We start from the raw sequence: 113632 nt of genomic DNA on the forward strand, positions 1-113632 counted from the left end.
TGCGGCTCGGTCAGGTTCATGGTCCCGGTCCATTTGCCGGAGATGAGATTTGCGAGATAGGTTTGCTTCTGCTGCTCGCTGCCTGCCGTCATCAGCGCCTCGATGGCGCCGTCGGTCAACAAGGGGCAGAGGGCAAACGAAAGGTTGGCCGAATTCAGCATTTCGATGCATGGCGTCGCCACCAGCTTGGGCAGGCCCTGCCCACCGAATTCGACCGGATGCTGCACACCCTGCCAGCCGGCTTCGCCAAAGGCCTTGAAGGCCGCCCGGAAGCCCGGCGCCGTGGTAACGACACCCTTGTCCCAGGAACTGGGCTGCTGGTCGCCGCCGATGTTCAGCGGCGCCACCACTTCGGAACAGAAGCGGGCATTCTCTTCGAGCACGGCCTGCGCGGTTTCCGGCGTCGCGTCTTCGCAACCGGGCAACTGGCTGATGCGGGGAAGTCCTGCCAGTTCGTTGAGCACGAACAGCATGTCTTTCAGTGGGGCGACGTAACTCATCAATTGCTCCGATACGTGTTGATGCCGCCCCGCCCCGGCCCGCGGCGGCGGGAAGCTGCGGCCGGACTATCCATCTGGATGCGAAACGCCGCCGAATTCGTCAACCGAATCCGGCGGCCCAGTGCGTCAGGCCAGTGCGTCAGCCCAGTTCGCCAACCAGTTGCGGCACGATTTCGAACAAATCACCAACGATGCCGTAATCGGCAACGCTGAAGATCGGCGCTTCCGGATCCTTGTTGATGGCCACGATGGTCTTCGAATCCTTCATGCCTGCCAGATGCTGGATCGCGCCGGAAATGCCGACTGCGATGTACAGCGTCGGCGCCACGATCTTGCCGGTCTGCCCGACCTGCCAGTCGTTCGGCACGAAGCCGGCATCGACTGCTGCGCGCGACGCGCCCATTGCCGCGCCGAGCTTGTCAGCCAGCGGCTCCAGGATCTTGAAGTTGTCGCCGGAGCCCATGCCGCGACCGCCGGACACGATGACCTTGGCGCCCGTCAGTTCAGGACGGTCGGACTTGGCCACTTCGCGCGACACGAAGCGCGATTTACCGGAATCGTCGACCGCGGCAATGTTTTCAATCGCAGCCGAACCGCCGGCAGCAGCAGCGTCAAAGCCGGTGGTGCGAACGGTGATGACCTTGATCGGATCGGTCGACTGCACGGTCGCGATCGCGTTGCCGGCATAGATCGGACGCTCGAAGGTGTCGGGGCTGTCCACCTTGGTGATCTCGGAAATCTGTCCGACGTCCAGGCATGCAGCCACGCGCGGCAGGATGTTCTTGCCGTAAGCGGTGGCCGGCGCCAGCACGTGCGTATAGTTTTTCGCGATCGCCAGCGCCTGCGCGGCGACGTTCTCGGCCAGGCCGTCGGCGAACTGCGCGCCGTCGGCAACCAGCACCTTGGTGACACCAGCCACTTTGGCGGCGGCTTCAGCGGCGGCGCCGCAGTTCTGGCCGGCGACCAGCACATGGACTTCGCCAGCGCATTGCGCGGCGGCGGTCACGGTGTTCAGCGTGCTGCCCTTCAGGCCAGCGTTGTCGTGTTCAGCAATGACGAGTGCAAGCATTTCAATTCCTCTTTAACCGTGTTCTCAGATGACTTTTGCTTCGTTGCGCAGCTTGGCGACCAGGGTGGCCACGTCGGGCACAATGACACCGGCAGTACGCTTGGGCGGCTCGGAAACCTTGAGCGTTTTCAGCCGCGGCGCCACATCCACGCCCAGGTCCGCCGGCTTCAGCGTTTCCAGCGGTTTCTTCTTGGCTTTCATGATGTTGGGCAGCGTGACATAGCGCGGCTCGTTCAGGCGCAGGTCGGTCGTGATCACGGCCGGCAGGGCCAGCGAGATGGTCTCCAGGCCGCCGTCGACTTCACGCGTCACCGCGACCCGGTCGCCCTCGATGCTGACGCGGGATGCAAACGTTGCCTGCGGCCAGCCGAGCAGCGCGGCCAGCATCTGGCCAGTCTGGTTGCAGTCGTCGTCGATCGCCTGCTTGCCGAGAATGACCAGTTGCGGCTGCTCCTTGTCGACCACGGCCTTGATCAGCTTGGCGACTGCCAGCGGCTGCAGGTCGGCATCGGACTCGACCAGCACGGCGCGGTCGGCTCCGATCGCCATGGCGGTGCGCAAGGTCTCCTGGCACTGGGTCACGCCGCAAGATACGACGATGACTTCAGTGGCCTTGCCGCCCTCTTTCAGACGCATGGCTTCTTCCACCGCGATTTCGTCGAACGGGTTCATCGACATCTTGACGTTGGCCACATCAACGCCGGAACCGTCCGACTTGACCCGAACCTTGACGTTGTAATCGACAACACGCTTGACTGGAACCAGTACTTTCATGACTTTGCCCTTGCAATAAACGAAATGAGTTGATTGACGTATACGTAAAGTAATCGACAATTATAAAAGAAATTCAGGGGTGATAACGAAATTTAGCACGATCGTGCTATTCGAAGAAGTCAGTCGCTCGCCGTTGCCAGCAACTGCTGCCAGAGCCTGCTGCCAGACTTCCGGCCGCCTGCTTATTTGCGCTGCAGGAAAAAAACGAACTCCAGGCCATCGGCTGAATGCTTCAGCAGAGTGTTGCCGGTCTGCCGGGCAAATGCCTGAAAGTCCCGCACCGAACCGGGATCGGTCGCCAGCACGCGCAACACATCGCCGCTGTTGAGCTCGGCGAGTGCTTTTTTTGCTTTCAGGATCGGCAGCGGGCAGTTGAGGCCCCGTGCGTCGAGTTCCTTTTGAAAATCCATTTGGATGCCAAAGAATAAAGAAACGGGATTCTAGCGCAAACCGGCCGCGCCATGTCCGCAGCAGGTCCTCGGCATGAATCAGGCCGCCGGATCCGTCACCACAGGACGCGGCAGGTCTGCGTATTCGAACGGCAAGCCGCGTGAGCGCATCCAGTCAGCCATCGCATGGCCGGTACCTGATGGCCAGGGCCGGAGCTTCTCGGGGGCCACAAGCCGGAAATCAACCAGTTCGGGCGAAAGCCGGATCTCCCCCGATGCCTTCACATGATAGGCAATGATCAATTCATTCTTGCGCATGAATTCGTACACGCCGATCAATTTGACCTCATCCGCTTGCAACGAGGTCTCTTCGCGCAGTTCGCGCGCCACGCCCTGCTCCGGCGTTTCGCCGCGCTCCATGAAGCCGGTGATCAGCGCAAACATTTTTTCCGGCCAGGCGGCATTGCGCGCCAGCAGGATACGGCCTTCGTATTCGACCAGCGCCGCCAGCACCGGCAGGGGGTTGTCCCAGAATGTCCAGTGCCCGTCGGGACAGGCCAGCCGCAAGCGGCCAGCCTCCTCTGCATCTTCACGCTCGACCAGCGAGGTGGCGCAGACCGGGCAGAAACGCAGCGGCGCCTGCATCATGCGCGCTCTCGCACCCAGTCCGCCACGCCCTGCAGGGCCTTGGGCAAGCCACTGGCATCGGTGCCGCCGGCCTGCGCCATGTCGGCCCGGCCGCCGCCCTTGCCGCCCACCTGCTGGGCGACGAAATTGACCAGGTCGCCGGCCTTGACCTTCGCAGTGACATCGGCAGTGACCCCTGCGATCAGGCTGACCCGGCCGTCGTTGACACTGGCCAGTACCACGGCTGCGGTTTTCAGCTGGTCCTTCAGCTTGTCGACCGCCGCGCGCAGCGCAGGCACGTCGGCCCCGCTCATGGTCGCCGCCAGCACCTTGATGCCGTTGACGTCGACCGCCTGGCCCAGCAGCTCGTCGCCCTGCGAGGCCGCCAGCTTCGACTTCAGCGAATTGAGTTCCTTCTCCAGCGTGCGCAACTGGTCCTGGACCTGCACGATGCGCTGCGTCACTTCTTCCGGCTTGGCCTTGAGCAGCGCGGCTGCCTGGTTGAGCTTCTCCGACAGGCCCTGCACCAGCGCCAGCGAATTGTCGCCGGTGACGGCTTCGATGCGCCGCACGCCGGCTGCCACGCCGCCTTCGGATACGATCTTGAACAAGCCGATATCCCCGGTACGGGAGACGTGGGTACCACCGCACAATTCGCGGGAGGTACCTATGCCCAGCACCCGCACCCGGTCACCGTATTTCTCGCCGAACAGCGCCACCGCACCACTGTTCAAGGCTTCGTCGTACGACATCAGCTGCGCCTCGGTGGCAACGTTGGCGAGGATCTCGTGATTGACGATCGCCTCGACGCGGCGGATCTCGTCAGCCGTGAGCGGCGCGTTGTGGCTGAAGTCGAAGCGCGTGCGCTCGTGCGTGACCAGCGACCCTTTCTGCGCGACGTGTCCGCCCAGCACCATCCGCAGCGCGGTGTGCATCAGGTGGGTGGCCGAGTGGTTGCGCATGGTGCGTGCGCGCAGCATTGCATTGACCTTGGCGTTGACGATGTCGCCAACCGCCAGCGTGCCGCGAATGAGCTTTCCGTGATGCCCGAAAACGTCGGTCTGGACCTTGCGCGTGTCCTGCACGTCGAAACATGCGCCGTCGCTCTCCAGTTCGCCGCTGTCGCCGGCCTGGCCGCCGGATTCGGCGTAGAAAGGCGTGCTGTCCAGCACGACCAGGCCTTCCTGCCCGGCCTCCAGCTTTTGCACCTGGGTGCCGCCCACGTAGAGGGCGATCACGCGACTCTCCTGGACCAGGCTTTCGTAACCGACGAATTCGGTCTTGTCGCCGCTATATTCGATGGCAGCCGCCATTTCAAACTTGCCGGCCGCGCGCGCGGTCGAGCGCTGCTTCTCCATTGCTTCCTGGAACCCGGCTTCGTCCAGCGTCACATCGCGCTCGCGGCAAATGTCGGCGGTCAGGTCGAGCGGGAAGCCGTAGGTGTCGTACAGGGTGAAGGCGGTCTTCCCATCCAGCTGGCCGGGATCATGCGCCAGCGCGGCTTCGAGGATCTTCATGCCGTTTTCCAGCGTCTCGCCGAAGCGCTCCTCTTCCTGCTTGAGAACCTGCTCGACACGCTCGGCTGCCGCCGCCAGTTCCGGATAGGCCTCGCCCATCTCCTGCACCAGGTCCTTGACGATGCGGTAGAAGAACGGCTTGGTCTGGCCCAGCTTGTGGCCATGGCGCAGCGCGCGGCGGATGATCCGGCGCAGCACGTAGCCACGCCCTTCGCTGCCGGGAATCACGCCGTCGACGATCAGGAACGAGCAGGCGCGGATGTGGTCGGCGATTACCCGCAGCGAGTTGTTGGCAAGGTCGGTGGTGCCGGTCTCGCGCGCCGCCGCCTTGACCAGGCGATCGAACAGGTCGATTTCATAGTTGCTGTGCACATGCTGCAGCACCGCTGCCAGCCGCTCCATGCCCATGCCGGTGTCGACGCAAGGCTTGGGCAGCGGACGCAGCACCGCCTCGCCGGTATCGGGATCGATCTGGCGGTCGAACTGCATGAACACGTTGTTCCAGATCTCGATATAGCGGTCGCCATCCTGCTCGTCGCTGCCGGGCGGGCCGCCCCAGACGTCGGGACCATGGTCATAGAAGATTTCCGAACAAGGACCGCAGGGACCGGTGTCGGCCATCTGCCAGAAGTTGTCCGATGCATACGGCGCGCCCTTGTTGTCGCCGATACGAACCACGCGCTCCGGCGGCAGGCCGATCACGTTGACCCAGATGTCGTACGCTTCATCGTCGGTCTGGTAGACGGTGGCCCACAGCTTTTCCTTCGGCAGGCCATAGACCTGGGTCAGCAACTCGAAGGCCCAGACCAGCGAATCCCTTTTGAAGTAGTCGCCAAACGACCAGTTGCCCAGCATTTCGAAGAAGGTGTGGTGGCGCGCGGTATAGCCGACGTTTTCCAGGTCGTTGTGCTTGCCGCCGGCGCGCAGGCAACGCTGCACGGAGGCCGCCCGCACATAGGGGCGCTGCTCGGCGCCAAGGAACACGTCCTTGAATTGCACCATGCCGGAATTGGTAAACAGCAGGGTCGGGTCGTTGCCCGGCACAAGGCTGGACGACCGCACCACGGTGTGCCCGCGGGCTTCAAAAAAATTGAGGAATTTTTCGCGTATTTCGGACGATTTCATGGGGACTCGCGACCTGCCGGTTCAATTGCAAACCGTTGATTATACAGCGGCTACGCCGGCAATCAGGGCGCCGATCCGGCGCTGGACAAGGTCGCCCCCGCAAAACATCAAGCCTCGAAAAAATCCGGGCGGAGCAGATCGATCCGGTCGGTGCAGATCGCGTCCACGCCCCAACCGGACAACTCCCTTGCCCGTGGCACGGAATTGACGGTATAGCAAAACACGGCGTATCCGGCCGACCTGACCAGCTGCGCCATATCCCGTGTCAGGCGGGCATGATCGATATGCAGGCTCAAGGCCCGCACCGACGCCAGCTGCTCGCGCCAGTCGGGCGGCAGGTCCTGCACCAGCAGGCCGCGCGGTATGCCCGGGGCGGCCTGCTGCGCCGCGCGCAACGCCGCCATCGAAAAGGATGAAAAAAGCACGGCCCCGGCGGCGCCATCACCCAGCAAGTCCGCCGTCAGGCGCGCCGTGACCTGTCCGGTTTGCTGCTCCCATCCGCTGGCCGGCTTGATCTCGACGTTCATCCAGATTCCCTGCGACCGGCAATATGCGAGCGCATCGCGGTACAGCGCGATGCGCTCGCCGGAAAACGCCGGGCCGAACCAGCTCCCCGCATCCATCCCCACCAAGGCGGCCGAAGGCGTTGCCGCAACTTGCCCGGCTCCGGCAATGGTTCGCCCGAAATTCTCGTCGTGCATCAGCACCGGCACCTGGTCGGCCGCCAGCATCACGTCAAACTCGACCGCCCGGTATCCGGCGCTCAAGCCGGTGCGCAGCGCCGCCAGCGTGTTTTCCGGCGCCAGCGCGCCGCCGCCGCGATGGGCAATCAATCTGGGGTAAGGCCACATGGCAATCATCTTGAGTTGAGCAAGCACAGTGTAGCGCCGGCCGCCGCGCCATGGGAGGGCGGCGGCTTGCCGCCGGGCTCCTGCATTTCACTCCCCCATTCCTGCATTTCGTCGCATTCCATTTGGGTGCCGGCAGGGCCTTGCGCAAAATGTGCTTCACATTCACCAAGGAGCACATCATGTTGGCTTCCCCTGTCGTTCTTGTACATCTCGCTACCGCCTTGCTGGCGCTCATCATCGGCACCATTACCTTGTTCCTGAAGAAGGGAACGCCGGTGCACAAGCTGGCCGGCCGCAGTTGGGTGCTGTTGATGGTGGTCACTGCCCTGGTTTCGTTCGCGATCAGGAGCAGCGGGCATTTCTCCTGGATCCACATATTTTCGGTCACGGTCCTGGTGGTGCTGGCCCGGGCGGTTCACGCGATCATGCGTGGCAAGCTGAAATCCCACCAGCGCGGCATGGTCGGCGCCTACATTGGACTGGTCGGCGCCGCCGTGTTCACCTTGCTGCCGAACCGGCTGCTCGGGCAATGGGTTTGGGGCTCTCTCGGCCTGGTATGACAGAATGCCGAACGAACACCATTCCGCCCGACCCGGCCACACTCTTACCTCATGCCCTGAAGCGATGATTACGGCCAGGAACACCATCAGCAAGTCCAGCGCCCAAGGCGACGGCCGCAGCGCCTGGCGGCGCTTCGCCGCCGGCCTGGCCCTGGTGCAACTGGTGAACCTGGCCTGCGCCGTCGCCGTAACCGGCTTGTCGCTGACCCGCGGCCCGTTCGCCGTCAACCTGCTGTTCTCGATCTGCATCGGGACCATCGCTTACCTGATCATCGCCGGCGGCCGCTTGCTGATCTGGCCAGAGGGACGCAAGCCGGGCGTGCTGCCGCTGGCCGCGCTAATCCTGGCCGGACTGCCAGTCGCGCAAATCGCCGGCAGCTGGATCGCAGGCTGGCTGCTTGAGGGAATCATCGATGCGGCCGCACCGGTCTCGGCCGGAGCAGGCACGCCGCGAATACTGGTATTCACGCTGATTGCGGGGCTGATCGCCTGCTGGTTTTTCTGGAACCGCAGCAGGCTGGCCACCCTGAGCGCTGCTGCCGAATCGGAAAAAGCGCGCGCGGCCGCGATCGAGAAGCAGGCCGCCCAGGCGCAACTGCAACTGCTGCAGGCGCAGATCGAGCCGCACATGCTGTTCAATACCCTGGCCAACTTGCAAGGATTGATCGCGGCCGATCCAGCGCGAGCGCAGGCGCTGCTCGACCAGCTGATCCAGTACCTGCGGTCCACGCTTTCCTCATCCCGCAACGGCAGCACTACCTTGGCCCAGGAATTCGACCTGATGCGGGCCTACCTGGGCCTGATGTCGGTACGCATGGGGACCAGGCTGCACTACACGCTGGACCTGCCAGCGCAGCTTGAGGCGACAAGGATTGCTCCCATGCTGCTGCAACCGCTGGTGGAAAACGCCCTGCGTCATGGACTGGAGCCGCTGGTGGAAGGCGGCACGGTCGCGGTATCGGCACGCGCATCCGATGGAATGCTGATCATCGAGGTGAGCGACGACGGCGCCGGACTGGATGCGGCCGGGACGGCAGGCACCGGGCTGGGACTCGACAACATCCGCGAACGGATCGCGGCGCTGTACGGCCCTGATGCCCGACTGCGCCTGGCCCCCAGGCTGCCCTCGGGCACCATCGCGACCCTGACCCTGCCACGGACATGACTACCGCCCTGATCGCAGAAGACGAACCGGTCCTGGCCGCAGCGCTGGCGCAGTCGCTGTCGCGCCTTTGGCCCGGCCTGGCGCTGCTGCCGGCTGCCGCCAACGGCATGGCCGCGGTCGAACTGGCCCTGCGTGACCGGCCGGATGTGCTGTTCCTCGACATCAAGATGCCGGGCAAGACCGGCCTGGAAGCCGCGCAGGAACTGGCCGAGGAGTGGCCGGATGCGCCCGGCTCGCCGCCCTTTCCCCTGCTGGTGTTCGTGACCGCCTATGACGATTACGCGCTTCAGGCCTTCGACCAGGCGGCGGTCGACTATGTCCTCAAGCCAGTCAACGATGCGCGGCTGCAAAAGACGGTGGAGCGGCTGCAGCGCAGGCTTGGCGAACGGAGCGCAAGCGAGAGCGAACTGGAAAGGGTATTGACGCAATTACGTACGCTGGCTGCGCCAGCCGGCGATGCCAGGGCGATGCCGGTTCCGCCTTTGCAGGTAATCCGCGCCGCGGTCGGCAATCAGGTACGCATGATTCCGGTTGCCGATGTGCTTTATTTCGAGGCTGGAGACAAATATGTGCGGGTGGTAAGCGCCGACGGCGAAAGCCTGATCCGCACGCCCTTGCGCGAACTGCTTGCGCAACTGGACGGGCAGCAGTTCTGGCAGATCCATCGGGGCACGGTTGTCAATGTCGCGGCGATCGCGGCAGCGCAGAGGGATGAAAGCGGGAAGTTGCGGGTGCGCTTGCGCGGGCGGGAGGAGATGCTGGTTGTCAGCCGGGTGTTTGCGCATTTGTTCAGGCAAATGTGATACGTCGCGTCCAACAACAAGCAAGCGCAAGCCACAAAGCCATAAAACAATGCAAGGACGACCGGCCACACCCGGCACCGGCGTCCCCGAAACCAGCCGGGCTTACTGGCTGATTGCCTCGATCGCGATATCGATCCGGACCTCATCACCAACGTACGGCGCAAACTTGCCGGCCTTGAAGTCCGAACGCTTGATCACCGTATGGGCATTCGCGCCAAGCGCTTCTTTCTTCATCATCGGATGCGGCATCGCCTGGAACGACGTCAGGGTCAGCGTGACCGGCTTGGTCACGCCCTTGATCGTCAGGTTGCCCTCGACGCTGGCAGGCTTGTCGCCGGCAAACACGACCCGGGTCGATTTGAACGTCGCGGTCGGATGCTTGGCCGTGTCGAGGAAGTCCTCGCCCTGGATATGCTCGTTGAAGGTCGCGTAGCCGGTATTGACCGACTTGGCGTCAATCACGATATCGACCGAGCCGGTCTTGGCGGCGGCGTCGAACACTACCGTGCCAGTAGCCTTGTCGAAGCGGCTCAGCTGCGTCGAATAACCGAAGTGGCTGTACGAGAAGCGCGGGAAGGTATGGGTGGTGTCGACCGCATAGGTGACAGGTGCGGCGAAAGCCGGAGCAACGGCAGCGGCAGCAGCGGCGAGCAGGACGGCAGCGGAAATCTTGGCGAAGGAATGCATTGTTTCTCCAGTTCAGGAAGTAGGTAAAGCAGGTTTATTGGCTGTTGGCAGCGACACGGAACTTGATCTGTATGTCGTTGGCCACGATATCGAACTTCGACCACGCGCCTTCCCCGATGGAGAAGTCGCCGCGGCGAATGGTGAAACCGCCTTCGAACAGGCCGCTGTTGCCGGCCGGCGTAAAGGTGGTGGGGAATACCAGGTCGCGTGCCTGGCCCTTGATGCTGAGCTTGCCAGCAACTTCATACTTGTTGCCGCCGAGTGACTTGACGCTGCTGGAAACGAAGCGCGCGGTCGGAAACGCCTTGGTGTTGAACCAGGCTTTTCCGGCGACTTCCTGGTCGGCTTCGGCCGTGCCGGTGTCCACGCTTCCAAGGTCAATGTCGATACTCACCTTGCCATTGGCCGGACGGGCCGGATCGAAGCTCAGCTGCGGCGTGAATTTGCGGAAGCGGCCGTCCATCGCCACGCCCATCTGCTTGTAGGCGAAGCCGATGCTGCTCTTGTCAGCCTGCACGTTTTTATACTCGGCCGCTGCCGCCACATCCAGCGTGGCGAGCATGGCAATTGCCAGGGTCAGTCGTTTCATTCAGTTCTCCTTGCTGTGACGTGGCAGCATCCGGGTCAGGATGTCGTCGCGGTCGATGAAATGATGTTTGAGCGCAGCGCCGATATGGGTCACCAGCACTGCGATGAAAATCAGGTTCAGGGCGCCATGCACGTCGGTCAGCAAGACCCCCAGCTCCTTGTCCTTGGCCAGCAAGTCGGGAATCGGCAGCACGCCGAACCAGACGGTCTGGAAGCCCTTGGCCGAACTCATCAGCCAGCCCGACAGCGGAATGGCCAGCATCAGCACGTACAGCGCCAGGTGGCCGGCATGCGCGGCGTATTGCATCTTGTTCGACATGGCCGCAGGCAGCGGCGGCGGCCGGTTCCCGAGCCGCCACGACAAGCGCACCAGCACCAGCAGGAACAGGCTCACGCCGGCCCACTTGTGCCAGGAATACAGCTGCAGCTTCTGCGGCGACAGCGGCAGGTCGCTCATGTAGAAGCCCAGCGCCAGCATGCCGAACAGGATCAGCGCCATCGTCCAATGCAGCGCCTTGGCAGTGGCGGTGTAGCTGTTCTTCATGCCTGCTCCCCGGTGAATGCGTAGGCGTCCATCGCCAGTACGTAGTCGTCGATGCCGGCGTGCAGGCGAACCGCTTGTGCCTGTGCGCCGCCGGCGCCGAGTGCCACGAATAGCGGCATCAGGTGTTCTTCGCTCGGATGCGCCTGCACCGCGCCCGGGGCTTGCCGGCGATAGTCCAGCAGCGCATCGATATTGCGTGCTGCAATATTCTTGGCGATCCACTCGGGAAAGGTGTGGACGTAATCCGGCGTGCCACGGCCGCTGCGCGCAATCTGGTAGTCACGCAGGTTGTGGGTGATGTTGCCCGAGCCGATCACCAGGAAGCCCTGGTCAACCAGCGGTGCCAGCGCCTGGCCCAGCCGGTAGTGGTGTGCCGGGCCGGCATTGTGCTGCACCGAGAGCGGGATGATCGGCACTTCGGCGTCCGGAAACATCATGCGCAGCGGAACCCATGCGCCATGATCGAGGCCACGTCGGGCGTCGGCAGTCACCGGCAAGCCGGCTGCGCCGATCGCGTCAACAACTTGCTGCGCCGCCTCCGGGCAGCCGGTCGCCGGATAGCGGATTGCGTAGAGCTCATCGGGAAAGCCGCCGAAATCATGAATGGTCTCGGGCCGCTCGGCGAACCCGACCACCGGGCTCCCGGTTTCCCAGTGCGGGCTCACGATGACAATCGCGCGCGGCAGGGCGATCGTGCTGGCGAAGCTGACCAGTGCAGCGCCCGCTGCACCCGGGCGCAGCGCGAAAGTCGGGGCGCCATGCGGCACGAACAGTGCGCGGGGCGCTTGCGGGTTGGAGGAGTTCGTTTTCATGTAGCGAACTGTACGCCTGCAACTTGAAGCGATCTAGGCCACAATATGCAATTGTTTGTTGCAAATGGAGGAACAATGGATCGGTTCGGCGCAATGAGGCTGTTTGTCCGGGTCGCGGAATTCGGCAGCTTTTCCGGCGTTGCCCAGCAGATCGGGGTGGCACGTTCAGTCGTGACCCGGCAGATCGCTGCGCTTGAAGCCCATCTCGGCACCAAGCTGATCGCGCGCAGCACGCGCAGCCTGACCCTGACCTCGGCCGGCACCGCCTATCTGGAAAAATGCCGGGTGATACTGAACCTGGTGGAGTCGGCCGAGACCGAGATTGCGCACGAGCGCACCACGCCGCGCGGCAACATACGCATCAGCCTGCCGCTCAGTTTCGGCACCAGGCGGATCGCGCCGCTGCTGCTGTCATTTGCAGAGCGCTATCCTGAGGTCGGACTGGACATGGATTACTCGGACCGGCGGGTCAGCCTGATCGAGGAAGGTTTCGACCTTTCGATCCGGATCACCCGTTCGCTTGCCGCCAACGAGGTGGCGCGCAAGATCGGCACCGTACGCATGCTGGCGGTGGCGTCGCCGGACTATCTTGACCGGCACGGCCGGCCGCAGCAACCGGCCGACCTGCCCCATCACGAATGCCTGGGCTACACCATGGCCGGCGCCAATCTGCCATGGCCATTCATGGTCGACGGTCACCTGCAGCAAGTTTCGGTGCGCAGCCGCCTGAACGGGAACAATGGCGAGGTGCTGGCGGAAGCGGCGGCGCAAGGCTTCGGCGTCACCTGCCAGCCGGATTTCATCGTGGACAGTTTCCTGGCCAGCGGCCGGGTGGAGCAGATCCTGGCCGATTTTCCAGTTCCAGAACTCGGGATTTATGCGATGTTGCCGGGCAACCGGCACATTCCGCACCGGGTGCGGGTATTGATGGATGAATTGCAGGAGAAATTGGGTGCTGCGCCGGCGATCAGCGGCGCGCATGGGGAATGACGCAGAAAGGCGCGAAAAACGGGGCGCACAGCAGTTGACGCACAGCGGCCCTGCCATTCCATCCACCCGCCATTCGCGGAGATCCCTGCCGCCTGCCCGGACGCAGGATCAAAGCTCGAAATGCAGCCGCACCGATGCCACCGACACGGGCGACCGGTCACGGTTGTATCCAGGATTGACGATACGCTGCCAGTCGATGCTGAACCAGGTGGATTTCGCCAGCCGCATGCTGTAGTACAACTCCGCGATGCGCTCGGTGCCATAGTTGAGTGCGCCATCGCCAAGGAAGGCGCCCAGCCCGCCGGCCGCCAGATAACGCCGGTGCGCGGAACTGATGCCATTGACGGCAATGGCTGCGCCAAGCCTGTCTTCCGCCCTGCCCCAGCTGCGTCCCTTGATCTCCACCCCGCCAGTCGCCGAGCGGTCGATTTCGGTGAAAGCATAGGTTTCCGCACCGCCGTCGTTCCAGCTGCCTCGGGCGAAGACGCCGGCATCGGCGCCCAGTGCCTGCTCCAGGGCCACCCCGGCCCCGACTTTCGACTGATCGCGCCGCACTGTGGAGAGCACCGGCGCAACACCGGCGGGGGCGCGTTGCAAGGCCTCGTCGAACGAGCCCATGCGCGCCCGGTTGCGAAACAGCAGCAGCCGGGCTTTACCCGGCAAGCCACTCATCGAGTGCGCATGCTCGATCTCCAGCTGGTCGCCGTAGTAGCGCAACAGGCGCCGGTCGAGCGGCAGCCCGTTGGACTCCGCGGGCTGCATGAAACGGCCCGCCCTGAATACCCAGTCGTCATGGTAGTACTCGCCCGCCACACCCCAACTGTAGCCGCGGGCGTCGGCGGCGAAGTCGAATGCGCCGTGCGTCAGGAACGACCAGTTCATGAACTGGGTGCGGGCGTCGTGGGCGTAGGCGTTGTCGTCGAAGATATCGGTCACTGCCAGGTTGCCTGCAGTAAGCACGAACCTGCGGCGGGTGGTGGCGAGCGCGAACTGGTTGGCCTCCGGCTCGATTTGCTCGGCTTCACCGGCCAGCGACCAGGTCCTGCGCATGAAAATGCGGGCCCGATACAGGGTCGGATTGGGACCGCTCACCTTCTGCTGCTCGCCATTGCTCATGCCGCCCAGACCAGTCAGGTTGGACAGCGGCACACCTTGCACCAGTTCCGGGTTGAACCAGAACTCGAGACCGGCCGCAGGCTTCCAGCCCAGGTAGGCAGTGCTGCTGAAGGTGTAGCCCGTTTCGCGCGAGACGGACAGGCTGTTGGGGCCGCTGTAGCGCGCACTGCTGGCCGGTTTGGATTGCCAGATCCAGCTTGCCTGCATGCGCGCATCCCATTCCTTTTCCGGGACTGCTTGTGCCTGGGCGGCGGCTACGCCGGCCTGCAGGCCGAGTGCTGCCAGCAAGCCAGTCAATCCAAGCCGCAGTGCGGATACCTGAAAGAGACGTGCTGAACAAACACCAGAGCTAAAAAATTTCATGGAAGGGCAGGATCGGGCCGCGCAGGCGTTGCGCGGGCCCGATGATACCCGAATCCCCGCATGCGTTTGCACAGCCAGACCAGGGCGAATCCGGCGGCCAACAATGTCATCACGACGCCGCTCGCCGATAACATGACCAGGCTGACCGGCCCGGCGGAAAGCAGGAATGCGACCGGTTCGGCCACCAGCAATTGCAGCAAATCGGCCGGCTCGGCCGGATGCAGGAACAGGCCGAGCAGCGCCAGCGCGGCGACCGGCAGCAGGAACAGCACCCATGGCGCTGCAGGAGTCAGCGAAGTATCATCACGTTCGTTCATCCGCCCAATTTAGCGGGCCTGCATGACCGTTTGATGAACTACCGCTTCATGAACTACGGCTTCATGAACGTCGGCTTGCTGAACGACGGCTTGATCGGCGCCGCGTGCCGGCTCAGTCGGAGCTGGCCACCACCAGCCGCGGGAAGCGGGCGGTGAACACGCTGCCGCGTCCGGGGGTGGATTTGATGTCCAGCACGCCGCCATGCCGCATCATCACATGCTTGACGATCGCCAGGCCAAGCCCGGTGCCGCGGGTTTCGCGCGAGCGGCTCTTGTCGACCCGGTAGAACCGTTCGGTCAGCCGCGGAACGTGTTCCGGGGCGATACCGATGCCGGTGTCGGTCACGCTGAACTCCGGACCAGTGTCGGTGTTCTTCCACTCCAGCGTGACGGTGCCGCCCTCGGGCGTGTAGCGCACCGCATTGGTGGCCAGGTTCAGGAACGCGCTGCGCAGCTCGTCGGTGCTGCCGCGGATGTCCGGACCTGATGCGATCAGCTTCACCTCGTGGTGGCCGGCAGACAGCGCCACCGCGTTGTCGCGCACATCCTCCAGCAATGCCACCATGTTCACGGTCCCCACCTGCAGCGGGAATTCCAGCGTTTCCAGCTTGGTCAGCGACAGCATGTCCTCGATCAGGTCCTGCATGCGGCGACCCTGTTCCAGCATCAGTGACAGGTGGCGCCGCCTTGCGTCTTCGGGCATGTCCGGATCGTGAACCGCCAGTTCCAGGAAGCCATTGATGACGGTCAGCGGAGTGCGCAATTCATGCGAAGCATTGGCAATGAAATCGCGGCGCATGCGGTCTATCAGCTCGACCTGCGTCACATCGTGTGTGACCAGGATGCGGCGCTTGCTTTGAAATGGAATGAGGTGCATCTGGTAGCGCCGCTCGTTGATTTCCAGTTCGAGCGGCTTCTCGAAGCGAGCCAGCATCAGGTAGTCGATGAAATGCGGATGGCGCACCAGGTTCGTGATGCGCATGCCCTGGTCGCGCGCCAGGTCCAGCCCCAGGTGTTTTTCCGCAGCCGGGTTGCACCATTCAAGGAACAGCACGTCGTCGATGATCGCCACGCCGTCAGGCAGTTGCGCCATTGCTTCGCGAAAGCGGGCCAGCCATTCGGCAAGCTCGGCGCGGATTTTTTCGTCTTCGCGCCGCAGCCGGTAGAGACGGGCGAAAATCTCGGACCAGGCACCCCAGCCGTCCGGCAGCCGCTGCTCGGGCGCGTCCAGCCACAGGGAAAGATGCTCAAGGTAGCGCAGTTGCATCACCAGCGAGGCAATCAGTGCAGCAATCGCGGCCAGCAGCGCCGCCCGCTCACCGAAAAAGAAGCCGATCGCGCCGGCAATGGAGAACAACACCAGGATACGCAATACGGCCGGCGTCCAGAACAGCGTTCCACGATTCATTTTTTACCTCACTCGTGGGAGAACAGGTAGCCGACCCCGCGCACGGTCCGCACATAAGCCTCGGCCACGCCCAACGCCTTGCGCAGGCGAAGCACATGCACGTCCACAGTCCGGAGCTCGACATTGACGTCGCTGCCCCACACACGGTCCAGCAGGTCGCTGCGCGAAAATACACGGTTCGGGTGGGTGATGAAATAGCGCAGCAGCTTGTACTCGGCATTGGTCATCTCGACCCGCTCGCCCGACACATGCACCGAATGACTGGCCGGTTCCAGGGTAACGATGCCGGCAACCACCTGCTTCTCGTCGTGCTCGGGCGCGCGGCGGCGCAACTGGGCGCGCACCCGGGACACCAGTTCGCGCGGCGAAAACGGCTTGGTGATGTAGTCGTCGGCGCCGCTGTCCAGTCCCGCCACCTTGTCTTCTTCCATGCTGCGCGCGGTCAGCATGATCACCGGCAGCGAGCGGAACTGGGCGTCGTTGCGCAAGCGGTTCAGGAAGCGCAGCCCGCTCTGGTCGGGCAGCATCCAGTCCAGCAGCACCAGGTTCGGGACCGACTCCTGCAGCGCCTTCCAGCCGTCCGCCGTGCTGCCGGCAACCCGTACATCCCAACCATTGCCGCGCAGCGAATAGGAAATCAGCTCTGCGATCGGATGTTCGTCTTCCACTACCAGTATTGCGGGACCGTCATTCGCCATATGCTAGACCTGCTCTCCCTGGGCTGGCAGTGGCTGGTGGCGGATGTCCTTGCCCTCCACCACGTAGATCACGTATTCCGCGATATTCTTTGCATGGTCGCCGATGCGCTCGATCGCCTTGGCCACCCACAAGGTGTCGAGCGTGACCGAGATCGTGCGCGGATCTTCCATCATGAAGGTGATGCCGTTGCGCAGGATGGAGCGGAAATCATGGTCGATCAGTTGGTCCTGCACGATCAGGTTGCGGGCCTGCGAGCCATCCAGGCGCGCGAACGCATCGAGGGAATCGTGCAGCAGGGCGCTGGCGTGGGTCGCGATCACGCGCACGGTTTCGAAGTGATTGATGGTCGGGAAGCTGCGCTGGGCAATGGTCTGCGACACCCGTGCAATCTTGGCGGCCTCGTCGCCAATGCGCTCGAGGTCGGTAATGACCTTGATGGTCGCCATCACCAGCCGCAGATCCACTGCGGCCGGCTGCCGCTTGACGATCAGGTGGCTGCAGGCATCGTCCAGGACGATTTCGAGCCGGTTCACGGCTTCGTCGCCGGCCACTACCTGTTCCGCTCGCTTGGCATCGCCGGAACGGAAGCATTCGATCGCTTCGCGAAACTGGCTCTCGACCAGGCCGCCCATGGTGAAGACCTTGGAGCGGATCGCTTCCAGGTCCATCTCATATTGGCGGGAAGAATGTTCTGAAGGCATGGGTCAATCTCCTTTGGCCGCGGCGAACGGCACTTCTGTGCAGTGATCTGTTGAAAATCAGCCGAAGCGGCCGGTAATGTAGTCCTGGGTTTCTTTTTTCGACGGATTCAGGAAGATCTTGTCGGTCTCGTCAAACTCCACCAGCTCGCCCAGGTACATGTAGGCGGTGTAGTCCGAGCAGCGCGCAGCCTGCTGCATGTTGTGCGTGACGATCGCGATGGTGTAATCCTCTTTCAGCTCGGCGATCAGTTCCTCGATGCGGGTGGTCGAGATCGGGTCGAGCGCCGACGTCGGCTCGTCCAGCAGCAGCACGTCCGGCTTGACGGCGACGCCGCGGGCGATGCACAAGCGCTGCTGCTGCCCGCCCGACAGCGACAGGCCGCTCTGCTTGAGTTTGTCCTTGACCTCGCCCCACAGAGCGGCTTTTTTCAAAGCCCATTCGACCCGCTCATCCATCTCGCCGCGCGGCAGGTCCTCGTACAGCCGGACGCCGAAAGCGATATTGTCATACACCGACATCGGGAACGGCGTCGGCTTCTGGAACACCATGCCGATCTTGGCGCGCAGCATGTTCACGTCCTGCTGGCGATCCAGGATATTGCGGTCGCGGTAGACAATGCTGCCTTCGGCGCGCTGCCCCGGATACAGGTCATACATGCGGTTCAGCGTGCGCAGCAAGGTCGACTTTCCGCAGCCTGACGGACCGATGAAGGCAGTCACTTTCTTCTCGTAGATCTCGAGATTGATGTTCTTCAGGCCCTGGAAGTTGCCATACCAGAAGTCCAGGCCCGAAATCGAGATCGTGCTGCGCAGCGCCGGCGCCGCATTTTCCTGGATATGTTGGTTCATCATGTTCATCATCGGGTCAGCCCTGTTTGGTCTGTTTGAACAACGTGCGCGAAAGGATATTCAGGCCGAGCACGCTGAAAGTAATCAGCAGCGCGCCGCCCCATGCCAGCGAACGCCAGTTTTCGTACGGGCTCATTGCAAACTGGTAGATCACCACCGGCAGGTTGGCCATCGGCGCATTCATGTTGGCGCTGAAGAACTGGTTGTTCAGCGCAGTAAACAACAGCGGCGCGGTCTCCCCGGCAATCCGGGCCAGGGCCAGCAGCACGCCGGTGACCACCCCCGCCTTGACTGCCCGCAAGCGCACCAGCACCGCCACTTTCCAGCGCGGTGCGCCGAGCGCAAATGCTGCCTCGCGCAGGCTGGCCGGAACCAGGTTCAGCATGTTGTCAGTGGTGCGCACAATGACCGGAACGGCAATCAGCGAAATGGCGAAACTGCCGGCCCAACCCGAGAAATGCTTGATGTTGGCGACATAGATCGCATACACGAACAAGCCAATCACGATCGACGGCGCCGACAGCATGATGTCGGTGACGAAGCGGGTCACCTGCCCGAGCACGCTCTTGTCGCCATATTCGGCAAGGTAGATGCCGGCCAGGATCCCGACCGGAGTGCTGACCGCGGTGGCGACGCCGACCATCATCAGGCTGCCGACGATGGCATTGGCCAGGCCGCCGCCGTCGCTGCCCGGCGCCGGCGTGCTCTGCGAGAACAAGGCAAAACTGACCGCCCCGAAGCCCTTGAGCAGCAGCACTGCCAGGATCCAGCCGAGGAAAGCAATGCCGACCACCATCGCCAGCACACACAGTGCAATGCCGAACTTGTGCCAAGCCAGCCGCCGCCGGTACACCGGATTGCGGCCGGCGGCTATCATTTCGGCTGCCTGGCTTGAATTGACGTCAGTTGAATTCACTCCAATCGAACTCATGACGTGGCTCCTTCGCGGCGTTTGAGGCTTGCGAGCATTATCTTGGCGATCGCCAGCACAAGAAAAGTGATGACGAACAGGATCAGGCCGAGGGCATACAGCGATGACTGGTGCAACACCGACTCCGCCTCGGCAAATTCATTAGCCAGCGTGGAGGCGATACTGTTGCCCGGCGCGAACAATGACCACGAAAGGTTGTGGGCGTTGCCAATGACGAAGGTGACCGCCATGGTCTCGCCCAGCGCCCGGCCCAAACCCAGCATCACGCCGCCGACCACGCCGGTCTTGGTGTAGGGGAGTACGATTTTCCGCACCACTTCCCAGCGCGTGCAACCCAGCCCATAAGCAGATTCTTTCAGCACGGTGGGCACCACCTCGAACACGTCGCGCATGACGGAGGCAATGAAAGGAATGATCATCACGGCCAGGATCAGCCCGGCCGCGAGGATGCCGATGCCCATGGCGGGGCCGGCGAACAACTGGCCCAGCACAGGAATTTTTCCGAGTGTATTGGCCAGCAGCGGTTGTACGGTTTCGGCGAAAAATGGGGCAAAAACGAACAGGCCCCACATACCGTAGATGATGCTGGGCACGCCGGCCAGCAATTCGACCGCGGTACCCATGGGCCGCCGCAGCCATGTCGGGCAGATCTCGGTCAGGAACACGGCAATGCCGAAGCTGATCGGAAAAGCCACCGCCAGCGCCACGAGGGAGGTGGCGAGCGTGCCGACAATCGCGATCAGCCCGCCGTATTTATCATTGACCGGATCCCATTCGACCGCGGTCACGAAACCCAGGCCGAATTCACGCCAGGCAGGAATCGAACCGATGACCAGCGAAACGATGATTCCCGCCAGCACCAGCAGCACGCTGAACGCGAAAAACAAGGTCACCTTGTGGAACACGAAATCCTGCATGCGCTGCGTGCGCATGGTGGCCACCATTGCCTGCTCGGCAGCAATATCTTCCGGGGATTGCGATTCCATCGTCTGCGCTCCGAGAGTGACCGAGTAAGGTACGCTCATTTTTTTCCGATCCCGTTTTGAAAACGGGCCGCATGGGCGGCCCGGTCCTGCTGACTACTTTTGTTGCCCGCGGCAATCCGCGGGTCATCTGGCAAAAAGCAGCTTAGTTCAGCGCCTTGCCGCTGCTATCCTTCAACTGCGATTTCCATGCATCCTGCACCACCTTCACGACCGCTGCAGGCATCGGCACATACTCCAGCTCGGTTGCCATGGCGCCACCGTTCTTGTAAGCCCAGTCGAAGAACTTCAGCACGTCGCGGCCCTTGGCTGCATCAGCCTGGGTCTTGTGCATCAGGATAAACGACGCGCCGGTAATCGGCCAGCTGGTCTTGCCTGCCTGGTTGGTCAGCACGATATTGAAGCCCGGGGTCTTGGCCCAGTCAGCACCGGCAGCAGCCGCCTTGAAGGTATCGTCGTCAGGCTGCACGAACTGGCCGTCGCGATTTTGCAGTTGGGCGTGCGTGATCTTGTTGCGCTTGGCATAGGCGTACTCGACGTAGCCGATCGAACCCTTGATACGCTGCACGTTCGCTGCCACGCCTTCGTTGCCCTTGCCGCCCACACCGGTCGGCCACTTGACTGCGGTACCGGCGCCGACAACCGACTTGAACTCGGCGCTGACTTTGGACAGGTAGTCGGTGAACAGGAAGGAAGTACCCGAACCGTCGGAACGGTGAACCACCGTGATATCCGTGTCAGGCAGCATTACGCCCTTGTTGATGGCCACGATTGCAGGCGCATTCCATTTCTTGATTTTGCCCAGGTAGATGTCGCCCAGCACCTGGCCGGTCAGCTTGAGCTCGCCTGGCTTGATACCGTCCACATTCAATACTGGAACCACGCCGCCCATCACTGCAGGAAACTGCATCAGGCCTTCTTTTTCCAGCTCAGCCGCGGCAAGCGGCATGTCGGAAGCGCCGAAATCGACAGTCTTGGCCTTGATCTGCTTGATGCCGCCGCCCGATCCGATCGATTGGTAGTTGAGGCCGATGTTGGTCGACTTCTTGTAAGCCTCTGCCCATTTCGCGTAGATCGGGTATGGGAAGGTTGCGCCGGCGCCGGTGATGTCCGCTGCGACGGCGGTTCCGAACAGCGAGGCGAATCCGGCTGCCAGTACAGCCGATTTCAGGATTTTGTTCAGTTGCATGTTTACTCCCTTGGTTGGCAATTCAACTGGCGTCACTGTAATCTTTGAATATGACAGCTTTGTGACGGGAAGGCTCCCCATTCCGACCAACCGGGATCCATTGTAACAAGCGCGTCATAAAGCGGTAACACACGCGGATTAGACTGGCTCGCGCGCACAATCCCCTGAGTCCAGGTTGACATCAATGATAAAGAGCAAAAACGAGGCCGGTCAGGAATCGCCCCAAGAGGCTGGCGACATAGCCAGCCATAAGGGTAACGACAAAGGTAACGGTAGCGCCGGCCGGCAAAGCGGCAGGAAATTCGGAAAAGCATCTGGCCGCAGCATTGTTCCGCACAAGCGGGAAGCCTACCTGAACCGGGAGCTATCCCTGCTCCAGTTCAACCGCCGCGTACTGGCACAAGCCGAAGATACCGCCATTCCCCTGCTGGAACGGCTGCGTTTCCTGTGCATAGTCAGCAGCAACCTGGACGAGTTCTTCGAGGTGCGCATCGCCAGCCTGCTGGCCCAGGACCAGATGGACGGCCAGCAAATCGGTCCGGATGCGCTGCGGGCGATTTTCGCGCTTTCTTCAGACGAATGCCACGACATCGTCGAGCGGCAATACGCCATCCTTAACGGCGATATCCTGCCGCACCTGGCTGCGCGCGGCATTCACCTGTTACGCAACAAGGACCGCAACGAAGCGCAGCGTGCCTGGGTGAAGCAATACTTTGAGCGCGAGGTGCGCCCGCTGTTGACGCCGATCGGCCTGGATCCCGCGCATCCTTTCCCGCAGGTGGTCAACAAAAGCCTGAACTTCATTTTCGAGCTGTCCGGAAAGGATGCTTTCGGCCGCGGCACCTCGATTGCCATCCTGAAAGCACCGCGGGTGTTGCCGCGGGTAATACAACTGCCGGATCACCTGTCCCCGAGCGGCAAGTCGTTCTGCCTGCTTTCGTCGGTGATCCACGCCCATGTGGGCGATTTGTTCCCGGGACGCCAGGTGGTGGATTACTCGCAGTTCCGTGTCACCCGCAACAGCGACCTTTGGGTGGATGAAGAAGAAGTGGAAAACCTGCGGCTGGCGCTGCAAACCGAACTGCAGAGCCGTCCGTTCGGCCTGGCGGTGCGGCTGGAAGTGGCAAAGAATTGCCCGCCACACCTGTCCCAGTTCCTGCTCGATCAATTCGGCATTGCCCAGAGCCGGCTGTTTGAAGTGGACGGCCCGGTCAATATGGTGCGGCTGAATGAACTGATCGAACTCAGCAGCCAGCCCAGCATGCGCTTCCCCTCCTTTGTGCCGGGCTTCCCGGAAGACCTCGGGCAAACGGATATCTTTCATGCCCTTCAGAAAAAGGATGTGCTGCTGCATCATCCGTTCCAGTCTTTCCAGCCGGTGCTCGATTTCATCCGCAGCGCCGCCGCCGATCCAGCCGTGGTCGCGATCAAGCAAACCATCTACCGGACCGGAATCAATTCCGACCTGATGGAATCGCTGATCGCTGCCGCCGTGAGCGGCAAGGAAGTGACGGTGGTGCTGGAGTTGATGGCGCGCTTCGACGAAGAGGCGAACATAAAATGGGCAAACCGCCTGGAGCGGGTCGGCGCGCAGGTCGTGTACGGCGTGGTCGGGCTCAAGACGCATGCCAAGCTGGCGCTGGTGGTACGGCGCGAGGAAAGCGGGCTGCGCCAGTATGCCCACCTCGGCACCGGCAATTACCATCCGACCACGACCCGCTTCTACACCGACTTCGGGGTGCTGACCGCCAACCCGCTGATTGCCGCAGACGTCAATGAAGTATTCATGCACCTCACCAGCATGACCAAGCCGAGGAAGCTCAACCACTTGTGGCTGGCGCCGTTCACGCTGCAAAAGCAGCTGGTGCAGGCTATTCGCCACGAAGCCGCCATTGCGCGCGCCGGCCGCCCGGCCCGTATCATTGCCAAGATGAATGCGCTGCTCGACGAATCGGTGATCCGCGCCTTGTATGGCGCCTCGCAGGACGGGGTCAAGATCGACCTGATCGTGCGCGGCGCCTGCGCCTTGCGCCCGGGCGTGGCCGGCCTATCGGAAAACATCCGGGTGCGCTCCATTGTCGGGCGCTTCCTGGAACATTCACGCATTTTCTATTTCCGCAACGACCTGGCGCACGACGTCTGCCTGTCGAGCGCGGACTGGATGGGACGCAACCTGCTGCGCCGGATCGAAGTCGCCTTCCCGGTGCTGGACAAGGCACTCAAGAAGCGCGTCATCACCGAAGGGTTGAACCCCTACCTGAAGGACAATGTCGATGCCTGGGAACTGGAGCCCGACGGCCAATACCGTCGACGCCGTGCACGTGCCAGGCAGACCCGCTTCTCGGCGCAGGCATGGCTGATGCAGCAACTTGGCCATGCCGCCGGCCACGGAGCGATGTGATGGACCTGATCCTCTGGCGGCATGCGCAAGCGCAGGAACCCGGCGAGGATATCGAGGACCTGGCGCGAGCGCTGACACCCAAGGGCCGCAAGCAGGCGCGACGAATGGCCCAGTGGCTGGAACAGGTATTGCCGACCAGTTGCCGCATCCTGGTCAGCCCGGCGCTGCGCACGGTACAGACCGCAGCGGCGCTAGGCCGTCAGTACCGGCTGTGCGAGGAAATCGGTCCCGGCGCCGATGCAGACACCCTGCTGCAGGCGGCACGCTGGCCTGACAGCCGTAGCCCGGTGTTACTGGTCGGACACCAGCCGGCGCTGGGCGAGGTCGCTGCGCGCCTGCTGACCGGACAAGCCGGAGAGATGGCCATCCGCAAAGGCTGTGTCTGGTGGATTGCCGGGCGGGAGGATGGAGACGGCAATGTATTGCGTGCGGTCGTCTGCCCCGACCTGGCCCGCAAGTAGGCGGCAAGGAAGGCAAGGAAGGCATTGCCTTCCTTGTGTCATGGATTACTGCAGGCCTTCGCGCCGCAGGTAATGGCGGGCATAGCGCCGCTCCAGCTTGGCCAGCGGCAGCAGCATGAACAGGTCAGCGGAATTGAATTCAGGATCCCAGGCCGGCGCGCCGCCGATCCATGCGCCCCCGCGCAGATAGCCCTTGATCAACGGCGGCACCCACGGCTCTTGCGGCGCCGCTGCTTCCGGCATGTCGAACGGCAGGATGGGTGACACCCGGTAAGCTTCCGGCGCCAGGTGCCTGCCCTGCAGCGACTGGCAGACAGCCGCGGCGTTGCTGCCGCCATCGGCCAGGCTGATGCTGGCGCAGCCAATCAGGTAATCGCATTTTTCCCGCGCCATGAAAGCTGCCAGGCCGGACCACAGCAGGCTGATCACAGCCCCGCCACGGTAGTCGGGATGGACACAGGCTCGCCCTGCCTCTGCCATGGCGCCACGCAACTGATCAAGCGGAGCCAGGTCGAACTCGCGTTCCGAATAATAAGCGCCAATACGGCGCGCGGAGCCAGGCCCGAGCACGCGGTAGGTGCCCACCACTTCCGACGTGTAGTCATCGCGCACGATCAGGTGCTCGCAGACATCATCGTACTCATCCTGGTCCAGTCCGCTGGCGTGGCCGGGCAAGGACAGTCCCATTGCTTGAATGAAAAGCTGGTGACGCAGGCGCTGGACTTCCCTGACTTCGGAAGCAGACGTGGCAAGACCGAGGGTCAGCCGTGGTGAATGAGGGGTGGCAGGGGATGTGGCAGCCAGGCTGCCGGAGGACAATTGCATGACACCATCCGGGGTGGTTGAAAACCCCATCAGGCTAACGTGCGAATGCTGCGCTTATGTGACCGGGCAGTTGCAGTCTTGTGACACTGGCCGCGGCCGGCGCCACAGGACTGCCAAGCGCGAACTCAGTCCTGCTTTTCCTTGCGCGGACGACCGGCCTTCAGCGGCGGCAGGCTTTCAACCCACTTTTTCAGCGCGTCCTTGTCGAGCGTACGGATCAGGGCGACGCCGACCCGCAGCAGTTCACTCTTTTTCACCGCGAAGCCAGCCGACAGGCAGGCCTTCTTGACCTCGGCCAGCACCGCGTATTCCGTTTCCGGCATGGTAAAACTGTCGCGCACCACTTTCACCTTCTTGAGCTTGAGCTTGCGAGCCGCTTCAGCCTTGCTATTGTCCGTGATCGCCACGACCGCGGCCGTAGCTGGCGCTTTCTCCGCTGGCTTTGGCGCTACTTTCGCGACTGGCTTTTCCGCGGCCTTTACAACTGGCGTTGCCGCAGCCTTCGCGACTGGTTTTACCGCAGCCTTTGGCGCCGGCTTTGCCGCAGCCTTTGGCGCCGGCTTTGCCGCAGCCTTGGCGGGCGCTGTCGATGCCGCAGGCCGTTTCGCTGCTACCGGTTTCTTAACCGCGGCCGATTTGCTTGCTACCGCACTGCCTGCTTTTGTCGCCATGTTGAACGCTCCCGTTGGTTCGATCCAGATGAATTATATAAATAATATATACAATTATTGAAAGACGTGCAAATCCGTCACGCCGGCTTCACCAAAAACTGCAAGCCGACCTCCTCCCATTCGCCCTTTTCCCGGGCCAGCCACCACGACAAGGTCGGATGCTGTTTCAGAAGATCGCCCGGCACTGCCAGCTCGATCCGGTTCTTCATTTGCAGCCGCAGCTGATGGGCGGAGTCGGCCTCGTGCGCGTGCATCAGCACGGTCGCCAGGCGCAAGGCCAGCACGGCGCAGGCGAAGTCAGGGTCGGCCAGGGCATCCCCCAGCTTGCGCAAATTCCCCTTCTGCCCCAATACCAGTTGCGCCAGCCGGCGTTGTTCGCGCCCGCTGAAGCCCGGCAGGTCGGCATGCTCAAGCAGATAGGCACCATGCTTGTGGAAGCCGGTATGCGAAACGACCACGCCAGCTTCGTGCAAATGCGCGGCCCAGTACAGCAGGCGGCGGCAGCTGCCGTCCGGACGGGCCGGCGCATACAACAGGTCGGCCGCCACCGCCACTTGCTGCGCGCGCGCCGGGTCGACATGGAAGCGTGCCGCGAATTCGCGCACTGCGGTATCGCGGCGGTCGCCCGCGGTGCTGCGCAGGTGCATGTCCCAGATCAGGCCCATGCGCAGGCCGGCCTGCACCGGCATCAGCTGCTCGATGCCAAGTTCCTCCATCAGTCCGATCAGGATTGCGACGCCGCCGCAGATGACGTCGGCACGGTCCGGCTTGAGCCCGGTCAGCGCAATGCGGCCGGTGCGGCCGAAGCCGATCAGCCGCTCGCGCAACAGTTGCAGCGTCTGGTAGCTCAGAATGCCGTCGCCGATCTGGTTGCGCACCAGCGCGTCGCCCACTGCCCGTATCGTTCCTGAAGATCCGTAGGCAATTTCCCAGTTGCCGTTGCGAAAACCCGGCGCCGCATCCTCGAAGCGGCTGCGCGCTGATAACACCGCAGCCTGGAAACTGTCCCGGTCGATCCTGCCATCGGGGAAGAACAGCGCGTTCTTGCGCACGGTGCCGATGCTGAAGGACTCGACCCGCAGGATTTGCGCCCCCCGTCCGAGCACCAGTTCGGTCGAGCCGCCGCCGATATCGATGACCAGCCGCTGCTCGTCTTCGCGGGCGATATTGGCCGCAACGCCCAGATAGATCAAGCGCCCTTCCTCTTCCCCGGAAATCACTTCCACCGGGTGGCCGACAGCCTGTTCGGCCCGCGGCAGGAACTGCTGCGCGTTGCGCGCCACGCGCAGCGCGTTGGTGCCAACCACCCGCACCGCCTGCAAACGGTACTCGGCCAGCACCTTGGCGAATCCACGCAGCGCGGCCAGCCCCTCTTCGATTGCATCGAAGCTCAGGCGGTCATTCTCATCCAGGCCGGCGCCCAGCCGCACCGGAGCGCGCGCGCTGCGCACCACCTTGACCCCGCCAGGCCCAATCTCGCCTATGTGCAGCCTGAAACTATTCGAACCCAGATCCACTGCGCCAAACATCTTTTTCCTTGTCCACCGATTCCTGCATCGAACCGGTCATTGTAATTTTTCCGGGTGACAGCGTGATGACATCCACGGTCACAAGAACGTCATTTGCCCGTAACGCCGGTGCAGCAATGCGAGCCTATGCTCGCCACATTATCGACCTGACGCTGGTCTTCGCAAGCTGGGAAATCAATGAAACCACACGACAATTTCCTCAGTTCCCAATTCGGACCGCCGGGCATCAAGAAAAAGCGCGACAGCTTGCGCTACCGGACGATGTGGATTTCCGATGTCCATCTCGGCACGCCCGGATGCCAGGCGGCAAAGCTGCTCGAATTCCTGCGCACCACCGACGCCGACACCCTGTACCTGGTGGGCGACATCATCGATGGCTGGCAATTGCGGCGCCGCTGGTTCTGGGACCAGCATCACAACAACATCATCCAGACCATCCTGAAAAAGGCGAAGAAAGGCACGCGCGTCATCTTCGTCCCCGGCAACCATGACGAGGCGGTACGCCAGTTCATCGACCTCGACTTTGCCGGCATCCAGGTACGCGATGAACTGGTTCACGTCACCGCCGATGGCCGCCGCCTGCTGGTGTTGCACGGCGACCGCTTCGACGGTGTGATCGCCTGCGCCAAGTGGCTGGCCTATGTCGGCGACGGACTATACACCGTGATCCTGAAGTTCAACCAGCACCTGAACAACTGGCGCGCGCGCATCGGCCTGCCCTACTGGTCGCTGTCGCAGTACCTGAAGCTGAAGGTGAAGAACGCCGTCAGCTACATCACCTCATTCGAAACCGCGCTGGCAGCCGAAGCGCGCCGCCAGGGCCTGGACGGCGTCGTCTGCGGCCATATCCACAAGGCCGAGATTCGTGAAGTCGACGGCATCACCTACTGCAACGACGGCGACTGGGTGGAGAGCCTGACGGCACTGGTCGAGGACTACAGCGGCGCGCTGAGGCTGGTCAACTGGCAGGAAATCATGCTCGAAGCCGATCAGCGGCGCGCGCGACTGGCCAAGGAAGATTCATGCCCCATACCGGCCTGACGGCGGGTTTTGCTCCGATCGGGCCTATCGGGTCGACTGCGCCGGCCACGACGGCTCCATCCGCAACATGGCCGGCCAGCCGGCCGGCCGACATGGCCGGCGCTCGCACCAGGATTGTCGTCCTCAGCGTCTCTGCCGGCAGCGGCCACCTGCGGGCGGCACAGGCGCTGTGCAGTGCCGGCGACGCCCTCGGCACGGTCGACATGGTGCACCTGGACGCGATGCAGTTCGTGCCCGGCTTGTTCCGCAAGATCTATACCGACCTCTACCTGAAACTCGTCAGGTCCTTTCCCACAGTATGGTCACTGCTGTACAAGCTCACCGATCACGCATCTGCCGACACCGCCAGCCACCGGCTGCGGCGGCTGCTTGAGCGGGCCTGCACCGCGCGCCTGCGCCGGCGCCTGGACCAACTGGCGCCGGATGCAATCATCTGCACCCACTTCTTGCCGGCTGAAATGCTGTCCCGGCTAAGCCCACAGCAAGGACAGCGGCCGCGCGGGGGCATCTGGGTCCAGGTCACCGACTACGACCTGCACGGCATGTGGGTGCAGCCCGGCGTCAGCGGCTATTTCGCAGCCAGCCAGCAGCTGGCGTGGCGGCTGCACCAGAGCGGGGTCGAAGCGAGCCGCATCCATGTCACCGGCATACCGCTGATGCCGGCTTTTTCCGCTCCGCCGACACGTGCACAGGCAGCGGCCAGGATGGGCATCGATCGCAACCGTCCAACGGTGTTGCTGATGGGCGGCGGGCACGGGCACGGCGGCCTGCTGCGGCTGGCGACGGACATGCTGGAACTGGAAGAAAAGCCCACGCTGCTGGTGGTGGCCGGCAACAACGCCGGATTGCAGGCGAGCTTGCAAGAGCTGGCCCGCCAGCATCCGGCACAACTGCGGGTATTCGGCTACACCCGCGAGATCGAGGTGTTGATGAGCTGCGCCGATATGGTCGTGACCAAGCCGGGCGGACTGACCACGGCGGAATGCATGGCACTCGGGCTGCCGATGATCGTGGTCGACAGCATCCCCGGGCAGGAAGAGCGCAATGCCGACTACCTGCTGGAAAATGGCGCGGCGCTCAAAGCCGGCGATGCCAGCGGTGTGGTGTATCGGGTGCGGCAACTGCTGTCGGATCCGGCCCGGCTGGAGGCCATGCGCCGCGCTGCCCTCGCACTGGGTCAACCCGACGCGGGCCGCGAAGCAATGCGAACCGTCCTCGCGGCGCTGCCACCATGCGGCTGAACCCCGGGGAGCGGCTGAAACGGATCGGGGCTGGGCTGCTGCACCTGGCGCCCATGCTGCTGGGCACCATATTGCTGGCTGCATTCTTCGCCCAGATCGAAGTCCATATCGAAGGTGGAGCGGGGTGGGCCGCCAACCTGCCGACCTGGCGCATCGAGCGCCACTGGCTGCTCGACATATTCTGGGGTTCGCGCCCGATGACCGGTTACCACGCTTGGGTATTCCCGTTCATTGCCCTGTTCTTCCACTTTCCAGCGGCCTTCTTCTGGTCATGGTCGTGGGCAATCGAAGCGCGCAGCATCGCCTGCATCATGCTGTTCTGGATCGTCGAGGATTTCCTCTGGTTCGTATTCAATCCGGCCTTCGGCCTGGCCCGCTTCGAGCCGATCAACGTGCACTGGCACAAGCGCTGGATCATGGGCGCACCGGTCGAGTACTGGATCTTCCTGCCGGTGTGCGGGGTGTTGTTGTGGCTGTCGTTCCGGGGCGCGCCGGTCGGGCCTGAAAGGGAGTGAACCATGGAGTCGATCGGCCGTTGACGCGCTTGCCACGATCTTGAGACGAAAAAAAAGCCCTGCCGGTCTTCACCGGCAGGGCTTCACTTCTTGCTGCTTGCTGCTTAACCTTTAGCGAGCGGGCAGCCGCCGTCTTTCAACGGACGGAATGCCTGCTCAGCAGGAATGGTGCCCTTGTACGTGTAGTAGTCCCACGGATACTTGGACTCGGACGGCTTCTTGACCTGGTACACATACATGTCATGCACCATGCGTCCGTCAATGCGGATCTTGCCGTTCTTGGCAAACATGTCGTTGATCGGCGTCGCTTTCATCTTGGCCATCACGGCTGCCGTGTTGTCGCTACCGACTGCCTTGACGGCGTTCAGGTAGTGCAGCGTCGACGAATAGTCGCCGGCGTCGCCCATGGTCGGCATCCGCTTGGTCAGCGCGAAGAAACGCTTGGACCAGGCGCGTGTTTCTTCATTGCGGTCCCAGTAGAAGCCGGCGGTCAGGGTCAGGCCCTGTGCGATTTCGAGACCCATGGCGTCGACGTCCGTGATCCAGACCAGCAGGCCGGCCAGCATTTGCTTGCCACCCTTGGTGAGGCCGAACTCATGCGCCGACTTGACCGCGTTGATGAAGCCCGTTCCCGAGCCGGCAATGCCAACCACCTGGGCCTTGGAACCCTGCGCCTGCAGCAGGAATGCGGAGTGGTCGGACGTGGCGATCGGATAACGCGCCGTGCCGATGACCTTGCCGCCATTGGCCGTGACAGCGGCTGCCGTGTCTTTTTCCAGTGCGTGGCCGAACGCGTAATCGGCAGTCAGGAAGTACCAGCTCTTGCCGCCCTGCTTGACGATCTCGCGGCCGGTGCCGTTTGCCAGCGCCCAGGTGTCGTAAGCGTAGTGAATGCTGTTCGCGTTGCAGGCATCGCCGGTAATGCGCGACGAGCCGGAACCGTTGACGATCGCGATCCTGTCCTTTTCCTTCGCCACGGTCATCACCGACAGCGCAACGCCGGAGTTGATCAGGTTGTTGATCATCCTGACGTCCTGCGTATCGAACCATTCACGCGCCTTGCTGGCGGCGACGTCCGGCTTGTTCAGGTGATCGTTGACGACCACTTCGATCGGACGTCCGAGCACCGAGCCGCCGAAATCCTGCACGGCCATCTTCACCGCGTTCACCGCGCCGGCGCCGGCCTCGTGGGAAAACTGTCCCGAAATGTCGGTCATCACGCCGATCCTGAATGGCTTGGCAGTCTGCGCCGAAGCACTGCTGATCGCGCATGCGGCCAGCAATGGCAGCACCTTCAAAAATTTCTTCATGGTCTCGCTCCTGTTGGTTGAGTTTGGGTTCTGTGAATGGATATTTTCAAACATCGCTCGTGGCTACTCTTTACTATTGACTACATTGGCAAAACAAACTGCACTTCAATCCTGCTGCCTGGCGTTCAGGCGCCCGCATCCCCGTTCGCGAGGTCGGATGCGGGCCGCGGCAGTGCATGCACCGCGACCACGCCCTCCAGTGTGTAACGGGTGAAATAGTTCACGTTATGGGCTTCCAGCGGTTCACGGCATTCGCTGCAAACCACCTCGGCATGAAAATCGTTCTGACACACGCGGTGGCGCAGGATCAGCGGCGGCTTTCCGCCGGATACCCACTTGTCGCCCCAATGCATCATCACGATCATCGACGCGTACAGGTCCCGGCCTTTCGGCGTGAAGCGGTATTCAAAACGTTCGGGCCGCACACGGTAGGCGCGCCGGTCCACTACCCCGGCTTCGGTCAGCCGCTGCAGACGGTCGGTCAGGATGTTGCTGGCGATGCCGAGGTTGGCCTGGAACTCGTCGAAGCGCCGCACGCCAAAAAACATCTCGCGTATCACCAGGAAGCTCCAGCGGTCGCCGATGATCTGCAGGGTGCGCGCGACCGAACAGGGCCGTCCACGCTCCAGCACCATCGGGTCCGATGCGCGCCGCGAGCGCTTGCGCTCTGCCATGTGCGTATGCGAACCGGCGCCGGGGCCGTTGCGGTAGGTGACGTCGTGCGGATCGATTTCACCCTTGCAGGCGGAGCACACCACGAGCGGCGAGCAGGCCTTGCCGCAACTGCGGTGTACCAGTTGCAGCGGCGGGCGCTGCTCGCCACGCAGCCATTTGTCGCCAAACGCCAGCAGCACCATCATGGTCTGGAACAGGTCCAGGCCAGCGTCCGACATGCGGTAGGCAGAACGGAGCGAGCCGGCTGAAACGCTTTCCCTCACCAGCAGGCCGAGCTCGGTCAAGTGATTGAGCCGCTTGGCCAGCGTGGTGCGCGGCAGGCCCAGCGAGGCCTGGAATTGCTCATATCGCCGGGCGCCGAAAAACGACTCCCGCAGCACCAGGAAACTCCAGGCATCCTGCAGTATCTCCAGGGTCCGAGCGACCGAGCAGAAGCGGCTGATGGAGGGGAAGGATTTGACCGGGTGCTGGGACTCGGCAATCGCTGGTGCTTCGGGCATCGTATTCAGGGCCTGGAGATGTTTCACTCGTTGATGATGGAGACGGGCTCAGTCCTGCGCCAGCGATTCCTTGAGCCTGAACCGGATGATCTTGCCGGAACCAGTGCGCGGAATTTCACTGACGACATGGACTGCGTCCGGCAGCTTGTACGCTGACAGGCGCTGGCGGCAGTGCTGGACCAATGCTTCGGGATCGACCGTCATCGACGGACGCGCCACCACGAACACGACCGGCACTTCGCCCAGGTGCTGGTGCGGCACGCCGACCACCGCGCAGTCGAGCACGGCCGGGAATGCCGACACTGCTTCCTCCACTTCGGACGGCGCAATGTTCTGGCCGCCGCGGATGATGATTTCCTTGAGCCGGCCGGTAATGGTCAGGTAGCCGTTCGGATCGCAGCGTGCCAGGTCGCCGGTGTAGTACCAGCCCTCGCGCAGCGCGCTGGCCGTTTCCCCCGGCTTGTTGTGGTAACCGGACATGAGATTGGGTCCGCGCACGATCAGTTCGCCTTCGGCGCCCTGCGGCACGTCCTGTCCATTCAGGTCGATGATCCGCGTCGACAGTCCTGGCAGCGCAAGTCCGCAGGATCCCATCACGCGGGTGCCGCTCATCCAGTTCAGCGTCACCATGGTCGATGTCTCGGTGATGCCGTAGCCGTCCAGCAGCATCACGCCGAAGCGCTGCTCGAATTCCTGGTTGATCGGACCCGGCATGATGGCGCCGGCGGACAGGCACAGCCGCAGTCCGGGAAACCGGGCGTCCGGATCCAGGCGCGCCGCTTCCAGCAGGTAGTGGAACATGGTCGGAACGCCGGGGAATACCGTGAACTGTCCGGACTTCAGGTGCGCCATCACATCCGAGGTCGAGAATTTCTCGATGATCGTTTCGGTCGCGCCGACTGCGAGGATGCTCAGCACCGACAGGTTCAGTGCGTAGGAGTGGAACAGCGGCAGCGGCGACAGTACATGGTCGTTTTCATTCAGTCCCGCAATCGGCGCCCAGCATGCCGCCGTCACCCACAGCATGCTGCGCTGGGACAGCAGCACGCCCTTGGCGCGGCCGGTGGTGCCCGAGGTGTAGATGATGAAGGATGGCTCGTCGATGCTGTCGGGATCGCGCGGCAGCGAGCGCGGCGGCTGTTCGCGCAAGGTCGAATAGCGCAATCCGCCGGCCTGGCCATCGCTGTCGCCGACCACGATCAAGGTGCGCAGGTCCGGATGGCGCGCCATCATGGCCGCAGCCAGTCCGGCGCGGGCCGCGGTGGTGACGATCGCCTTGCACGCCGCGTCTTCGATGCGGTACATCGCCTCGGGCTCGGTGGCGTCGACGCTGATCGGCACTGCCACCGCGCCGGCGCGGACAATGGCGAAGCAGCTTTCCACCCACTCGACCGAATTGGGCAGGAAGATCGCGACGCTGTCGCCGGCGCCGATTCCGGCGTCCTGCAAATGGCCGGCGAGATTGGCAGTGGCGCTGTCCAGTTGCCCGTAGGTGACGGCAGTGCGGCTGTCGCGATAGGCAACTTTGGCGGGGCGGGCTTGCGCGTGCTGCCGGATCAGCGTCGCTACCGGCTTGATCAATTCTGTCCGAATCATGGATGTCTCCTCCTGTTCTTTTTCCAGGCCCTGCTTGCAGGCAGGGCCAACCATCGTCAAACCATGCAGAAGCCGCCGTTGACGCTCAGCACCTGGCCGGTGATCCAGGCCGCTTCGTCGGAGGCCAGGAAGGCAACGGTGGGCGCCACGTCCGACGGCGCGCCGAGGCGGCGGATCGCGTAGTTGCGCAGGATTTTTTCGCGGTTGGCAGCCAGGAATTCCGCATCCGAGTGGGCGGTTTCGATCAGGCCCAGCGAAACGCAGTTGACCGTGATGTTGGCCCGGCCCAGTTCCTTGGCCAGCGACTTGCTCAACGCGATGCCGCCAGCGCGTGCCGCGGCTGCGATCGCAATGCCGTTCTCGCCAACGCGCGAGGAGTCGCCTGCCAGCGTGATGATGCGGCCGCCGTTCTGCTTGATCATGTGGGGCGCGACAGCGTGGCAGGTATGGATGGTGCCGTACAGGTCGACGTCGATCTGCTTGGCCCAGTTCTCCGGCTTGCTGCTGACGAAGCGTTCGCCGATCACGACGCCGGCGTTGTTGACCAGGATGTCGATCCGACCGAAGTCGGCCACGATGGCCGCCACCATTTTCTGCACTTCTTCGTAGCTGCCGACATTGGCCTGGTAGGCGCGTGCGTTGCCGCCGGCCTTCTTGATTTCCTCGACCACCGCCTCTGCTTCCGCTGCGGAGCGGTTGTAGTTGACTGCCACCGTGGCGCCATTGGCGGCCAGCGCCAGCGAGATTTCACGTCCCACATCGCGGCCTGCGCCGGTTACCAGGGCTACTTTTCCGCTCATGTCCGTCTTCATTTACATCCCCTTTTCATGGATTGTTCGTTGATTGTCTTTTGATTGATTCTGGATTTTTTTCCGAATTTCTGGTTACTGCGCCCTGGCCTCGCTGATCAGGCGGAACAGGCGCTCCGGCGTAACCGGCAACTCGGTAATCTCAATGCCGAGCGGCTGCAACGCATCCGAGATCGCGTTGGCCACCGCTGCCGGCGCGCCTATCGTGCCGCCCTCGCCCATGCCGCGGAATCCGCCGATGGTCGCCGGCGCGCCGCATTGGACGTGCACCATCCGGATGTCGGGCACCTCCGGCGCGCTCGGCGCCACATAGTCGACCAGGCTGGCAGTCAGTATCTGGCCGCCCTCGTCGTACACGACTTCCTCCAGCAGCGCAGCACCGATGCCCTGCGCCACTGCGCCCTGCGCCTGGCCGGCGACGATCAGCGGATTGATCATGCGTCCGCAGTCATCCGCCACCACATAATCCTTGACCCGGATCATGTAGGTTTCGGGATCGATATCGACCACTGCGATGTGGGTCGAGGAACTGGTGGTTCCCCACACCGGGTCATAGGACCTGGTTTCTTCCAGCACTTCGTGCGCATCCGGCGGCAACTTGCCCATCTGCGAGTAGACGACGTCGGCAATCTGCGCGATGGTGATGGTCTTGCCGGAGTCGCGCGCGGTGGCAACGCCACCCGCAATGTCGATATACGACACGTCGCTGCCGAGCAGATGCGACGCCACCCGTATCAGCTTTTCCTTGAGCCCGCGCGCGGCCAGCGTACCGGCGCCGCCAGCCAGCACCGCGCTGCGGCTGGCATAGGTTCCGGTGCTGTGCGAGACCACCTCGGTGTCGCCTTGCACCACGCGAATGTCTTCCAGGTTCGCGCCGAGCTCGTCCGCCACCACCTGTGCCAGCGTGGTTTCCAGTCCCTGTCCGTGCGAAGCGATGCCGAAATACGCCATGACCGCGCCGCTCGGGTCGATCTTGATGGTCGCGATCTCGGTGCCGGTATTGATCGGCATGCCGGGCGAGGCCGAAATGCGTGAGCCGATGCCCGACAGTTCCGCATAGGTGGAGAAGCCGATGCCCATCCAGCGTCCCTGCGCGCGCGCCTCCTGCTGCTTGCGGCGCAAACCCTCGTAGTCAATCGCTTCGCAGGCTTGCTGCAGGCCTTCCTGGAAGCCTGAGCGGTCCCACACGATGCCGGGAGCGGTCTTGTACGGAAATTCTTCCGGCTTGATCAGGTTGCGCTTGCGGATTTCTTTCGGATCCAGTCCCAGGCGGTGCGCCGCCATGTCGACCAGGCGCTCCATCACGAACGTGGATGACGGGCGCCCGACGCCACGGTAAGGGCCGGTGGGCGCCTTGCAGGTACTCACCGCACGCACCCTGCCGTGATAGACCGGAACACGATAGGGACCGGGCATGAAACTGATGACCTGTACTGTCTCGAGACCGGCGGTCCAGGGGTAGATCGAGTAAGCGCCGACGTCGCCGACGACATCGGCGCGCAGGCCAAGAATGTGGCCGTCCTCATCCAGCGCCAGTTCTGCATCGATGGTTTCATCGAAGGCCTGGCTGGTGGAAGCCAGGTCCTCCAGCCGGTCGCCGGTCCATTTCACCGGCCGGCCGAGATGGCGAGCCAGTGCGCACACCAGGATTTCCTCCGGGTACAGCGAACCCTTGCTGCCGAAACTGCCGCCGACGTCCGGCGCCACCACGCGGATGCGGTTGCCCGGCAAGTCCAGTATCTTGACCAGCGCATCGCGCACGATGCCGGGACTGCCGCTCGACGTGTGCAGGGTCAGCGAACGCCGCCCCTGGTCATAGGCCGCCATGTACACCCGGTTTTCCATTGCCAACGCGGTCTTGCGATGGGAACGGAAGCGGGTGCCGACGCGAATCGGCGCATCGGCCATCACGGCATCGATGTCGCCACGGCGGAACTCGCGCTTGAGCAGGACATTGGTGCCCACTTCTTCGTGCAACAAGGGCGCGCCGGGTTCGGCTGCAGCCTCCGGATCCACCAGGCTGGGCAGGAAATCATAGTCAATCGAAATCTGTTCGACCGCGTCTTCGGCCAGGTAGCGGCTTTTCGCCACCACGGCCACCACGGCCTCGCCGACAAAGCGCACCTTGCCGCGCGCCAGCGGATAGATTGCGGTCGGATGGTAATCAGGCATGCGCGAAGTTGCGAAGATCGGCTTCACCATGCTTTCCAGGTCTTCCGCCGTGAACACCCCGATCACGCCCGGCATTGCCGCTGCCGCGTCACGGTCGATCGACTTGATCAGCGCATGCGCCTGGTCGCTGCGGCGGAAAGCGATGTGCAACTGGCCCTTGACCGGGATGTCATCCACATAGGACCCGTGACCGGTCAGCAGGCGCGGGTCTTCGGTGCGTTTTACTCGCTGTCCGACGAGCTTGGGCCTGGCTGCCGGCTCAAGGTCCTGCGCGCCGTCCTTGCCGATCTCCGCCGCGATCTTCTGCGCGATGCTCTGTGGTGCATCCATGATGCTTGAATCTCCTTGCGGCACGGTCTTCTCAGTCATAGAACTCAGCGCCGGTCTTCAGCGACTTCCACTGCTCGTCATCGTGTCCGTAGACAATGGTCGTGCCGGCGGCTTCGATGCGGCGAATCTCTTCCATCGATTTCGAGGATTGCTCGGCATTCCAGGTGTTGCGCGGATTCAGGTCGCGCTCCAGATTGGCGCGCAAGGCAACCGAATCGGATGCAAGCAGGAAGGAGCCGGACTTGTCCAGCGCCACCATGGCGGCCGTCATGCCGACCGTATGGCCCGGCACTGGCAGCAGCACGATCCTGCCGTCATTGAACAGGTCGCGCTGGCCATCGATGGTTTCGACCGGCATCGGCTGCTTCCAGTCAACTGGCAGATAGCCGATCTTGTCGGCATCGGCCGCGCTCGCGGCCTCCAGTTCCTTCGCATGGCAGATCACCGTCGCCTTGCGGAAAAATTCATTGCAGCCGCAATGGTCGGAATGAAAATGCGAGTTGACCACGACGTCGATGTCATCCGGCACCAGTCCGGCCACTTTCAGCTGGTCGATGACGTTGTCGCCCGGCCTGGAAATCGGCACCATTGCGCGCGCCATCGGACCCCAGCGCTCTTCCGCATGATCGATGGTCGATGGATGGCATCCGGTGTCGAACAGCACATTCCCCTGCGGATGCCGCAGCAAGTAGCACGACACCGGCAGTTCTATCGTTTCCTGGCGGTCGGCGTCGGGAATATAGACGCTCTTCCTCATGCGCAGGCGGCCGCCGGACAGTACGTGCATCTTCATTTCGCAAGCTCCCCTGCGCCATCGCGCACGCGGCGCACGGCTTCGACGATATGGACATAGCCAGTGCAACGGCAAAGATTGCCGGACAGGCCTTCGCGGATCTCTTCGTCGGTGGCCAGCGGATATTTCTGCAGCATGTCGGTGCAAGTCATCAGCATGCCCGGCGTGCAGAATCCGCATTGCAAGGCATGGCATTCATGGAAGGCCTGCTGCAGCGGATTCATGTTGTCCACCGTTCCCAGTCCTTCAACCGTCTGGATCTCGCAGCCGTCGGCCTGCGCCGCCAGCATCAGGCAGGAACGCATGCTGCTGCCATCGACCATGATGGTGCAGGCGCCGCAGACGCCGTGCTCGCAGCCCACGTGGGTGCCGGTCAGCCCCAGCGTGTGCCGGAGAAAATCGGCCAGCAGCAGGCGCGGCTCCACCAATTCTTCATATTTGACGCCGTTGACGACGACGCTCACCTTCACATGTTCAAACTGTTGTTCGCTCATTCCGATTTCCTTTAGACCTGGCCTTCAGCCCTGCTCCAGGCTGTCTTGACGACGCGGCGGGCAAGTACTCCCACCAAGTGCCGCCGGTAATCCCCCGATGCATGCAGGTCGCCGTCCGGTTGCACGGCCGCCCGCACCGCAGCCACCACGGCATCCAGCGTCTGCTCGTCGCAAGCCTGCCCCATCAGCACGGCTTCGGCATCGTGCAGGCGCATCGGCGTGTCGCCCACGCCCATGACGCCGATCCGCACATGGGTGGCACGTCCCTGCTCCACCGTCAGCACGACACCGACCGCAGCCAGCGCGAAATCGCCGGAGCGCCGCGCCACTTCCTCGAATGCCGATCCGGCGCCCGCGGGCAGCGCGGGCAGCGTTATTTCGGTCACGATCTCGTCTTCCTGCACATCGGAAGTGAGCGCGGCGACGAAGAAATCGGGCGCCTCGATCACGCGCTTTCCGCGCGGCGAGACCGCCGTGATGCGCGCCTCGAGCAACAGCATCATCAGCGGCAGTTCGGCCGCCGGGTCGGCATGCGTAATGCTGCCGCCTATCGTGCCGCGGTTGCGGATCGCGAGGTGGGCGACATGCGCCATCGTCTCGGTCAATACAGGGAACAGGCGATTGACGGTGGCTGATGTCTCCAGCGTGTGATGCCGGGTCAGCGCGCCTATGCGCAGGCCGCCCTCATGCTCTTCGAGAAAGTCGAGTTCCTTGATGCGGTTGATATCGATCAGCAAGGACGGGCTGAGCAGCCGGAAATTCATCATCGGCATCAGGCTCTGGCCGCCGGCCATGATCTTGCCGTCGCCGTTCGCTGCCGCCAGCGCGGCGATGGCCTCGTCCAGCGTCGTCGGACGAACATAATTGAACTGTGAAGGCTTCACGTTTTTATTTACTTTCCAAGGAATGCCGGCTGCCGCTTTTCAACGAAGGCCTGGCGCGCGTCGCGATAGTCCTCGCTGCCCACCGCCCGCTCCACGACCGCGTTGACCTGATCGTCGTCCAGCACGCCCATGCCCATCGAGAGACCGTTCAGCAGGACCTTGGTGCCGGCGATCGTGAGCGGCGCGTTGTCCGCCATGACCGCGGCAAACGACCGGGCCGTGCGCAGCGGGTCGGCCGACATGCGGTCAAGGAAGCCCATGCGCAGGGCCTCCGCGGACCCGAACTTCATGGCCGAATACAAGATGCGCTTCGCATTCGAAATGCCCACCAGCGACAACAAGCGCTGGGTGCCCCGCACGCCGTACACAATGGAGAGCCGGGCAGCAGGAATGCCGAATTGGGCGTCGGTCGCGGCAAACCGGAAATCGCAGGACATGGCCAGGTGACAGCCGCCGCCCATGCAGAAACCGTTGACGACGGCGATGGTCGGCTTGGGCGTGTTGGCGATGGCATCGCAGCAATCGTCGACGGCCACTTCGTACTCGATGCCTTGCTCGACAGTGGCGCGGACCTTGGCGAATTCGGAGATGTCAGCGCCTGCGCAGAAATGTCCGCCGGCGCCGGTCAGGATGATGGCGCGCACCTGGGGATCCTTGCCCAGTTCGGTGAATATCCGGCCCAGGTCTTTCCACATGGCCAGCGAGACGCAATTGCGCATCTTCGGACGGTTGATGGTAACCACCGCTGCCTTATGCTTCGATGCTGCCGCGTGCTTCGATGCTGCCGCGGCTGCTGCTGCCGGGCTGGCGGGCGCGTCAGCAAGGTCCCATCCGGGCTCCTCGGCGACGTCGACCAGCGTGACCACGATGTCTTCAGTGCCGGCAGCGCCGGTGGTGGCAACATGTTCCATCATTTCTCCAATGTCCTTGAACCGTTTTTTTTCATACTTGGGCCCGTAACGGCTCCAGCGCATTGCGGAAATCATCCGGCAGGCGTACCGGCCGGTTGGTGTCGCGATCGACATAGACGTGGACGAAATGCCCTTCCGCGCACGCGACATCGTCGTCATTGCGGAACACGCCCAGCTCATAGCGCACGCTGCTGGTGCCGACATGGCCGACCCGCACGCCGACCCTGACCACGTCCGGGAAGGCCAGCGAGCTGTGGTAGCGGCATTGGGTCTCGACCACCAGGCCGATGACCTTGGCATTTACCGGGTCCAGCACGCCCTGCGCGATCAGGTACTGGTTCACCGCCGTGTCGAAGTACGAGTAGTAGACGACGTTGTTGACGTGGCCATACATGTCGTTGTCCATCCAGCGCGTTGCGATCTCGCAGAAATGGAAATAAGCGGCGCGCGTGGCCGGCGGCGTCCTGGTGCTCATAGCGATGCGGCGTAGATCGCGAGCGCGTCGTCGTAGCTGACTTCACGCGGATTGTTGACCAGCAGCCGGGTCTGCTTCATGGCGTCGGTTGCCAGCATGACCAGGTCCGATTCCTTGATGCCGACCTCGGACAAGCGGGTCGGCAGGCCCAGTTCGGCCGGCAGGCCGGACAGGTACTCCACCAGTTGCTGCGAACGCTCCTGCGCCGATCCCGTGGCGTCCGGGATGATGATCGTCGCCAGCTCGGCATACAGCTCGTAGCTTGAGGAATGATTGAAGCGCAGCACCTCAGGCAGCACCAGCGAATTGGACAGGCCATGCGGAACATGGAAGCGTGCGCCGACCGGATAGGCCAGCGCATGCACCGCGGCCACGGGCGAATTGGCAAACGACATTCCGGCCAGCATCGCACCCAGCAACATCGCCTGGCGCGCTTCGGCATTGGCGCCATTGCGGCAGGCCTCGTGGATATTGCGGCTCAACAGCGAGAGCGCTTCCCGCGCCAGGCAGTCCGACACCGGATTTTTCAGCCGTTTGCTGGTATAGGCTTCAATCGCATGCACCATGGCGTCGATGCCGGTGGCCGCCGTCACATGCGGTGGCAGTCCGAGCGTCAGTTCGGCATCCAGTACTGCCCAGTCGGGCACGATGACTGGGGTTACCACACCCTTCTTCTCGCCCTCGCCGGTGGTAATGATGGAAATCGCAGTCACTTCCGAGCCGGTGCCGGCCGTGGTGGGCACCAGGATCAGCGGCAGGCGCGGTCCCTTGGCATTGCCGATTCCGTAGATGTCCGCCAGCTTCTCGTTACCCGCTGCCAGCAGCGCGACCAGCTTGGCCACGTCCAGCGAACTGCCGCCGCCGATGCCGATCACGCCGTCCGCCTTGCAGGCCAGCGCGGCTTCAGCAGCCGACAGGACAATTGCTTCAGCCGGATCGGCCTCGACGCCGGAAAACACCGAGACGGCGATGTCTTCGGCAGCCAGGCTGGCCATGCCAGCGGCGAGCAGCCCGGCATTCAGCACGCCGCGATCAGTGACCACCAGTACCGAACGGCAGCCCAGCCGCTTGGCCAACTCACCCAGCCGGGCAGAAGTTCCGGGGCCGACCAGGGATGAGCGGGGGGATTGAAATTCGAAAGTCTGCAATTGCTTCTCCAGCCAGATTTTTTATTGGGATCGGCCTTGCTACCAGCATCGGCCTTCGTTCCTTGCATAACTAAACTATACACAGGCATAAACCGGTTGGCAACCCTTGCCATCGATTGGAAAATTCTTCACCGGGCCATAGCGCATGCTCTGCCTCCGCGCTTTACTTTGTTAAATTTCATAACTAGACTCGCCACACAGCTTTGACGCCACTCTGAAAAACTGCCCGGAGCACGGCGAGTCATGACATGAATCGAGGGCAAGCCCTTCATCTGCAATCTGATCCGGAAGGAAAAAAATGAAAACCAGGACACTCGGCAGCCAGGGGCTGAAGGTATCGGCGCTCGGATACGGCTGCATGAGCCTGACCGGCGCCTACGGGGCAACGGCTGGCCGGCCGCAAGCAGAACACCTGATTCATGCGGCAATCGACCTCGGCTATACCTTGTTCGACACTGCCCCCATCTACGGCGGCATGGCCAACGAGGAACTGCTGGGCAGCATCCTGCAGGGCAAGCGCGACCAGGTACTGCTGTCGACCAAGTTCGGTCTGGTGCTGGAGAACGGTCGGATCGACCGCACCGACAGCCGGCCCGAGACCATCAGGGAGTCGGTCGAAGCCAGCCTGATGCGCCTGAAAACCGATCACATCGACATCCTGTTCCAGCATCGGGTCGATCCCGCCGTGCCGATCGAGGAGACGGTGGGTGAAATGGGCCGGCTGGTGGCACAGGGCAAGGTCCGCTACCTGGGACTTTCCGAGGCAAGCGCCGCCAACATCCGCCGGGCTCACGCGATACATCCGATTTCCGCAGTCCAGAGCGAGTACTCGCTGCTGGAGCGCGGCGTCGAGGAAAGAGTCATCCCCACCATCAGGGAACTGGGGATAGGCCTGATGCCTTTTTCGCCGCTTGGTCGCGGGCTGATTGGCGGCGCGCAGAAGGCAGCGGCCGATTTGCCCAAATCGGATTACCGGCGCCTGGATCCGCGTTACCAGGGCGAGAACTACGAGCACAACATGAATCTGGTGCAGCAACTCGCCAGCCTGGCGCAAACCCGCGGAATCACGCCGGCGCAACTGGCGCTGGCATGGATCCTGCATAAAAACGAAGACATTGTTCCGCTGATCGGCACCTTGCGACTCGAAGCGATCCGGGAAAATGAACAGGCGACGGCGATCGAACTGACACCGGAAATGATGGACCGTCTCGATGCGCTGTTTGCGGTGAACGCAGTATCCGGTGTGCGGTACCCGCCCAGCATGATGCGGTTTGTGGATCCGGACTGAGACAGGAAAAGCCCGGTTCCCGGTTGCACCTGCCCGCTATTTTTCAAGCAGGGATAGTTTTTTTAGACAAGAGACTATTTCAATCCCTGCCAAAAGATAAAAGCCAAAATCGGTCCAATTTTTTATTGGCATAGCTCTATATTCGTCAAAAATTTGACAAGCAAATACAACATCTATTAATCTATTTATGCAAGTAACTAACTGTTCTAGCGGAAAGAACACAAATATAATTTCAGGGAGGAGGGGTAATGGCTGATGTCATCCTCGAGACGAAGGGCCTGACGAAGGAATTCAAGGGTTTCACTGCCGTCAGCGAGGTCAACCTGCAAGTCGAACGCGGGCATATCCATGCCCTTATCGGACCAAATGGCGCCGGCAAGACGACGTGCTTCAATTTGCTGACGAAGTTCCTCAGCCCGACGTACGGCACGATCAGCTTCAACGGGGTGGACATCACACGCCTGTCGTCTGCCGAAATCGTGCGCCATGGCGTGGTGCGTTCATTCCAGATCTCGGCGGTATTCCCTCACCTCACTGTCCTCGAGAACGTGCGGGTCGGACTGCAGCGTTCGCTCGGCACCTCCTTCCATTTCTGGAAAAGCGAGCGCAGCCTGCTGTCGCTGAATGACCGGGCGATGGCGCTGCTGGATGAGGTCGGCCTGGCCGGATTCGCCGATTCCGTCACGGTCGACCTGCCCTACGGCCGCAAGCGTGCGCTGGAAATCGCCACCACGCTGGCAATGGATCCTGAACTGATGCTGCTCGACGAACCAACACAGGGCATGGGGCATGAAGATGTCCACCGGGTGACAGAATTGATCAAAAAAGTGTCTGCCGGACGCACAATCCTGATGGTTGAACACAACATGAGCGTGGTGGCTGGCATCTGCGACCGGATCTCGGTGCTGCAGCGCGGCGCCTTGCTGGCGGAGGGCACCTACGATGAGATTTCTGGCAATGCGGAGGTAATGGAAGCCTATATGGGAACCACCAGCGGCGCACTTGAAGGAGCACACGCATGAGCGCCCGTGCACTGGAGATATCGGGCCTGCACGCATGGTATGGCGAGTCCCACATCCTGCATGACGTCAACCTGGAAGTGAACCGTGGCGAAGTGGTGACCCTGCTGGGCCGCAACGGCGCCGGCCGCACCACCACAATGCGGGCAATCATGGGGCTGACCGGCGTGCGCAAGGGATCGATCAAGATCAATGGCGTGGAGTCGATCGGCCTGCCAACCCACAAGGTGGCGCACCTGGGCGTCGGTTATTGCCCAGAGGAGCGCGCGATCTTCTCGTCGCTGTCGGCCGAGGAAAACCTGCTGCTGCCACCCCTGGTGTCCACCACCGAGAAGGGCATGTCGATCGACGAGATCTACGACATGTTCCCCAACCTTAAGGAACGCCGCGGCAGCCAGGGAACGCGACTGTCCGGCGGCGAGCAGCAAATGCTGGCGGTGGCTCGCATCCTGCGCACCGGCGCGCGCCTGTTGCTGCTGGACGAAATCTCCGAAGGCCTGGCGCCAGTGATCGTGCAGGCGCTGGCCCGGATGATCAAGACGCTCAAGGCCTCGGGCTACACCATCATCATGGTCGAACAGAACTTCCGCTTCGCCGCACCGCTGGCAGACCGTTTCTATGTGATGGAACACGGTCAGATCGTCGAGCATTTCAAGGCATCCGAACTGCAGGAAAAAATGCCCGTCCTCAACGAACTGCTGGGCGTATGACGCGCAACGCAGGGCGAAAAACAAAGAGCACAACATGATTGAACTATTCGGAATTCCGCTTTCGGCGATGATGAGCCAGTTGCTGCTGGGCCTGGTCAATGGCTCGTTCTACGCGATCCTTTCGCTGGGACTGGCGGTCATCTTCGGCCTGCTGAACGTGATCAACTTTGCGCACGGCGCCTTGTACATGATGGGCGCATTCCTGGCCTGGATGGGCACCTACTACTTCAACCTGAACTACTGGGTGATGCTGCTCGTCGCGCCGCTGCTGGTCGGGCTGTTCGGCATCATCATTGAAAAGTCGATGCTGCGCTGGCTGTACAAGCTCGACCACCTCTACGGCCTGTTGCTGACCTTTGGCCTTACCCTGATGCTGGAGGGCCTGTTCCGCTCGGTCTACGGCGTCTCCGGCCAGCCGTATTCGGTGCCGGAACTGCTGACCGGTGCAACCAGCATGGGCTTCATGATGCTTCCCAACTACCGCATGTGGGTGGTGGTGGCATCGCTGGCCGTGTGCTTCGGCACCTGGTTCGTGATCGAGAAAACCAAGCTCGGCGCCTACCTGCGGGCCGGAACCGAGAACCCGAAGATGGTCGAGGCCTTCGGCATCAACGTACCGCTGATGGTCACGCTGACCTATGGATTCGGGGCCGCGCTGGCCGCATTCGCCGGCGTGCTGGCGGCGCCGGTGATCCAGGTCTCGCCATTGATGGGCTCGAACCTGATCATCGTCGTGTTCGCCGTGGTCGTGATCGGCGGCATGGGATCCATCGCCGGATCGATCATCACCGGACTCGTGCTTGGCGTGATCGAAGGATTCACCCGCGTGTTCTATCCGGAGCTGTCGGCCACTGTGGTGTTCATCATCATGGCGATCGTGCTGCTGATCCGCCCGGCAGGCCTGTTCGGAAAAGAGAAGTAATTGGAGACCCAGATGAAAAAAAACGCTTTCTACGCTGCCGCCATCGTGGTGGCAATCTTCCTGCCGTTCTTCGTCTATCCGGTATTCCTGATGAAGGTGCTTTGCTTCGCGCTGTTTGCGTGCGCCTTCAACCTGCTGATCGGTTACACAGGGCTGCTGTCATTTGGCCATGCCGCCTTCTTTGGCGGCGCCGGCTACATGACCGGCTTTGCGCTGAAGTACTGGAACCTGTCACTTGAATTCGGCCTCGCGGCCGGGGTGCTGGTTGCCATTGTGATCGGCCTGCTGATGGGCGCACTGGCGATTCGCCGCCAGGGCATCTATTTCACGATGATCACGCTGGCGCTGGCGCAAATGCTGTTCTTCGCCTGCCTGCAGGCGCCATTCACCGGCGGCGAGGATGGATTGCAGGGCGTGCCGCGCGCGCCGCTGCTGGGCCTGGTGAGCACCGCTGATGACCGCACGCTGTACTACGTCGTCCTCGGCATTTTTGTCGCCGGCTTTGCGCTGATCATGCGCACCATCCACTCGCCCTTCGGGCAGGTGCTCAAGGCGATCAAGGAGAACGAGCCACGCGCAATATCGCTCGGCTACGACGTCAACAGGTACAAGCTGCTGGCCTTCGTGTTGTCGGCCGGGATTTCGGGGCTTGCCGGTGCCACCAAGACTGCCGTCCTTGGTTTCGAGACCCTGACCGACGTCCACTGGACCATGTCCGGCCTGGTGGTGCTGATGACCCTGGTCGGCGGACTTGGCACCCTGACTGGCCCTATCGTGGGCGCGGTGGTCATCATCGCGCTGGAAAACAAGCTGGGAGAAATCGGCAATGGACTGGCTTCGCTCACCGGCATCGAGTGGTTCAACTCACTCGGCGAATCGGTAACGATCGTGACCGGCCTGATCTTCATCCTGTGCGTGCTGGCATTCCGCCGCGGCATCGTCGGCGAGCTGGGTGCGCTGTACCAGCGCATGTCCGCCAGGCCAGCGAAGCCGGCGGCGCAACAGGCCGTGCCGGCGGCCAGGGCTGAGGTGCAGGCACCCTAATCCACAGGCGCGCAAGGCGCGGGAAATAGGAAGAGGAAATAGGAACAGGAAACAGCAACAGGAAACAGAATCAGAAAACAAAAGCAGAAAAACAGCGGCAAATGAAAAAAGGGCAGTGGAATTTCCACTGCCCTTTTTGCTTTACGAGACTGATGCGCCTGGATTCGACTAGATGCCGCCCATGCACATGTACTTCATTTCGAGATAGTCCTCGATCCCGTACTTGGAGCCTTCACGGCCGGTGCCGCTCTCCTTGACGCCGCCGAATGGTGCGACCTCGTTCGAAATCAGGCCTTCGTTGATGCCCACCATGCCGAACTCGAGCGCCTCGGCAACCCGCCATACGCGTCCGATGTCACGGCCATAGAAATACGAGGCCAGGCCGAAGCGGGTGTCGTTTGCCATCTCGATCGCTTCCGCCTCGGTCGAAAACCGGAACAACGGCGCCACCGGGCTGAAGGTCTCTTCACTGAAGATCGCCATGTCGCGGGTAGCGTTGGCCAGCACCGTCGGCGGGTAGAAATTGCCGCCATTGGCCTGGCGCTCGCCGCCAACCAGCGCGACCGCGCCCTTGGCCTTGGCATCGGCCACATGTTCTTCCGCCTTGCGTACCGCGGCGTCGTCGATCAGCGGTCCGATGACGGTTCCTTCCGCCATGCCGTCGCCGACCTTGAGCGCGGCCACTGCTTTGGCGAAGCGCTGCGCGAAATCGTCATAGACGCTGTCCTGCACCAGGATCCGGTTGGCGCAGACACAGGTCTGGCCGGCATTGCGGTACTTGGCAATCAGCGCGCCCTTCACGGCGGCGTCCAGGTCGGCGTCGTCAAACACGATGAAGGGCGCATTGCCGCCAAGTTCCATCGAAGTCTTCTTCACGGTCGCCGCGCATTGCGCCATCAGCAGCTTGCCGACCTCGGTCGAGCCGGTGAAGGTGAGCTTGCGCACGGTCGGGCTGGAGGTCAGCTCACCACCGATTTCGGCGGCCGAGCCAGTCACGCAGGACAGCACCCCGGCCGGAACGCCGGCGCGCTCGGCCAGTACGCACAGGGCCAGCGCCGAATATGGCGTCTGGCTGGCAGGCTTGATGACCATCGTGCATCCGGCTGCAAGCGCCGGAGCGGCCTTGCGCGTGATCATCGCGGCCGGGAAGTTCCACGGCGTGATGGCAGCGCACACACCGACCGGCTGCTTGATGACCACCAGCCGCCGGTCCGTCGTTGGCGAGGGGATGGTATCGCCATAGATGCGCTTGCCTTCCTCGGCAAACCATTCGATGAAGGAGGCGGCATAGGCGATCTCGCCACGGCTCTCTGCCAGCGGCTTGCCCTGCTCCAGGGTCATGATGACGGCCAGGTCCTCCTGGTTCTGCATCAGCAATTCAAACCACTTGCGCAGGATGGCGGACCGCTCCTTGGCGGTTTTCGCGCCCCATGCGCGCAGCGCACCCGCAGCCGCATCGATCGCCCGGCGCGTCTCGGCACCGCCCATCTTCGGCACCTGGCCGATCTGGGCTCCGCTGGCAGGATTGTTTACCGCGATGGTTTTGCCATTGTCGGCATCGATCCATTGCCCATTGATGAAGCACTGTTGACGAAACAGGGACGGATCACGGAGTTGAGGCATGGAGAAAACAGGATTGTTCATTTTTTCTGATTTGGAATGTAGAAACGAATGCCTGCAGATCCGCTGCAAGCGGGTGCAATTGCGGCGAACCCGGGAAGCTTGCCGCGCAGGATTTTACTCAGCCGGGGCCGGCGCCGGTGTTCGACCGAACAGCTTGGCCAGGCGCTTGCCCAAGCCCTGCTCATTGTCGCCCGCCGCCGCAACATCGGCCCCGGCATCCTGCCCGGCGAGTATAACTGAGTCGCTCCCCGCTTCGTTTGCGGGACTGACGATCTGGTTGAAGCTGGCGAAGAACTGGTCTGCCATCTTGCGGGCGGTGGAGTCGATCAGGCGACTGCCGAGCTGTGCGATCTTGCCGCCGATGTTGGCCGCGACCGTATAGCTGAGCACCGTGACAGCTGGCCCGTCCGATGACAGCTCGACAGTGATGTCGCTCTTGGCAAAGCCTGCCACGCCGCCCTGCCCTTCCCCGCTCAAACGATAGCTGCTCATCGGCACGATGTCGGCCAGCGTTACCTTGCCCGAGAACTTCGCCCGGATAGGCCCGACCTTGGCAACCACGAGGGCGGTAAATTCGGTATCCGATACCTTGTCCAGCGCCTCGCAACCCGGTATGCAACTTTTCAGTACCACCGGGTCGTTGAGCGCCGTCCACACTGCCTCGCGGGAGGCTTCCAGCCGTATGCTGTCCTTCATTTCCATGCTCTTCTCCTCGAAGTATTTACTTGCTTAAGTAGACTATACACATCGATGCCGGGCTTTGCAACATGCCTTTATCACCAAGTCTGCTCTATATAATCCGTATTTTCACCAGAGCAATTGGATGAAGTAGATAATGTATATCAGTTTTTTAAATGGACTTTAATATCGAATAAGCAGAGACTTGGCCGATATCGAAAGATCCGGAAGTCCGAAGCACACCGCCAGCCGGATTCCGCATTTCCGCGCACGCGATCCGCGCAGGAAACAGATTTCCGGCAGCAAGCCTGCAACCATGCATCTTTGATAAAAATCACTTCGTCCGCGCCCCGTCCAGATACTGTCAGTGGACGAGAAAAGTTCCTCTCCCGGTCCCCTGGTTCCGTACGGAGCCGGACTGAACCAAGCCAAACGGCCTCACCAGCGCAGTAAATAATTGAATGGAGAAAGACATGAAAAAAACCGTAATGGCATTGATGCTCGCCTCGTTCGCATTTGGCGTCTCCGCGCAGGCGCCCAAGGCTGTTGATGCCGAAGGCAGGCCGGTTGGACCCAGCGGCCCGACCCGCGAAGTGACAGCCGCATGCAAAGCGGAAGCGAAAGAGAAGAAGTTGCAAGGCGCCGAGCGGCGCAAGTTCATGCGGACCTGCACCAAGACCGAGAAACCTGCGGCTTCGGCACCAAGCGGACCTCCCCAGCCGACCGCCAAGGGACCTGATCCGGATGGCAAGACCAATGGAGGCCCGGCCGTGACCCGCCAGGAAACCGTGGCATGCAAGAAAGAGGCGGACGAAAAGAACCTGCGCGGCGCCGAGCGGCGTGCATTCATGCGCACATGCGCGAAGTAAGCTACGCGAAGTAAGCTGCGTGAACTGGAGCTGCTGTCCCCGGACAGCAGCTCCAGTGGTTGGAGACCGTGGTCACACGTCCGACCTGGCGTGATCCAGGTCCGGACGCCGCCAGGGGTCCACATGCGTCATCAGGTTCAGCACGCGGTGACGTTGCATCACGCGCTGCCGGGCGGCGACGGCGATGTCGTGGCCCGCCTCGACGCTGATGGCTGCGTCGACTTCGATGTGTGCATCGACCACGATCATGTCGCCCATCTTGCGGGTGCGCACGTCGTGAACATTTTTCACGCCGGGCGTTTCGACCAGCGTGCGATGGATTGCCTCCACTTCTTCCTGGTCCACCGCGCGATCCATCAGGTCGTGCAGCGCATCCCATCCGAATTCCCATCCCATCTTCGCCACCATGAAACCGACGATCAGCGCCGCAATCGGATCCAGGATCGGATAACCGGCGAGGTTGCCGATGATGCCGACGCCAACCACCAGCGACGAAGCCGCATCCGACCTGGCATGCCAGGCGTTAGCCACCAGCATGCCGGACTTGACCCGCTTGGCCGCCGCCAGCATGTAGCGAAACAGCAGCTCCTTGGCGACCAGGGCAATGCCGGCGACCCACAGTGCCGAGATATGCACGCTTTGCACCGTCCCCGGATCTTCAAGCTTGACGAAGGCCGACCACAACATGCCGATGCCGACTGACAGCAACAACACCCCCAGCACCAGCGATGCCGCGGTTTCAAATCGGTGATGGCCGTAGGGATGATCCTCGTCCGCATCCTTCTTGCTGTGATGACCGGCAACCAGCACGACCGCGTCACCCAGCAGGTCGGACAAGGAGTGGATGCCATCTGCGATCAGGCCCTGCGACTTTGAAAAGATGCCCACCACGATCTGGAGGGTGCACAGCACGATATTGACGCCGACGCTGACCCAGGTGCTGCGCCTTGCGGCGCGCGCCCGTTCGGCGAGGGTGTGCTCGTCGTCTTCCTCGTCAGCGAGATCGGCAAACTTCATTTTTTTCCTTCAAATCCGGATCCATGTCCTGAACCCGCAATTATGAAGGACGAATGCCGGCTCATGAGCAAAAGGGCCACCACGACTCGTAATTACGGCTTGCGCAATGGCTGGAGCAGATGCCGGAGGTCGTTGTGGTCGAGTTCGTACATCAGCGCCAGCAGGCTGCCCAGTTCCCCGCGCGGAAAGCCTTCGCGGGCAAACCAGCCAAGGTAATGACCGGGCAAGTCGGCAAGCACCCGTCCCTTGTACTTCCCATAGGGCATCTTGAGGGTGACCAGGCGCTGCAGTTGTTCGACGTTTTCCACTACTGGGTCAGTCATCCACCCGCTCGCCATCCTTCATCGTGCAGTTCTCCATCCCGCCGCCGGGCTTGGCGCACTTGCCGCGCCCGTGCATCAGCAGGCCGCGCATCGGTCCGATGTACTGCGCTTGCATGTCGACCGACTTGCCATCCGCGCGCAGCACCGGACGCATGACCTTGGCGGTGGTGAAGTCGAACGGCGCCCGCAAGCTGCCTTCTATCACCACGCCCTGCTGGAACATGGTGAACCAACCCTGTGTGCCGACGATGGTATGCCAGTCGAAGGTCTCGGGATGCATCAACGCCGCAGACGGGCCGTTCTTACCCATCTTCAGGCCCTGTTTGGTACAGACGCCGCTGTAGACTACCCAGTCCTGGAATTGGCCGTTGCAACCGAGCGGACGTTGCGCGATCTTGCTGATGTCGAAGGAGCTCAAGGCCTTCACGCCCGTCAGGTAATACTCCGCATGGACAGTGCCATTGGCGTAGGCACGCAGGCCGAATCCATGAAATTGGCCTTCGGCCCAGTTGCCTTCATGCACGACGCCATTCGCATATCGCATCATCCCGAATCCATGCCGCTTGCCGTTCACGAACTCGCCCTCGAACGTCGTGCCGTCAGCGAATGTTTCCGCTCCCTTGCCTTGCCTTACGCCGTTTTCAAACTGCCCGGAGTAGGTGTAGTCGCGCACCTGAAGCACGGCCTGGCCATGCTTCTGGTCGTCGCGCCATTCCCCCACATAGAGTTCCTGCCCGCCGTCGGGATGGTCGAACATCATCGTGCCGCGCCCATGCCGCTTTCCGTTCAACAGCTCCCCTTTGTAGCGCGCTTTCGTTCCCGTCAACTGGCCCTTGTGGGAAAGCGGATATTCGCGCTCGCCTTCCACCGTGCCGCTTACCTGGGCTGGCGCCGGCAGCGTCGTGAACGCGAGGGCTGCGAACAATAAGGTAGTCGTTTTCTTCATCATCACTTCGTCGGTGGGGTAAAGGAAAGCTGCGCGCCGTTCTGCGCTATGCAGGTGCAGCTATCCGTGTTCTTGCCATCGTTGTAGCCGCTATAGTGAACAGCCACCGAATTCCATATGCCGACCGCGGGGACGGAGCATGCCCACGAACCCTGGTACTTGTACCGGGTCAGGATCTCTTCGCGCCATGCCAGCGCATCGCAGCGCGCCTCGCAACGTTGCTCGCTGCGATACGGCGCCGAAAATACCTCCGAGGCGCGCTTGGCAGCGGTTTTTTCATACTGGCGGGCATAGGCATTCACCGGTGCGCAGTTGTATTCACCATTGGCCTTGGTCAGGCTCTCGCTCACGGAGGCGGGAGGTGGCGCATTTGCGACCGACCTGAACTCGGGCCGCGCAGCCGGCTTCTTGTCGGATCCCGGCGCGGATGCTGCGGCAGTTCCGGCAGCGGCTGCAGCGCCCGTGGCTGCGGCAGTTCCGGCAACCCCTGCTGCTCCGCCATTGGCGGTGCTGCTCGGGCTCAAGCCGGAAGCGCTGCCCGGCTTCGAGGATGATGCCGCCGGCGTGTTCGACTGCGTGTTCGACTGCGTGTTCGATTGCGTCATGGACAGGACCCGATAGTTATTGGGAGCTGGCCTGGCTGACATGGACGAATTGCTTGCATCCGTTTCGCGCGGCGGCGTTCCGGCAGGCCGATAGCGGTTGTCGCCGTACCCGACCTGGGGACGCGAGGCGCTCGATGGCGGCGTGTACAAGGGCTGCCCGCCGATACTGCCGTTCGGTTGCAGTCGCGTGCGGTTGCGGTCGGCTATGGTCCCGGGACTGGTCTGGCTGGGCAAGTTTGCCTGGCTGGATTCGCGGGGTGGCGAACCTGCAGGACGGTAAGCGTTATCACCGTATCCGCCCTGCGCACGCGCCGGAGCCGATGGCGGCGTGTACAGCGGTTGTGCGCCGATGCCGCCGCTCGGCTGCAGGCGCGTACGGTTCTGGTCAGCTATGGTCCCGTTTACACCTGCTGGAAGGCCGGTGCGCTGGCTGCTCGCGGCAGGCTGGGTCTGCAGGTTTGATGATGACTGCGTTGGCGTGCCGCTTCCATCCCGCGCATTGCCGAGGACGCTTCCCGTTGAAGGACGGTTGGCCGCAGGCGACTGTTGGGGCGACACGCCCTGTGGCATGGCCTGTTCCCGTGACTGCGGCATTTGCGAGGGATTCTGGGGACCTTGCGAACTCCGGGAATTCTCCGGCGGCCGCGATGGCTGCGGTGCGTGCAGCGAACGTTCGCGGGCCTGCTGCTGGATGGCTTGTTGTTGCTGTTGCTGTTGTTGCTGTTGTCGCTGCTGCTGTTGCTGCTGTTGCTGCTGTTGCTGCTGTTGCTGCTGTTGCTGCTGCTGTTGTCGCTGCTGCTGTTGTTGTTGCTGCTGGGTGGCTTGTTGCTGCTGTTGTTGCTGCTGTTGTCGCTGCTGCTGTTGTTGTTGCTGCTGGGTGGCTTGTTGCTGTTGCTGGCGTTCACGGGCCTGACGCTCCCTGTCCGATTGCCGCTCCCTCTCTGCCTGGCGTTCTTTTTCGGCTTGGCGCTCTTTTGCGGCCTGACGGTCGCGGTCTGCCTGGCGCTCCCTCTCGGCGCTGCGCTCGCGCTCCCGCTCTGCCTGACGTTCGCGCTCGCGTTCACGTTCCCTTTCCGCTTGCTGATCGCGCTGCTGCTGCCGCATCCGATCGGCACTGTTGTATTGCGCGAAAGACGGAACACATACGGCCCAGAGTATCAGGGCGATGAAACAATTGCGGCGTATCGGCATGACGAATCCAGTCGATGGTAACCGGCACCATGCTAATGTTTCCAAATGGCAATCGTCAATTCCATCTGGAGGGATTAGCCCTTCAAACTGGCCGAAGCGGGGTCAGCGGACAACACAATGTTCCGGGCGAGGACACCAGCATTAATACGAAGGCAACATAGGGGTCGCACCGACGACCCGCAACGCCTGTGGATTTGCTGCTCATGCCGCAGCTGCAGGCGTGGTCCTTGCCATGCCGTTACACTGACTGCAATTTCCACCGCCGCCGCCACTTCGCGCACATTCAATTTCCCATGCAAGAAAAGTCCCTGAGCGGCCGTGATTTGATCGCCGCCGCCACCATTGTTCTCATCTGGGGCAGCAACTTTGTCGTCACGAAATTCGGCCTGCTGAGTTTCACGCCCATGCAGCTTGGGGCATGGCGCTTCCTGTTCGCGATGTTTCCGCTGATCCTGATCGTCCGGCCGCCAAAGCTGCACTGGAAATGGGTCGTGCTGTACGGCCTGTTCCAGGGATTCGGCCAGTTCGGCCTGCTGTTCGTGTCACTGAAAGTCGGCATGACTGCGGCGCTGGCCTCGGTGCTGATGCCGACCCAGATGTTCTTCACCGCGCTGTTCAGTTACCTGATCCTGGCCGAAAAACCCGGCAGACCGCTGATCATCGGCATGGTGCTGGCTGCGCTGGGCCTTACCTGTTTCGGCATGAACTACATCATGCCGGTAGCGGGAGTCGCCGGCGCCAGTACCGCCATCGGTCTTGCCTTGTGCCTGACCGGTGCCTCGATGTGGGCGGCATCGAACGTCGTGGTGCGCCTGGCGCAGCGATCGGCACCCAAATACAATACCTTCGCCTTCCTGATCTGGTCGAGCGCGGTTTCGGTGCTGCCCTTCGTGGCGCTGAGCCTGCTGCTGGACCCGCCCGCCACCCGTTGGACCTGGATCGCAGCACCATGGCAGGCCTGGCTGGCACCCGCTTACCTGGGCTGGGCAGCGAACATCGTGGGGTATGGCATGTGGACCAGCCTGATCAAGCGCTACGGCACCAACCGGATCGCACCGTTCAGCCTGGGCGTGCCGGTAGTCGGGCTGACCTGCGGCATCCTGTTCCTGGACGAAGTTGTCACCCCGTGGCAGTGGGGCGGGGTCATGCTGACCGTACTGGCCCTGGCGTGCGTGGTGCTGGGCGGAAGGATCAGGGGGATGCGGCCGGTTTAGGAGTTCCGCCTGCCAGCGGAATTGCTCTTCCTGTAGGCTGTGTACGCCGAACCCCGGGCGAACGTATACTCCATCACTTATATGCATCAACACAGAATTTGGAGAGCAACAATGATCGCCAAGCCCAACATCGTAATTTCGTCGCTCGACGCGGAACGGCTGGAGAACCTGCTGGACTCGCTTCCGCACAATGCGTTTCCCGGCAAGGACGAACTGGAGTCCGAGTTGGCTCGCGCAGATGTGGTGGATCCGAAGGATATTCCGGCCACGGTCGTGACCATGAATTCCACGGTCAGGTTCAAGACCGCCACCGACGAGTTCGTGCTGACGCTGGTCTATCCCAAGGACCAGAAGGCAGATGGCAGCACGATTTCAATCCTGGCTCCCGTTGGCAGCGCACTGCTGGGTCTTTCCCAAGGCGACGAAATGGAGTGGCCCAAGCCAGGCGGCGGCGCCTTGCGCGTGCGCATCGAGGAAGTCACCTATCAGCCCGAGCGCGCTGGCGAGTACCACCGGTAAGCGTGAGGCCAGGAGCAATGCCAGCCCGATTGTCGCCCTTCTGGCGGGTTTGTTTCGCCATGTGCGTCGGGGTAATGGGCACCGCCCTGGCCAGCCCGCTCTATCCCTTTTACCAGGAACTGTGGCACCTCAAGTCGAGCGACATCACCGGCATTTTCTCGGCCTACATGTTCGGCGTGATGGGCAGCCTGCTGTTCCTGGGACGGCTGACCAACCGCTTCGGGTTCCTGCCCATACTGGGTGCAGGCTCGACGCTGATGACGCTGGGCGTCCTGCTTTCCATGCTGGCCTGGAATCCTGCCGCATTCGTGGCCAGCCGTCTGGTCATCGGGCTGGCCTCGGGCATGATCACCACCTCGGCCTCCATCGGCTTGAACTACCTGAACGATAGCGGGGACGCGAAACGCACGGCGGTCGTCACCACATTTGGCATGACGCTTGGATTCGGGCTGGGCCCCCTGATTGGCGGACTGGTGGCGCAATGGGCGCCGGCCCCCCTGGTCAGCGCCTATGTGCCCTCCTTGCTGCTGGGACTGCTTGCCACCTGGGGGCTGTTCCGCATTCCCGTCCAGCACCAGCCCCCGAGGCCGCCATCGGCGCCGGCCAAGGGCTCGTCACTGGCGCAATGGCTGCCAAGCATCACCTTGCCACCATCGGCATTGCGACGCCATTTCTGGATCGCTTGCATGGGCACGTTCAGCGCCTTTGGCATGTTCAGCCTGTATGCTTCGCTGGCCCCCAGCTTCATGCAGGACATGTTGCCGTGGCACGGCCCGGCAGTGAGCGGCATATCGATCGCGATGATCCTGTTCCTGTCTTCCGCTTTCCAGTTGCTGGCCCGGCGAACGTCCACCAGGACCACCGCGATCGCCGGACTGGGCGCTTTGGCACTGTGCAATCTGCTGTTGCTCCTGACCACCTATAGCGGATCGACATTCCTGTTCATGCTCAGCGTGCTGGTCACCGCCTTCGGCCACGGGCTGGCAAACCTGACCGGTATGTCGCTCGTGGGCAAGGTGGCCACGCCAGGCACTCGCGCCGGCCTGCTGTCCTCCTACCTGATCGTGGCCTACGTGGGCGCCATTGCGCCTATCCTCGGCGTCGGCTGGTTGTCAGATCACCTGGGGCTGACCACCGCCGTCGTGATCTTCTGCACCGTGATGGCGCTGCTGACGGCCACGCTGGCCTTGATCGCCAACAGCCTGCCGCCGATTCGCACCCCCGCCGGATAGATTTCCATCTCCTGCCGTGGCCCCCTCAAACCGGGTAATGCGGCTCGCCTTGATGCGGTGGGATAATGCCGTCTGCAAGAATGAAACCCGGGCAACTCATGACCAATCTGATCGAACAGCACCGTCCTCGCACCCTGGACGAAGTACGCACCCTTTCTGAACTGTTTTCGTGGCGTGTGGCACAGACCCCGCAGGGCGATGCCTACCTGCAGTACGATGAAGCGGCCGGCAGCTGGACCCCTGTTTCATGGCAGGCCATGGGCGAGCGCGTGGAACGCATGGCGCTTGCGCTGGAGAGCCTGCAACTGCAGCGCGGCGCCCGCATTGCCATCCTGCTGCCCAATGGGCTGGATGCGGTATGCGTCGACCAGGCAGCACTTGCGCTGGCTTGCGTGCCGGTGCCACTGCATGCGCTCGACAATCCGGCCAGCATCGCCTACATCCTGGACGACAGCGAGACCTCGATACTGGTGGCGCAATCCATGGCGCAGTGGCAGGCAATTGCCGGCACCGGCGTGGCACTGCCGTCCCTGCAGCACGTGATCATCGTTGAGCCAATCCCGCACACCCCGCCTGCTGCGGGCGAGGGGTCGCCCGTCTTGCCTATCTCGCCTGTCTCGCCAATCCCGCTCGGCGACTTGCTGGCAGCGACAGCGGCTGCCGGCAGCGCACCTGCCACACGCCGCCCACCCGAACCCGATGAGCTGGCCGCACTGGTCTACACATCCGGCACCACCGGCAAACCAAAAGGCGTCATGCTGACCCACGACAACGTGCTGGAAAACGTGAAGGCCACGTACCAGCGCGTGACGCCCTTCCCCGAGGACGTGTTCCTGTCCTTCCTGCCGCTGTCCCATACATTCGAGCGCACCGGAGGCTACTACCTGCCCATCGCCTCCGGCAGTTGCGTGGCACATGCGCGCTCGGTCGCGCTGCTGTCGGAAGACATGCTGACGGTGAGGCCCACCATCCTGATCTCGGTGCCGCGCATTTACGAACGGGTGTACAGCGTGCTCAAGGGCATGCTGGCGGCGTCGGCGCTGAAATCGCGCCTGTTCCAATGGACACAGGCGGTGGGCTGGCGCCGCTTCTGCCGGCTGCAAGGCTTGCCGGTTGAAGGCAATGTGCCGGCCGCACTGGATGAGCTGGCATGGCCGCTGCTGGACAAGCTGGTGGCCACGCCCCTGCGGGCACGGTTCGGTGGCCGCTTGCGGGTGGCCGTCAGCGGCGGCGCGGCCTTGTCGACGCCGATCGCGCATTGCTTCATCGGCCTGGGACTGCCCATCCTGCAGGGCTACGGCATGACGGAAACCTCGCCCGTGGTGGCTGCCAATGCCCTCGACGACAACGACCCGGTCACCATTGGCAGGCCGCTGGCCGGCGTGGAGGTGCGCATCGGCGACAATCAGGAACTGCAAGTACGCAGCCGCAGCGTGATGCGCGGCTACTGGAAGCGCGAAGCCGACACCGCGGCAGCGTTCATCGATGGCTGGCTGCGCACCGGCGACCAGGCTTCCATAGTGAATGGTCGCATCCGCATCCTCGGCCGCCTGAAGGAAATCATCGTCACATCGACCGGCGAAAAGATTGCGCCGGCCGACCTGGAGCTCGCCATTACCAGCGACCCGCTGTTCGAGCAGGCTTATGCATTTGGCGACAACCGTCCATTCATCGCCTGCATCGTGGTGCTGAGCCGCTCGGGATGGGAGCGCCTGGCCGCCGGACTGAACCTGGCGCCGGAGGCACCGGACAGCCTGCTGGCGCCCAGCGCATGCAAGGCGGTCTTGCAGCGCATCCGCGAACTCACCCGCAGCTTCCCGCACTATGCGCAGCCGCGGGCTGTCGCACTGACGCTGGAGCCGTGGACCAGCGAGAACACGCTGATGACACCGACGCTGAAGCTCAAGCGGAATAACCTGGCGGCGCATTTTGCGGCTGATATCGAGCAGCTTTACCGGCGCTGAGCTGTCCCCGTGGTGGCCTTGGCCCGCCGCACGCCAGGAATCCGGACGTGGGCAATGATCTGCCCTTGCCATGGACGGCTGCCAATGTCACGCCTCTACCTGTTCCCGCAATCCACCTGGCGCTGCCAGATCAACTCGCCGCCGCGCCACACTTCCCGCACCCGATGGAAGGGCACCATGTGGAGCGAGCCGTCGTCCTCCATCACATCAAACGAGAAGTGCGCGCCACGCGTTAGATGCACCCGCCGGAACGGCACGCGCACGATCCGGCGTCCGACCCGGTCAAGGTAGCCAATCACGAACTCGGCTTTGCCGAATTCCTGATCCCACTGGATGCGGTGAAACAAATCCTGGATCGGCGTCATTGGGCGCGGGCGGAGAAATCAATCGGTAGGGCCATGGAGCATGGTGTCATGTTTTTGCACCCGCCCACGGTGCGCTCCTGCCGCCCGTGGACAACTATGGACACTTTTCGGAGTCCACTTGTCAATCGAAGAACACCAGACCATTGAAGATGTTGCGCAGGCTCATGTAAAGCGCTCATGTGAAGAGTGATTTTTACCGGCAAACTGTTTTCGGATCGAGAATTGCAAATGATCGACATCGACGGTTCCCACGGCGAAGGCGGCGGTCAATTATTGCGCACGGCGGTGGCGCTGGCGGCAATCACCGGGCAGCCCTTGCGTGTGCGCAACGTGCGCGCCCGGCGCTCCAATCCGGGGCTGGCAGCGCAGCACCTGGCTGCAGTCAAGGCGGTCGCTGCCTTGTGCAACGCCGAGGCGGAAGGCCTGCATGTCAAATCGCAGGAAATTGTCATGTATCCCCAAGGCCTGCGCGGCGGCGAATTCCAGTTCGACGTTGGCACAGCAGGCACTGTCACGCTGGTGTTGCAGGCAGCGCTACCGGTGGCGCTGATGTGCGCAGAGCGTCTTGTGATGACGATAACGGGCGGAACCGACATACGCGCCTCGCCGCCGCTGGATTATTTTCGATACGTGTTCCTGCCGCTACTGGAATCCATGGGCGCCCGGGTGTCGCTGCAGGTACTGCGGCGCGGATACTTTCCCCGCGGGGGCGGCGAGGTCGTGGTCGAAGTCGAGCCCGGGCCTGGCCTGCGGCCACTGGTGCAGCAGAAACGCGGCAGCCTGAGCGAGGTGGGCGGCATCGTTCACACTTCCAATTTGCCGGCGCATGTCGCAGCCCGCATGGCGCAATCAGCGCAGCAGGTGTTGCCGCCGGTTCCAGTGCCGCACATCGAGCAGCAATTGCTTGCATGGCCGCAAGCTGTCGGGCAAGGCGGTGCGATCGTATTGTGGGCGCGTTGTGCGACTGGTGTGCTGGGTGCAGCCGCAACCGCCCAGCGCGGCGTGCCGGCGGAGCGCCTGGGCGAAGAAGCCGGCCAGGCCCTGCGCGCCGAAATCGAATCCGGCGCGACACTCGATGTGCATGCCGCGGATCAGATGCTGGTCTATGCAGCACTGGCAAGCGATGCGAACGCTGAAAGCGGACCATCCCGTTTCACCGCGCGCACGCTGTCTTCCCATGCCCGCACAACCATGTGGCTGATCGAGCAGTTCCTGCCGGTCGAATTTGGCGCAAGCCAGGTGGGTGAGCTATGGCGGATTGACTGTCGCCCGCGCTCGAAATGAATCAAGCTACGCGACGCAATGATCAGGAATCTCTCGCAGACGGCACACGCCGGCGGAAGAAAATCCAGGCATAAATTGCCACATTGAGGACCACCACCACACCCGCGAGCGCGAACTGGGTCGCTTCGGTCAGGCCAACAGGATAGATGGTTGCCAGCAGATAGTGCTCGATGAAACTTTCCCTGTAGCCCGACAGCCCCGCCCTGATGAGCAGGTCGTTCTCGACGTAGGTAAGCGGGCAGATCCGCCCTGTGAGCTCAACGAAGAATCCCCATGCGGCAACTGGAACATGCAGGACGGGGAGCCAGCGCCATCGGACTGCGAATGCGCCACCCAGGAGGGCGAACAGGATGAATGCCAGATGGACCAGCAGGACAGCATTGGCGGCCAGACGGAAAAACATGATTGCGCCGACTCTACGAAACGTACCTGGCCTGATGCTTGCAGAAAGATCTGCAAATTGAAAGGGCAAACCCGACCACATCAGTCATTGCGCATGCGAAATCTCACTAACGGCCATCCTGCGGATGGCGAGCGGCGGCACCGTCGCTGGCCGCGATCTGCTGCGATCTGCACTACACGATCCAGGGCCAGGCTCGATAGGGCAGGCTCAATACATCAGGCTCGATACAAGACGCGCCACCGGATAGACCAGCACGCAATCGGTCGAGCCTGCCCCTGCGTCTTCTAGGCGTCGATCGTGATCTTGCCCGCCGTAATGACCTCGCGCCACTTGCGCTGCTCGGCGATGATGAACTGCCGAAACTCGTCGGGCGTGTTGGTCACATCGTTGGAACCGAATGCGGCGATTCTCGCGCGTACATCCGGCAACCGGGCAGCCTTCATCGTTTCCCTGCTGAGCCGCCTGACGACTGCCTCGGGCAGGTCTTTGGGGCCAATCAAACCATACCAGCCTCGTGCATCGAAGTCGGGAACACCGCTTTCGATCATGGTGGGCACGTTGGGAAGTGGCGGCGTACGCTGGGCGCTGGAAACAGCCAGTGCCACCAGTCGGCCCGACTTGATGTGCGCATCGACCAGTGCCAGGTTTTCAAAGGCAAACAAGACTTCACCGCCCAGTACCGCCATCAGGGCTGGCGCGCCGCCCTTGTAGCCGACATGAGTTGCATTGACGCCAGTTCGTTGCTTGAGTAATTCGGCCGCCAGGTGTTGTGGCGAGCCGGGGCTGGCCGAACCGTAGAACGGCGGGGTCTTCGCGGTTGCCAGCTTTTTCAGCAACTCCGGCACCGACTTGATTTCCGATTGTGCCGACACGACCAGTACCAGCGGCGTGGCGGCAAGCAGGCAGATCGGCACGAAATCGGCGAGCGGATCGAACCCGAGGTTCTTGTACAGCGAGCCATTGATGGCCAGTGGACCACTGCTGCCAAGCATCAGGGTGTAGGGATCGCCGCGCAGCTTGGCGACATAGGCGGTTGCGATATTGCCGCTTGCGCCCGGCTTGCTCTCGACCACGAAGGGCTGACCCAGGCTCTGGGAAAGCTTGTCGCCGATTATTCGCGCGATGATGTCAACAATCCCCCCGGGCGGGAACCCGCTGATCATGCGTACCGGCTTGGTCGGCCAGTCGTTGGCCAGGGAAATGCCGGGCAAGCCGGCCAGGCCGAGCGATGACGCCGCGGCCAGGAATTTACGTCGATTCATTGGTGTCTCGTTTTAATTTTTATAAGAGATTCGATCTTACACAGGGTCAAGCGAAAAAGTAAGTTTGGTATTTTTCACTATGATGCCCCCGCGATTGCCCGCTTCAAGCGAACCGTAGCGTGCGGCGAACGCGTCGGGCAGCGGGCGGCCTTGCTTTGGCGCCAGCCAGAGACGCAGCAGATGACGTTTGCGTTCCACCTCCGGCCAGTCCTCGAAATCAGTGCGCGAATGCAGGATCTGGTGGTTATGCAGGAACTGCATGTCGCCGGGCCGGAATTCCACCTGCAGGTTCAGGTCGGTGTCATTGGTGAGCGCATCGAAATATGCCAGCGCTTCGACTTCACGCTCGGTCAGCCGCCGGGCTTCAGGGAAGTTCTCTTGCGCGCTGCGAATGTACTGACCGCTGTAAATGGTCGTCATGAAGCCCGCATGCCAGCTGAAAACCGGCACCTCGAACCAAGGCTTCATGCCCTCCGGCACCTCACCGCGGCGATCGGTCGGGAAGGCATGGAACAGCTCGGCCGCCAGGTCGGGCCGACGCCGCATCATTTCGTTGTACAGGGTGACCGAACTGACGAGACGGCTTTCGCCGCCCGAGCGCGAGGTCTTCAGGCAGATCAGCCCCACGATGTCGCAGGAATCGGTGTGGTATTCCAGCTCCCTGTTGGTCTGGTAGTAGCGGGTCTTGGGTTTGGTGATGTCCAGTCCCAGGTCGCGCACATGCCCGAGCAGGTGACCCTTTGCGTTCTGCGAACGGAAGCTGCCCAGGTGCGAGCCGACGCCAAGGTAGGCAATCGCCGCCTCTTCAATGCTGTAGCGCTCGACCGGGAACCCGCGGATCACCGCGAATCCGCGTCCACCAAGTATCTCGCCGAGCACGCCGCTCAGCTTTGCTGCCAGTCGAGGCAGGCTGAAGGTTTCGGGGCTGATGTCGCCGAATGCCCTGCCGGCCGCCTTGAATTCCTTGATCGCCCGATCGATCTCCTCGAGGTCACCCTGGTCCAGCACATGGATCCAGTCGGTTTGCTTCATCAATTCAGGGCCATACCATGCGGAGGGTCCATCAATACGCTGTGGCACGGCGGTTTCGGCCAATCGATCAGGGCTGTTCATCAAGACTTCCTTGCTAGAAATGAAGAGATTGGATACAAGTCTATGTGAGGGGCAAAAAAAACTCTAACAGATAATTTCAATCAATTAATTCAATGAAGCGATAGATGAACATCACGCTGAAACAGCTGCGTGCGTTTGCATCGGTGGCCAGGGAGCAAAGCTTCACGCGCGCCTCGGAGCGGCTGCACGTCACCCAATCGACGCTTACCTCTTCGGTCAAGATTCTCGAGGCAGAACTGGGGATTCGCCTGCTGGACCGTTCGACGCGCTCGGTCGCACTGACCGAACAGGGCATGTCCTTCCTGCCGGTTGCGGAGCGACTGCTGCGCGACCTGCAAGAGTCGCTGGACGAACTGCGCATGACTGCCAATCGGCAGCGCGGCTCGGTCGTGATTGCAGCCGCGTCCTCATTCATCAACTATGTGATGGCGCCCGCCGTGTCGCGAACCGCCGCCGCCTACCCGGGAATCAACGTTCGCCTGTCAGAGGAAACCACCCAGGGCGTGGTTCGCATGCTCTTGTCGGGCGAGGCTGACTTTGGCGTCACCACGCTGTTCCAGAACGTGCCGACGCTGGATTCCGCGCTGCTGCTCACCGATATTTACGGCGCGGTCCATTCCCCGCAGCACGCGCTGAACCTGGCACCGGCCACCTTGCGGTGGAGCGGTCTTGACCCGCACACGATGATAGGGCTGCACAGGTCGAACGGGATTCGCGCGCTGATCGACATGAATCCAAAGATCCCGTCCGGTTGCAAGAATCCGGCTTACGAAGTCAGTTCAATGCCGTCCCTTCAGCCCATGCTGGCACAGGGCTTCGGCTTCGCCGCATTGCCGGCGCTGGCAGCCCGGCCATTGATGTCGGACGGCCTGTGCTTCAAGCCGCTGTCACACCCCACATTGCGGCGGCGGCTGTATATCGTCAAGAAAAAGGGACGTACCTTGTCACCCTCGGCCAAGGCGCTGGTGGAGGCAACCACCGAATCGCTCGCGCAGATGAATCAGGACGAAAACATCAAGCTGCTGTTCACCCAGGCCGCGATGCGAGCCTTCTGCAAGGATTGAGCGCCGCTGCCTTCACTTCATCTTCGACGGCAACTTGATCGTCCTCTCGGCAATGGCGAACACGCCACGGCCCCGGTGATGCAGGGTTGCCGGTTCCTTGCATGCGGGATCCACCCACGCCGCCACCACTTCAAGCACGAAGAAGCCGTAGCGATTCACCAGGCGCGTGTCGACCACGCGGCATTCCAGATTGGCATAGCACTCGTCCACCAGCGGCGCATCGACCAGTGACGCCGGCACCGGCGTCAGGCCGAAGCGCGCGAACTTGTCCACCGTTTCGCCGGAAGTATTGCCACAGCCGACCACCTGCGCAGCCAGGTCCGCGGTCGGAATGTTGAGCACGCACTGCCGCGTGAGCTTGAGCGCGCGAAAACTGAAATCGCGATTGCTGACCACACAGCCGACCAGCGGCGGCTCGAATTCCATCATGGTCTGCCACGACAAGGTCATGACGTTGGCCCGGCCCTTGTGCGCAGTGCTCAGCAGGAGCACCGGGCCAGGCTCGAGCAAGGCATACACTTTCGACAGTGGAAGGGGGCGTTTCTTCATCAGGATTCCCTCGGTCGGTTGGTAACCATCCAATCAGCGAAAACAATCCGTGTAGTGTTTCCGGAAAACCGGAGCGCGGGTCTTGATCCCCATCAAGGCGGGTCAGTCTGGACCCATGCCTGGATATTTCATATCGCAGCTGGAAGAATGCGAAGCAGCCTTGCGCCATGGGATGAGAGTAGCCAGGCCAGTGCGCCGCAATTGAGAATGGCAGTCGCCACGAAAGCAGCCTGAAAGGATGGCTTGCTGGACTTGTGGCGAAGCAGCCTCTGCGCTACCGCAGCGCCAGGCCAGCCACCGGCCAACGCGAACAGGTGCAAGGTGCTTTCCTGGATCCGCCATCGACCGTCCCTTGCGGCTGATTTGTCGATGGCGTAGGCAACAAATGCGACTGCACTGGCAAGGACATATAGACCGGGCACGACCAGCGGCAATTTGCCTGCCAATGTGGCTCCTGCCAGCAAGGAAAGGAACACCGCGCTCAAGATGACTGCGATATTGCTGTGCCCGGAGGCACTGGCAGCAGCCGAACGCTCGCCGACGAATGCCACGCTGTGCGCTTGCTCCCTGCCTTTGGGATCGGTCTTGAGTTCGTAGGTGACGAGCTCGCTTCCCACCGGCCTGCGCTTACGGTTCGAAAAAGCGCTGATGTGAACGAAAGCCGGCTTTCCACCGTCGTTCCGGGTGATGAAGCCAAAGCCCTGGTCGTCTTTCCAACTCGTTATTTTTCCCTGATAGCGCACACCGGCCCTCACAAAGGTTTGAATCTGAATCCAGCCGGGATCACGGGATTCCGGGATCCCCGGATCATATCTTTTGCGGGTATTTTGCATGTCAGGATACGGCATATGCTTGTCCTTCCCTGCGCTATTGTCCGTATAATTCGCACTGCGAATATCCACTACCTACCCCCACTCGACGTGACCGAAAAATCGCTCAAGGACAAAGACCGGCAATATGTCACCGCGCTCGGGCGCGGGCTGCAAATATTGCGCTGTTTTACACGCGCTACGCCCGCCCTGGGTACCGCTGAAATTGCCCGCCTGACCGGCATTCCGCAGCCTACCGTGTGGCGCTTGTGCCATACCCTGATGGTGGATGGCTACCTGGTGTCTTCTGACAGGAGCGACAAGCTCAGTCCGGGCATCCCGGTGCTGAGCCTGGGGTATGCCGCCATTGCCGGCACCCCCGTTGCCGAACTCGCACGCGCCGACATGCAGGCGATCGCCGACCGCTACCAGGGAGCGGTATCGCTCGGCATGCGGGACGGCGCCAGAATGGTTTATCTTCAGCGTTGCCAGGGCTCGTCGATTGTCTTGCGCGACCTGACGGTCGGCTCGAGCGTCCCGCTCTCCAGTTCGGTGACAGGATGGGCTTATGTGGCCGGGCTGAGCGAACGAAAGAGAGAAGAACTGTTCCGGGAATTGCAGGATGCCGAAGAACAAAACTGGCCGGAACTGTTGCCAAAGATCCGGCATGCGCTCGAGGGCTACAAGCACAACGGGTACATCGTGAACAAGGGCTCGCTGCACGAACAGATCAATGCAGTCGCCGTGCCCATACTGTCCCTCGACGGGGCCACCTTGCTGTCCCTCAGTTCGGGCGGCATCAGCCAGCTGTTCGACGATGCGAAACTGGCGGAGATCGGCCGCGAGCTGAAGCAGCTGGCAGCAAAACTGGCGCCCGCACTGCGCGCCGTCTGAGCATGCTGCCGGCGCTGCATGCGTCTTGCTATCGCCCTGTATTCAGGCGCTGCGGAACCAGCCAAGCATTCGCATCAACGGCTCATCGGATACGCGCAGGAGCAGCGCATCTTCACTGGCCACGTGGCTATGGTCAATCCACGATGGCACCGCAAACATGTCGCCTCGCTGCCAATGAAATGTGCGGTCCCCGATGGTCGACACACCACTGCCCTCGATCACATTGAAGATCAGGTTGGCGGTGTTGCGGCGACAGGTCCAGGCGGCACTGCCCGCCAGATGAATCACGACGCGGTCGAAAGTCGTCAGCTGGGCCGGGCCAAGAACCAGGCTCCTTACGCCAGGCGCCACCTCGGGCGAGGCCAATAACCGGGGCTTGTATTCGGCATGCGCGAAACGCATTGGCGATTGCTGGTCGACGATATCGGTTTTCTCGATGCCATCCGGATGCACATTGAAGAACATCGGGCCCAAGTGCTGCACCAGCGGCGCGTCGAGGACATCGATCCAGTAGGCATCCTCGCTGCTTTCGTTGGCATGACCGTGGTATCCCCAGTTCGGCGTCAGCAATACATCGCCAGGCAACATCGGAATCTTTTTCCCGTCGACGATGGTGAAGGTGCGCGGCGCCGCATCCAGCACCACCCGCATGGCATTGGGCGTATGCCGATGGCTGCGGGCGGTCTCGCCGCCTTTCACCATCTGGTAGGCACCGACCAGCGTGCGCACGGTGGCGTAGTCATTGCCCGGAATCGGGTTTGCCATGATCAGGTTGCGCCGCTCGGCCCACTCGGTGGCGACCAATCCGCCAGCCACATGCAGCGCTGCATGGGCATCGGCATAACGCCAGTGCGCAGGAACGAATGGCTGCTTTGGCTCGGGGTAGATGGACGGCGTCGGCTTGGCCCAGCCGTTTTTCATCTGCACCTGGTCGAGCAGGCCATACAAGGTGTCGAGGTCGGTCGCAGCGTCAAAGTCAACGGCGGCAGCCTCAGGAAAAGCAGGTGTGACAGGCATGTTCATCAGACGTTCCTTTGCGCGTGGAGCGCAGCATTGGCAGAGCAGCATGGCCGATCTGCGGCAGGCATCAGCGCACTTGCAGGGTCATTTCGCCGACATGTTCGATGGCGATCCGAACGCGGTCGCCGCGCTTGACCGGACCGACGCCTTCCGGCGTGCCGGTGGCAATGATGTCGCCCGGGTAGAGCGTCGCCACGCTCGATGACAGCTCGATCATGCTCGGTATGTCGACGATCAGATCGCGCGTATTGGCATCCTGCCGCAACTCGTCGTTGACCCACAGGCGGGCTTGCAGCTTGGCCGGGTCCGGCACCTCGTCGGCGGTAACGATCCACGGTCCGAAGGGGCAGAAGGTGTCATAGGATTTTCGCATCACCCTCTCCTCCTTGCCGCGAACCACCATGTCGATCAGGCAGGCGTATCCAAACACATGCGACAAGGCGTCTTCGCGGCGGATATTCCTGCCGCCCTTGCCGATCACGATCCCGAGTTCGCATTCATGATGGATTTCACGATCAGGCAGGTCGGGCAGCACGATTGCATCATTCGGCCCGCACAATGAAGAATTGGCCTTCATGAAAAACCCGTTGAGGTCGGCGCGATTGACCGACTTCATTTCCAGCCCATGCTTGAGGTAATTGACCGGGAATGCGAGCAGCTTGTTGGGCCACTCGATCGGCACCTCCAGCCTGGCCGTCGCCATATCCAGTCGGCGCGTGGCCGGATGTTCCAGCACGCCCGCCATGCGCTCGTCAAACCGCGCGATCAACTGCACCATCTGTACCGGTGGCCACGCATGGATGTCGATGCCCAGCGCATCGGTCAGGTCCCAGGAGTCGTTGCCAATCGTGACGCCGATGCGTCCGCCATTGAATCGAAACAGCTTCATTCACAAACCTCTTTATTTTCCGCTGACTTTTTTCAGCATTGATTCCGGATCGGCAGGCAGCTTGTCGCCGCGCCACGCGACATGTCCGTCCGGCCGTACCAGCACGTATTTTTTCTGGTAGACAGCGCACACGGCGGCATCGTCAACCGGGATGATTTCAAGGGCCCCGCCGACCACGCCGGCGCATTCCGCAAATTGCCTGGCGTCTCCACCGTCACCGTCGGCGCCCAGCACCAGCAGCACGTAACCGCGCCCGAACAGGTCCAGTGTCGACCGTCCGTCCTTCAGCCATGCATGCGGCGCACGGCAGCCAGGGCGGGACGTCGGCCAGTAGTTGACCGCATCCTCGTACTCGGCAATCAGTTGTTCCCGGCTCTCTGGTTCGTCATAGACATTGATCGGGGAATCGATGTAGCGGTTACCCAAGTGCATGTTCATCGAAAACCATTCCTGCCTCAGGCCTTCCGACATCGCCTGGCCCACCCGCCTGCGGATTTCCCGGCCTTCTTCACTGTCCTCGGCGATGCGGGCGCTGCTGGGTACCTTCTTCATGGTCTCCAGGTTGCTGGTCGAAAAGCGGGTGATGCGCCGGGCCACCGGGATGCGCTCGATGTCATACGCATCGAACAAGGCCGGCCCGCCCCAGCCCTCCAGCGTCGCCGCCAGCTTCCAGGACAGGTCGACGGCGTCGCCGATCCCGGTATTCATGCCGAGTCCGCCGGTTGGGGAAGTCAGGTGGCAGGCATCGCCGCAGATAAAGACACGGCCGTCGTGATAGCGCTCGGCCACCAGTTCGGCGCGCTGCCAGCGCAATACGCTCAGGATTTCGGGATCGAATGCGCGGCCCAGCGCCTTGCAGGCAAAGGCCTTCAGCTCTTCATCGGAATAGATCTTCTTGTCCTGGGCATTGCCAATGATGGACATGCGCCATTGGTCGCTGCCGTTGATGGCGACGATGGTCGCCCAGGTGCCCTCGGGCCCGACGAACATGTAGCGGTATCCCGGCGCCTTGTCGTGCAACCGGTTGAATTCCGGGCAACGGAAAATCACGTTGGTGGTATAGGTCAGCAAACCCTTGCCGTGCATCTCGATACCGAGCTGCTCACGCACGCGGCTCCTGCCGCCATCGCAGCCAACCAGATAGCGTGCACGGATGGTCAGCGTACGGCCGCTGTCGAGCTCGACCACTGTGGCTGTCACGCCGTCCTCATCCTGCTCAAAGGACTGGTACTCATGCCGGAACATGATCCGTGTGCCGGGCTGCGACTCTGCAAATTTTCGCAAGATCGGATCGAACATGTTCTGCGGGCAGCGTTCCCGTTTTTGCGGACTGCCCGGCGGCGGCATTTCGTCGCGCATCGACGGCATGGGTTGCCGTCCAAGTTCATAGCCGTTCAGGGACGTGAGGTAGACATTGTCCTGCGGGTAGTCGCGGTTGTAGGCGGACTGTTCGACATCGGAGACGATGCCCCAGCGCCGGCAAAATTCCATGGTCCTGATACCGACCATGTCCATCTTCGGCTGGAAAATCGCGCCATCGCCCTGGTCGATGACCAGGCATTGCCTGCCGCGCCATCCCAGGTCGCCTGCCAGCGCCAGCCCGACGGGGCCGGCGCCAATGATCAGGATTTCGGTTTCAATAATTGTTCGTGGTTCGTTCATCTGGGCGCTGCGATTACTGTGGTTTGATGTTTGCCGCCCGCACCATTTCTTCGGTGGACACCACGTCATCGCGAATCCTGGCTGCAAATTCCTCCGCGCTGCTGGCCACCATCTGCAGCCCCCTGGACGTCGCCTGTTTTTCGGTGAATGCCCGATTTTTCAGGACTGCAGTAACGTCGGCGTTGAGCTTGTTGATGATGGCGGGTGGTGTACCGGCCGGCGCAAACAGCCCGTACCAGATCGACGCCCGCAGATACGGGAATCCTTGTTCCGCGGTGGTGGGCACATCGGGGAACTGGGCGGCGCGGCGGCGGCCTGCAATTGCCAGCGGCTTCAGCCGGTTCCCGCGCAGCAGTTCACCCGCGACACCGGGACTGCCGGTGGCCAGTTGCACTTCGCCGGCCACGGTGGCGGCGATCATCGGGGCCACACCTTTGTACGGCACGTGCACGAAATCCAGCCCCTCGCGTTTGTTCAACATGCCATACACCAGCACCGGCTGGCTGCCGTCACCGAACGAGCCGAAGTTCAGGCTGCCGGGCTGGCGCTTCGCCAGGGCAACCAGCTCTTTCAGATTGTTCGCACGTACCCCGGGATGCGCCAGCAGGAGGTGATCTGCTTCCGCCATCAGGGTCACGGGAATGAAGCTCTTTTCCGGATCGTAGGGAAGCGACTTGTACAGGAAGCGATTGGAGACCACGGTCTGGTCGATCGTGGCAAGCAGAGTCAGGCCATCCGGTCTTGCGCGGGCCACCGCGTCCGCGCCGATCAGGGTGCCGGCGCCACCCTTGTTCTCGATCACAACCGGCTTGCCCCACTGCGTGCTCAGCTCGGCTGCCAGCGCGCGCACCATCACATCGATGCCACCACCGGGTGGAAAGGGCACCACGATCGTGACCAGCTTGTCGGGGAATGTCTGGGCAAGCACCGGTGCGGCCAGCGCCATCGCGCCGACGGCCAGCAAGCTGCGGAAAATCGTTCTACGTACGTTCATCAGTCTCTCGTCCCTGGAAAAATGCACCTTGAATTGCTGCCGGCATGGGGATAGCGGCACGCTCCAATTAGTTGGCGCTTGGATTTGTTTCGTGTATCGTAGCCGAAACCAATTTAAATGAATAGTCTATTTGCAGAGCGAATTAAATATCAAACTCGAATCAGCCCCAGGCTGAAATAAAAATGGAGACTGCACATGAAGTTGACTGTCCTTGCCACGCGCATCGTCGGATGTGTTTTCGCTGTGCTCGCCCTTTCCGCGCACGCCCAGAAATATCCGAACAAACCGATCAACTTCATCGTGCCGTACCCGCCGGGCGGCATTGCCGACACCTACGCGCGGGCACTCGGCCAGCGCCTGTCGGACCGTCTTGGGCAACCGGTCATCATGGACAACAAGCCAGGTGGCAGCCTGATCGTTGGCACACAGGCCGCCGCCAAGGCGGCACCGGACGGCTACACGCTGCTGCTGGCCAGCGTCTCCAGCCTCGCCATCAACACCAGCGCCTTCAAGACGCTGCCCTATGATCCCGTCAAGGATTTCGCCCCGGTCTCGCTGGCGTTTTATACGCCGCTGTATCTGATGGTCAACCCCAACCTGCCGGTGAAATCGGTAAAGGATCTGGTGGCGCTGGCCAAGTCCCAACCGGGAAAAATGAGCTTCGCTTCACTTGGCCACGGCACTTCGCTGCATCTGGCTGGCGAGATGTTCAAGAATCTTGCCGGGATCGACCTGCTGCATGTGCCTTTCAAGGGAACGACGACCGCACTGCCCGACCTGCTGGAGGGCCGGGTCGACATGATCTTTGATGGTGGTGCATTCCTGCCGCACGCAGCGGCCGGCAAACTGCGCCTGCTGGGGGTGACCAGCCCGGTCCGGGCCAGCGCCCTGCCGCAGGTAGCGACAATGGCTGAATCCGGTGTCCCGGGCTACGATCTCGTGATCTGGTTCGGCGTGGTCGCGCCGGCAGGCACGCCCAGGGCGATCGTCGATCGGCTGACCGCGGAGATCAACGAGATTGCCAAGGAACCTGGCTACAAGGAGCGCCTGACCTCCAGCGGCGCCGAACCGATCGGCACAACGCCCGAGGCTTTCTCCCAGTTGATTGCAAAAGACACGCCGAAATGGGGCAAGCTGCTGCGCGATGCCGGCATCCAGCCGCGTTGATAACCCTCGCAGCGATAGCACCATGATTTTATCCGGGAGAATTTGATGGCACGAACAACACGGGTGGCAGTAGTCGGTGGCGGACTTGGAGGATTGACCGCAGCACTGGCGCTGATTGCACGGGGATTTGACGTCACCGTATATGAGCAGGCGCATGAGCTAGGCGAGATTGGCGCCGGCGTTCAATTGGCACCAAATGCGATGAAGGTGTTGATGGCCCTTGGGCTGGAAAAGCAGGTCCTGAGCGCAGCATTCGAACCGGATGCGCATGTAGTGCGCAACTGGAAGACCGGCAGCATCACCGCGACCACGCAGATGAAGGGGGTGTATCACCAGCAGTTCAATGCCGGCTACTACACCTTCCACCGGGCCGACCTGCATGCCGTCCTGGTGAAGGCTTTACCGACCGAGCGGGTAAGGTTGAGCTCGAAATGTACGGGCGTGCGCAACGTTGGCGACAAGGCTGTGCTCGATTTCACCGATGGCACCCAGGTCGAGACCGACGTCGTGATCGGCGCTGATGGCATCCACTCGGTCATACGCCAGAGCCTGTTCGGCGACCAACCGCCCCGCTTCACGGGAGTCGTCTGCTGGCGCGGCCTGGTACCGACTTCGTCCTTGCCGCCCGACCTGGTCAGCAAGGACATGACGGCCTGGTTCGGGCCGCACTCCACCATCGTCACCTACTACGTACGAGGCGGCGAAATGGTCAACTGGGCTGCATTCTTCGAGCAGGACTGGCGTCAGGAATCATGGCGCATCGAAGGCGACAAGGGCGAAGTCCTGGAAACTTACAAGGACTGGCATCCGGCAATCAATCAGCTGGTATCCAAGACCGAGCGCCTCTACAAATGGGCTTTGTTCGACCGTGAACCCCTGCCCCAATGGACCGAGGGGCGGATCACCCTGCTCGGCGACAGCGCCCATCCGATGTTGCCGTATCTTGCCCAGGGTGCGTGCATGGCAGTGGAAGATGGCTATGCGCTGGCACTTGCGCTGGAGCGCCATCCCGACAACGTCACTCTGGCCCTGAAAGAATACGAAGCCGAACGCCGCCCGCGCACTGCCCGGGTCCAGCTTAACTCGCGCGCAAGGGCCAGGATCAACCAGCTCGAATCCCCCTTGTCACGGTGGAAGCGCGATATCGGCTATGCCATCAAGAAATTCATCAATCCCGCCAAACACACCTACGGCGTGGAGTGGATCTACGGCCACGACGTGACGGAGAACAAGGGTCCGGAACGGACGAGCGGTTTGGCGGGCAGCAGGTAAAACAGTGGGAGGGGGCAGCTAGCGAGACGTCTCATTGATATCGAGTCTGACCCCAAATTCCGAACCGGCTAGGATATCTTCCGAAACCCGCCCTCGATCCACGCCTCGGCGCTTGCCGCACTCAATTTGAACGTCGGCGCCACGCGCACCTGGGCCAACTGCTCACCGGCGGCGTCGTGCGCAGCCAGCAGTGCATACGGGTCGTCCTCATCCGGGACGATATCCAGCGTCACCTCGACGGAACCGGAATCTACCGTCACTCTTACGCTTTTGTGCAGTATCGCGTGCAACTGCTGCTCATGCCGCCGCAAGACTTCCGACGCCGTTTTTACCAGGGTCCGGAAGGCCGCTCCGTCCAGCGGCTTGGGATTCTTCTTGTCCCGCCCCATGGTCCAGGGGCCGACCAGCGCAGGCTCGGCCTCGCCGTCCTTGATCATCTCGACCGCCCAACCTTCGTCGTCTTCGTTCTTGATGACACGCGCGGTCCAGCCGACCTCACGCCAGAGCCTGGGCTCCTGGATGCTTGCGGCAGTGTCAATTTCACTTTGGTCGTCGGCTTCGTTTTGCGTCATTTCGTTTTGCGTCATTTCGTTTTGCGTCATTTCGTTTTGGAGCATTCTTTGCTTCCCGATTCGGGACAGTAGTAAAAGCCTTGGCTTTCTTGGGTTTCTTCGGCTTCTTGATCACCTGGCCGCCGGCATCGGTCAGGGGTACGCGGTGGTCCGGCAGGAACCCGATCTCCTCGACTCTCGGCAAGATTTTCCCGGTCAGGGTTTCGATCGCCGCCAGCAGCTGCACCTCGTCGGCGCATACCAGCGAGACCGCTTCGCCGGTGGCGCCGGCACGGCCGGTGCGGCCGATGCGGTGGATGTAGTCTTCGGCAACGATGGGCAAGTCAAAGTTGACCACCACGGGCAAATCGTCGATGTCCAGTCCGCGTGCGGCAACGTCCGTAGCCACCAACAACTTCACTTCGGCAGCCTTGAAACGTTCCAGTGCGCGCAAACGAGCGGGTTGCGGCTTGTCGCCATGGATGGAGTCGGCGCTGATGCCCTGCGCAAGCAAGGTCGCGACCAGCTGATCGACGCCCTTGCGGGTTTTCACGAACACCAGCACCTGGCCCCAGCGCTTCTTCTTCAACAAATGAAGGAACAGCTCGTCCTTGCATTTCTTGTCAACCGGAATCACCCACTGCCTGACGCTCTTGGCCGCGGCATTGCGCCGATTGACTTCAATGACCAGCGGGTCAAGCAGAAGTTTGCCGGCCAGGGTGCGGATCGCTTCGGAGAAGGTCGCGGAAAACAGCAGCGTTTGCACCCGCCTTGGCAGCTCGGCCAATACCGCATCGAGCTCGCGCGAGAAGCCCAGGTCGAGCATGCGGTCAGCCTCGTCCAGCACCAGCGTCTGCACCTGATTGAACTTGACCGCATTCTGGCTATACAGGTCGAGCAAGCGGCCGGGTGTGGCGACCAGCACGTCAAGGCCTTTTCGCAGCGCCATCATCTGCGGGTTGATGCTGACCCCGCCGTATGCAACCGCCGTGCGCAAACTCAGGTTCTTGCCGTATTGAACAAAAGATTCATGCACCTGCACGGCCAGTTCGCGGGTTGGCACCAGCACCAGTACGCGTACTGCATTGCTGGCGACCGGCGCCGTCTGGGCCGCCAGCCGTTGCAGCAGCGGCAGGGCGAAGCCCGCTGTTTTTCCGGTACCGGTTTGCGCGGCCGCCATCAGGTCGCGCCCGGCCAGCACGGCGGGAATCGCCTGCGCCTGTACCGGCGTGGGGGTCTTGTAGTCGAGCGTATCGAGAGCGCGCAGTAGCGGGTCTATCAGGCCAAGTGAGGCGAACTTCATCGGATTGGGAAAACCTGGGAAATAGGTGCGGTTAAGTACGGTCAGGTACGGTTCGATGCTTGATCCGACAGCATGCCGGAGCGGCCGCCGCCAGGAATGATTTTCGGACCCGAAGCCTGTTTTTGCCAGATATTGAGCAAGGACAAGCCGGGCCTCCCCCTGAATTCACCGGCGTCGCCGCCAAACACTTCATGGATGTTGCGATTGTACTGGCCTGGCCCGGCAGATGCTCCGATTTCCGCCGTCGTCGACATGGCTCCATCATCCTGTACAAGGTATTATCGGCCCTTCAACAAGAGCGCCGTGCCCCTGATGTCACCAGCCCGCTCCAATACGGAGCAAGGGCATGCCCTGCCTCCGGTTAACGTGCAGGCGCGATTGCAGCTCGATCCAAGGGACACACGATATGAATTACCCGTTGTCGTTGCCGATATCGCTGCCGATGTCGTTACCGATTTCGCTCATTGCCCTGCTGATTGTCCCGTTCATCGGTAGCGCAATTGCCGCGCTACTGCCGACCAGTGCCCGCAACCTTGTGTCGCTGTGGGCGGGGGTCGTTGCACTCGCTGTCGCCGTGCCCTTGGCGCTGCTCTATCCGGAGGTGGCCAATGGCGGGGTCGTCACCGAGACGCTGGCATGGCTGCCGAGCATGGGCATCGATATCGCCGTGCGCATTGATGGCTTCGCCTGGATGTTCGCGATGCTGGTCACCGGCATGGGCCTGCTGGTGGTCATCTACGCGCGCTATTACCTGTCCCCGGAAGATCCGGCAGCACGCTTCTATTCGCTGTTGCTGGGCTTCATGGGTGCCATGTTGGGTGTGGCGGTGTCAGGCAACCTGATCCAGCTGGTGGTGTTCTGGGAACTGACCAGCGTTTTTTCATTTCTCCTGATCGGCTACTGGTACCACCGCAAGGATGCACGGCGCGGCGCACGCATGGCGTTCACCGTCACCGCCGCGGGCGGGCTTGCCCTGCTGGCAGGAGTGCTGGTGCTGGGCCACATCGTTGGAAGCTACGAGCTCACCGCCGTGCTGGCTGCAGGCGACCTGATCCGGCGCCATGAACTGTACCCACTGATGCTGGGCCTGGTCCTGCTGGGCGCGCTGACCAAGAGCGCCCAGTTCCCCTTCCATTTCTGGCTGCCGCACGCGATGGCCGCGCCGACTCCGGTGTCGGCCTACCTGCATTCGGCGACGATGGTCAAGGCCGGCGTTTTCCTGCTCGCCAGGCTGTGGCCGGTACTGTCGGGCACCGACCTGTGGTTCTGGGCAGTCGGCGGCGCCGGACTCGCCACGCTGCTGGTGGGCGCCTATTCGGCCATGTTCCAGAACGACCTCAAGGGACTGCTGGCCTACTCGACCATCAGCCATCTGGGGCTGATCACGCTGCTGCTGGGCCTGAACAGCCCGCTGGCAGCAGTGGCGGCAGTGTTCCACATGATGAACCACGCGCTGTTCAAGGCCTCGCTTTTCATGTCGGTGGGCATCATTGATCACGAGACCGGCACGCGTGACATGCGTCGGCTGGACGGCCTGTACCGCTGCATGCCGATCACGGGCACGCTGGCCATCGTGGCCTGCGCCGCGATGGCAGGTGTGCCTTTGCTGAACGGCTTCCTGTCCAAGGAAATGTTCTTCGCCGAGACCGTGTTCGTTTCCTCCCATCCATGGGTGGAGATCGGCCTGCCGGTGGCAGCCACGCTGGCCAGTGTCTTTGCAGTGGTCTATTCGCTGCGTTTCGGTCATGGCGTGTTCTTCGGTCCGCGCTCACGCCCGCTGCCGCGCGAGCCGCACGAGCCGGTGCACTGGATGCGTGTGCCTGTAGAGCTGCTGGTGCTGGCCTGCATCGTGGTCGGCATGTTTCCGGCCTGGGCAGTCGGACCGGTGCTGGCCACCGCCGCACTACCGGTGACGGGCGGCACGCTACCCGGGTACAGCCTCGCCGTCTGGCATGGATTCAACACGCCGCTGGTGATGAGCCTGATCGCCACGGTCGGCGGGACTGCCGCCTACCTGGCGTTCGCCTCCCGCTTCAGGCAGCGCCTTGGCAGGGCTGCGCCGTTGATGCCCGTCAGCGGCAAGCGATTGTTCGAGCGCTCCTTGAGCGCGCTGACCATGCTGGCACGGCGGCTGCTGCGGGTGGCAGGTACGCGGCACCTGCAAGCACAGCTTTTATGGATGCTGATCATCGCCAGCGGGGTAGCCCTGATGTCGGCACTGATCGTGCCCATGACCTGGGGCGACCGCGCCCGCGTGCCCGCCACGCCCGAGTTCGTGTTGCTGTGGGTCCTTGCCGGGGCCTGCGCCATCGGGGCTGCCTGGCAGGCAAAGTTCCACCGCCTGGCGGCACTGGCGATGCTCAGCGTGGTGGGCCTGTCCCTGTGCATCACCTTCGCCTGGTTCTCGGCGCCGGACCTGGCCCTCACCCAGCTCGCGGTTGAAGTCGTGACCACCGTCCTGTTCCTGCTTGGCCTGCGCTGGATGCCAAAGCGGGTTGTGCAGGATGACCCGCGCAGCAGCGGCCGTTCGAGTTGGCGCCGGCGGCGCGACCTGGTGCTGGCGCTACTGATCGGGACCGGCCTGGCGGCATTGTCTTACGCATTGCTCACGCGCCAGGCGCCCTTGAGCATCTCGCCATTTTTCATCGAGCAGGCGCTGCCGGCTGGCGGCGGCACCAATGTCGTCAACGTCATGCTGGTTGACTTCCGGGCTTTCGACACGCTCGGCGAAATTACCGTACTGGGCATCGTCGGACTGACGATCTACGCGCTGTTGCGGCGCTTCCGTCCGCCACGCGAGACGATTGCCATTCCCGAGCAGCAGCTGGCCGGCGCTGACCATGGAGGCCAGGACCTGGTCCAGCCCATCTGGTCGGCAGGCGCAGTCCCCGGCTATCTGGTGGTGCCGGCAGTGCTGACACGGCTGCTACTGCCGATGGCCTGCCTGTTCGCGCTCCACCTTTTCCTGCGCGGGCACAACGAACCAGGTGGTGGATTCGTCGCCGGACTGGTCGTGTCGATCGCCTTCCTGGCCCAATACATGGTCAGCGGCACGCGCTGGGTCGAGGCGCACATGAACCTGCGGCCGCCACGTTGGATTGCCTTCGGCCTGATGGTGGCGCTGGCTACCGGCCTGGGTTCGCTGATGTCCGGCTTCCCGTTCCTGACTACCCATACCGCACACTTCTCCGTGCCCGGACTGGGCGAAATCCATATACCGAGCGCCGCCTTTTTCGACCTCGGCGTATTCGCGGTGGTAGTCGGATCGACGCTGTTGTTATTGACCGCGATGGCGCACCAATCGCTGCGCGCCCCGCGTTCGCACGCGGTTCCGGAACGAGTCAGGGGAAGCACCTGATGGAACTCGTGATCTCTCTCGCCATTGGTGTCATGACCGGCGCCGGCGTGTGGCTGGTACTGCGGCCCCGCACCTTCCAGGTCCTGATCGGACTATCGCTGCTGTCCTACGCCGTGAACCTGTTCATTTTCAGCGTCGGCAGCCTGTCCATCGACAAGGAGCCGATCGTCAAGCCGGGCATGGCCGCAAATCTCGCCAACTACACCGACCCGCTGCCGCAGTCGCTGGTGCTGACGGCCATCGTGATCGGTTTTGCCACCACGGCACTGTTCCTGGTCGTGCTGCTGGCGCTGCGCGGCCTGAGCGGCGGCGACCATGTGGACGGGCAGGAGGAACAGCCGTGACGGCGACCATGCTCTCGACACTGCCGATGCAGCACCTGATTGTCGCCCCGGTGCTGTTGCCGCTGGCCACAGCCGCGCTGATGCTGATCCTGGGCGAAGGACGACGGCCGGTCAAGACACTGATCAACCTGGTCTCCACGCTGGCCGGGCTGGCGTTGGCAATCACGCTGCTGATGTGGGTGGATGGCCAGGATGCCGCCGGCGCCTTCGGCATCTACCTGCCCGGCAACTGGCCGGTGCCGTTCGGTATCGTGCTGGTGGTGGATCGCTTGTCGGCCCTGATGATCGTGCTGACCGGATGCGTTGGCATGGCGGCGCTGCTCTATGCCACTGCACGCTGGCATCAGGCCGGCGTGCACTTCCATGTCCTGTTCCAGTTGCAGTTGATGGGACTGTACGGCGCCTTCCTGACGGCCGACCTGTTCAACCTGTTCGTGTTCTTCGAAGTGCTATTGGCCGCCAGCTACGGGCTGCTGATGCACGGCGGCGGCAGCGCCCGTGTTCGTGCCGGCCTGCACTACATTGCCATCAACCTGATTGCTTCGCTGCTGTTCCTGATCGGCGTAGCGGTGCTGTATGGCGTGACCGGCACGCTGAACATGGCGGACATTGCACAAAAGTTGCCCCAGGTGCCCGACAGCGACCGCGGCCTGCTGCACGCCGGCGCAGCCATCCTCGCCGTTGCGTTCCTGGCCAAGGCGGCGCTGTGGCCCCTGAATTTCTGGCTGCCGCCGGCCTACTCGGCAGCAAGCGCGCCGGTCGCAGCACTGTTCGTCATCCTGACCAAGGTAGGGGTCTACGCAATATTGCGCCTGTGGACCCTCTGCTTCCCGGCCAGCGCCGGCGAGTCGGCGCTGTTTGGCAGCCAGTTCCTTGTGGCGGGAGGGCTGGCGACACTGGCCTTCGGCTCGCTCGGCATGCTGGCGGCGCAGCAGGTCGGCCGCCTGGCAAGCTACAGCATCATTGCTTCTGCCGGTACGCTGATCGCGGCAATCGGCTTCGACCAGCCGGCGCTCAGCGGCGGCGCCTTGTTCTACCTTGCCAGTTCGACCCTGGCCGGATGCGCCCTATTCCTGCTGGTCGAGCTGCTGGATCGGGCACGCCAGGTCGAAGACACACCGCACCGTGTCGACGACGGCCGGCCGGCCTTGCCATTTTTCGCGGATACCGAGCCGCGGCTCGACGTCAACCCGGACGCCAACCTGGACGAGAATGAAGAGACGCTCATCGGCCGGGCAATTCCTGCGGCGCTGGCTTTCCTGGGCGTGACGTTCACAGTCTGCGCGCTGGTAGTCACCGGACTTCCGCCGCTTTCCGGCTTCGTCGGCAAGCTGGCCATGCTGTCCGCCCTGCTTGACGTGCATACCGCTGCCGCCTGGGCATTTTTCGGATTGCTCATCGTGTCTGGCCTGTTCGCAGCCATCGCGCTGGTCAGGGTGGGGATGCGACATTTCTGGACATCGCAGCCCCTGACCGCGCTGCGGCTGCGCGTCGTCGAAACCCTGCCGATCGGGCTGCTGCTGGCTGCCTGCGTATTGCTTGCGGTGCGGGCCGAGCCGGCGCTGGCATACATGCGCGCCACCGCCGAGTCCCTGCACCAGCCTAGCCGCTACATCGACGCCGTGATGACGGCCAAGCCGTGGCAAAGCATATCGAAAGCCCAAGCCACGGAAGGCAAACCATGAAACGCTGGCTGCCCTCCCCCTTTCTATCGGCCGGCCTGCTGGTCATGTGGCTGATGCTGAACCAGACCATCAGCCCGGGCCACATTCTGCTGGGCGCCATCTTCGCCATTGCCATCCCCCTGCTGACCGCACCCCTGCGTCCGGCAGGCGGGCCAATACGCCATCCGCTGGTACTGGCGCGCCTGATCCTCACGGTTGGCGCCGACGTGGTGCGGTCCGCGCTGCAGGTCGGCTGGGGCATCTGGCGCGTACGCAGCGATCCGCCACGCGGCAGCTTCGTGGCAATACCGCTCGACCTGCGCGACGAGCATGCGCTTGCCGCGCTGGCGATGATCGCAGCCGTCATTCCAGGCACCGTCTGGTCAGAACTCGCTGTCGACCGCAGCGTCGTACTGATGCATGTTTTTGACCTCGACGACGAAGCCACTTTCATCCAACACTTCAAGGAGCGGTACGAACTGCCGCTGAAGGAGATCTTCGAATGAGTCCATTGTTATCCTGGGCAATCACGATAACGCTGGTGCTGTACGCGCTGGCCATGGGTCTGGGAGTGATGCGGCTGATGCGCGGCCCGACTGCGCAGGACCGCGTGCTGGCGCTGGACTTCCTGTATATCGTCGGCATGCTGGTCATGCTGGTGATGGCCATCCGTTACGACAGCAGCATGTACTTCGAAGGCGCGCTGCTGATGGTCCTGTTCGGCTTTGTCGGATCAGTGGCACTGGCCAAGTTCCTGCTCCGCGGGGAGGCCATCGAATGATTCCCGCCAGCGAGATCATCGTTTCGGTGCTGCTGCTAGGAAGCGGCGCGATCGTGCTCACGGCCGGACTGGGCCTTTGGCTGCTGCCGGACTTTTTCGCCCGCATGCATGCCCCCTCACTCGCATCAACGCTGGCGGCCTGGATCGTGACGCTCGCTTCCATCGTGCACTTTTCCACGCACACCGGTGCGCTGTCGCTGCATGGTTGGCTGATCATCATCGTGCTGTCCATCACCGCCCCAGTGACCACCATCGTGCTCGCCCGCGCCGCACTGTTTCGCCGGCGCCACGCCGGCGACCCGCTGCCGCCGCCGCTGCAAGCGAAGGAGTGATCCGGGGTCAGGTATTGACTTTTACTGCACAAACGTTCGGTAGTGATCCGGGGTCAGGTCTTGACTTTTACTGCACAAACGTTCGGTAGGGCACAGGTCAAGACCTGACCCCATATTTTCGAGCTATAACGGTGCTGTGGTCCGGATCGCGGTAACACGGCTAATGACGAACTCTCCATCCACCACGACCCTGTGCGGGACGCCAACGATATTGAAGCCTGGTCCGCCATCGTCAAGCCAGATCCTTGCCAGCGCGTCGAAATCCTCGGGCGCCAACTGAAGCATCCGGGCAGTAATGACGAAGCGTGCTCCAGCCTTCTGCTTTCTTACAAACTCATCCATCGAAGTCATACACCCCCTTGTTCCAGGCTCATCAGCGCGGCGCATTCCGCATTTTCACAACCGGATTGTGCCGCAACCGGAACGCATCCGGCATACCTGAACCCAGCAGCGGGCGCAGGTACATGCGGAATGCATCCGTGATATCGGTGCCGCTTGCCGCAATGAACTCATCTTCCATTACCCGCGTCTTGCCGGCCACCTCGTCCAGTGCCAGCAATTCATAGTCGACCGAGTAAAAACCGGTGCGCTTGATTGCCACCGATCCGTCACGGTTGCCCCACATTGCAAACTGAACGGCTTTTTCGCCGACCTCGCGCGCTTCGCGTTGGTCCACATCGGAGACGCAGCCGATAAATGAACGCTGCAAATATCCGAAGGTATCGCCCCGAACGCGCCTGATGTTCAACTTGGACTTGATCTCTTCGCACAATAAATCCGCCAGAGCGCCCGTGCCGGAGAGCTGCACATTGCCGTGCGCGTCGTGCTCCAGGTTCTTCGCGAGCAGAGTGGCAACCGGGACGCCCGAGGTGTCGTGGATACCCTCGGAAACCGCAATGACGCAACGCCCGTAACGTTCATACGTTGCCTTGACGTCAGCCAGGAATTTTTCGAGCACGAAGGTGCGTTCCGGCAGATAGATCAGATGCGGTCCGTCTTCAGGAAACTTCTTGCCCAAGGCCGAGGCCGCGGTCAGGAAGCCGGCGTGGCGGCCCATGACAACGCCCACATAAACCCCGGGCAAGGATGCGTTATCCAGGTTGGCGCCGGCAAAAGCCTGCGCCACAAAGCGTGCGGCGGACGGAAATCCGGGCGTGTGATCGTTACCGACCAGATCGTTATCGATCGTTTTCGGGATGTGGATGCACCGTAGCGGATAGCCTGCCTTTTGCGCTTCGAGGCTGACAATGCGCACCGTATCCGACGAGTCGTTGCCGCCAATGTAGAAGAAGTGCTCGATCTCATGCGCGCGCAGAACCTGAAAAATTTCCTGGCAATACTTGAGATCCGGCTTGTCGCGCGTGGAGCCCAATGCGGAAGAAGGCGTGTTCGCCACCAGTTCCAGGTTGTGGCTGGTTTCCTGGGTCAGGTCGACAAACTCTTCGTTCACAATGCCTCGTACGCCATGAAGCGCACCGTAGACCCGCTCAACATTCCGAAAGCGACGCGCTTCCAGTGCAACGCCTGCCAGCGATTGGTTAATCACCGCGGTCGGGCCGCCGCCTTGGGCGACCAGGATCTTTCCAGAAGGCATTTCGTTTCTCCTCTATCGATTGTTGAATCGCTGATCGATCATCTCAAAGCTGGCCATGAGCGGGTTGAAGTGCGACAGGAGTCGGGTGGGGTCTGGTCTTGACTTTTACTGCACAAGCGTTCGGTACGGGACAAGCAAGACCTGAGCCCATCATCCCACCCTGGCAGCGTTCAGTGAAGGTGCCGATTCGGCTCGCCTCGTCGAATCTTGAGGTCAGCCAAAGGACAAACTTGGCTTAGGCATGGATGGAAGAAAGAGGTGGAAATTCCGCGCATGGCGAGCATTTCATCGACCTTGCCAGGATTCCCTGCGTAAGCCTCGTCCCGAAAACGATTGATCGGCTCCATGACCGCGACGGCCGTGCCGATACAGGCGCTCACGTCCACGGTGCTGGTACGCGCCAGAGCAAGGCGTGGCCCGGCAGGCGGATGATGGTGGCAATCAGGCGCTTGCATCCAGCGCACGCGAGTCGCGCAAGAAAGACACCTTGTGTTTCCATGGCAGACACAAGCCCTTGCCTGAGGTGTATTCCCCGAGGACAGAATGCCGGCGGAAGTGCGGATTCCGCCTTTCCCACATATGGAATGGAATTTGCAATGGATATGCGGCGCCATCGGCCCCTGATGTGGATCACAGTGCCGATGGGATGTTTCGTAGAGATGCAGGTCAGGGGCACCGGGCTTGCGTACAGCACTCTGGATATCACAACCAATAACGAGGGGACATAAATGAAGCAAACCTTACGCGCCGCGGTCGTCGCCGCATCCATTCTTCCCGGATGCGCACTTGCCCAGATATCTGACGATATCGTCAAGATCGGGGTCATCGTCGACAAGACCGGTGTCTATTCGACCAACGGTGGCCCGGGCGCGGTAAAAGCCGTCGAAATGGCAATCAAGGATTTTGGCGGCAAGGTCAACGGCAAGCCGATCCAGATGGTCAATGCCGACTATCAGAACAAGGTCGACGTCGCCATGTCCAAAGCACGCGAGTGGATCGACCGCGACAAGGTCGACATGATCATCGAATCGACCGATTCAGCCGCCGCGATCGCGATGCAAAAACTGGGCGCGGACAAAAAACGCGTGATGATCTTCGCCGGTTCCGCAACGACTGCGCTGACCAACAAGGAATGCTCGCCTTACGGCATCCACTACGTGTATGACACGTACGCGCTGGCTACCGGCACCGGTCGCGCGATCACGCAGGAAGGCGGCGACAGTTGGTTCTTCATTACCGCGGACTATGCGTTTGGTCACTCGCTTGAACGGGATACCGTCAAGGTCGTGAAAGAGTTGGGCGGCAAGGTGACGGGCGCGATCCGCCATCCGCTTTCCGATTCCGACTTCTCTTCCTATCTGGTGCAGGCGCAGGCTTCGAAAGCCAAGGTCGTCGGCCTGGCCAACGCGGGCAAGGACATGCAGAACTCGGTGCGTCAGGCGGCCGAGTTCGGACTGACCAAGGGTCCGCAAAAACTGGCTACCTTGCTGGTGTTCGATGCTGACATCAAAGGACTGGGGCTGCAGGCGGCGCAGGGCCTCATGTTCACCACCGGTTTCTACTGGGACTACAACGACGAGACCCGTGCCTGGGCCAAGCGCTTTTATGCCGAGACCAAGTACATGCCGACCATGATCCAGGCCGGCGTCTACTCCGCGACAATGCACTATCTGAAGTCGATCCAGGCGACCGGCACCGACAACGCCGACGTGGTAATGAAGAAGATGAAGGCGACCGAGATCAACGACTTCTTTGCCAAGGGCGGAAAGATCCGCTCGAACGGCCGCATGGTGCATGACATGTACCTGGCCGAAGCCAAGAAACCGTCGGAATCGAAGGGCGAATGGGACATCATCAAAATCAATCGTGTGATTCCCGGCGAGCAAGCGTTCCAGCCACTGAGCGAGAACACCTGTCATTTGAAGTGAAGTGTCGGCATCGGGTGCAGAGTGAACGCACCCCGATGCCGCGAGCATCTGGCCGGATTCATATTTCATGACCGGCCAGCTTGATTGCCCCCGAGCGGCTGCCGAATCGGTGCCTGCCCGCTACCCCATGCCTTGGCCAGGTGGTTCTCAGCGGCCCGCGCAGAGGCGGCAGCCATGAGGGTGGGCCGATTTTCATCGTCCATGCACTACCCGCCATGAGAAACGAAATGCCCAGCACGACGCCAATTGAAACCGAAAGCGGCAATGCCCCTGGCGTGCTCCTGGTCCTCAATGACATCCTCGAGAACGTCGAGCTTGAGTTCAATCGCTGGTATCTGGAACAGCATCTTCCCGAACGGCTGGCGATCGACGGCTTCAAGAGAGCCCGACGCTACAAGGCAGTCGATGGACAGCCGGCTTACATGACGGTGTATGACTGCGACTCGGTTCAGGTACTGGCCTCGCCCGCCTACCGCGAGCGACTTGCAAATCCGACGGCATGGACAAACCAGATCATGCCGTGTTTCCGAAACATATTGCGTGCGGCCTGCCAGGAGAGTTGGTCGGCCGGCGAAGGCATGGGCGGCGCCGCGATCGTGGTGCAATGCAAACCAATCCATGGCATGGAAACCGAGGCGCGCCAATACATCACGGAAAGCCTGGCGCCTTTCCTTTTGCAATCAGACTGCGTGGTGCGTATCGCACTGTGGGAAGCCGATGCCGCAATCACCGACCAGCCCTGCGAGGAAATCGATTTGCGCGGGGCAAAAGACAATGGAGCCCACTGGATCCTGTTCATCGAGAGCTACGACCTTGCGCAACTGGCGCTCGTGCTGCATTCGCGCATCCTGAGCGGCGACGGTGCCGCCTCCGGATTATTGATCGGCTCATGGCTTCGCTACCAGCTCATTTGCGAAAGGGCCGCCTGATCGGCCGACCAGGCGGTTGTCAGCGCCCAGTCATTCTTGCGGCAGCTTCTTGTACAGGTAAGCCCGGGAAATGCCCAGGTCCTCGGCCACCTTTTTCTTGTTGCCGCGGTGCCGCAGCATCGCATCGCGGATCATGGCTCGTTCCATCACGTCGATGGCGTCCTGAATTTTCCCGGTCGGCGTCGGCGTGGGGATCGTGACAGGCGGTAGCTGCTGCTCATTCGACTGGGCCGGCTGCGCCTGAATGGACTGGCTCGTCAAAGCACGGAAATTGCTGATGGTGATTTCCGGTCCATCACAGAAAATCGCCGCTTTCTCCACCTCGTGCAACAACTGCCTGACGTTGCCCGGCCACGGGAGTTCGCGCAGGTAGTCGCATACGCGGCTGTCTACCCGCTTGACACTGGTGCGCTGTCGTTCGGCGAAGGCGACCAGGAAGCTTTTCACGAGATCGGGGATATCTTCCAACCGCTCGCGCAGGCTAGGCATGCGGATGGTGACACCGCTGATACGGTAATACAGGTCGAGACGGAAATCGCCCGAGCTGATCATTCCCTGGAAATCGCGGTTGCTGGCGCAGATCAGGCGAAAATCGGAATGACGCTGGCGGTCGCCGCCCACCCTTTCGAACATCCCGTCCTGCAAGACGCGCAGCAGCTTGACCTGGATTTCCGGTGGCATGTCGCCGATCTCATCGAAAAACAGCGAGCTGTGATCCGCGAGTTCGAACTTGCCTTTGCGCCCTTTTCTTTCGGCGCCAGTGAACGCGCCGGCTTCGTAGCCAAACAATTCGCTTTCGACCAAACCGCTGGGAAGCGCCGCCGCATTTACAAAAACCATGGTGTTCTCGTTGCGCGGACTCAGCGCGTGCATCGCATGCGCGGCCAGTTCCTTGCCTGTGCCGCTTTCACCGACGATCAGCACCGGCACATGGAGTGGCGCCACCTTGATGATGTCCGCTTTCAACTGGCGGATGGCCTCGCTGTTCCCTACCATTTTTTCCAGGCCATAGGAACGGCGCTTGATGCCGGACAGCTCATTGCGGTAGAACTCGACTTCCGAGCGCAGCTTGGTGACTTCGGCGCTGAGTTCGTGCACGGTGTCCGGGCCTTTGAACATGACCCGACCAATGGCGCCCAGCGTCTTTCCGTTTTCCACGATTGGTATGCGCGCCACCACCCTGGTCACGCCGCCCATTTCCTGCAACTTGCCAATCTCCGCTTTGCCTGAGCGGACGACTTCCTGCAGATTCGTATTCTCGATTACCTCAGTGACGTGCTTCCCTCTCGCTGCGCCGCGCTTGATACCGAAAAACTCTTCATGAACGGGCGGAATGTACTTGACCCGTGCCTGCGCGTCCACGACGACCATGGACTCGTACGGACTGGTCAGGAAGTAGTTGAAGATCGCGTGCGCGAAGTCGACGCTGGCGACAAAATCGAAAAAGGTCGGATCGGCGGTCGCCGGCTGGATAAAAAACACCGTGACGTCCTCGGCGCAACGGTAGCTCGCGATCAGACGCAACTCTCCCTCGAGCGCAACCATTCCCTGTTGGCGCTTCTTTGACAATTCCTGAAGCAGTCTCTTCTGGATGGATGGGTCGCACGCAAACCCGGTGGCGCTGAGGATCGCTCCCTTGGGATCGGCAAGCAGGATGCCGAATGCCGTTATGTCTCGCTTCATATTTTGTTTATTCTGAAAACAGGATAATTTTTTTGATTGTCTCGCAAAAATACACTTTTGTCCGACCGTTCATTCGCCGTCGCACACAATGCCCGGCCCCAATCGCATGACAATCCCGGACGCAAAGTACCCAAGATCGGCGGCATGCCGCCGATCATCAACAGACAGTTCCAGCGGAAGATTGGCCAGAATGTGCAAGGCCGTGATGGTGCTCGACGAATCCGGGAAACAGTCCATGCATCGCTCAGCACGAATCAAGCCAGGAAAGGGCCGCCCGGAACCCGAAGTCAAAATTAAAAACCCCGGCATCGACGTCACGCCATGTCCGAAAACCCTCAGCAGATCCGAGTCGCCGCTCGAGCGGCATCGTGTACGGGTCGCATGGAAGTCCGGTAGCACTGAGGATCACTCACTCTGGATCGACAGGCAGGATGCCAAGTGCCAATATGCGTCACTCCAGATTGTGTCTGATTCAAAAACAGGATGACTAAATTGACTGCCTCCGGCAAATACACTTTTGCCCGGTGATGAGTTCCCGCTCGCAGAAAAAATCATCAACTTGCAGACGCAGTCATGCTGCATTTTTTCGGAGTAATTGAAGGGCGCGCCGGGCGCAGGACCCGTTCAGCACCAGATGCGGCGCAAGGAATAATTCATGGTTCCAAAGACGGGCACAGATGTTGCTCAACGACAGTCTAGCCCCACAGACCAGCCACCTTTAATCCATGCTACCTGCTGACAAATTGCCCCCACCGGAACCTGGAGAACCACTCAAGCTGCTCGACGGCATACGCGTCCTTGATCTCACCACATCTGTCGCCGGCCCCTATGCGACGCTATTGCTTGCGGACCTCGGTGCCTCGGTGGTCAAGGTCGAACGGCCGGGCCGCGGCGACGACGCCAGGTCGTGGGGCCCGCCATTCCTCGACGGCGAGTCGCTCTGGTTCCTGAGCGTCAACCGCAACAAGGAAAGCATCACGCTCGACTACTCGAATCCGGCAGGACTGGAGGTGCTGCATGCATTGATCGCCGTAGCGGATGTCGTCGTCGTGAATCAGGTAGCGCGCAGCCAGGAAAAGCTCGGCATCGATTACCAGACCGTGAAGGCGATCAATCCGAAGCTTGTCCATGTCTCCATCAGCGGCTTTGGCCTGACCGGCGCAAACAGCAACCAGCCGTGTTATGACCTGATCGCCGAGGGCTACAGCGGCGTCATGGATCTTACTGGCGAGATTGCCAGTGATCCCCAGAAGATCGGCACGCCTGCGGCGGACATGCTGGCGGGAACTGACGCGGCGCTCGCCACGATGGCAGCGCTGATCCGGCGCAACCAGACCGGAGAAGGACACGAAATCGACGTCTCGATGGTGGAAAGCATGACCCGCTTCATGGCGCCGCGCATCGTCCCCTACCTTGGTTCGGGAGAACTGCCGCGCCGTTCCGGCGGGAAGGACAGCGTGATTGCGATCTACCAGACCTTCAATACCGCGGACAACCCGCTTACCCTGGGCCTTGGCAACGACAATATCTGGCAGCGCTTTTGCGAAACCATCGGCCGGCCGGACATGGGTTCGGATCCCCGCTTCGCGGATAATGTCGGACGCCGCGCGGTGCGCGAGGAAATCGTGCGCGAAATCCAGGCCACCCTGCTGCAGCACCCAAGAAACCACTGGCTGACGCTGTTCGCGAAGGCGCGCATCCCGGCGGGGCCGATCAATCGCCTGGATGAAGTCGCCGACGACCCCACACTGCGGGAACGCGGCCTCCTGTTTTCCGCGCAGCGCAACGGCACCGCCGTCCCCCAGGTCGGCTTGGGCATCCAGTTCAACCGTAACAACCGGGTCTACCGCAAAGCTCCTCCGCGCCTGGGACAAGACAATCATGCGGTATTCTCATCATGGCTTTGCTGGGGCGATGAGCGAGTCCGGGAACTCGATAATTCCGGCCTGCTCTGACCAGGCCCCTGCCCTTACCATTTCAACTATCCGGAGACACATCCATGACACGACAATTCGAAACAATCATCTACGAAGAAGACGGCCCGATCGGGACCATCACATTGAATCGCCCGGCCAACGGGAACATGTTCAATGCCACCATGTGCCACGAAATCCGCGACTGCATCAATGACATTCGCCGCGAAACGCGCACACGAGTAATCGTCATCACGGGAGCCGGGGACAAGTTCTTTTGCATCGGCGGCGAGAAGACCGACATGGAGGACACCAACCTCTATGCAGGGGTACTGCCTGTTCTGGACATGTACGAAAGCATCGATCGCCTGCAGAAGCCGGTGATTGCGTCGGTCAACGGATTCTCGGTGGGTGGCGGTCATGTGCTGCACGTCGTGTGCGACCTGACGATTGCCAAGGAGAGCGCAATTTTCCGCCAGGTCGGTCCCATGATGGGGAGCTTCGACGCCGGCTACGGAACCTGGTACCTGGAAGACCTGGTCGGAAAGAAGAAGGCCAAGGAAATCTGGATGTTGAATCCGAAAATGACTGCCGCCGATGCGCTCGCAATGGGCCTGATCAACAAGGTCGTGCCGGATGATCAGCTCCAGGCAGCAACCCGCGAGATGGCGCTCGAACTCGCCAATCGCGGCGCGTTCGCGCTGGCCTCGATCAAGGCTGCATTCGGTGTCCGCCACGGCGGTGTCGGCGGAATGTCCCGCATGTCGCACGATCTGCTGTTGCGTCTCAATCTCGATACGGACGAGTCCAAGGAACTGGCGAAATCTTTCGCCGAGAAGCGCACTCCGGACGCATCGAAGTTCGGCCACTGAACGCGCGAATCGGATCGAAGGTATGAACACCATTCTTACCCTGCAGGACCCGCAACAAGCACGTTCGTATTACGCCGCCGGCGTGTGGCAGGATGACACCTTCTACTCGCTCCTGCAGCGTCACGCCAGGAATCAGCCGGATGCTTTCGCCATGCGCGACAGCGTCCAGCGGCTGAGCTGGGCCCAATTGCTCGAACGGACCGACGCGGTCGCAGCCGACCTCGAACAGGCAGGTTTGCGCAAGGGTTCGCGCGTTTCCATTTGGCTGCCCAACCGGGTCGAGGCGCTGCTGGTGTTCCTGGCCTGCTCGCGCAACGGATATATCTGCAATCCCTCCTTGCACCAGAACTACACGGTTGCGGAGATCGTCCAGTTGCTCGAGCGAATCCAGTGCGAGGCGTTTTTCGGCCAGAGCGGATACGGCGCCGATGCGAATCGGCCGGGCGTCGCCGCGCAGATCGGCGCGGTCGGAACACTGCGCCGGGTGTGCTGGCTTGCCCCGCACAACACGCAGGCCAGCGAGCCCGCCACATTCCCGCAGCCGAACGGAAAGCGGACCGCATCCGCGGCCGACAACAATCCGGACAAGGTGGTCTATCTGGCATTCACCTCCGGCACCACTGGCACGCCCAAGGCCGTCATGCACAGCGATAACACGCTGTTGGCCAACGGCCGCGCAATGGTCAGGGACTGGCGCCACGACGAGGGCACCGTCCTGCTCACCTTGAGCCCCATCAGCCACCACATCGGCACGGTGGCCCTGGAGCAAATGCTGGCCGCTGGCTTCGAGCTGGTGCTCAACGACCCGCCGGCGGGCATGCGGCCAATCGACTGGATCCTGGAAACCGGGGCGACCTACGTGATGGGCGTGCCGACGCACGCAATGGACATCCTGGCCGAGATGAACCAGCGCGGCATGGAACAGCTAGGCAAGGTCAAGGTGTTCTACATGGCCGGCGCACCCATCCCCACCGAAACGGCGCAAGCCTTCATTTCGCGCGGCATCCTGCCGCAGAACGTCTATGGCATGACGGAAAACGGATCGCACCAGTACACACTGCCGGAAGACGACGAGAAGACAATTGTCCAGACCTGCGGCCGCGCCTGCGATGCATACGACGTCCGTATCTGGAATGCCGAAAATCCCGACATCGAGGCGGCGCCCGGCGAAGTGGGCGAAATCGCCGGCCGGGGCGGCTGCCTGATGCTCGGCTACTTCGACAACCAGCGGGCCACGGAAACCTCGTTCAACGCACACGGCTGGTTCCTGAGCGGCGATCTCGGCGTGCTGGATGCCAATGGCTGCTTGCAGATCATGGGCCGCAAGAAGGACCTGATCATCCGGGGCGGCCACAACATCCATCCGGCCACGATCGAAAACCATGCCCTCACCCATCCGGCGATACTGAAGGCGGCTGCCTTCCCCGTCGCCGATGATCGCCTGGGGGAAAGGGTGTGCCTGGCGGTGATCGCCAATGAGGCTGGCGCACCCGAAGCGTATGCATTGCTCGCGCATCTGAACGAATCAGGCTTGTCGAAATTCGACATGCCGGAATACTTCATCGTGCTCGAACAGTTTCCGCTCACGCCCAGCGGCAAGATCCTCAAGCGCGAGCTGGTCGAGTGGGTCAGGCTGGGCCGCATCGCCCCCGCGCCGGTGCGCTGGAAAGCGCCCGCCCAAGCATCTTCAACAGAGGTCAAATAAACATGCCCATCACGCTTTCCTTCAAGGAAGAATTCGCAGTCCTGACAATCGATCGCCCGGAAGCGCTGAACGCGCTGAGCTTTTCGCTGATTCGCGAGATCGGGGCGCGCCTCGATGAAGTTGCCCGCTCGGATGCGCGCGCGCTGCTGGTCACGGGCGCCGGTCCGAAAGCGTTCTGCGCCGGGGCGGACATCACCGAACTGATGAACCAGCCTGCCGAAGCGCACAAACGCGGCATTGAACTGGGCCAGGGCGTGTTCTCGTCACTGCAGTCGCTGCCGATACCATCGGTTGCGATCATCAACGGCTTCGCGTTCGGTGGCGGTCTGGAGCTTGCGTTGTCGTGCACCTTCCGTCTTGCCTCGGAAAATGCCAAGGTGGGCCTGCCGGAGATCAAGCTGGGACTGATTCCCGGCTATGGCGGCACCCAGCGATTGTCGCGACTGGTCGGCGAAGCCCGTGCGATGGAAATGATCCTGACCGGCCGCACGGTGCGCGCCGACGAAGCGCTGCAAATGGGCTTGGTCAATCGCCTGGTAGAAGGCGATCCGGTCGACGCGGGCATGCGCTTCGCGCGCGAATTCACCTGCCACAGCCTGGCATCGCTGCGCCATGCCCGCGCTGCCGTCCATCGTTCCCTGCAGACCTCGCTTGCCGAAGGCCTCAAGATCGAGGCGGACCTCTCGACCCTTGCGTACCAGACGGCGGACGCCGCCGAAGGCATGACGGCCTTCCTGGAAAAACGCAAACCCAGCTTTCAGGACCGGTAACAACATGACGACAAAAGGCACCATCATCGTAACCGGCGCAAGCCGCGGCATCGGCGCGTCGATCGCCATCCATCTGGCCCGGCAGGGTTTCACCATTGCCTGCCTGACGCGCCGCGCCGAACTGCCACCAGCATGCAGTGCAGACCGCGAGGCGCTCGCCCGCTGCGTCGCCATTGCCTGCGATGTGACCAAGCCCGAAAGCATGCGCGCCGCGTTTGCCCAAGCCGCTGCGCTGGGCAAACCGGTCGTCGGAGTGGTCAACAATGCCGGCGTGCACCTGGAAGGGCCGAGCGACCGCTTCTCGCTGGAGGACTACGAAACCGTTTTCGCGACCAACGCAACCTCGGTATTCCTCGGCTGCCAGAACGCCTATCCGCACCTGCTAGCGGCGGGCGGCGGCCTGATCGTCAACATCGGATCATTCTTCGACAAGATGGGCGTCAAACGCAATCTTGCCTACTGCGCGTCGAAAGCCGCCGTGGGCGCCATCACGCGCTGTCTGGGCGTGGAATGGGCCAGCAAGGGCATTCGCGTGATGGATATTGCGCCGGGATACATCTCGACCGACCTGAACAAGGAAAGCATGGAAGGTCCGTTGAAGGAATTCCTGGAAAAACGTATCCCCGGTCGCAAACCCGGGACGGCGGAAGACGTCGCCAAGCTGGTGGCTGCACTGTTCACGATCGATTCCCCATTCCTGACCGGCGAAACGATTTACATCGACGGCGCGCATGCAATCGCGCACTGAACCAAGGTCCCGACTCCTGATTGAAGAGGCAAGCATTTGAACATTTTTGAACGGCTGGATGCGGCCATTGAATTATCCGACGACGAGAAGCTCCTGGTCGACAGCGTGCGCGTGCTCGCGCGCGGTGAAATCGCGAAGCGGGCTGAACACCATGACAAGACTGGCGAGTTCCCCTGGGAGAATATCAAAGCGATCAACAACCTGGGCTTGAACGCGATGTTCATTCCCGAGGAATACGGCGGCGCCGCCTTGTCCTATACCGTCTACCTGGAATGCGTGCGCGAGATCACCAAGGCCTGCGCCTCGACGGGAATCATCTGGGCCACCAATTTCCATGCGATCAAGCCGGTGATCGACTTTGGCACCCATGAGCAGAAGAGCCGCTTCCTGCCGCGCGTGGCCGAAGGCGGACTGGTGTCGCTCGCGATCACGGAGCCGAACGCCGGATCCGATGCGACCGGCATGCGCACCCGCTTCACGCCCGATGGCGACGACATCATCATCAATGGCGGCAAGACCTTCATTACCAGCGGCGATGTCGCGGACCTTTATCTGCTGTTCGGCAAATGGAGCGAGATCGACGACCCCAAGAACGCCATCACGGCGCTGGTGCTGGAAAAGGGAACGCCCGGCCTGTCGGTGGTGCGCAAGGAAGACAAGATGGGTCATCGCGCATCGAGCACGGCCACCATTTCGTTCGACAACTGCCGCGTGCCGCGCGCGAATCTGCTGTGCAATCCGGGGGACGGCTTGCGCATCCTGTTTGCATCCCTGAACAAGTCGCGTCCGAGCGTTGCGGCGCATGCGCTGGGCATCGCGCGCGCGGCGTTCGAGGATGGGATCGCCTACATCAACGAACGCAAGCAGTCCGGCCGCAAGATCGTCGAATTCCAGGGCATCCAGTTCATGCTGGCCGACATGGCGACCGACCTGGCGATGTGCGAGGGCTGGTTGTGGCGCATGGCAAAAGTGATCGACGGCGGCGGCACCGATTTTGGCATCGAGGCCTCGATGCTGAAGATGCGCGCATCGGATATCGCCATGCGCATCACCACCGATGTTGTGCAGCTGTTCGGCGGCTATGGCTATTGCAGCGATTTTCGTGTCGAGCGGCTCATGCGCGACGCCAAGATCACGCAGATCTGGGAAGGCACCAACCAGGTCCACCGCCAGCTGATCGGCCGCAGTTTTTTGACTAAATGAGGACGCAATGAGTGATATCAAAACCATCGGCGTAGCCGGTAGCGGCACCATGGGCGCCGGCATCGCGATCGTCGCAGCGCGCGCCGGATTTCGCACCGTTGTCTACGACACACGGCAGGATGCGCTGGACCGCTCGCGCAAGCAGACAGCGGATTTCTTCGCAAAATCGGTGCAGCGCGGAAAGCTGACCCAGGACCAGGTAGCCACCATCATGGCCAATCTGGTCGGAACCACGAACCTGGCGGACCTCGCTGCCTGCGACCTGGTGATCGATGCCGTATTCGAAGACCTGCGCGTCAAGCACGACCTGTTCGGCAAGCTCAATGAAGTGTGCCCGGCACATACCATTTTCGCGTCCAACACCTCGACCCTGTCGATTACGGAAATTGCGGGCGGCTCCGGCCGCGATGACCGCTTTGTCGGCATGCACTTCTGCCTGCCGGCACAGTTGATGAAGCTGGTCGAGATGTCGCCCGGCTTGAATACGTCTGAAGAAACCTTCAGCAAGGCATGGGCTGCATGCGAAGCCATGGGCCAGCGCCCGGTCAAGACCAAGGACAATCCCGGTTTCATCCTGAATTATTTCCTGGTGCCTTACAACAACGATGCGATCCGGCTGGTCGAAGCCGGCGTCGCCGAACCCGCCGACATCGATCGCGCGATCAAGGAAGGATTGGGCTATCCGATGGGGCCGCTCGAACTGCTGGACCTGATCGGGCTCGACACCCAGCTGCTGCTGTGCGAAGCGCTGTATGGCGTGACTCACGAGCCACGCGCGGCATGTCCGCCGCTGGTCAAGCGCATGATCGCTGCCGGCCATCTCGGACGGAAGTCGGGACGCGGCTTTTACACATACCAAGGCAATGCCATGTTCGGAGGCTGATCAATGAAATATTCAATTATCGATACCGGCAACGGCCGTTCCTTTCCGGCGCCGCATGCTCTGCTGGACGGCAAGTCGGCAGAGGGGGAGCTTGTGATCCTGTTGGGCGCCACGGCAGGCCAGGCGCTTCCGACTGTTGCAGATGCGGACAAGAAAGCAGCAATCCTGATTGAACTGGGGAACGAGTGCCTGGGCGTGCACACCGGGGAAAGCCGCGGCAATGAAGGATCCAATGTGCTGGGGTTCAATCGGTTCAGGCTGGGGGATGGCGAGCCTTCCAATCTGATCGAGCTGGTACTCCAGCCGAACACGGCCAAGGCCGCAATCGCCGCTGCCAAAGAAGTGTTTGAAGCGGCCGGATTGAAGGTCGCTGTGTGCTTTGATTTCCAGGGACGAATCATCGACCGTCTTGTACGCCCCTACTACAATGCCGCGCTGCGCCGCCTGGACGAAGGCCTGGCAAGCGCGGACGACATGGACCTGACGCTTCGCCTGGGCCTTGGCTATCCGGAAGGCCCGATTTCGCTGCTGGAGCGGACCGGCCTTGAACATCATTTCGACGTGACCAGCGGGCTGTTCGATGCCTATGGCGAGTCGCCCTATGCGCCCGCACGCCGGGCCCGCGTGGCCAAGGCCCGCGCGCCGGACCGAAAGGCTTGACATGATGCGCCCCCTGGAAGGAGTGCGCGTCCTCGATTTCAGCACGCTTCTGCCGGGGCCGATGGCGACGCTGGTGCTGGCTGAGGCTGGTGCCGAAGTCATCAAGATCGAGCGTCCCGGCCGTGGCGACGAGATGCGCAGCTATGAGCCGAAATTTGGCGAAGATAGCGTGAACTTTGCCTTGCTCAACCGGGGCAAGCGCAGTATCGCGATCGACCTGAAGGAAAAAGGGATCATCGACAAGCTGCGTGGCCTGATAGCGAGCGCTGACATTGTCGTCGAGCAGTTCCGGCCCGGGGTCATGGATCGGCTGGGCCTGGGCTACGAAGCACTGTCCGCGATCAACGACAAGATCATCTACTGCGCAATCACGGGATATGGCCAGTCGGGCCCCTTGGCGCAGGTTGCCGCGCACGACCTGAATTACCTTGCCGTATCCGGAATGCTCGGGCTCTCGGCCGGATCGGATGGCACTCCGGGGCTTCCACCTGCCCTGATCGCCGACATCGCCGGCGGAACCTACCCGGCCGTTGTCAACATCCTGCTCGCATTGCGTCAGCGCGATCGAACCGGCAAGGGCTGCAAGCTCGATATCGCGATGGCCGACAACCTGTTCACTTTTCTCTACTGGGCGATCGGCAACGGCCAGTTGGGGCAGTGGCCGTTGCCGGGCGGAGAACTGGTGACCGGCGGCACGCCACGTTATCAGGTCTATCGCACCAGCGATGGCAAGTTCATCGCTGCGGCACCGCTGGAAGAAAAATTCTGGGCCAACTTCATCGAGGCGATCGGCGCCCCCAAGGAGCTGCTCGACGATGCCACGAATCCCGAAATGGTCAAGTCGAAAATCCAGCAAATCCTTATTGCACAAACGGCCGAGCATTGGGCCAAGTGCTTCGAGGGCAAGGACCTGTGCTGCGCCGTTGTCGCTTCAATGAAGGAGGCGATGGAGCATCCCCACTTCCGCAGCCGCGGCCTGTTTTCGAAGCAACTCGCCAGCGGAGACCGCAGCATTGCCGCATTGCCCATTCCCGTCGCACGTGAATTCCGCGACCAGAAAGCCGTCGACGGCTACCCGGGCCTGGGCGAGGCGAATCACGAATTCGGTCTCGATCAATAACAAAGAAAACGGATGGAACCCGCATGCGTGCAATCGTAGTCAGGGAACACGGTGAACCTGAAACACTGAAGCTTGAAGAAGTCGGCACGCCTGCCTTTGGTGATGACGAAGTCCTGATCGAGGTCCACGCCGTTGGCGTGAACTATCCGGATTTGCTCGTCATCAGCGGCCAGTACCAGATACTGCCGCCGCGGCCTTTCAGCCCCGGGAAAGATGCGGCCGGCGTAGTGCTTGCCACTGGCCGCAACGTCAAGACCTGCAAGCCGGGCGACCGTGTCATGGCGCAGGTCGAATACGGCGCGTACGCCGAACAACTGGTGACCAGCGGGGAGAACTGTTTCGTCATTCCGCACAGCATGTCCTTTAACGATGCTGCTGCAATGGGCCTTGTGTACCAGACAGCGCATTTCGCGCTGGTCGAGCGCGGCATGTACCGGCCGGGAGAAGTGGTCCTGGTCAACGGCGCCGGCGGCGGCGTCGGCCTGGCCGCAGTGCAGATCGCAAAGGGCCTTGGCGCGACGGTGCTGGCGGGCGTCCGGCGCGAAGAACATGCAAGGCTGGCCACGGAAAGCGGGGCCGACCATATCATCAACATCGGCGCCGACAATCTGCGCGACTCGCTGCGCGAGCAAGTGCAGGCGGTCACCAACGGTCACGGCGCCGACGTGATCCTGGACCCGCTCGGCGACGATGTGTTCGATGCCAGCATGCGTGCGCTGGCCTGGCGCGGCCGCATGGTGGTGATCGGATTTGCAGCGGGCCGCATCCCTGCCATCAAGGCGAATTACTTACTGGTTAAAAACATCCTCGTGTCCGGCTTGCAGTGGAGCGACTATCGCGAGCGCGATCCGGCATGGGTGCGGCGAGTGCAGACCGAGCTATTTGACCTGTACACCGCCGGGAAGATCAAACCCAATGTGATGCGCAGCTTTGCACTGCAAGACTGTGCGCAAGCATTGGCACTGGTCAAGGCCGGCAAGGTCCAGGGCAAAGTGATCCTGACTACTGCAAACGCGAAGGCCTGATTGCACTTTTTTCACCCGTGCTCACGACCTTGCAAGCCCGGGCAGCGGTGAGTCCGCCGCCTGGGCTGGACACGCCCCCCTCTTCATGATTAGCCATTCCAAGGAAGCATTCCAATGACAACTCGATTAGATCCCTCATGCGTTGTAGCTGTCGTCGGCAGCGGGGCGATGGGCGCTGGCATTGCGCAAGTGGCGGCAGCGGCCGGCCATCCGGTCAAGCTGTATGACACCCGGCCGGAAGCCGTCGACAAGGCCATTGGCAGCATCCGCAAAACATTTCAGATGCTGGCCGAAAAAGGCCGCATGAGCGCACAGGCGGCAATGGAAGCCAGCGCACGGATTGCGCCCGCGACAAGCCTCGCCGACACGGCAGGCGCCGCCCTGATCGTCGAAGCGATCATCGAGAACCTGGACATCAAACGCCAGCTGTTCGCCGACCTGGAAAACGTCGTCGGGGAGGATTGCATCCTGGCGACGAACACCTCGTCCATTTCCATCACGGCGCTGGGCGCGAAGCTGCGCAATCCGGGCCGCCTGGTCGGAATGCACTTCTTCAATCCCGTGCCCCTGATGGCGCTGGTCGAGGTGATCAGCGGATTGGCGACCGACCAGCGGGTAGCAGACATCGTGCATGCGACGGCCCAGGCATGGGGAAAAAGTCCGGTCTACGCGAAGTCGACGCCTGGCTTCATCGTCAATCGTGTTGCGCGTCCGTATTACGCGGAGGGGTTGCGCATCCTGGTCGAGCAGGCGGGCGAACCGGCAACGATCGACGCCATCATGCGGGAATCAGGCGGCTTCCGGATGGGACCGTTCGAACTGATGGACATGATTGGCCATGACGTCAATTTTGCCGTGACGAACTCGGTGTTCGATGCCTATTTCAATGATCCGCGCTTTACCCCTTCCGTCGCCCAGCAAGAATTGGTGGCGGCTGGATTCCTGGGCCGCAAGTCCGGCCGTGGCTTCTACCAATACGGGAACGATGCAGCACCGCCGCAACCGCGAACGGAAGCAACACAAAGCGCACCAGCCAGCGCGACCGTGAGCAACGCGGGCGCTGTCGCCGACGCCATCGCCGCACGCATGGCTGCATCCGGGGCCGCCTTCACGCGCGGCGCGGCGGCCAGGGAAGACGCCATACTGGAATGCGAGGGCGCGCTGCTCTGCCTTACGGATGGACGAAGCGCGACACAACGCGCCAGCGAGACCGGCATTGCCAATACGGTGTTGCTGGATCTGGCGCTGGATTACAAAACAGCCAGGCGAGTGGCCCTGTGCCCTGCCGACCAATGCGATCCACAGGCATATCAAGCCATCGTCGGCTTGATGCAGGCTGCAGGCTACGCCGTCTCGCGTCTTGGTGACGTGCCGGGCATGGCCGTCATGCGGACCGTGACGATGCTGGCGAATGAGGCGGCCGACGCGGTCAACCAGGGCGTCTGCTCCGCGCAAGGCGCCGACACGGCGATGCAGAAGGGCGTGAACTATCCGCTCGGGCCGCTCGCCTGGGCCGATTCGATTGGATTGCCTTGCGTGCGGACCGTCCTCAATAACCTGGCGGCCACCTACGGGGAAGATCGTTACCGGGTTTCACCGCTGATCCAGCGCAAGGTGTGGAACGGCTCAAGGTTTCACGAGTAAGACGGCACGCAGGCTCGCCTGGTCAGCAAGTTTGGCGGCAGGCAAGCGACCCGGGTGAAGTTCGGGGGATACGAGCACTTGAGCGCACATTCACAAATTGCGGAGATCAGCTATCGCTTCTCCCCCGTTCCTGATCTGGTTTTTCCTTGCTATAGACTCACCCCAGCCGTCGAATCTTGACGCTAGCCGTCTCGATGTGGTTTTCAAGAGCGGCGATGCAAGGTTCGAATCGGCGGCTGAATCCTGTTGCAGCCACAATCCGGGAAAGAAGCGCACGCGCCAGTTCCTCGGCGTGCCGCCAGGTTTCGTTAGCCACACTGGCGTGAATGTAGAGCAGGGTCAGGTCTTGACTTTTACTGCACAGCCGTACGATGGGGTACAAGCAAGACGCGGAAAGCGCCTCTATGACGAAGACGTCGCGGCACAGTGGTGAACCCCCGCGAGGGCGATCCACCCGCACCCCTTGACAACAGCCATGATCTTAAACATCATGACTGAAGCTATGAAACGACCGAAGAAACAGGAAATCTACGCCCCTGCGGACGTGAAGATTCCCAGCCGACTTGGCGGAGGAATATTGAAGGAGCGGGTGATTCGTGAATTACCCTCAAAAAAGGTCGTCAGTTATGCGCTCGCGTACATCAACCCACTGATCTTCAGTGGTGACAACGGCCGGGTGCTTGGTTATGACAACAGCCACGACTACACCCATCGGCACTACATGGGTTCCATAGTCCCTGACCCGTTCACCAGCTACGAAGATCTGTATGAGCGGTTCGAGCGGGAATGGCAGGAGATTGCCATCAAGTTCGTCAACGGAGAACAAATATGACGAAGAAAAAGATCACCCTGGAAGACTTTGCAAAAAGTCCTGCCCTGAAAGCTCGCTCGATCAAGGGCAAGGAGGTTGCACGGGCCTTGGATGAACAAGCCGATTCGTTGCCATATTCAAAGGTCTTCACCAGCTTCGAGTTTGAAGACTTTCTGAGTCAGCTCACCCCGAAACGATTCGAGCTGCTGCGCATTGCCAGCAAAGGGCGGCACTCTATTGCAGACCTCGCCGTTGCCTCACACCGCAACCCCAGCGCGGTGTCGAGAGACGTGTCCAAGTTGTCAGAACTCGGCCTCGTCAAGGTGGAGTCCGTCAGCAATGAAGGGCATGGCCGAAAGAAGGTAGTGATACCTGTGGCAAGCACAATCTCCATCAACGCCTGCATTGCTGCTGCGTAAGGCTGTGGGGTGGGGTCAGGTCTTGACTTTTACTGAACATCCGTTCGGTGGGGTACCAAGGAGATCTGAGCCCATCTTTCGAAAATACATGACAAGGGGGATGGGAGGATTCCGTCTTGACCCGGCAGGAATTCGTGGCCGCACAAAGAAAAAGGGCCCCGTCTTGTGAACGGAGCCCTTTAATCTTTGGTGCTGATGACCGGAATCGAACTGGTGACCTACTGATTACGAATCAGTTGCTCTACCAACTGAGCTACATCAGCGAAGGCAGCATTCTAGCAAAAAAACCGGCCTTCCTGCGAGAACTACTTGTTATCGCAGGTTCAGTCTTGCCGGTGATACGACGTCACCCGCTCCACTTCGCTCCTGGATCCCAGGAAAACCGGCACCCGCTGGTGCAGTTTTTCGGGCTGGATGTCCATGATGCGACCGCGGCCGTCGGTGGCGGCGCCGCCGGCCTGCTCGACCAGGAATGCCATCGGGTTGGCTTCGTACATCAGGCGCAGTTTGCCTGGCTTGTCCGGCTCACGCGCGTCGGCCGGGTACATGAAAACGCCGCCGCGGGTCAGGATGCGGTGCACGTCGGCGACCATCGAGGCCACCCAGCGCATGTTGAAATCCTTGCCGCGCGGGCCGGTGCTGCCAGCCAGCAGTTCGTCGATGTAACGCTTGACCGGCGGATGCCAGTGGCGCGCGTTCGAGGCGTTGATCGCGAATTCCTTGGTCTCTTCGGGAATCTGCGCATTGTTTGTGGTCATCACCCACGAGCCCATTTCGCGGTCCAGCGTGAAGGCTTGCACGCCGTTGCCGGTGGTCAGCACCAGCATGGTCTGCGGGCCGTAGATCGCATAGCCGGCGGCGACCTGGCGGGTGCCGGCCTGCAGGAAATCGATTTCGGTCGGGGTGGTCATGCCTTCCGGCGCTTTCAGCACCGAGAAGATGGTGCCGATCGAGACGTTGACGTCGATGTTGCTGGAGCCGTCGAGCGGGTCGAACAACAACAGGTATTCGCCCATCGGGTAGCGGTTGGGAATCGGATGGATGGTTTCCATTTCCTCCGATGCCATCGCAGCCAGGTGGCCGCCCCATTCGTTGGCTTGCAGCAGGTAGTCGTTGCAGATGATGTCGAGCTTTTTCTGGACTTCGCCCTGCACGTTTTCAGAGCCGGCGCTGCCCAGCACTTCGCCCAGCGCGCCCTTGCCGACGGCATGGGAGATGGTCTTGCAGGCGCGCGAGACGACTTCGATCAGGAGCCGCAGCGACGCGGGTATCGTGTTGTTCAGCCGCTGTTCTTCGATCAGGTGCTGGGTCAGGCTGATGCGTTTCATGGTCATCCCTAGATGTTTTAGTTATCTGATACTTTTTTGTCAATCAATCAAACCGGGACGGGGGACCAGTCCCCTCCCCGGTTTCTTCCATCCTTGCCATTTTCCCAGATTCTTCAGTTCGCCAGCGCTTTGGTGACGACTTCCTGCACGTCTTTCGACAGCTTGCGGGTGGCGGCGACCCGCTCCAGCGCGCTGCGCATGTGATGTTGCAGCTCGGGCACGTACTTGCGCCAGCGGTCCAGCGTGCGCGCCAGCCTGGCCGCGACCTGGGGGTTGATCGCGTTCAGCGCAATCACTTGCTCGGCCCAGAATTCATAGCCGCTGCCGTCCGGCACATGGAACTGCGCCGGGTTGCCGTTGCAGAAGCTGAACAAAAGGCTGCGGGCACGATTGGGGTTCTTGATGGTGAAGGCGGGATGCTTCATCAGCTCCCTGACTTTGCCCAGCGTGGTGGTGCGGGCGGTTGCCTGCAGCGTGAACCATTTGTCGACCACCAGCGGTTCGTCGCTGAAGTCGTCGTAAAAACGGGCCAGCGCGTCGCCTTTCACCGCCGCGTTGCTGTTGACCAGCGCCGACAAGGCGGCAATCCGCTCGGTCATGTTGCCGGCGTCGTCCGATTGCTGGCGTGCCATGGCATGGGAGATTTCATCATCCAGTTCGACCAGGTAGGACAGGGCGACGTTGCGCAGGCCGCGCTTGCCGGCAGAGGCGGCATCCGGGCTGTAGGGGCCCGGGGTGGCATTGGCTTCGTACACGCGTTCAAGTTCCTCGCGCAGGGCGGCGGCCAGCTGGCGCCGCAGGAATTGGCGCGCGGTGTGGATTGCCTGCGGGTCGATCTGCTCCATTTGCTCGGCGATCATGGTTTCTGACGGCAGCACCATCACCTGCTCGCGGAATGCGGGATCGAGACTGTCGTCGTCGAGCGTGATGCGCATGCTGGCGATCAGCGCGTCATCGGCGGGCATGGTCGCTGCAAGGTCGGAGTTGTTGACGACCGCCTCGGCCAGTTTCAGCAGCCTGCGGGTGGCCAGGCGCTGGCCGGCTTCCCAGCGGTTGAACGGGTCGGAATCGTGCCGCATCAAGAACGCCAGTTCGCGGTCGCTGTATTCGTATTCCAGGATGACGGGCGCGGAGAAATCACGCAGCAGCGAGGGAACAGGCTCGACCGCAATACCGGTAAAGCGGAAGGACTGGCTTGCTTCGGTCAGTTCCAGCACCAGCGTATGGGCCGGGCCAGGCGAGCTGCATTGCTGCTGGCCGCTGGCCGGCGCGTGTTCCAGCGTCAGCGGTAGGTCGCGGCCCTGCTTGTCGAGCAGTCCGACGGCGACCGGGATATGGAACGGAAGCTTGTGGTCCTGGCCCGGTGTGGCCGGGCAGGATTGGCTGAGCGTGATTTCATAGGTCTGGCCGGCGGCGTCGTAATGGGTTTCGACCGCCACCCGCGGGGTGCCGGCCTGGCTGTACCAGCGTTCGAACTGGGACAGGTCGCGGTGGTTGGCGTCGGCCATCGCTGCGCGGAAGTCATCACAGGTGACGGCGTGGCCGTCGTGGCGCCAGAAATACAGGTCCATGCCTTCGCGAAAGCCGTCACGGCCCAGCAGGGTCTGGTACATGCGCACCACTTCCGCGCCTTTTTCGTAGATTGTGACGGTGTAGAAATTGTTGATCTCGACATAGGCGTCGGGACGCACCGGATGCGCCATCGGGCCGGCATCTTCCGGGAACTGCGCCTGGCGCAGCACCCGCACGTCTTCGATGCGCTTGACCGCGCGGCCACTGTCGGTGCCTATCATGTCGGCCGAGAATTCCTGGTCGCGGAATACGGTCAGGCCTTCTTTCAGGGACAGCTGGAACCAGTCGCGGCAGGTGACGCGGTTGCCGGTCCAGTTGTGGAAATATTCATGGCCGACCACGGCTTCGATGTTCGAGTAGTCGACGTCGGTGGCGATGCGCGAATTGGCCAGCACATATTTCGTGTTGAAAATGTTGAGGCCCTTGTTTTCCATCGCGCCCATGTTGAAGTCGCCGACGGCGACGATCATGAAGCGGTCGAGGTCCAGTTCCAGCCCCCAGCGCTGTTCGTCCCAGGCGATGCTGCGCTTGAGCGAATCCATCGCATGCTGGGTCTTGTCGAGGTTGCCCTCTTCCACCCACACCTGCAGCAGCACTTCGCGGCCGGAGGCGAGCGTCATGTGTTCTTCCTGGCAGACCAGATTGCCGGCGACCAGTGCGAACAGGTAGGACGGCTTCTTGAACGGGTCTTCCCACAGCGCATAGTGGCGGCCGTCGCCCAAGTCGCCCTGCTCGATCAGGTTGCCATTGGAGAGCAGCACCGGATATTTGTCACGGTCGGCGCGCAGCATGACCTTGTAGCGCGCCATCACGTCCGGGCGGTCCGGGAAGAAGGTGATCTTGCGGAATCCTTCGGCCTCGCACTGGGTGAAGAAGTTGCCGTTGGAGACATACAAGCCCATCAGCGAGGTGTTGAGCTCGGGCGCGATCAGGGTTTCGATGTCGAGCGTGAGCTGTTCCGGGGCGACCGGAATGTGCAGCACGCCGTCGTCGAGCTGGTAAGCGCGGCGCGACAGGGGCCGGCCATTCATGCGCAGCTGCACCAGTTCCAGTCCGTCGCCGTACAGCGTGATCGACTTGCCACGCGCACCGGCATTGCGGGTCATGGTCAGCCGGGTGGCGACTCGGGTCTGGGCCGGGTCGAGGTCGAAACCCATTTCCACTGTTTCGACCTGGTAATTCGGCGCGGCGTAATCGCTGCGGCAGATGGCGTTGCTGGTGTCGGTACGCATGAGGGGGAACCGTCTTTCAAAAGGGCGCAGAATGGAATTTTACCAATCGCGGAGTTTCACAACAGGATATATATCTAAGCCAACAAGCCGCGACCGCCTGCCGCATTCCTGTCACCAAGGGTTATGGGGCACTGGACAGGAACTTCAATATGCAGGCGAATACGAGCAAGCAGGAGAACAAGTCAGCAAGCAAGTCAGCGACCGAAAATACCAGCGCGAAGGCAGGGTAATCCTGGGTAATTCGACAATCCGCGTCAGTGTGCTGAGTTGCCGGCCTTGACCAGATGGGGCATGACGATGCGAAATTCACATCGGACGGCGGGCGGCTGTCTACAATGGATGTGATGGCGTAAACGTAAAACAAGGACTGACATGAAGGGCTTTCTCGATCGAAGCTGGTCGTTGGCATTGGTGGCAGTGCTGACGCTGCTGGCGTCCGGATGCGCGAGCACGATCCGCAATGACGTCACGGCATTTCATGAGTGGCCGGCCGACTTGGACCAGAGAACGTATGTGATCACGCGCACCGAAGAACAGGCCAACGAGCTGGAGTACAACAACTACGAAAACCTGTTGCGGGCGGAGCTGGCCCGGCTGGGGTTCGAGGAACAGCGCTCAGCGCCGCCGGCACGACTGAAGGTGCGCCTGCAATACAGCTCGTCGGTGCGCGACGTGCTGTTGATCCAGCCGGTCGCGGATCCCTATTACTACCCGTGGGCATGGGGCGGCGGACCGGGGCTGGGGCCCTGGCGCGGGCCGCAGGGCTATTACCCGCCGGGGGTCTACTATCCCGGCAGCTGGGGACCGCCGATCATCCAGCAGGAAGAAATCCGCTACAAGATGTACTCGCGCCAGCTCAAGGTGGTGATGACGGACGCCAGGACCGGCCGCAACGTGTACGAGGTGACGGTCAACAGCGACGACACCAAGGGGCCGCTGCCGGGAGTGATGCCTTATATGATGCGCAGCGCGTTCCAGGAGTTTCCGGGACCCAACGGGGTGCCAAGGGTGATCGAGTTGAAGATGGAGAAGGTGAAACCAACGCCGTGATTCATGGCGTGCGACGGTCTACGCTATGAATCAGGCGCTTTCAAACGGAGCGAGCTCCAGGTTTGATCCGCCGTTACCGCGCTAGCTCGCCCCCAAAGCCGCATCCAGCGCCCTGTCCACCGCGCGATCCAGGGCGATGGTGCGCGCCCTGCCTTCCCGCAGCGCATGGTCCAGTTCCGATTCCGAGTACAGCATGGTTGTGCTGGCCCGGCGGTCGGCAAAAATGAACTGGCTGCGTTCGGGGCTGATCCACGCCAGTTTCAGGCATTGCCTGACGCCGCTCTTGTTCTGTAGTTCCAGCCAGTCGCCATGGCACAACTCCGCTGCAGGCGAGCGCGCCGGCGCAGATTCGGCGGCGGCAGGCATGCGCCGCTCGCGCGCCATGCTGCGCGCGGCTGCCCGTCGCGCCATTGCCACCGCGGCTTCGACCCGGCTGTTGCTGCTGTCGCTTTGCAGCCGCACCAGCGCGGCATGCCGCTCGGCCAGCGCGGTAAAGAAGCTGGCCCGTTCCGGTTCATGCCATTTGATTGCGTTCAGCCAGGCATTGACGTTGGCCAGTATCGACGGCAAGCGGCTCAGCAATTCCCGGCGCTCGGCCGCATCCGCTTTGGGCTGCATGCTCCAGATCAGCTCGTCCATCGCGTTCAGCGCGCGCTCCAGCACATCGGGCTTTTTCTCGCGCACGCCGTGGGCCAGCGTCAGTATCCGCAACCACTGGGTTTCCAGGAATGCTTCCATGAATTGCGGCACGGCACCGGTATCCAGGCGCTCGTTCAGGTCGGCCTGCGCCGCCACATGCGCCTGGTGCCGCCGCTCTGCCCGCAGGGCGCCTGCCATCGCGTCGGCAAGCCCCGCCTCGGCCACGCGTTCCTCTTCGGCCAGGAACGCATCGATCTGGGCGCCAAGTTCAACGAACAGCGCTGTCTTCTGGTCGAATTCGGCAGTCACCCGGTCGACTATCTGCGACATCATCCGGAACAAGGGGTCGTCCTCGCCACGCGCCTGATCCCATCCGACGCTGCAGGCAAGCAACTGGTCGATCAGCCTGCGGCCGGGGTGAGCGGCGTTGATGAAAAACTTGCGATCCATCAGCGCTGCCTTCAGCATCGGTATCTGCAGCCGCGCCAGCAACGCCTTGACCGCCGCCGCAATTTCATCCGACGCCAGCAGGTGGTCGAATATCCGCGCCAGCAACTCGATCGTGTTCTCGTCGACAGTCGTCAGCAAGCCTTCCGGCATTCCCGACCCGATGTGGCGCAGCACGCTGGCCGATGCCGGCACTGCCCGTTCGCCCCCGCTGCGCTCAAGCTCCGTCTGCAGGCGTGTCAGGTGACCGAACAGCCGTGGCCCGACCGCGACGCTGATGGTGTTGGCCTGCCAGTTGCCGCCGGCGTCCTGGGTGCCGAACAGGTCGGGCAGGTTAAGGTCATCGGACTGGTCGGCGGCCGGGTCGGCGCTTTTCGGCTTGCCAGCCGACAGCAGCCAGTCGCGCACGCGGTTATAGCGCCGGCCACGGGCCTGCAGGATCGGCGATGTGGTGGCGGCAAAGGGCATCGCCCCTTTTCCCACCCGGCGCGCACGCACGATTGCCTTCACATCGGGCAGGATGCCGTGCTCGGCCAGCGCCACATTCAGCGCGCCATAAACCGCGTTCAGGTTCAGGAACAGTTGTGGCCCAAGCCGGCTCAACACCACACGTAGCGAAGCGCGCTCGCTGTCGATGCTGCGCCATGCCTGGCACAGCGCCAGCACGAACAGTTGCGGGCGCCATGGGTTGAATTCGGTATCGACGCGATCGCGGTTGAGAACCTCGGCAATGCGCAGGTTGAGCGCTTCGAGCGGTTGCGCCAGCTGTTGTTCGATGGATAGTGCCAACTCGTCGAGCAGCACCCGATCTTCCATCGCCTCGAAACTGTCCGCCATGCCCTTGTCCGCCGCTGGCAGGCCGGGGACTACGGGCCGGCCTTTTTCCAGTTCGCGCAGGGCTGCGGTGGTCAGTGACTCGATGGCAACTGACAGCGCTTCACAGAAGGCTTCGCCGTGATTGCGCAGATGGTTGTAGGCGTGGAAGCTGGCCTGCTCTTCGGCCGGGCGCTTGCTGGTCTCGGATAGCTTGAGCAGGGCATCGCCCAGCTGATAGCGAAACACATCCAGCTTGGCGCCGGTCAGCGCAACGGCGACATGAACCAGCTTGTGCAGTAGCGCAGCCTGCCTTGCGGGGGCCGCTGTCGTCACTGCTGCCTGTGTGATGGGACGACTCATGAATTGGCCGATGAAAATGCTTCTCGGCAAATTCTACGACCCGCTTCCCGGCCGCCGCAACGCGCCATTTGTAACACGTTGCAAGCATGCCGAAAGCTTGTCAGGACGTCATGGGGCCAGCCAGGCTTGCGATGCCCAAGTGACAAAAACCATGATCGCCACGGCAATTGCCAGCACGATCAGCAGCCGGCCAAAGCGCGGCGAGCCGTCAGAGCCGGTTGGCAGTCCTTCGCGCGTGTCTTCGCGCTGGTTCATGGGATTGCTTGCTTCGGGTTCGTCTTTCACGGCAGTCCAGTCAGGTAGTGATTCGCAGCCTGGTGAAAAACCTGGCGAGCGGGCCGGGATCGGCCCGTGCGGCAGTTTTTCACCAGCCTGTCATGGCAACAGTATCGTCGAGCCGGTGGTCTTGCGCGACTCCAGGTCGATGTGTGCTTGCGCCACGTCCTTCAGCGCGTAGCGCTGGTTGATCTCGATCTTGACCTTGCCGCTTTCCACCATGGCAAACAGGTTGGCCGCCATCGATTCCAGCGTTTCGCGCTTGGTGATGTGGGAAAACAGCGTGGGACGGGTGATGTACAGCGAACCGCGGTTGGCCAGTTCGTTGAGCGTGAACGCCGGCACCGGGCCCGATGCACTGCCGAAGCTGACCATCATGCCCAGCGGTGACAGGCAGTCGAGCGAACCGGTGAAGGTGTCGGCGCCGATCGAGTCATACACCACCGGCACGCCACGCCCACCCGTGATTTCCTTCACGCGCTCGACGAAATTCTCGGTCTTGTAGTTGATCACGTGGGCGCAGCCATGCGCTTTTGCCACTGCCGCCTTCTCGTCCGAGCCGACGGTACCGATCACGGTCACGCCGATCGCCTTGGCCCACTGGCAGGCGATCAGTCCGACGCCGCCCGCGGCAGCATGGAACAGGATGGTCTCGCCGCCCTTGAGCGGGAAGGTGCGGTTGAACAGGTACTCGACGGTATATCCCTGCAGCATCATCGCGGCTGCGGTCTCGAAACTGATCGAATCCGGCAGCTTGACCAGGAACGCGGCCGGCATGGTGCGCGCCTCTGCATAGGCTCCCGGCGGGCGGCCGGCATAGGCCACGCGATCGCCCGGCTTCACATGGGTCACGCCCTCGCCCACTGCTTCGACTGTCCCGGCGCCTTCCATGCCCAGCCCTGCGGGCAGCGGCTGCTTGTACAGGCCGGTGCGGAAATAGACGTCAATGTAGTTCAGGCCGCAGGCGGCGTGGCGCACCAGCGCTTCGCCCGGTCCCGGCTGGCCGAGTTCGACATCGACGTACTCCATCACTTCGGGGCCGCCGTTCCTGGTAATGCGGATCGCTTTCGTCATCGTGGTCTCGCTTCTATGTGTTTTTGTGCTGGTTGTGTTTGTTGCTGTTCAGGAAGCGTCGCTGCAGACGGCCAAGCGCAGGTTCATGCTGCCCGCGCCTGCCGACCGCCTGCATCAGAGGGTGCCGGGAAAGGCGCCGCCGTCGAGCAGGATATTCTGGCCGATCATGTAACCTGCCTGCGCGCTGCACATGAACGCGCAGGTGGCGCCGAATTCCTCGACGGTGCCGAAGCGCCTGGCCGGATTGGCGTTGCGGCGTGCGGCAGCCACTTCCTCGACGGTCTTGCCGCCGGTCTTGGCCACGTTGGCGAGGTTGGACCTCAGGCGGTCGGTTTCGAACGGGCCTGGCAGCAGGTTGTTGATCGTGACGTTATTCGCTGCGACCTGGCGCGACAGGCCGGCGACGAAACCGGTGAGGCCGGCGCGGGCGCCGTTCGACAGGCCCAGGTTGGCGATCGGCGCCTTGACGGCGCCGGAGGTGATGTTGACGATGCGGCCGAACTTGCGCGCAATCATGCCGTCGACAGTGGCCTTGATCAGTTCGATCGGGGTCAGCATGTTGGCGTCGAGCGCGGCGATCCAGTCCTTGCGCTCCCAATCGCGGAAGTCGCCGGGCGGCGGACCGCCGGCATTGTTGACCAGGATGTCAGGATCGGGGCAGGCAGCCAATGCCTGCGCACGGCCTTCCGGCGTGGTGATGTCGCAGGCAACTGCCTGCACGGTGGCGCCGGTTGCGGCCGCCATGGCGCGAATTTCCTGCGCGGTTTTTTCCAGGTCGGCAGCGGTGCGGGCAACGATCGTCACATGCACCCCTTCCATCGCCAGCGCCTCGGCACAGGCGCGCCCCAGGCCCTTGCTTGCGCCGCATACCAGCGCTTTTTTTCCACGAATTCCGAGATCCATATCAGCTCCTAAGCTTTCTTTTTTGACAGTAGATAGATGCCGACCAGCACCAGCGAGGTGCCGGTCAGCTGGATGGCCGTGATTGGTTCATCCAGAAACATTGCGCCCATGAACAGGGTCGAAACCGGGCCAACCATGCCGGCCTGCGATGCAGTCGGCGCGCCGATCCGCTCCACAGCGATCATGGTAATGAAAACCGGCAGCACTGTGCACAGCACCGAATTCATGATCGACAGCACATACACCGGCACCGGTTGCACCAGCATGTCCAGCGGCCGCAGCAACAGGAATTGCACTATGCAGGCAACGCACGACACGCACATCGCATACGCCACCAGCCGCATCGCGCCGACCCGGCGCACCAGTTCGCCTGACAGTATCAGGTACACCGCATAGGTGATCGCGCTGGCGAGGACGAAGCCGCTGCCAAGCACGACATCCGAGCCGCCGGCCCGGACGTCGTGCAGGAATACCAGCACGGTTCCGGCGTAAGACGTCATCAGCGCCAGCCACTCGATCATGCCAATGCGTTTCTTGAGGAAGAGTACCGATAGCAGCAGCACGAAGGACGGCGTCAGGAACAGGATCAGCCGCTCCAGCCCGGCAGATATGTATTGCAGGCCGATGAAGTCGAGGAAGCTCGACAGGTAATAGCCGATCAGCCCCAGGAAGATCACGCGCAGGCGGTCGCCGGCGGACAGCGGTTTCGAACTGCGCGCCTTCCAGAATGCGACAGCAGCGAAAAAGGGCACGGAAAAGATCATCCGGAAACCGATCAGGGTCACCGCGTCAACATCGTACCGGTAGATCAACTTGGCGAAGATCGCCTTGGCCGAAAAGAGGACGGCGCCGATGATGGCGATGGCGAGGCCGATGAGGAATTCGCGACGGGCTTGCGGCGATGCGGTACTTGTCATCGCGCAATTGTACGGGATGGCGCGAATTGGGGTTGGTCGCAGGCCGGGCGACCCGCACCGCCGCTACCCCACGCCACTCCGCGCTACTTCCCCGCTACTCCCCGCTACTTCCTTCTCAACAACGACCCCAGCACCCCGCGAACTATTTCCCGCCCGACCGACGAGCCGATCGATCGCGCTGCCGATTTCACAACGGCTTCCACGATCGTGTCCTTGCGGCGCGACCCCTGGCCACCGAACAGATCGCCCAGGACATCCTGCATCCGGTCGCCCAGGCTCGGGCCTTCCGGGGCGGTGCCGGACGGTGGCACCGGCTGTTCCTGCCCGGCGGAACCGGACCTGCCCCACTGCTCCTCCGGACGCGTAGCCGGCGCTTCCCGGTTCCCGGCCGGCGCAGCCGGCTGCGTCCTCACCACCCTGCCCTTCAGCTTTTCGTAGGCGGACTCGCGATCCACCGTCTGCTCATACACGCCGGCCACCACCGATTGCGCAATCAGCTCCTTGCGCTCCTCCGCAGTCAGGGGCCCGA

The 113632-nt window shown here is 62.1% G+C and carries 112 protein-coding genes and 1 tRNA gene (2 of these 113 cut by a window edge); 48 read left to right on the top strand and 65 right to left on the bottom strand.

Translation table 11 applies throughout. The annotated features are described in order from the left end of the window. The 7 genes from FVE66_RS15035 to ugpQ form a co-directional block, all read right to left on the bottom strand. Positions 1 to 500: the start of an acyl-CoA dehydrogenase gene (locus FVE66_RS15035; protein WP_151448271.1), read on the bottom strand. It extends 1291 nt beyond the left edge of the window; the window shows 500 of its 1791 coding nt (coding positions 1-500); its start codon is at positions 498 to 500; its stop codon lies off the left edge, out of view. A 139-nt stretch (positions 501 to 639) separates the two neighbouring features. Continuing rightward, a complete protein-coding gene (locus tag FVE66_RS15040; protein ID WP_151448272.1) occupies positions 640 to 1569 on the bottom strand; it encodes an electron transfer flavoprotein subunit alpha/FixB family protein in 930 nt (309 codons plus the stop codon). A 24-nt stretch (positions 1570 to 1593) separates the two neighbouring features. Then, a complete protein-coding gene (locus FVE66_RS15045) occupies positions 1594 to 2343 on the bottom strand; it encodes an electron transfer flavoprotein subunit beta/FixA family protein (protein WP_151448273.1) in 750 nt (249 codons plus the stop codon). Between the two features lie 182 nt (positions 2344 to 2525). Then, positions 2526 to 2753 carry a sulfurtransferase TusA family protein gene (locus tag FVE66_RS15050; protein ID WP_151448274.1) on the bottom strand — a complete coding sequence of 76 codons (228 nt, stop codon included), beginning with the start codon at positions 2751 to 2753 and terminating at the stop codon, positions 2526 to 2528. Positions 2754 to 2831: 78 nt separating this feature from the next. Next, positions 2832 to 3380 (bottom strand): NUDIX domain-containing protein, encoded by a 549-nt coding sequence (locus tag FVE66_RS15055; RefSeq protein ID WP_194164399.1) that lies wholly within the window; start codon positions 3378 to 3380, stop codon positions 2832 to 2834. Next, the gene (alaS, locus tag FVE66_RS15060) at positions 3377 to 6001 is read right to left on the bottom strand and encodes an alanine--tRNA ligase (RefSeq protein ID WP_151448275.1); all 2625 of its coding nucleotides are present in this window, start codon (positions 5999 to 6001) and stop codon (positions 3377 to 3379) included. Before alaS ends, FVE66_RS15055 begins: the two co-directional genes overlap by 4 nt. Positions 6002 to 6108: 107 nt before the next feature. Continuing rightward, positions 6109 to 6879, bottom strand: coding sequence for a glycerophosphodiester phosphodiesterase (gene ugpQ / locus FVE66_RS15065; RefSeq protein ID WP_338325390.1), 771 nt, complete (start codon positions 6877 to 6879; stop codon positions 6109 to 6111). Between the two features lie 152 nt (positions 6880 to 7031). Between ugpQ and FVE66_RS15070 the strand changes: the two genes are divergently transcribed. The 3 genes from FVE66_RS15070 to FVE66_RS15080 all read left to right on the top strand — a co-directional run bounded on the left by FVE66_RS15070 (position 7032) and on the right by FVE66_RS15080 (position 9380). Continuing rightward, complete coding sequence (locus FVE66_RS15070; protein WP_161993293.1) at positions 7032 to 7412, top strand: DUF2306 domain-containing protein; 381 nt, start codon at positions 7032 to 7034, stop codon at positions 7410 to 7412. Between the two features lie 64 nt (positions 7413 to 7476). Continuing rightward, positions 7477 to 8577 carry a sensor histidine kinase gene (locus tag FVE66_RS15075; RefSeq protein ID WP_161993294.1) on the top strand — a complete coding sequence of 367 codons (1101 nt, stop codon included), beginning with the start codon at positions 7477 to 7479 and terminating at the stop codon, positions 8575 to 8577. Further along, the gene (locus FVE66_RS15080) at positions 8574 to 9380 is read left to right on the top strand and encodes a LytR/AlgR family response regulator transcription factor (RefSeq protein WP_151448279.1); all 807 of its coding nucleotides are present in this window, start codon (positions 8574 to 8576) and stop codon (positions 9378 to 9380) included. The genes FVE66_RS15075 and FVE66_RS15080 overlap by 4 nt, the downstream gene beginning before the upstream one ends. A 102-nt stretch (positions 9381 to 9482) precedes the next feature. Here the strand turns inward: FVE66_RS15080 and FVE66_RS15085 are convergent, their stop codons facing one another. Genes FVE66_RS15085 through FVE66_RS15100 form a run of 4 tightly spaced genes read right to left on the bottom strand, consistent with a single transcriptional unit; the run spans position 9483 to position 12011 of the window. Next, the gene (locus FVE66_RS15085; RefSeq protein WP_151448280.1) at positions 9483 to 10067 is read right to left on the bottom strand and encodes a YceI family protein; all 585 of its coding nucleotides are present in this window, start codon (positions 10065 to 10067) and stop codon (positions 9483 to 9485) included. A 34-nt stretch (positions 10068 to 10101) separates the two neighbouring features. After that, positions 10102 to 10656: a YceI family protein gene (locus FVE66_RS15090; RefSeq protein ID WP_151448281.1), complete on the bottom strand. Its 555-nt coding sequence runs from the start codon at positions 10654 to 10656 to the stop codon at positions 10102 to 10104. Next, a complete protein-coding gene (locus FVE66_RS15095) occupies positions 10657 to 11199 on the bottom strand; it encodes a cytochrome b (RefSeq protein ID WP_151448282.1) in 543 nt (180 codons plus the stop codon). It lies immediately after the preceding gene. Continuing rightward, positions 11196 to 12011 carry a DODA-type extradiol aromatic ring-opening family dioxygenase gene (locus FVE66_RS15100; protein WP_151448283.1) on the bottom strand — a complete coding sequence of 272 codons (816 nt, stop codon included), beginning with the start codon at positions 12009 to 12011 and terminating at the stop codon, positions 11196 to 11198. Before FVE66_RS15100 ends, FVE66_RS15095 begins: the two co-directional genes overlap by 4 nt. Before the next feature lie 75 nt (positions 12012 to 12086). Here FVE66_RS15100 and FVE66_RS15105 point away from each other — a divergent pair, with 75 nt between their 5' ends. Beyond that, a complete protein-coding gene (locus FVE66_RS15105; protein WP_151448284.1) occupies positions 12087 to 13001 on the top strand; it encodes a LysR family transcriptional regulator in 915 nt (304 codons plus the stop codon). 108 nt (positions 13002 to 13109) lie between these two features. Here the strand turns inward: FVE66_RS15105 and FVE66_RS15110 are convergent, their stop codons facing one another. The 9 genes from FVE66_RS15110 to pstS form a co-directional block, all read right to left on the bottom strand. Further along, positions 13110 to 14405 (bottom strand): carbohydrate porin, encoded by a 1296-nt coding sequence (locus FVE66_RS15110; RefSeq protein ID WP_161993295.1) that lies wholly within the window; start codon positions 14403 to 14405, stop codon positions 13110 to 13112. Between the two features lie 71 nt (positions 14406 to 14476). Next, positions 14477 to 14797, bottom strand: coding sequence for a hypothetical protein (locus tag FVE66_RS20205; protein ID WP_161993296.1), 321 nt, complete (start codon positions 14795 to 14797; stop codon positions 14477 to 14479). 112 nt (positions 14798 to 14909) lie between these two features. After that, positions 14910 to 16205: a phosphate regulon sensor histidine kinase PhoR gene (phoR, locus tag FVE66_RS15115; RefSeq protein ID WP_151448286.1), complete on the bottom strand. Its 1296-nt coding sequence runs from the start codon at positions 16203 to 16205 to the stop codon at positions 14910 to 14912. An 8-nt stretch (positions 16206 to 16213) separates the two neighbouring features. Further along, positions 16214 to 16903 (bottom strand): response regulator, encoded by a 690-nt coding sequence (locus FVE66_RS15120; RefSeq protein WP_151448287.1) that lies wholly within the window; start codon positions 16901 to 16903, stop codon positions 16214 to 16216. Positions 16904 to 16906: 3 nt separating this feature from the next. Then, positions 16907 to 17605: a phosphate signaling complex protein PhoU gene (phoU, locus tag FVE66_RS15125; protein WP_151448288.1), complete on the bottom strand. Its 699-nt coding sequence runs from the start codon at positions 17603 to 17605 to the stop codon at positions 16907 to 16909. Between the two features lie 57 nt (positions 17606 to 17662). Next, entirely contained in the window at positions 17663 to 18454 is a 792-nt protein-coding gene (pstB, locus tag FVE66_RS15130) for a phosphate ABC transporter ATP-binding protein PstB (protein ID WP_151448513.1), read from the bottom strand. A gap of 16 nt (positions 18455 to 18470) precedes the next feature. Then, complete coding sequence (pstA, locus tag FVE66_RS15135; RefSeq protein WP_151448515.1) at positions 18471 to 19331, bottom strand: phosphate ABC transporter permease PstA; 861 nt, start codon at positions 19329 to 19331, stop codon at positions 18471 to 18473. A gap of 50 nt (positions 19332 to 19381) precedes the next feature. Next, positions 19382 to 20371, bottom strand: coding sequence for a phosphate ABC transporter permease subunit PstC (pstC, locus tag FVE66_RS15140; protein ID WP_241673250.1), 990 nt, complete (start codon positions 20369 to 20371; stop codon positions 19382 to 19384). A gap of 142 nt (positions 20372 to 20513) precedes the next feature. Further along, the gene (gene pstS, locus FVE66_RS15145) at positions 20514 to 21557 is read right to left on the bottom strand and encodes a phosphate ABC transporter substrate-binding protein PstS (RefSeq protein ID WP_151448290.1); all 1044 of its coding nucleotides are present in this window, start codon (positions 21555 to 21557) and stop codon (positions 20514 to 20516) included. 184 nt (positions 21558 to 21741) lie between these two features. Between pstS and ppk1 the strand changes: the two genes are divergently transcribed. Together ppk1 and sixA are read left to right on the top strand one after the other, a co-directional pair. Then, positions 21742 to 23958, top strand: a complete 2217-nt coding sequence (gene ppk1, locus FVE66_RS15150; protein WP_151448291.1) for a polyphosphate kinase 1 — start codon at positions 21742 to 21744, stop codon at positions 23956 to 23958. Then, positions 23958 to 24419, top strand: coding sequence for a phosphohistidine phosphatase SixA (gene sixA, locus FVE66_RS15155; protein WP_151448292.1), 462 nt, complete (start codon positions 23958 to 23960; stop codon positions 24417 to 24419). The genes ppk1 and sixA overlap by 1 nt, the downstream gene beginning before the upstream one ends. A 45-nt stretch (positions 24420 to 24464) precedes the next feature. Here the strand turns inward: sixA and FVE66_RS15160 are convergent, their stop codons facing one another. Then, the gene (locus FVE66_RS15160) at positions 24465 to 25244 is read right to left on the bottom strand and encodes a GNAT family N-acetyltransferase (RefSeq protein ID WP_151448293.1); all 780 of its coding nucleotides are present in this window, start codon (positions 25242 to 25244) and stop codon (positions 24465 to 24467) included. A 125-nt stretch (positions 25245 to 25369) separates the two neighbouring features. After that, positions 25370 to 25651 (bottom strand): hypothetical protein, encoded by a 282-nt coding sequence (locus FVE66_RS20520; RefSeq protein WP_241673237.1) that lies wholly within the window; start codon positions 25649 to 25651, stop codon positions 25370 to 25372. Between FVE66_RS20520 and FVE66_RS20525 the strand changes: the two genes are divergently transcribed. Continuing rightward, complete coding sequence (locus FVE66_RS20525) at positions 25641 to 25976, top strand: hypothetical protein (RefSeq protein ID WP_241673238.1); 336 nt, start codon at positions 25641 to 25643, stop codon at positions 25974 to 25976. The two genes, FVE66_RS20520 and FVE66_RS20525, sit on opposite strands and share 11 nt — an antisense overlap. A 16-nt stretch (positions 25977 to 25992) precedes the next feature. On the opposite strand, the gene FVE66_RS15170 is transcribed toward FVE66_RS20525, so the two are convergent. Further along, the gene (locus tag FVE66_RS15170) at positions 25993 to 27444 is read right to left on the bottom strand and encodes a Ppx/GppA phosphatase family protein (RefSeq protein WP_151448295.1); all 1452 of its coding nucleotides are present in this window, start codon (positions 27442 to 27444) and stop codon (positions 25993 to 25995) included. A gap of 177 nt (positions 27445 to 27621) precedes the next feature. On the opposite strand from FVE66_RS15170, the gene FVE66_RS15175 reads away from it, so the two are divergent. From FVE66_RS15175 to FVE66_RS15185, 3 genes are all read left to right on the top strand, one after another. After that, positions 27622 to 28485 carry a UDP-2,3-diacylglucosamine diphosphatase gene (locus FVE66_RS15175; protein WP_151448296.1) on the top strand — a complete coding sequence of 288 codons (864 nt, stop codon included), beginning with the start codon at positions 27622 to 27624 and terminating at the stop codon, positions 28483 to 28485. Between the two features lie 92 nt (positions 28486 to 28577). Next, positions 28578 to 29726 carry an MGDG synthase family glycosyltransferase gene (locus tag FVE66_RS15180; RefSeq protein ID WP_151448516.1) on the top strand — a complete coding sequence of 383 codons (1149 nt, stop codon included), beginning with the start codon at positions 28578 to 28580 and terminating at the stop codon, positions 29724 to 29726. A gap of 53 nt (positions 29727 to 29779) precedes the next feature. Then, a complete protein-coding gene (locus tag FVE66_RS15185) occupies positions 29780 to 30241 on the top strand; it encodes a hypothetical protein (RefSeq protein WP_151448518.1) in 462 nt (153 codons plus the stop codon). A gap of 104 nt (positions 30242 to 30345) precedes the next feature. Here the strand turns inward: FVE66_RS15185 and FVE66_RS15190 are convergent, their stop codons facing one another. From FVE66_RS15190 to FVE66_RS15240, 11 genes are all read right to left on the bottom strand, one after another. Further along, on the bottom strand, positions 30346 to 31551 hold the full coding sequence (locus FVE66_RS15190) for an ABC transporter substrate-binding protein (protein WP_151448297.1): 1206 nt from the start codon (positions 31549 to 31551) through the stop codon (positions 30346 to 30348). 125 nt (positions 31552 to 31676) lie between these two features. Next, complete coding sequence (locus tag FVE66_RS15195; protein ID WP_151448298.1) at positions 31677 to 32726, bottom strand: winged helix-turn-helix transcriptional regulator; 1050 nt, start codon at positions 32724 to 32726, stop codon at positions 31677 to 31679. Positions 32727 to 32774: 48 nt separating this feature from the next. After that, complete coding sequence (locus FVE66_RS15200) at positions 32775 to 34322, bottom strand: class I adenylate-forming enzyme family protein (RefSeq protein ID WP_151448299.1); 1548 nt, start codon at positions 34320 to 34322, stop codon at positions 32775 to 32777. 56 nt (positions 34323 to 34378) lie between these two features. After that, on the bottom strand, positions 34379 to 35122 hold the full coding sequence (locus FVE66_RS15205; RefSeq protein ID WP_241673240.1) for an SDR family oxidoreductase: 744 nt from the start codon (positions 35120 to 35122) through the stop codon (positions 34379 to 34381). Positions 35123 to 35206: 84 nt separating this feature from the next. Continuing rightward, on the bottom strand, positions 35207 to 37633 hold the full coding sequence (locus FVE66_RS15210; RefSeq protein ID WP_151448301.1) for a xanthine dehydrogenase family protein molybdopterin-binding subunit: 2427 nt from the start codon (positions 37631 to 37633) through the stop codon (positions 35207 to 35209). A gap of 31 nt (positions 37634 to 37664) precedes the next feature. Next, positions 37665 to 38426, bottom strand: a complete 762-nt coding sequence (locus FVE66_RS15215) for an N-acyl homoserine lactonase family protein (protein WP_151448302.1) — start codon at positions 38424 to 38426, stop codon at positions 37665 to 37667. Beyond that, positions 38423 to 38920: a (2Fe-2S)-binding protein gene (locus FVE66_RS15220; RefSeq protein WP_151448303.1), complete on the bottom strand. Its 498-nt coding sequence runs from the start codon at positions 38918 to 38920 to the stop codon at positions 38423 to 38425. Before FVE66_RS15220 ends, FVE66_RS15215 begins: the two co-directional genes overlap by 4 nt. Positions 38921 to 38931: 11 nt before the next feature. Next, on the bottom strand, positions 38932 to 39804 hold the full coding sequence (locus FVE66_RS15225) for an FAD binding domain-containing protein (RefSeq protein WP_151448304.1): 873 nt from the start codon (positions 39802 to 39804) through the stop codon (positions 38932 to 38934). Between the two features lie 8 nt (positions 39805 to 39812). After that, positions 39813 to 40718 (bottom strand): enoyl-CoA hydratase-related protein, encoded by a 906-nt coding sequence (locus tag FVE66_RS15230; RefSeq protein ID WP_206668773.1) that lies wholly within the window; start codon positions 40716 to 40718, stop codon positions 39813 to 39815. Positions 40719 to 40746: 28 nt separating this feature from the next. Beyond that, positions 40747 to 41190: an acyl-CoA thioesterase gene (locus FVE66_RS15235; RefSeq protein ID WP_151448305.1), complete on the bottom strand. Its 444-nt coding sequence runs from the start codon at positions 41188 to 41190 to the stop codon at positions 40747 to 40749. Further along, entirely contained in the window at positions 41187 to 42338 is a 1152-nt protein-coding gene (locus FVE66_RS15240; RefSeq protein ID WP_151448306.1) for an iron-containing alcohol dehydrogenase, read from the bottom strand. The genes FVE66_RS15235 and FVE66_RS15240 overlap by 4 nt, the downstream gene beginning before the upstream one ends. 298 nt (positions 42339 to 42636) lie before the next feature. Between FVE66_RS15240 and FVE66_RS15245 the strand changes: the two genes are divergently transcribed. The 5 genes from FVE66_RS15245 to FVE66_RS15265 all read left to right on the top strand — a co-directional run bounded on the left by FVE66_RS15245 (position 42637) and on the right by FVE66_RS15265 (position 47321). After that, positions 42637 to 43626, top strand: coding sequence for an aldo/keto reductase (locus tag FVE66_RS15245; protein WP_151448307.1), 990 nt, complete (start codon positions 42637 to 42639; stop codon positions 43624 to 43626). Positions 43627 to 43874: 248 nt separating this feature from the next. Next, entirely contained in the window at positions 43875 to 44648 is a 774-nt protein-coding gene (locus FVE66_RS15250) for an ABC transporter ATP-binding protein (protein ID WP_151448308.1), read from the top strand. Next, positions 44645 to 45355, top strand: coding sequence for an ABC transporter ATP-binding protein (locus FVE66_RS15255; protein ID WP_151448309.1), 711 nt, complete (start codon positions 44645 to 44647; stop codon positions 45353 to 45355). The genes FVE66_RS15250 and FVE66_RS15255 overlap by 4 nt, the downstream gene beginning before the upstream one ends. 37 nt (positions 45356 to 45392) lie before the next feature. Further along, entirely contained in the window at positions 45393 to 46277 is an 885-nt protein-coding gene (locus tag FVE66_RS15260) for a branched-chain amino acid ABC transporter permease (RefSeq protein WP_151448522.1), read from the top strand. A 12-nt stretch (positions 46278 to 46289) separates the two neighbouring features. Beyond that, positions 46290 to 47321: a branched-chain amino acid ABC transporter permease gene (locus FVE66_RS15265; protein ID WP_151448310.1), complete on the top strand. Its 1032-nt coding sequence runs from the start codon at positions 46290 to 46292 to the stop codon at positions 47319 to 47321. 168 nt (positions 47322 to 47489) lie between these two features. Here FVE66_RS15265 and gabD read toward each other — a convergent pair whose 3' ends face one another. Then, positions 47490 to 48944, bottom strand: a complete 1455-nt coding sequence (gene gabD, locus FVE66_RS15270; RefSeq protein WP_206668778.1) for an NADP-dependent succinate-semialdehyde dehydrogenase — start codon at positions 48942 to 48944, stop codon at positions 47490 to 47492. Between the two features lie 114 nt (positions 48945 to 49058). After that, complete coding sequence (locus FVE66_RS15275) at positions 49059 to 49646, bottom strand: SRPBCC family protein (RefSeq protein WP_151448312.1); 588 nt, start codon at positions 49644 to 49646, stop codon at positions 49059 to 49061. Between the two features lie 449 nt (positions 49647 to 50095). Here FVE66_RS15275 and FVE66_RS15280 point away from each other — a divergent pair, with 449 nt between their 5' ends. Then, on the top strand, positions 50096 to 50491 hold the full coding sequence (locus FVE66_RS15280) for a PsiF family protein (RefSeq protein WP_161993297.1): 396 nt from the start codon (positions 50096 to 50098) through the stop codon (positions 50489 to 50491). A 72-nt stretch (positions 50492 to 50563) separates the two neighbouring features. Here the strand turns inward: FVE66_RS15280 and FVE66_RS15285 are convergent, their stop codons facing one another. The 4 genes from FVE66_RS15285 to FVE66_RS20210 all read right to left on the bottom strand — a co-directional run bounded on the left by FVE66_RS15285 (position 50564) and on the right by FVE66_RS20210 (position 53952). Continuing rightward, positions 50564 to 51508 (bottom strand): cation diffusion facilitator family transporter, encoded by a 945-nt coding sequence (locus tag FVE66_RS15285; protein WP_151448314.1) that lies wholly within the window; start codon positions 51506 to 51508, stop codon positions 50564 to 50566. A gap of 92 nt (positions 51509 to 51600) precedes the next feature. Further along, positions 51601 to 51831, bottom strand: coding sequence for a DUF3820 family protein (locus FVE66_RS15290; RefSeq protein WP_151448315.1), 231 nt, complete (start codon positions 51829 to 51831; stop codon positions 51601 to 51603). Then, entirely contained in the window at positions 51824 to 52756 is a 933-nt protein-coding gene (locus FVE66_RS15295; RefSeq protein WP_206668774.1) for an MORN repeat-containing protein, read from the bottom strand. Before FVE66_RS15295 ends, FVE66_RS15290 begins: the two co-directional genes overlap by 8 nt. Positions 52757 to 52779: 23 nt before the next feature. Continuing rightward, complete coding sequence (locus FVE66_RS20210; protein ID WP_161993299.1) at positions 52780 to 53952, bottom strand: hypothetical protein; 1173 nt, start codon at positions 53950 to 53952, stop codon at positions 52780 to 52782. A 90-nt stretch (positions 53953 to 54042) separates the two neighbouring features. On the opposite strand from FVE66_RS20210, the gene FVE66_RS20295 reads away from it, so the two are divergent. The 5 genes from FVE66_RS20295 to FVE66_RS15330 all read left to right on the top strand — a co-directional run bounded on the left by FVE66_RS20295 (position 54043) and on the right by FVE66_RS15330 (position 59502). Then, positions 54043 to 54594, top strand: coding sequence for a hypothetical protein (locus FVE66_RS20295; protein ID WP_151448319.1), 552 nt, complete (start codon positions 54043 to 54045; stop codon positions 54592 to 54594). A 272-nt stretch (positions 54595 to 54866) separates the two neighbouring features. Further along, positions 54867 to 55787: an EamA family transporter gene (locus tag FVE66_RS15315; protein WP_151448320.1), complete on the top strand. Its 921-nt coding sequence runs from the start codon at positions 54867 to 54869 to the stop codon at positions 55785 to 55787. Between the two features lie 111 nt (positions 55788 to 55898). Continuing rightward, entirely contained in the window at positions 55899 to 56306 is a 408-nt protein-coding gene (gene rnk, locus FVE66_RS15320) for a nucleoside diphosphate kinase regulator (protein WP_206668775.1), read from the top strand. 17 nt (positions 56307 to 56323) lie between these two features. Further along, the gene (locus FVE66_RS15325) at positions 56324 to 57538 is read left to right on the top strand and encodes an MFS transporter (protein ID WP_241673241.1); all 1215 of its coding nucleotides are present in this window, start codon (positions 56324 to 56326) and stop codon (positions 57536 to 57538) included. 98 nt (positions 57539 to 57636) lie between these two features. Further along, positions 57637 to 59502: an AMP-dependent synthetase/ligase gene (locus FVE66_RS15330; protein WP_151448321.1), complete on the top strand. Its 1866-nt coding sequence runs from the start codon at positions 57637 to 57639 to the stop codon at positions 59500 to 59502. Between the two features lie 95 nt (positions 59503 to 59597). Here the strand turns inward: FVE66_RS15330 and FVE66_RS15335 are convergent, their stop codons facing one another. Next, entirely contained in the window at positions 59598 to 59867 is a 270-nt protein-coding gene (locus FVE66_RS15335) for a DUF504 domain-containing protein (RefSeq protein WP_151448322.1), read from the bottom strand. A gap of 228 nt (positions 59868 to 60095) precedes the next feature. On the opposite strand from FVE66_RS15335, the gene rtcA reads away from it, so the two are divergent. Then, positions 60096 to 61151, top strand: coding sequence for an RNA 3'-terminal phosphate cyclase (gene rtcA / locus FVE66_RS15340; RefSeq protein WP_151448323.1), 1056 nt, complete (start codon positions 60096 to 60098; stop codon positions 61149 to 61151). Between the two features lie 22 nt (positions 61152 to 61173). Here rtcA and FVE66_RS15345 read toward each other — a convergent pair whose 3' ends face one another. The 3 genes from FVE66_RS15345 to FVE66_RS15355 form a co-directional block, all read right to left on the bottom strand. Then, positions 61174 to 61554 carry a DUF2784 domain-containing protein gene (locus FVE66_RS15345; protein WP_151448324.1) on the bottom strand — a complete coding sequence of 127 codons (381 nt, stop codon included), beginning with the start codon at positions 61552 to 61554 and terminating at the stop codon, positions 61174 to 61176. 284 nt (positions 61555 to 61838) lie between these two features. Further along, positions 61839 to 62816, bottom strand: a complete 978-nt coding sequence (locus tag FVE66_RS15350) for a Bug family tripartite tricarboxylate transporter substrate binding protein (RefSeq protein WP_151448325.1) — start codon at positions 62814 to 62816, stop codon at positions 61839 to 61841. A 36-nt stretch (positions 62817 to 62852) separates the two neighbouring features. Continuing rightward, on the bottom strand, positions 62853 to 63929 hold the full coding sequence (locus FVE66_RS15355; protein ID WP_151448326.1) for a TauD/TfdA family dioxygenase: 1077 nt from the start codon (positions 63927 to 63929) through the stop codon (positions 62853 to 62855). 104 nt (positions 63930 to 64033) lie between these two features. On the opposite strand from FVE66_RS15355, the gene FVE66_RS15360 reads away from it, so the two are divergent. Further along, entirely contained in the window at positions 64034 to 64993 is a 960-nt protein-coding gene (locus tag FVE66_RS15360; RefSeq protein WP_151448327.1) for a LysR family transcriptional regulator, read from the top strand. Positions 64994 to 65005: 12 nt separating this feature from the next. On the opposite strand, the gene FVE66_RS15365 is transcribed toward FVE66_RS15360, so the two are convergent. Together FVE66_RS15365 and FVE66_RS15370 are read right to left on the bottom strand one after the other, a co-directional pair. After that, a complete protein-coding gene (locus FVE66_RS15365; RefSeq protein ID WP_151448328.1) occupies positions 65006 to 65542 on the bottom strand; it encodes a flavin reductase family protein in 537 nt (178 codons plus the stop codon). A 128-nt stretch (positions 65543 to 65670) separates the two neighbouring features. Continuing rightward, the gene (locus FVE66_RS15370) at positions 65671 to 66390 is read right to left on the bottom strand and encodes a DUF1294 domain-containing protein (RefSeq protein ID WP_241673242.1); all 720 of its coding nucleotides are present in this window, start codon (positions 66388 to 66390) and stop codon (positions 65671 to 65673) included. Positions 66391 to 66462: 72 nt separating this feature from the next. Between FVE66_RS15370 and FVE66_RS15375 the strand changes: the two genes are divergently transcribed. Further along, entirely contained in the window at positions 66463 to 67245 is a 783-nt protein-coding gene (locus FVE66_RS15375; protein ID WP_161993300.1) for an IclR family transcriptional regulator, read from the top strand. A 42-nt stretch (positions 67246 to 67287) separates the two neighbouring features. Here FVE66_RS15375 and FVE66_RS15380 read toward each other — a convergent pair whose 3' ends face one another. The 4 genes from FVE66_RS15380 to FVE66_RS15395 all read right to left on the bottom strand — a co-directional run bounded on the left by FVE66_RS15380 (position 67288) and on the right by FVE66_RS15395 (position 71810). Continuing rightward, positions 67288 to 68268, bottom strand: coding sequence for a cupin domain-containing protein (locus FVE66_RS15380; protein ID WP_161993301.1), 981 nt, complete (start codon positions 68266 to 68268; stop codon positions 67288 to 67290). Between the two features lie 64 nt (positions 68269 to 68332). Next, entirely contained in the window at positions 68333 to 69154 is an 822-nt protein-coding gene (locus FVE66_RS15385; RefSeq protein WP_151448331.1) for a fumarylacetoacetate hydrolase family protein, read from the bottom strand. 12 nt (positions 69155 to 69166) lie between these two features. Continuing rightward, a complete protein-coding gene (locus FVE66_RS15390; protein ID WP_151448332.1) occupies positions 69167 to 70816 on the bottom strand; it encodes an FAD-dependent oxidoreductase in 1650 nt (549 codons plus the stop codon). A 13-nt stretch (positions 70817 to 70829) separates the two neighbouring features. Then, positions 70830 to 71810 (bottom strand): Bug family tripartite tricarboxylate transporter substrate binding protein, encoded by a 981-nt coding sequence (locus tag FVE66_RS15395; protein ID WP_151448333.1) that lies wholly within the window; start codon positions 71808 to 71810, stop codon positions 70830 to 70832. A gap of 195 nt (positions 71811 to 72005) precedes the next feature. Between FVE66_RS15395 and FVE66_RS15400 the strand changes: the two genes are divergently transcribed. Both FVE66_RS15400 and FVE66_RS15405 read left to right on the top strand, forming a co-directional pair. Then, the gene (locus tag FVE66_RS15400) at positions 72006 to 72977 is read left to right on the top strand and encodes a Bug family tripartite tricarboxylate transporter substrate binding protein (protein ID WP_151448334.1); all 972 of its coding nucleotides are present in this window, start codon (positions 72006 to 72008) and stop codon (positions 72975 to 72977) included. Positions 72978 to 73022: 45 nt separating this feature from the next. Then, entirely contained in the window at positions 73023 to 74249 is a 1227-nt protein-coding gene (locus tag FVE66_RS15405; RefSeq protein ID WP_151448335.1) for an FAD-dependent monooxygenase, read from the top strand. 68 nt (positions 74250 to 74317) lie between these two features. Here FVE66_RS15405 and FVE66_RS15410 read toward each other — a convergent pair whose 3' ends face one another. The 3 genes from FVE66_RS15410 to FVE66_RS15420 are packed head-to-tail and all read right to left on the bottom strand — an operon-like array spanning position 74318 to position 76357. Beyond that, positions 74318 to 74821, bottom strand: coding sequence for a hypothetical protein (locus FVE66_RS15410; RefSeq protein WP_194164401.1), 504 nt, complete (start codon positions 74819 to 74821; stop codon positions 74318 to 74320). Beyond that, a complete protein-coding gene (locus FVE66_RS15415; RefSeq protein WP_151448337.1) occupies positions 74790 to 76103 on the bottom strand; it encodes an RNA helicase RhlE1 in 1314 nt (437 codons plus the stop codon). Before FVE66_RS15415 ends, FVE66_RS15410 begins: the two co-directional genes overlap by 32 nt. A 41-nt stretch (positions 76104 to 76144) precedes the next feature. Further along, entirely contained in the window at positions 76145 to 76357 is a 213-nt protein-coding gene (locus FVE66_RS15420) for a hypothetical protein (protein WP_151448338.1), read from the bottom strand. 200 nt (positions 76358 to 76557) lie between these two features. On the opposite strand from FVE66_RS15420, the gene FVE66_RS15425 reads away from it, so the two are divergent. Genes FVE66_RS15425 through mnhG form a run of 6 tightly spaced genes read left to right on the top strand, consistent with a single transcriptional unit; the run spans position 76558 to position 82582 of the window. Next, positions 76558 to 79461 carry a monovalent cation/H+ antiporter subunit A gene (locus FVE66_RS15425; RefSeq protein ID WP_151448529.1) on the top strand — a complete coding sequence of 968 codons (2904 nt, stop codon included), beginning with the start codon at positions 76558 to 76560 and terminating at the stop codon, positions 79459 to 79461. Further along, positions 79461 to 79805: a Na+/H+ antiporter subunit C gene (locus tag FVE66_RS15430; protein WP_151448339.1), complete on the top strand. Its 345-nt coding sequence runs from the start codon at positions 79461 to 79463 to the stop codon at positions 79803 to 79805. The genes FVE66_RS15425 and FVE66_RS15430 overlap by 1 nt, the downstream gene beginning before the upstream one ends. Positions 79806 to 79831: 26 nt before the next feature. After that, positions 79832 to 81490 (top strand): monovalent cation/H+ antiporter subunit D, encoded by a 1659-nt coding sequence (locus FVE66_RS15435; protein WP_151448530.1) that lies wholly within the window; start codon positions 79832 to 79834, stop codon positions 81488 to 81490. After that, positions 81487 to 81975: a Na+/H+ antiporter subunit E gene (locus FVE66_RS15440; RefSeq protein WP_151448340.1), complete on the top strand. Its 489-nt coding sequence runs from the start codon at positions 81487 to 81489 to the stop codon at positions 81973 to 81975. Before FVE66_RS15435 ends, FVE66_RS15440 begins: the two co-directional genes overlap by 4 nt. After that, positions 81972 to 82250, top strand: a complete 279-nt coding sequence (locus FVE66_RS15445; RefSeq protein ID WP_151448341.1) for a K+/H+ antiporter subunit F — start codon at positions 81972 to 81974, stop codon at positions 82248 to 82250. The genes FVE66_RS15440 and FVE66_RS15445 overlap by 4 nt, the downstream gene beginning before the upstream one ends. Further along, positions 82247 to 82582: a monovalent cation/H(+) antiporter subunit G gene (gene mnhG, locus FVE66_RS15450; RefSeq protein ID WP_151448342.1), complete on the top strand. Its 336-nt coding sequence runs from the start codon at positions 82247 to 82249 to the stop codon at positions 82580 to 82582. Before FVE66_RS15445 ends, mnhG begins: the two co-directional genes overlap by 4 nt. Before the next feature lie 123 nt (positions 82583 to 82705). On the opposite strand, the gene FVE66_RS15455 is transcribed toward mnhG, so the two are convergent. After that, positions 82706 to 82933: a hypothetical protein gene (locus FVE66_RS15455; RefSeq protein ID WP_151448343.1), complete on the bottom strand. Its 228-nt coding sequence runs from the start codon at positions 82931 to 82933 to the stop codon at positions 82706 to 82708. Between the two features lie 22 nt (positions 82934 to 82955). After that, the gene (locus FVE66_RS15460) at positions 82956 to 84176 is read right to left on the bottom strand and encodes a 6-phosphofructokinase (protein ID WP_151448344.1); all 1221 of its coding nucleotides are present in this window, start codon (positions 84174 to 84176) and stop codon (positions 82956 to 82958) included. 728 nt (positions 84177 to 84904) lie between these two features. Here FVE66_RS15460 and FVE66_RS15465 point away from each other — a divergent pair. Together FVE66_RS15465 and FVE66_RS15470 are read left to right on the top strand one after the other, a co-directional pair. Further along, the gene (locus FVE66_RS15465; RefSeq protein WP_151448345.1) at positions 84905 to 86104 is read left to right on the top strand and encodes an ABC transporter substrate-binding protein; all 1200 of its coding nucleotides are present in this window, start codon (positions 84905 to 84907) and stop codon (positions 86102 to 86104) included. 227 nt (positions 86105 to 86331) lie between these two features. Then, positions 86332 to 87033, top strand: a complete 702-nt coding sequence (locus tag FVE66_RS15470; RefSeq protein ID WP_151448346.1) for a DUF4286 family protein — start codon at positions 86332 to 86334, stop codon at positions 87031 to 87033. 30 nt (positions 87034 to 87063) lie between these two features. Here the strand turns inward: FVE66_RS15470 and FVE66_RS15475 are convergent, their stop codons facing one another. Then, positions 87064 to 88716, bottom strand: coding sequence for a sigma-54 interaction domain-containing protein (locus FVE66_RS15475; RefSeq protein ID WP_151448347.1), 1653 nt, complete (start codon positions 88714 to 88716; stop codon positions 87064 to 87066). Between the two features lie 743 nt (positions 88717 to 89459). Here FVE66_RS15475 and FVE66_RS15480 point away from each other — a divergent pair. The 13 genes from FVE66_RS15480 (at position 89460) to FVE66_RS15540 (ending at position 102489) form a co-directional block, all read left to right on the top strand. Further along, entirely contained in the window at positions 89460 to 90671 is a 1212-nt protein-coding gene (locus tag FVE66_RS15480; RefSeq protein WP_241673243.1) for a CaiB/BaiF CoA transferase family protein, read from the top strand. Positions 90672 to 90715: 44 nt separating this feature from the next. After that, positions 90716 to 91501: an enoyl-CoA hydratase-related protein gene (locus FVE66_RS15485; protein ID WP_151448349.1), complete on the top strand. Its 786-nt coding sequence runs from the start codon at positions 90716 to 90718 to the stop codon at positions 91499 to 91501. 22 nt (positions 91502 to 91523) lie between these two features. Then, complete coding sequence (locus tag FVE66_RS15490; protein WP_151448350.1) at positions 91524 to 93206, top strand: class I adenylate-forming enzyme family protein; 1683 nt, start codon at positions 91524 to 91526, stop codon at positions 93204 to 93206. 2 nt (positions 93207 to 93208) lie between these two features. After that, positions 93209 to 93976 (top strand): enoyl-CoA hydratase/isomerase family protein, encoded by a 768-nt coding sequence (locus tag FVE66_RS15495; protein WP_151448351.1) that lies wholly within the window; start codon positions 93209 to 93211, stop codon positions 93974 to 93976. 4 nt (positions 93977 to 93980) lie between these two features. Then, positions 93981 to 94724 (top strand): SDR family NAD(P)-dependent oxidoreductase, encoded by a 744-nt coding sequence (locus FVE66_RS15500; protein ID WP_151448352.1) that lies wholly within the window; start codon positions 93981 to 93983, stop codon positions 94722 to 94724. Between the two features lie 36 nt (positions 94725 to 94760). Further along, positions 94761 to 95927: an acyl-CoA dehydrogenase family protein gene (locus FVE66_RS15505; protein WP_151448353.1), complete on the top strand. Its 1167-nt coding sequence runs from the start codon at positions 94761 to 94763 to the stop codon at positions 95925 to 95927. A gap of 7 nt (positions 95928 to 95934) precedes the next feature. After that, positions 95935 to 96810, top strand: a complete 876-nt coding sequence (locus tag FVE66_RS15510) for a 3-hydroxyacyl-CoA dehydrogenase family protein (RefSeq protein WP_151448354.1) — start codon at positions 95935 to 95937, stop codon at positions 96808 to 96810. Positions 96811 to 96813: 3 nt separating this feature from the next. Then, positions 96814 to 97470 (top strand): 3-hydroxyacyl-CoA dehydrogenase family protein, encoded by a 657-nt coding sequence (locus tag FVE66_RS15515; RefSeq protein ID WP_151448355.1) that lies wholly within the window; start codon positions 96814 to 96816, stop codon positions 97468 to 97470. 1 nt (position 97471) lies between these two features. Further along, complete coding sequence (locus tag FVE66_RS15520) at positions 97472 to 98590, top strand: CaiB/BaiF CoA transferase family protein (RefSeq protein WP_151448356.1); 1119 nt, start codon at positions 97472 to 97474, stop codon at positions 98588 to 98590. Between the two features lie 23 nt (positions 98591 to 98613). Further along, a complete protein-coding gene (locus FVE66_RS15525; protein WP_151448357.1) occupies positions 98614 to 99615 on the top strand; it encodes an NADPH:quinone oxidoreductase family protein in 1002 nt (333 codons plus the stop codon). A gap of 114 nt (positions 99616 to 99729) precedes the next feature. Then, positions 99730 to 101259: a 3-hydroxyacyl-CoA dehydrogenase PaaH gene (gene paaH / locus FVE66_RS15530; protein WP_151448358.1), complete on the top strand. Its 1530-nt coding sequence runs from the start codon at positions 99730 to 99732 to the stop codon at positions 101257 to 101259. Positions 101260 to 101761: 502 nt separating this feature from the next. Next, entirely contained in the window at positions 101762 to 102091 is a 330-nt protein-coding gene (locus tag FVE66_RS15535; RefSeq protein WP_166454483.1) for a toxin-antitoxin system TumE family protein, read from the top strand. After that, a complete protein-coding gene (locus tag FVE66_RS15540; protein WP_151448359.1) occupies positions 102088 to 102489 on the top strand; it encodes an HVO_A0114 family putative DNA-binding protein in 402 nt (133 codons plus the stop codon). The genes FVE66_RS15535 and FVE66_RS15540 overlap by 4 nt, the downstream gene beginning before the upstream one ends. A 187-nt stretch (positions 102490 to 102676) precedes the next feature. Here the strand turns inward: FVE66_RS15540 and FVE66_RS15545 are convergent. The 3 genes from FVE66_RS15545 to pepN form a co-directional block, all read right to left on the bottom strand. Further along, positions 102677 to 102752, bottom strand: a tRNA-Thr gene (locus tag FVE66_RS15545). Between the two features lie 60 nt (positions 102753 to 102812). After that, a complete protein-coding gene (locus FVE66_RS15550) occupies positions 102813 to 103817 on the bottom strand; it encodes a class 1 fructose-bisphosphatase (RefSeq protein ID WP_151448360.1) in 1005 nt (334 codons plus the stop codon). Positions 103818 to 103930: 113 nt separating this feature from the next. Then, complete coding sequence (gene pepN, locus FVE66_RS15555; RefSeq protein ID WP_151448361.1) at positions 103931 to 106621, bottom strand: aminopeptidase N; 2691 nt, start codon at positions 106619 to 106621, stop codon at positions 103931 to 103933. A 372-nt stretch (positions 106622 to 106993) separates the two neighbouring features. On the opposite strand from pepN, the gene FVE66_RS15560 reads away from it, so the two are divergent. Further along, the gene (locus FVE66_RS15560; RefSeq protein WP_151448362.1) at positions 106994 to 107671 is read left to right on the top strand and encodes a DUF4136 domain-containing protein; all 678 of its coding nucleotides are present in this window, start codon (positions 106994 to 106996) and stop codon (positions 107669 to 107671) included. Between the two features lie 81 nt (positions 107672 to 107752). Here FVE66_RS15560 and FVE66_RS15565 read toward each other — a convergent pair whose 3' ends face one another. The 6 genes from FVE66_RS15565 to FVE66_RS15585 form a co-directional block, all read right to left on the bottom strand. Next, on the bottom strand, positions 107753 to 109933 hold the full coding sequence (locus tag FVE66_RS15565) for a DUF1631 family protein (RefSeq protein WP_151448363.1): 2181 nt from the start codon (positions 109931 to 109933) through the stop codon (positions 107753 to 107755). A gap of 108 nt (positions 109934 to 110041) precedes the next feature. Further along, complete coding sequence (locus FVE66_RS20300) at positions 110042 to 110218, bottom strand: hypothetical protein (protein ID WP_166454482.1); 177 nt, start codon at positions 110216 to 110218, stop codon at positions 110042 to 110044. A 90-nt stretch (positions 110219 to 110308) separates the two neighbouring features. Next, on the bottom strand, positions 110309 to 111283 hold the full coding sequence (locus FVE66_RS15570) for a quinone oxidoreductase family protein (protein ID WP_151448364.1): 975 nt from the start codon (positions 111281 to 111283) through the stop codon (positions 110309 to 110311). 114 nt (positions 111284 to 111397) lie between these two features. Then, positions 111398 to 112186 (bottom strand): SDR family oxidoreductase, encoded by a 789-nt coding sequence (locus FVE66_RS15575; RefSeq protein ID WP_151448365.1) that lies wholly within the window; start codon positions 112184 to 112186, stop codon positions 111398 to 111400. Positions 112187 to 112194: 8 nt separating this feature from the next. Further along, entirely contained in the window at positions 112195 to 113103 is a 909-nt protein-coding gene (locus tag FVE66_RS15580; RefSeq protein WP_151448366.1) for a DMT family transporter, read from the bottom strand. Positions 113104 to 113207: 104 nt separating this feature from the next. Then, positions 113208 to 113632 carry the final stretch of a helicase HerA-like C-terminal domain-containing protein gene (locus FVE66_RS15585; RefSeq protein ID WP_151448367.1) on the bottom strand. 1159 nt of this gene lie beyond the right edge of the window, so the window shows 425 of its 1584 coding nt (coding positions 1160-1584); its start codon lies off the right edge, out of view; it ends in the stop codon at positions 113208 to 113210.

Source organism: Lacisediminimonas profundi (assembly GCF_008831265.1).
GTDB classification, from domain to species: domain Bacteria; phylum Pseudomonadota; class Gammaproteobacteria; order Burkholderiales; family Burkholderiaceae_D; genus Lacisediminimonas; species Lacisediminimonas profundi.

Coding starts and splice junctions, on each gene's coding strand:
- FVE66_RS15040 (WP_151448272.1), bottom strand. CDS start 1,569: ATGCTTGCACTCGTCATTGCTGAACACGACAACGCTGGCCTGAAGGGC.
- FVE66_RS15045 (WP_151448273.1), bottom strand. CDS start 2,343: ATGAAAGTACTGGTTCCAGTCAAGCGTGTTGTCGATTACAACGTCAAG.
- FVE66_RS15050 (WP_151448274.1), bottom strand. CDS start 2,753: ATGGATTTTCAAAAGGAACTCGACGCACGGGGCCTCAACTGCCCGCTG.
- FVE66_RS15055 (WP_194164399.1), bottom strand. CDS start 3,380: ATGATGCAGGCGCCGCTGCGTTTCTGCCCGGTCTGCGCCACCTCGCTG.
- alaS (WP_151448275.1), bottom strand. CDS start 6,001: ATGAAATCGTCCGAAATACGCGAAAAATTCCTCAATTTTTTTGAAGCC.
- FVE66_RS15070 (WP_161993293.1), top strand. CDS start 7,032: ATGTTGGCTTCCCCTGTCGTTCTTGTACATCTCGCTACCGCCTTGCTG.
- FVE66_RS15075 (WP_161993294.1), top strand. CDS start 7,477: ATGATTACGGCCAGGAACACCATCAGCAAGTCCAGCGCCCAAGGCGAC.
- FVE66_RS15080 (WP_151448279.1), top strand. CDS start 8,574: ATGACTACCGCCCTGATCGCAGAAGACGAACCGGTCCTGGCCGCAGCG.
- FVE66_RS15085 (WP_151448280.1), bottom strand. CDS start 10,067: ATGCATTCCTTCGCCAAGATTTCCGCTGCCGTCCTGCTCGCCGCTGCT.
- FVE66_RS15090 (WP_151448281.1), bottom strand. CDS start 10,656: ATGAAACGACTGACCCTGGCAATTGCCATGCTCGCCACGCTGGATGTG.
- FVE66_RS15095 (WP_151448282.1), bottom strand. CDS start 11,199: ATGAAGAACAGCTACACCGCCACTGCCAAGGCGCTGCATTGGACGATG.
- FVE66_RS15100 (WP_151448283.1), bottom strand. CDS start 12,011: ATGAAAACGAACTCCTCCAACCCGCAAGCGCCCCGCGCACTGTTCGTG.
- FVE66_RS15105 (WP_151448284.1), top strand. CDS start 12,087: ATGGATCGGTTCGGCGCAATGAGGCTGTTTGTCCGGGTCGCGGAATTC.
- FVE66_RS20205 (WP_161993296.1), bottom strand. CDS start 14,797: ATGAACGAACGTGATGATACTTCGCTGACTCCTGCAGCGCCATGGGTG.
- phoR (WP_151448286.1), bottom strand. CDS start 16,205: ATGAATCGTGGAACGCTGTTCTGGACGCCGGCCGTATTGCGTATCCTG.
- FVE66_RS15120 (WP_151448287.1), bottom strand. CDS start 16,903: ATGGCGAATGACGGTCCCGCAATACTGGTAGTGGAAGACGAACATCCG.
- phoU (WP_151448288.1), bottom strand. CDS start 17,605: ATGCCTTCAGAACATTCTTCCCGCCAATATGAGATGGACCTGGAAGCG.
- pstB (WP_151448513.1), bottom strand. CDS start 18,454: ATGAACCAACATATCCAGGAAAATGCGGCGCCGGCGCTGCGCAGCACG.
- pstA (WP_151448515.1), bottom strand. CDS start 19,331: ATGATAGCCGCCGGCCGCAATCCGGTGTACCGGCGGCGGCTGGCTTGG.
- pstC (WP_241673250.1), bottom strand. CDS start 20,371: ATGGAATCGCAATCCCCGGAAGATATTGCTGCCGAGCAGGCAATGGTG.
- pstS (WP_151448290.1), bottom strand. CDS start 21,557: ATGCAACTGAACAAAATCCTGAAATCGGCTGTACTGGCAGCCGGATTC.
- ppk1 (WP_151448291.1), top strand. CDS start 21,742: ATGATAAAGAGCAAAAACGAGGCCGGTCAGGAATCGCCCCAAGAGGCT.
- sixA (WP_151448292.1), top strand. CDS start 23,958: ATGGACCTGATCCTCTGGCGGCATGCGCAAGCGCAGGAACCCGGCGAG.
- FVE66_RS15160 (WP_151448293.1), bottom strand. CDS start 25,244: ATGCAATTGTCCTCCGGCAGCCTGGCTGCCACATCCCCTGCCACCCCT.
- FVE66_RS15170 (WP_151448295.1), bottom strand. CDS start 27,444: ATGTTTGGCGCAGTGGATCTGGGTTCGAATAGTTTCAGGCTGCACATA.
- FVE66_RS15175 (WP_151448296.1), top strand. CDS start 27,622: ATGAAACCACACGACAATTTCCTCAGTTCCCAATTCGGACCGCCGGGC.
- FVE66_RS15180 (WP_151448516.1), top strand. CDS start 28,578: ATGGCCGGCGCTCGCACCAGGATTGTCGTCCTCAGCGTCTCTGCCGGC.
- FVE66_RS15185 (WP_151448518.1), top strand. CDS start 29,780: ATGCTGCTGGGCACCATATTGCTGGCTGCATTCTTCGCCCAGATCGAA.
- FVE66_RS15190 (WP_151448297.1), bottom strand. CDS start 31,551: ATGAAGAAATTTTTGAAGGTGCTGCCATTGCTGGCCGCATGCGCGATC.
- FVE66_RS15195 (WP_151448298.1), bottom strand. CDS start 32,726: ATGCCCGAAGCACCAGCGATTGCCGAGTCCCAGCACCCGGTCAAATCC.
- FVE66_RS15200 (WP_151448299.1), bottom strand. CDS start 34,322: ATGATTCGGACAGAATTGATCAAGCCGGTAGCGACGCTGATCCGGCAG.
- FVE66_RS15205 (WP_241673240.1), bottom strand. CDS start 35,122: ATGAGCGGAAAAGTAGCCCTGGTAACCGGCGCAGGCCGCGATGTGGGA.
- FVE66_RS15210 (WP_151448301.1), bottom strand. CDS start 37,633: ATGGATGCACCACAGAGCATCGCGCAGAAGATCGCGGCGGAGATCGGC.
- FVE66_RS15215 (WP_151448302.1), bottom strand. CDS start 38,426: ATGAAGATGCACGTACTGTCCGGCGGCCGCCTGCGCATGAGGAAGAGC.
- FVE66_RS15220 (WP_151448303.1), bottom strand. CDS start 38,920: ATGAGCGAACAACAGTTTGAACATGTGAAGGTGAGCGTCGTCGTCAAC.
- FVE66_RS15230 (WP_206668773.1), bottom strand. CDS start 40,718: ATGATGGAACATGTTGCCACCACCGGCGCTGCCGGCACTGAAGACATC.
- FVE66_RS15235 (WP_151448305.1), bottom strand. CDS start 41,190: ATGAGCACCAGGACGCCGCCGGCCACGCGCGCCGCTTATTTCCATTTC.
- FVE66_RS15245 (WP_151448307.1), top strand. CDS start 42,637: ATGAAAACCAGGACACTCGGCAGCCAGGGGCTGAAGGTATCGGCGCTC.
- FVE66_RS15250 (WP_151448308.1), top strand. CDS start 43,875: ATGGCTGATGTCATCCTCGAGACGAAGGGCCTGACGAAGGAATTCAAG.
- FVE66_RS15255 (WP_151448309.1), top strand. CDS start 44,645: ATGAGCGCCCGTGCACTGGAGATATCGGGCCTGCACGCATGGTATGGC.
- FVE66_RS15265 (WP_151448310.1), top strand. CDS start 46,290: ATGAAAAAAAACGCTTTCTACGCTGCCGCCATCGTGGTGGCAATCTTC.
- gabD (WP_206668778.1), bottom strand. CDS start 48,944: ATGCCTCAACTCCGTGATCCGTCCCTGTTTCGTCAACAGTGCTTCATC.
- FVE66_RS15275 (WP_151448312.1), bottom strand. CDS start 49,646: ATGGAAATGAAGGACAGCATACGGCTGGAAGCCTCCCGCGAGGCAGTG.
- FVE66_RS15280 (WP_161993297.1), top strand. CDS start 50,096: ATGAAAAAAACCGTAATGGCATTGATGCTCGCCTCGTTCGCATTTGGC.
- FVE66_RS15285 (WP_151448314.1), bottom strand. CDS start 51,508: ATGAAGTTTGCCGATCTCGCTGACGAGGAAGACGACGAGCACACCCTC.
- FVE66_RS15290 (WP_151448315.1), bottom strand. CDS start 51,831: ATGACTGACCCAGTAGTGGAAAACGTCGAACAACTGCAGCGCCTGGTC.
- FVE66_RS20210 (WP_161993299.1), bottom strand. CDS start 53,952: ATGCCACAGGGCGTGTCGCCCCAACAGTCGCCTGCGGCCAACCGTCCT.
- FVE66_RS15315 (WP_151448320.1), top strand. CDS start 54,867: ATGCAAGAAAAGTCCCTGAGCGGCCGTGATTTGATCGCCGCCGCCACC.
- rnk (WP_206668775.1), top strand. CDS start 55,899: ATGATCGCCAAGCCCAACATCGTAATTTCGTCGCTCGACGCGGAACGG.
- FVE66_RS15325 (WP_241673241.1), top strand. CDS start 56,324: ATGCCAGCCCGATTGTCGCCCTTCTGGCGGGTTTGTTTCGCCATGTGC.
- FVE66_RS15330 (WP_151448321.1), top strand. CDS start 57,637: ATGACCAATCTGATCGAACAGCACCGTCCTCGCACCCTGGACGAAGTA.
- FVE66_RS15335 (WP_151448322.1), bottom strand. CDS start 59,867: ATGACGCCGATCCAGGATTTGTTTCACCGCATCCAGTGGGATCAGGAA.
- rtcA (WP_151448323.1), top strand. CDS start 60,096: ATGATCGACATCGACGGTTCCCACGGCGAAGGCGGCGGTCAATTATTG.
- FVE66_RS15345 (WP_151448324.1), bottom strand. CDS start 61,554: ATGTTTTTCCGTCTGGCCGCCAATGCTGTCCTGCTGGTCCATCTGGCA.
- FVE66_RS15350 (WP_151448325.1), bottom strand. CDS start 62,816: ATGAATCGACGTAAATTCCTGGCCGCGGCGTCATCGCTCGGCCTGGCC.
- FVE66_RS15355 (WP_151448326.1), bottom strand. CDS start 63,929: ATGAACAGCCCTGATCGATTGGCCGAAACCGCCGTGCCACAGCGTATT.
- FVE66_RS15360 (WP_151448327.1), top strand. CDS start 64,034: ATGAACATCACGCTGAAACAGCTGCGTGCGTTTGCATCGGTGGCCAGG.
- FVE66_RS15365 (WP_151448328.1), bottom strand. CDS start 65,542: ATGAAGAAACGCCCCCTTCCACTGTCGAAAGTGTATGCCTTGCTCGAG.
- FVE66_RS15370 (WP_241673242.1), bottom strand. CDS start 66,390: ATGCCGTATCCTGACATGCAAAATACCCGCAAAAGATATGATCCGGGG.
- FVE66_RS15380 (WP_161993301.1), bottom strand. CDS start 68,268: ATGAACATGCCTGTCACACCTGCTTTTCCTGAGGCTGCCGCCGTTGAC.
- FVE66_RS15385 (WP_151448331.1), bottom strand. CDS start 69,154: ATGAAGCTGTTTCGATTCAATGGCGGACGCATCGGCGTCACGATTGGC.
- FVE66_RS15390 (WP_151448332.1), bottom strand. CDS start 70,816: ATGAACGAACCACGAACAATTATTGAAACCGAAATCCTGATCATTGGC.
- FVE66_RS15395 (WP_151448333.1), bottom strand. CDS start 71,810: ATGAACGTACGTAGAACGATTTTCCGCAGCTTGCTGGCCGTCGGCGCG.
- FVE66_RS15400 (WP_151448334.1), top strand. CDS start 72,006: ATGAAGTTGACTGTCCTTGCCACGCGCATCGTCGGATGTGTTTTCGCT.
- FVE66_RS15405 (WP_151448335.1), top strand. CDS start 73,023: ATGGCACGAACAACACGGGTGGCAGTAGTCGGTGGCGGACTTGGAGGA.
- FVE66_RS15410 (WP_194164401.1), bottom strand. CDS start 74,821: ATGACGCAAAACGAAGCCGACGACCAAAGTGAAATTGACACTGCCGCA.
- FVE66_RS15415 (WP_151448337.1), bottom strand. CDS start 76,103: ATGAAGTTCGCCTCACTTGGCCTGATAGACCCGCTACTGCGCGCTCTC.
- FVE66_RS15420 (WP_151448338.1), bottom strand. CDS start 76,357: ATGTCGACGACGGCGGAAATCGGAGCATCTGCCGGGCCAGGCCAGTAC.
- FVE66_RS15430 (WP_151448339.1), top strand. CDS start 79,461: ATGGAACTCGTGATCTCTCTCGCCATTGGTGTCATGACCGGCGCCGGC.
- FVE66_RS15435 (WP_151448530.1), top strand. CDS start 79,832: ATGCAGCACCTGATTGTCGCCCCGGTGCTGTTGCCGCTGGCCACAGCC.
- FVE66_RS15440 (WP_151448340.1), top strand. CDS start 81,487: ATGAAACGCTGGCTGCCCTCCCCCTTTCTATCGGCCGGCCTGCTGGTC.
- FVE66_RS15445 (WP_151448341.1), top strand. CDS start 81,972: ATGAGTCCATTGTTATCCTGGGCAATCACGATAACGCTGGTGCTGTAC.
- mnhG (WP_151448342.1), top strand. CDS start 82,247: ATGATTCCCGCCAGCGAGATCATCGTTTCGGTGCTGCTGCTAGGAAGC.
- FVE66_RS15455 (WP_151448343.1), bottom strand. CDS start 82,933: ATGACTTCGATGGATGAGTTTGTAAGAAAGCAGAAGGCTGGAGCACGC.
- FVE66_RS15460 (WP_151448344.1), bottom strand. CDS start 84,176: ATGCCTTCTGGAAAGATCCTGGTCGCCCAAGGCGGCGGCCCGACCGCG.
- FVE66_RS15465 (WP_151448345.1), top strand. CDS start 84,905: ATGAAGCAAACCTTACGCGCCGCGGTCGTCGCCGCATCCATTCTTCCC.
- FVE66_RS15470 (WP_151448346.1), top strand. CDS start 86,332: ATGCCCAGCACGACGCCAATTGAAACCGAAAGCGGCAATGCCCCTGGC.
- FVE66_RS15475 (WP_151448347.1), bottom strand. CDS start 88,716: ATGAAGCGAGACATAACGGCATTCGGCATCCTGCTTGCCGATCCCAAG.
- FVE66_RS15485 (WP_151448349.1), top strand. CDS start 90,716: ATGACACGACAATTCGAAACAATCATCTACGAAGAAGACGGCCCGATC.
- FVE66_RS15490 (WP_151448350.1), top strand. CDS start 91,524: ATGAACACCATTCTTACCCTGCAGGACCCGCAACAAGCACGTTCGTAT.
- FVE66_RS15495 (WP_151448351.1), top strand. CDS start 93,209: ATGCCCATCACGCTTTCCTTCAAGGAAGAATTCGCAGTCCTGACAATC.
- FVE66_RS15500 (WP_151448352.1), top strand. CDS start 93,981: ATGACGACAAAAGGCACCATCATCGTAACCGGCGCAAGCCGCGGCATC.
- FVE66_RS15510 (WP_151448354.1), top strand. CDS start 95,935: ATGAGTGATATCAAAACCATCGGCGTAGCCGGTAGCGGCACCATGGGC.
- FVE66_RS15515 (WP_151448355.1), top strand. CDS start 96,814: ATGAAATATTCAATTATCGATACCGGCAACGGCCGTTCCTTTCCGGCG.
- FVE66_RS15520 (WP_151448356.1), top strand. CDS start 97,472: ATGATGCGCCCCCTGGAAGGAGTGCGCGTCCTCGATTTCAGCACGCTT.
- FVE66_RS15525 (WP_151448357.1), top strand. CDS start 98,614: ATGCGTGCAATCGTAGTCAGGGAACACGGTGAACCTGAAACACTGAAG.
- paaH (WP_151448358.1), top strand. CDS start 99,730: ATGACAACTCGATTAGATCCCTCATGCGTTGTAGCTGTCGTCGGCAGC.
- FVE66_RS15535 (WP_166454483.1), top strand. CDS start 101,762: ATGAAACGACCGAAGAAACAGGAAATCTACGCCCCTGCGGACGTGAAG.
- FVE66_RS15540 (WP_151448359.1), top strand. CDS start 102,088: ATGACGAAGAAAAAGATCACCCTGGAAGACTTTGCAAAAAGTCCTGCC.
- FVE66_RS15550 (WP_151448360.1), bottom strand. CDS start 103,817: ATGAAACGCATCAGCCTGACCCAGCACCTGATCGAAGAACAGCGGCTG.
- pepN (WP_151448361.1), bottom strand. CDS start 106,621: ATGCGTACCGACACCAGCAACGCCATCTGCCGCAGCGATTACGCCGCG.
- FVE66_RS15560 (WP_151448362.1), top strand. CDS start 106,994: ATGAAGGGCTTTCTCGATCGAAGCTGGTCGTTGGCATTGGTGGCAGTG.
- FVE66_RS15565 (WP_151448363.1), bottom strand. CDS start 109,933: ATGAGTCGTCCCATCACACAGGCAGCAGTGACGACAGCGGCCCCCGCA.
- FVE66_RS15570 (WP_151448364.1), bottom strand. CDS start 111,283: ATGACGAAAGCGATCCGCATTACCAGGAACGGCGGCCCCGAAGTGATG.
- FVE66_RS15575 (WP_151448365.1), bottom strand. CDS start 112,186: ATGGATCTCGGAATTCGTGGAAAAAAAGCGCTGGTATGCGGCGCAAGC.
- FVE66_RS15580 (WP_151448366.1), bottom strand. CDS start 113,103: ATGACAAGTACCGCATCGCCGCAAGCCCGTCGCGAATTCCTCATCGGC.